This is a genomic window from Yoonia sp. 67-2, from assembly GCF_035117555.1.
Classification (GTDB): Bacteria; Pseudomonadota; Alphaproteobacteria; order Rhodobacterales; family Rhodobacteraceae; genus Yoonia.
Genome location: NZ_JAYKPK010000003.1, coordinates 225,654 through 339,231 on the forward strand (window position 1 = coordinate 225,654; position 113,578 = coordinate 339,231).

At 60.2% G+C, this 113,578-nt stretch carries 108 protein-coding genes and 2 tRNA genes (2 of these 110 only partly in view); 59 read left to right on the forward strand and 51 right to left on the reverse strand.

The window, feature by feature from the left end; genetic code table 11:
* The 3 genes from gap (VOY09_RS06535) to gap (VOY09_RS06545) form a co-directional block, all read right to left on the reverse strand.
* Positions 1–274, reverse strand: partial view of a type I glyceraldehyde-3-phosphate dehydrogenase gene (gene gap, locus VOY09_RS06535; RefSeq protein ID WP_322893590.1) — the 5' end (the start) only. 728 nt of this gene lie to the left of the window's left edge; only the first 274 of its 1,002 coding nucleotides appear in the window; the start codon lies at positions 272–274; the stop codon falls past the left edge of the window.
* Between the two features lie 151 nt (positions 275–425).
* Positions 426–569, reverse strand: coding sequence for a hypothetical protein (locus VOY09_RS06540; protein ID WP_322893591.1), 144 nt, complete (start codon positions 567–569; stop codon positions 426–428).
* A 25-nt stretch (positions 570–594) separates the two neighbouring features.
* Complete coding sequence (gap, locus tag VOY09_RS06545) at positions 595–1,593, reverse strand: type I glyceraldehyde-3-phosphate dehydrogenase (RefSeq protein ID WP_322893592.1); 999 nt, start codon at positions 1,591–1,593, stop codon at positions 595–597.
* Positions 1,594–1,790: 197 nt separating this feature from the next.
* Between gap (VOY09_RS06545) and VOY09_RS06550 the strand changes: the two genes are divergently transcribed.
* Both VOY09_RS06550 and VOY09_RS06555 read left to right on the forward strand, forming a co-directional pair.
* On the forward strand, positions 1,791–2,729 hold the full coding sequence (locus tag VOY09_RS06550; RefSeq protein ID WP_322893593.1) for a DUF808 domain-containing protein: 939 nt from the start codon (positions 1,791–1,793) through the stop codon (positions 2,727–2,729).
* Positions 2,722–3,087 (forward strand): DoxX family protein, encoded by a 366-nt coding sequence (locus VOY09_RS06555; protein ID WP_322893594.1) that lies wholly within the window; start codon positions 2,722–2,724, stop codon positions 3,085–3,087. Before VOY09_RS06550 ends, VOY09_RS06555 begins: the two co-directional genes overlap by 8 nt.
* 55 nt (positions 3,088–3,142) lie before the next feature.
* Here the strand turns inward: VOY09_RS06555 and tkt are convergent, their stop codons facing one another.
* Entirely contained in the window at positions 3,143–5,161 is a 2,019-nt protein-coding gene (tkt, locus tag VOY09_RS06560) for a transketolase (protein ID WP_322893595.1), read from the reverse strand.
* Positions 5,162–5,427: 266 nt separating this feature from the next.
* On the opposite strand from tkt, the gene VOY09_RS06565 reads away from it, so the two are divergent.
* Both VOY09_RS06565 and VOY09_RS06570 read left to right on the forward strand, forming a co-directional pair.
* Positions 5,428–5,883 (forward strand): hypothetical protein, encoded by a 456-nt coding sequence (locus VOY09_RS06565; protein ID WP_322893597.1) that lies wholly within the window; start codon positions 5,428–5,430, stop codon positions 5,881–5,883.
* Complete coding sequence (locus tag VOY09_RS06570) at positions 5,870–6,262, forward strand: cell division protein ZapA (protein ID WP_322893598.1); 393 nt, start codon at positions 5,870–5,872, stop codon at positions 6,260–6,262. Before VOY09_RS06565 ends, VOY09_RS06570 begins: the two co-directional genes overlap by 14 nt.
* On the opposite strand, the gene grxD is transcribed toward VOY09_RS06570, so the two are convergent.
* From grxD to VOY09_RS06590, 4 genes are all read right to left on the reverse strand, one after another.
* Entirely contained in the window at positions 6,259–6,618 is a 360-nt protein-coding gene (gene grxD, locus VOY09_RS06575) for a Grx4 family monothiol glutaredoxin (protein ID WP_322893600.1), read from the reverse strand. The genes VOY09_RS06570 and grxD overlap by 4 nt on opposite strands.
* A gap of 20 nt (positions 6,619–6,638) precedes the next feature.
* Entirely contained in the window at positions 6,639–6,875 is a 237-nt protein-coding gene (locus VOY09_RS06580; RefSeq protein WP_322893601.1) for a BolA/IbaG family iron-sulfur metabolism protein, read from the reverse strand.
* A gap of 98 nt (positions 6,876–6,973) precedes the next feature.
* Positions 6,974–9,136, reverse strand: a complete 2,163-nt coding sequence (gene purL / locus VOY09_RS06585; RefSeq protein ID WP_322893602.1) for a phosphoribosylformylglycinamidine synthase subunit PurL — start codon at positions 9,134–9,136, stop codon at positions 6,974–6,976.
* 314 nt (positions 9,137–9,450) lie between these two features.
* Positions 9,451–10,356 carry a LysR family transcriptional regulator gene (locus VOY09_RS06590; RefSeq protein WP_322893603.1) on the reverse strand — a complete coding sequence of 302 codons (906 nt, stop codon included), beginning with the start codon at positions 10,354–10,356 and terminating at the stop codon, positions 9,451–9,453.
* Between the two features lie 153 nt (positions 10,357–10,509).
* Between VOY09_RS06590 and VOY09_RS06595 the strand changes: the two genes are divergently transcribed.
* From VOY09_RS06595 to VOY09_RS06655, 13 genes are all read left to right on the forward strand, one after another.
* Positions 10,510–13,923 carry an indolepyruvate ferredoxin oxidoreductase family protein gene (locus VOY09_RS06595; RefSeq protein WP_322893604.1) on the forward strand — a complete coding sequence of 1,138 codons (3,414 nt, stop codon included), beginning with the start codon at positions 10,510–10,512 and terminating at the stop codon, positions 13,921–13,923.
* Positions 13,924–14,003: 80 nt separating this feature from the next.
* The gene (locus VOY09_RS06600) at positions 14,004–14,912 is read left to right on the forward strand and encodes a lysophospholipid acyltransferase family protein (protein WP_322893605.1); all 909 of its coding nucleotides are present in this window, start codon (positions 14,004–14,006) and stop codon (positions 14,910–14,912) included.
* A complete protein-coding gene (locus VOY09_RS06605; RefSeq protein WP_322893606.1) occupies positions 14,890–15,702 on the forward strand; it encodes a glutamate racemase in 813 nt (270 codons plus the stop codon). Before VOY09_RS06600 ends, VOY09_RS06605 begins: the two co-directional genes overlap by 23 nt.
* 12 nt (positions 15,703–15,714) lie before the next feature.
* Complete coding sequence (gene argC / locus VOY09_RS06610; protein ID WP_322893607.1) at positions 15,715–16,743, forward strand: N-acetyl-gamma-glutamyl-phosphate reductase; 1,029 nt, start codon at positions 15,715–15,717, stop codon at positions 16,741–16,743.
* The gene (gene ccmE / locus VOY09_RS06615) at positions 16,740–17,207 is read left to right on the forward strand and encodes a cytochrome c maturation protein CcmE (protein ID WP_322893608.1); all 468 of its coding nucleotides are present in this window, start codon (positions 16,740–16,742) and stop codon (positions 17,205–17,207) included. The genes argC and ccmE overlap by 4 nt, the downstream gene beginning before the upstream one ends.
* Positions 17,208–17,251: 44 nt before the next feature.
* On the forward strand, positions 17,252–17,863 hold the full coding sequence (locus VOY09_RS06620; RefSeq protein ID WP_322893609.1) for a holin-associated N-acetylmuramidase: 612 nt from the start codon (positions 17,252–17,254) through the stop codon (positions 17,861–17,863).
* Positions 17,854–18,351 (forward strand): holin family protein, encoded by a 498-nt coding sequence (locus tag VOY09_RS06625; RefSeq protein ID WP_322893610.1) that lies wholly within the window; start codon positions 17,854–17,856, stop codon positions 18,349–18,351. The genes VOY09_RS06620 and VOY09_RS06625 overlap by 10 nt, the downstream gene beginning before the upstream one ends.
* The gene (locus VOY09_RS06630; protein WP_322893611.1) at positions 18,341–18,544 is read left to right on the forward strand and encodes a pseudouridine synthase; all 204 of its coding nucleotides are present in this window, start codon (positions 18,341–18,343) and stop codon (positions 18,542–18,544) included. The genes VOY09_RS06625 and VOY09_RS06630 overlap by 11 nt, the downstream gene beginning before the upstream one ends.
* 74 nt (positions 18,545–18,618) lie before the next feature.
* The gene (locus VOY09_RS06635; protein WP_322893612.1) at positions 18,619–20,595 is read left to right on the forward strand and encodes a heme lyase CcmF/NrfE family subunit; all 1,977 of its coding nucleotides are present in this window, start codon (positions 18,619–18,621) and stop codon (positions 20,593–20,595) included.
* The gene (locus tag VOY09_RS06640; protein ID WP_322893613.1) at positions 20,592–21,032 is read left to right on the forward strand and encodes a cytochrome c-type biogenesis protein; all 441 of its coding nucleotides are present in this window, start codon (positions 20,592–20,594) and stop codon (positions 21,030–21,032) included. The genes VOY09_RS06635 and VOY09_RS06640 overlap by 4 nt, the downstream gene beginning before the upstream one ends.
* 68 nt (positions 21,033–21,100) lie before the next feature.
* Positions 21,101–21,877 carry an enoyl-CoA hydratase-related protein gene (locus tag VOY09_RS06645; RefSeq protein ID WP_322893614.1) on the forward strand — a complete coding sequence of 259 codons (777 nt, stop codon included), beginning with the start codon at positions 21,101–21,103 and terminating at the stop codon, positions 21,875–21,877.
* Positions 21,878–21,919: 42 nt separating this feature from the next.
* Entirely contained in the window at positions 21,920–22,168 is a 249-nt protein-coding gene (locus VOY09_RS06650; RefSeq protein WP_322893615.1) for a BrnT family toxin, read from the forward strand.
* Positions 22,165–22,455 (forward strand): BrnA antitoxin family protein, encoded by a 291-nt coding sequence (locus VOY09_RS06655; RefSeq protein ID WP_322893616.1) that lies wholly within the window; start codon positions 22,165–22,167, stop codon positions 22,453–22,455. Before VOY09_RS06650 ends, VOY09_RS06655 begins: the two co-directional genes overlap by 4 nt.
* Positions 22,456–22,516: 61 nt before the next feature.
* Here VOY09_RS06655 and VOY09_RS06660 read toward each other — a convergent pair whose 3' ends face one another.
* On the reverse strand, positions 22,517–23,812 hold the full coding sequence (locus VOY09_RS06660; RefSeq protein ID WP_322893617.1) for a citrate synthase: 1,296 nt from the start codon (positions 23,810–23,812) through the stop codon (positions 22,517–22,519).
* A 92-nt stretch (positions 23,813–23,904) separates the two neighbouring features.
* Positions 23,905–25,299, reverse strand: a complete 1,395-nt coding sequence (gltX, locus tag VOY09_RS06665; RefSeq protein ID WP_322893618.1) for a glutamate--tRNA ligase — start codon at positions 25,297–25,299, stop codon at positions 23,905–23,907.
* Between the two features lie 81 nt (positions 25,300–25,380).
* Between gltX and VOY09_RS06670 the strand changes: the two genes are divergently transcribed.
* On the forward strand, positions 25,381–27,456 hold the full coding sequence (locus VOY09_RS06670; protein ID WP_322893619.1) for a ComEC/Rec2 family competence protein: 2,076 nt from the start codon (positions 25,381–25,383) through the stop codon (positions 27,454–27,456).
* Here the strand turns inward: VOY09_RS06670 and lexA are convergent.
* The 7 genes from lexA to VOY09_RS06705 form a co-directional block, all read right to left on the reverse strand.
* Positions 27,450–28,133, reverse strand: a complete 684-nt coding sequence (gene lexA, locus VOY09_RS06675; protein ID WP_322893620.1) for a transcriptional repressor LexA — start codon at positions 28,131–28,133, stop codon at positions 27,450–27,452. The two genes, VOY09_RS06670 and lexA, sit on opposite strands and share 7 nt — an antisense overlap.
* Positions 28,134–28,245: 112 nt before the next feature.
* Positions 28,246–29,415: a gephyrin-like molybdotransferase Glp gene (gene glp, locus VOY09_RS06680; RefSeq protein WP_322893621.1), complete on the reverse strand. Its 1,170-nt coding sequence runs from the start codon at positions 29,413–29,415 to the stop codon at positions 28,246–28,248.
* Positions 29,412–29,888 carry a cyclic pyranopterin monophosphate synthase MoaC gene (moaC, locus tag VOY09_RS06685; RefSeq protein ID WP_322893622.1) on the reverse strand — a complete coding sequence of 159 codons (477 nt, stop codon included), beginning with the start codon at positions 29,886–29,888 and terminating at the stop codon, positions 29,412–29,414. Before moaC ends, glp begins: the two co-directional genes overlap by 4 nt.
* Complete coding sequence (trpC, locus tag VOY09_RS06690) at positions 29,885–30,694, reverse strand: indole-3-glycerol phosphate synthase TrpC (protein ID WP_322893623.1); 810 nt, start codon at positions 30,692–30,694, stop codon at positions 29,885–29,887. The genes moaC and trpC overlap by 4 nt, the downstream gene beginning before the upstream one ends.
* Complete coding sequence (locus tag VOY09_RS06695) at positions 30,691–31,332, reverse strand: uracil-DNA glycosylase (RefSeq protein ID WP_322893624.1); 642 nt, start codon at positions 31,330–31,332, stop codon at positions 30,691–30,693. Before VOY09_RS06695 ends, trpC begins: the two co-directional genes overlap by 4 nt.
* Complete coding sequence (gene trpD / locus VOY09_RS06700; protein ID WP_322893625.1) at positions 31,332–32,345, reverse strand: anthranilate phosphoribosyltransferase; 1,014 nt, start codon at positions 32,343–32,345, stop codon at positions 31,332–31,334. The genes VOY09_RS06695 and trpD overlap by 1 nt, the downstream gene beginning before the upstream one ends.
* Positions 32,342–32,923: an aminodeoxychorismate/anthranilate synthase component II gene (locus VOY09_RS06705; RefSeq protein WP_322893626.1), complete on the reverse strand. Its 582-nt coding sequence runs from the start codon at positions 32,921–32,923 to the stop codon at positions 32,342–32,344. The genes trpD and VOY09_RS06705 overlap by 4 nt, the downstream gene beginning before the upstream one ends.
* Positions 32,924–33,081: 158 nt before the next feature.
* On the opposite strand from VOY09_RS06705, the gene VOY09_RS06710 reads away from it, so the two are divergent.
* Positions 33,082–34,155 (forward strand): divergent polysaccharide deacetylase family protein, encoded by a 1,074-nt coding sequence (locus VOY09_RS06710; RefSeq protein WP_322893627.1) that lies wholly within the window; start codon positions 33,082–33,084, stop codon positions 34,153–34,155.
* Here VOY09_RS06710 and trpE read toward each other — a convergent pair.
* The 5 genes from trpE to fabI all read right to left on the reverse strand — a co-directional run bounded on the left by trpE (position 34,137) and on the right by fabI (position 40,124).
* On the reverse strand, positions 34,137–35,645 hold the full coding sequence (gene trpE, locus VOY09_RS06715) for an anthranilate synthase component I (RefSeq protein WP_322893628.1): 1,509 nt from the start codon (positions 35,643–35,645) through the stop codon (positions 34,137–34,139). The two genes, VOY09_RS06710 and trpE, sit on opposite strands and share 19 nt — an antisense overlap.
* A 7-nt stretch (positions 35,646–35,652) precedes the next feature.
* Entirely contained in the window at positions 35,653–37,494 is a 1,842-nt protein-coding gene (locus VOY09_RS06720; RefSeq protein ID WP_322893629.1) for a peptidylprolyl isomerase, read from the reverse strand.
* A 63-nt stretch (positions 37,495–37,557) separates the two neighbouring features.
* On the reverse strand, positions 37,558–38,733 hold the full coding sequence (locus VOY09_RS06725) for an aminotransferase (protein WP_322893630.1): 1,176 nt from the start codon (positions 38,731–38,733) through the stop codon (positions 37,558–37,560).
* Between the two features lie 71 nt (positions 38,734–38,804).
* Positions 38,805–39,308 carry a xanthine phosphoribosyltransferase gene (gene gpt, locus VOY09_RS06730; protein ID WP_322893631.1) on the reverse strand — a complete coding sequence of 168 codons (504 nt, stop codon included), beginning with the start codon at positions 39,306–39,308 and terminating at the stop codon, positions 38,805–38,807.
* A 9-nt stretch (positions 39,309–39,317) separates the two neighbouring features.
* Positions 39,318–40,124: an enoyl-ACP reductase FabI gene (gene fabI / locus VOY09_RS06735; RefSeq protein WP_322893632.1), complete on the reverse strand. Its 807-nt coding sequence runs from the start codon at positions 40,122–40,124 to the stop codon at positions 39,318–39,320.
* A gap of 154 nt (positions 40,125–40,278) precedes the next feature.
* On the opposite strand from fabI, the gene pdxH reads away from it, so the two are divergent.
* From pdxH to VOY09_RS06780, 9 genes are all read left to right on the forward strand, one after another.
* Positions 40,279–40,884: a pyridoxamine 5'-phosphate oxidase gene (gene pdxH, locus VOY09_RS06740; RefSeq protein WP_322893633.1), complete on the forward strand. Its 606-nt coding sequence runs from the start codon at positions 40,279–40,281 to the stop codon at positions 40,882–40,884.
* Positions 40,885–40,996: 112 nt separating this feature from the next.
* A complete protein-coding gene (locus tag VOY09_RS06745) occupies positions 40,997–41,524 on the forward strand; it encodes a cold shock domain-containing protein (RefSeq protein ID WP_322893634.1) in 528 nt (175 codons plus the stop codon).
* Positions 41,521–41,997 (forward strand): DUF192 domain-containing protein, encoded by a 477-nt coding sequence (locus VOY09_RS06750; protein WP_322893635.1) that lies wholly within the window; start codon positions 41,521–41,523, stop codon positions 41,995–41,997. The genes VOY09_RS06745 and VOY09_RS06750 overlap by 4 nt, the downstream gene beginning before the upstream one ends.
* Positions 41,998–42,041: 44 nt before the next feature.
* A tRNA-Pro gene (locus VOY09_RS06755) sits at positions 42,042–42,118 on the forward strand.
* Positions 42,119–42,322: 204 nt separating this feature from the next.
* On the forward strand, positions 42,323–42,715 hold the full coding sequence (locus VOY09_RS06760) for an MAPEG family protein (protein ID WP_322893636.1): 393 nt from the start codon (positions 42,323–42,325) through the stop codon (positions 42,713–42,715).
* A gap of 13 nt (positions 42,716–42,728) precedes the next feature.
* The gene (locus VOY09_RS06765) at positions 42,729–43,079 is read left to right on the forward strand and encodes a YciI family protein (protein ID WP_322893637.1); all 351 of its coding nucleotides are present in this window, start codon (positions 42,729–42,731) and stop codon (positions 43,077–43,079) included.
* 10 nt (positions 43,080–43,089) lie between these two features.
* Complete coding sequence (locus tag VOY09_RS06770; RefSeq protein WP_322893638.1) at positions 43,090–43,449, forward strand: YciI family protein; 360 nt, start codon at positions 43,090–43,092, stop codon at positions 43,447–43,449.
* 4 nt (positions 43,450–43,453) lie between these two features.
* The gene (locus tag VOY09_RS06775; RefSeq protein ID WP_322893639.1) at positions 43,454–44,725 is read left to right on the forward strand and encodes an RNA polymerase sigma factor; all 1,272 of its coding nucleotides are present in this window, start codon (positions 43,454–43,456) and stop codon (positions 44,723–44,725) included.
* Between the two features lie 548 nt (positions 44,726–45,273).
* Complete coding sequence (locus VOY09_RS06780) at positions 45,274–48,885, forward strand: vitamin B12-dependent ribonucleotide reductase (RefSeq protein WP_322893640.1); 3,612 nt, start codon at positions 45,274–45,276, stop codon at positions 48,883–48,885.
* 116 nt (positions 48,886–49,001) lie between these two features.
* Here the strand turns inward: VOY09_RS06780 and VOY09_RS06785 are convergent, their stop codons facing one another.
* The 6 genes from VOY09_RS06785 to tyrS all read right to left on the reverse strand — a co-directional run bounded on the left by VOY09_RS06785 (position 49,002) and on the right by tyrS (position 54,117).
* A complete protein-coding gene (locus VOY09_RS06785; RefSeq protein WP_322893641.1) occupies positions 49,002–49,424 on the reverse strand; it encodes a cupin domain-containing protein in 423 nt (140 codons plus the stop codon).
* Between the two features lie 10 nt (positions 49,425–49,434).
* Positions 49,435–50,073 carry a DUF7002 family protein gene (locus VOY09_RS06790; RefSeq protein WP_322893642.1) on the reverse strand — a complete coding sequence of 213 codons (639 nt, stop codon included), beginning with the start codon at positions 50,071–50,073 and terminating at the stop codon, positions 49,435–49,437.
* A complete protein-coding gene (gene eno / locus VOY09_RS06795; protein WP_322893644.1) occupies positions 50,070–51,344 on the reverse strand; it encodes a phosphopyruvate hydratase in 1,275 nt (424 codons plus the stop codon). The genes VOY09_RS06790 and eno overlap by 4 nt, the downstream gene beginning before the upstream one ends.
* Positions 51,345–51,384: 40 nt before the next feature.
* Positions 51,385–52,275 carry a DMT family transporter gene (locus VOY09_RS06800; RefSeq protein ID WP_322893645.1) on the reverse strand — a complete coding sequence of 297 codons (891 nt, stop codon included), beginning with the start codon at positions 52,273–52,275 and terminating at the stop codon, positions 51,385–51,387.
* Positions 52,276–52,698 carry a Fur family transcriptional regulator gene (locus tag VOY09_RS06805; RefSeq protein ID WP_322893646.1) on the reverse strand — a complete coding sequence of 141 codons (423 nt, stop codon included), beginning with the start codon at positions 52,696–52,698 and terminating at the stop codon, positions 52,276–52,278.
* Between the two features lie 168 nt (positions 52,699–52,866).
* Positions 52,867–54,117: a tyrosine--tRNA ligase gene (gene tyrS, locus VOY09_RS06810; protein ID WP_322893647.1), complete on the reverse strand. Its 1,251-nt coding sequence runs from the start codon at positions 54,115–54,117 to the stop codon at positions 52,867–52,869.
* A gap of 63 nt (positions 54,118–54,180) precedes the next feature.
* On the opposite strand from tyrS, the gene VOY09_RS06815 reads away from it, so the two are divergent.
* The 5 genes from VOY09_RS06815 to VOY09_RS06835 all read left to right on the forward strand — a co-directional run bounded on the left by VOY09_RS06815 (position 54,181) and on the right by VOY09_RS06835 (position 60,161).
* Complete coding sequence (locus VOY09_RS06815) at positions 54,181–55,272, forward strand: anhydro-N-acetylmuramic acid kinase (RefSeq protein WP_322893648.1); 1,092 nt, start codon at positions 54,181–54,183, stop codon at positions 55,270–55,272.
* 220 nt (positions 55,273–55,492) lie between these two features.
* Positions 55,493–56,128, forward strand: a complete 636-nt coding sequence (locus VOY09_RS06820; protein WP_322893650.1) for an outer membrane protein — start codon at positions 55,493–55,495, stop codon at positions 56,126–56,128.
* Positions 56,129–56,344: 216 nt separating this feature from the next.
* Positions 56,345–57,778 (forward strand): cysteine--tRNA ligase, encoded by a 1,434-nt coding sequence (gene cysS / locus VOY09_RS06825; RefSeq protein ID WP_322893651.1) that lies wholly within the window; start codon positions 56,345–56,347, stop codon positions 57,776–57,778.
* Positions 57,778–59,397 (forward strand): citramalate synthase, encoded by a 1,620-nt coding sequence (gene cimA / locus VOY09_RS06830; protein WP_322893652.1) that lies wholly within the window; start codon positions 57,778–57,780, stop codon positions 59,395–59,397. The genes cysS and cimA overlap by 1 nt, the downstream gene beginning before the upstream one ends.
* Entirely contained in the window at positions 59,394–60,161 is a 768-nt protein-coding gene (locus tag VOY09_RS06835) for a phytoene/squalene synthase family protein (protein ID WP_322893653.1), read from the forward strand. Before cimA ends, VOY09_RS06835 begins: the two co-directional genes overlap by 4 nt.
* A gap of 74 nt (positions 60,162–60,235) precedes the next feature.
* Here the strand turns inward: VOY09_RS06835 and VOY09_RS06840 are convergent, their stop codons facing one another.
* Genes VOY09_RS06840 through cobA form a run of 3 tightly spaced genes read right to left on the reverse strand, consistent with a single transcriptional unit; the run spans position 60,236 to position 63,645 of the window.
* Positions 60,236–61,456, reverse strand: coding sequence for an MFS transporter (locus tag VOY09_RS06840; protein WP_322893654.1), 1,221 nt, complete (start codon positions 61,454–61,456; stop codon positions 60,236–60,238).
* Positions 61,457–61,466: 10 nt separating this feature from the next.
* A complete protein-coding gene (locus tag VOY09_RS06845; RefSeq protein WP_322893655.1) occupies positions 61,467–62,738 on the reverse strand; it encodes a cobyrinate a,c-diamide synthase in 1,272 nt (423 codons plus the stop codon).
* Positions 62,739–62,793: 55 nt separating this feature from the next.
* A complete protein-coding gene (cobA, locus tag VOY09_RS06850; protein ID WP_322893656.1) occupies positions 62,794–63,645 on the reverse strand; it encodes a uroporphyrinogen-III C-methyltransferase in 852 nt (283 codons plus the stop codon).
* A 97-nt stretch (positions 63,646–63,742) separates the two neighbouring features.
* On the opposite strand from cobA, the gene VOY09_RS06855 reads away from it, so the two are divergent.
* The 4 genes from VOY09_RS06855 to VOY09_RS06870 are packed head-to-tail and all read left to right on the forward strand — an operon-like array spanning position 63,743 to position 66,787.
* Positions 63,743–64,786 (forward strand): cobalt-precorrin-5B (C(1))-methyltransferase, encoded by a 1,044-nt coding sequence (locus VOY09_RS06855; RefSeq protein ID WP_322893657.1) that lies wholly within the window; start codon positions 63,743–63,745, stop codon positions 64,784–64,786.
* Positions 64,783–65,508, forward strand: coding sequence for a cobalt-precorrin-6A reductase (locus tag VOY09_RS06860; protein ID WP_322893658.1), 726 nt, complete (start codon positions 64,783–64,785; stop codon positions 65,506–65,508). Before VOY09_RS06855 ends, VOY09_RS06860 begins: the two co-directional genes overlap by 4 nt.
* Entirely contained in the window at positions 65,499–66,122 is a 624-nt protein-coding gene (locus tag VOY09_RS06865) for a DNA-3-methyladenine glycosylase 2 family protein (RefSeq protein WP_322893659.1), read from the forward strand. The genes VOY09_RS06860 and VOY09_RS06865 overlap by 10 nt, the downstream gene beginning before the upstream one ends.
* Positions 66,119–66,787, forward strand: coding sequence for an alpha/beta hydrolase (locus VOY09_RS06870; RefSeq protein WP_322893660.1), 669 nt, complete (start codon positions 66,119–66,121; stop codon positions 66,785–66,787). Before VOY09_RS06865 ends, VOY09_RS06870 begins: the two co-directional genes overlap by 4 nt.
* A gap of 28 nt (positions 66,788–66,815) precedes the next feature.
* Here the strand turns inward: VOY09_RS06870 and VOY09_RS06875 are convergent, their stop codons facing one another.
* Positions 66,816–67,457, reverse strand: a complete 642-nt coding sequence (locus tag VOY09_RS06875; protein ID WP_322893661.1) for a nitroreductase family protein — start codon at positions 67,455–67,457, stop codon at positions 66,816–66,818.
* Between the two features lie 124 nt (positions 67,458–67,581).
* Here VOY09_RS06875 and VOY09_RS06880 point away from each other — a divergent pair, with 124 nt between their 5' ends.
* The 3 genes from VOY09_RS06880 (at position 67,582) to VOY09_RS06890 (ending at position 70,848) form a co-directional block, all read left to right on the forward strand.
* Positions 67,582–67,947: a helix-turn-helix domain-containing protein gene (locus VOY09_RS06880; protein ID WP_322893662.1), complete on the forward strand. Its 366-nt coding sequence runs from the start codon at positions 67,582–67,584 to the stop codon at positions 67,945–67,947.
* Positions 67,948–68,079: 132 nt separating this feature from the next.
* On the forward strand, positions 68,080–68,673 hold the full coding sequence (locus tag VOY09_RS06885) for an HNH endonuclease (protein ID WP_322893663.1): 594 nt from the start codon (positions 68,080–68,082) through the stop codon (positions 68,671–68,673).
* Between the two features lie 288 nt (positions 68,674–68,961).
* Positions 68,962–70,848: a Hint domain-containing protein gene (locus VOY09_RS06890; protein WP_322893664.1), complete on the forward strand. Its 1,887-nt coding sequence runs from the start codon at positions 68,962–68,964 to the stop codon at positions 70,846–70,848.
* Between the two features lie 54 nt (positions 70,849–70,902).
* On the opposite strand, the gene VOY09_RS06895 is transcribed toward VOY09_RS06890, so the two are convergent.
* Complete coding sequence (locus tag VOY09_RS06895; protein WP_416236734.1) at positions 70,903–71,721, reverse strand: GH25 family lysozyme; 819 nt, start codon at positions 71,719–71,721, stop codon at positions 70,903–70,905.
* A 134-nt stretch (positions 71,722–71,855) separates the two neighbouring features.
* A complete protein-coding gene (locus tag VOY09_RS06900) occupies positions 71,856–72,644 on the reverse strand; it encodes a phytanoyl-CoA dioxygenase family protein (RefSeq protein ID WP_322893665.1) in 789 nt (262 codons plus the stop codon).
* A 198-nt stretch (positions 72,645–72,842) separates the two neighbouring features.
* On the opposite strand from VOY09_RS06900, the gene VOY09_RS06905 reads away from it, so the two are divergent.
* From VOY09_RS06905 to VOY09_RS06925, 5 genes are all read left to right on the forward strand, one after another.
* A complete protein-coding gene (locus VOY09_RS06905) occupies positions 72,843–74,552 on the forward strand; it encodes a cation:proton antiporter (protein WP_323811270.1) in 1,710 nt (569 codons plus the stop codon).
* A 98-nt stretch (positions 74,553–74,650) separates the two neighbouring features.
* A complete protein-coding gene (zwf, locus tag VOY09_RS06910) occupies positions 74,651–76,105 on the forward strand; it encodes a glucose-6-phosphate dehydrogenase (RefSeq protein WP_322893667.1) in 1,455 nt (484 codons plus the stop codon).
* Between the two features lie 4 nt (positions 76,106–76,109).
* Complete coding sequence (gene pgl / locus VOY09_RS06915; RefSeq protein ID WP_322893668.1) at positions 76,110–76,781, forward strand: 6-phosphogluconolactonase; 672 nt, start codon at positions 76,110–76,112, stop codon at positions 76,779–76,781.
* Positions 76,782–78,383, forward strand: a complete 1,602-nt coding sequence (pgi, locus tag VOY09_RS06920) for a glucose-6-phosphate isomerase (protein ID WP_322893669.1) — start codon at positions 76,782–76,784, stop codon at positions 78,381–78,383.
* Between the two features lies 1 nt (position 78,384).
* A complete protein-coding gene (locus tag VOY09_RS06925; protein WP_322893670.1) occupies positions 78,385–78,840 on the forward strand; it encodes a prepilin peptidase in 456 nt (151 codons plus the stop codon).
* Between the two features lie 3 nt (positions 78,841–78,843).
* Here VOY09_RS06925 and VOY09_RS06930 read toward each other — a convergent pair whose 3' ends face one another.
* The 3 genes from VOY09_RS06930 to VOY09_RS06940 form a co-directional block, all read right to left on the reverse strand.
* Positions 78,844–79,194, reverse strand: coding sequence for a RidA family protein (locus VOY09_RS06930; protein WP_322893671.1), 351 nt, complete (start codon positions 79,192–79,194; stop codon positions 78,844–78,846).
* A 30-nt stretch (positions 79,195–79,224) separates the two neighbouring features.
* A tRNA-Gly gene (locus VOY09_RS06935) sits at positions 79,225–79,298 on the reverse strand.
* A gap of 46 nt (positions 79,299–79,344) precedes the next feature.
* The gene (locus VOY09_RS06940) at positions 79,345–81,363 is read right to left on the reverse strand and encodes an ASKHA domain-containing protein (protein WP_322893672.1); all 2,019 of its coding nucleotides are present in this window, start codon (positions 81,361–81,363) and stop codon (positions 79,345–79,347) included.
* Positions 81,364–81,591: 228 nt separating this feature from the next.
* On the opposite strand from VOY09_RS06940, the gene VOY09_RS06945 reads away from it, so the two are divergent.
* On the forward strand, positions 81,592–82,098 hold the full coding sequence (locus tag VOY09_RS06945; protein ID WP_322893673.1) for a GNAT family N-acetyltransferase: 507 nt from the start codon (positions 81,592–81,594) through the stop codon (positions 82,096–82,098).
* A 113-nt stretch (positions 82,099–82,211) separates the two neighbouring features.
* Here VOY09_RS06945 and VOY09_RS06950 read toward each other — a convergent pair whose 3' ends face one another.
* On the reverse strand, positions 82,212–82,898 hold the full coding sequence (locus VOY09_RS06950; RefSeq protein WP_322893674.1) for a hypothetical protein: 687 nt from the start codon (positions 82,896–82,898) through the stop codon (positions 82,212–82,214).
* A 111-nt stretch (positions 82,899–83,009) separates the two neighbouring features.
* Here VOY09_RS06950 and guaB point away from each other — a divergent pair, with 111 nt between their 5' ends.
* From guaB to VOY09_RS06965, 3 genes are all read left to right on the forward strand, one after another.
* On the forward strand, positions 83,010–84,458 hold the full coding sequence (guaB, locus tag VOY09_RS06955; protein WP_322893675.1) for an IMP dehydrogenase: 1,449 nt from the start codon (positions 83,010–83,012) through the stop codon (positions 84,456–84,458).
* On the forward strand, positions 84,458–85,621 hold the full coding sequence (locus VOY09_RS06960) for an RsmB/NOP family class I SAM-dependent RNA methyltransferase (RefSeq protein WP_322893676.1): 1,164 nt from the start codon (positions 84,458–84,460) through the stop codon (positions 85,619–85,621). The genes guaB and VOY09_RS06960 overlap by 1 nt, the downstream gene beginning before the upstream one ends.
* Before the next feature lie 110 nt (positions 85,622–85,731).
* A complete protein-coding gene (locus VOY09_RS06965) occupies positions 85,732–88,041 on the forward strand; it encodes an ATP-binding protein (RefSeq protein WP_416236737.1) in 2,310 nt (769 codons plus the stop codon).
* Between the two features lie 43 nt (positions 88,042–88,084).
* On the opposite strand, the gene VOY09_RS06970 is transcribed toward VOY09_RS06965, so the two are convergent.
* From VOY09_RS06970 to VOY09_RS06980, 3 genes are read right to left on the reverse strand one after another with little or no spacing between them, the layout of a single operon-like run.
* Positions 88,085–89,068, reverse strand: a complete 984-nt coding sequence (locus VOY09_RS06970) for a glucokinase (RefSeq protein WP_322893678.1) — start codon at positions 89,066–89,068, stop codon at positions 88,085–88,087.
* Between the two features lie 8 nt (positions 89,069–89,076).
* Entirely contained in the window at positions 89,077–90,399 is a 1,323-nt protein-coding gene (locus VOY09_RS06975; RefSeq protein ID WP_322893679.1) for a GH1 family beta-glucosidase, read from the reverse strand.
* Between the two features lies 1 nt (position 90,400).
* Positions 90,401–91,432: a substrate-binding domain-containing protein gene (locus tag VOY09_RS06980; RefSeq protein ID WP_322893680.1), complete on the reverse strand. Its 1,032-nt coding sequence runs from the start codon at positions 91,430–91,432 to the stop codon at positions 90,401–90,403.
* A gap of 281 nt (positions 91,433–91,713) precedes the next feature.
* On the opposite strand from VOY09_RS06980, the gene VOY09_RS06985 reads away from it, so the two are divergent.
* The 5 genes from VOY09_RS06985 (at position 91,714) to VOY09_RS07005 (ending at position 98,211) form a co-directional block, all read left to right on the forward strand.
* Positions 91,714–92,979, forward strand: coding sequence for an ABC transporter substrate-binding protein (locus VOY09_RS06985; RefSeq protein ID WP_322893681.1), 1,266 nt, complete (start codon positions 91,714–91,716; stop codon positions 92,977–92,979).
* A gap of 82 nt (positions 92,980–93,061) precedes the next feature.
* Positions 93,062–94,285, forward strand: coding sequence for a sugar ABC transporter permease (locus tag VOY09_RS06990; RefSeq protein WP_322893682.1), 1,224 nt, complete (start codon positions 93,062–93,064; stop codon positions 94,283–94,285).
* Positions 94,285–95,430 (forward strand): carbohydrate ABC transporter permease, encoded by a 1,146-nt coding sequence (locus VOY09_RS06995; RefSeq protein WP_322893683.1) that lies wholly within the window; start codon positions 94,285–94,287, stop codon positions 95,428–95,430. The genes VOY09_RS06990 and VOY09_RS06995 overlap by 1 nt, the downstream gene beginning before the upstream one ends.
* A gap of 51 nt (positions 95,431–95,481) precedes the next feature.
* On the forward strand, positions 95,482–97,098 hold the full coding sequence (locus tag VOY09_RS07000) for an alpha-amylase family glycosyl hydrolase (protein ID WP_322893766.1): 1,617 nt from the start codon (positions 95,482–95,484) through the stop codon (positions 97,096–97,098).
* A 21-nt stretch (positions 97,099–97,119) separates the two neighbouring features.
* Positions 97,120–98,211 carry a sn-glycerol-3-phosphate ABC transporter ATP-binding protein UgpC gene (locus VOY09_RS07005; RefSeq protein WP_322893684.1) on the forward strand — a complete coding sequence of 364 codons (1,092 nt, stop codon included), beginning with the start codon at positions 97,120–97,122 and terminating at the stop codon, positions 98,209–98,211.
* A 128-nt stretch (positions 98,212–98,339) separates the two neighbouring features.
* On the opposite strand, the gene VOY09_RS07010 is transcribed toward VOY09_RS07005, so the two are convergent.
* Genes VOY09_RS07010 through VOY09_RS07020 form a run of 3 tightly spaced genes read right to left on the reverse strand, consistent with a single transcriptional unit; the run spans position 98,340 to position 100,647 of the window.
* Positions 98,340–99,404, reverse strand: coding sequence for a methyltetrahydrofolate cobalamin methyltransferase (locus tag VOY09_RS07010; RefSeq protein ID WP_322893685.1), 1,065 nt, complete (start codon positions 99,402–99,404; stop codon positions 98,340–98,342).
* Entirely contained in the window at positions 99,401–100,321 is a 921-nt protein-coding gene (locus VOY09_RS07015) for a methylenetetrahydrofolate reductase (protein WP_322893686.1), read from the reverse strand. Before VOY09_RS07015 ends, VOY09_RS07010 begins: the two co-directional genes overlap by 4 nt.
* A 29-nt stretch (positions 100,322–100,350) precedes the next feature.
* A complete protein-coding gene (locus tag VOY09_RS07020) occupies positions 100,351–100,647 on the reverse strand; it encodes a virulence factor (RefSeq protein ID WP_322893687.1) in 297 nt (98 codons plus the stop codon).
* A 205-nt stretch (positions 100,648–100,852) separates the two neighbouring features.
* On the opposite strand from VOY09_RS07020, the gene VOY09_RS07025 reads away from it, so the two are divergent.
* On the forward strand, positions 100,853–101,965 hold the full coding sequence (locus tag VOY09_RS07025) for a Ppx/GppA phosphatase family protein (RefSeq protein ID WP_322893688.1): 1,113 nt from the start codon (positions 100,853–100,855) through the stop codon (positions 101,963–101,965).
* A 15-nt stretch (positions 101,966–101,980) separates the two neighbouring features.
* Positions 101,981–102,730 (forward strand): RlmE family RNA methyltransferase, encoded by a 750-nt coding sequence (locus tag VOY09_RS07030; protein WP_322893689.1) that lies wholly within the window; start codon positions 101,981–101,983, stop codon positions 102,728–102,730.
* A gap of 34 nt (positions 102,731–102,764) precedes the next feature.
* On the opposite strand, the gene VOY09_RS07035 is transcribed toward VOY09_RS07030, so the two are convergent.
* On the reverse strand, positions 102,765–103,361 hold the full coding sequence (locus VOY09_RS07035) for a gamma-glutamyl kinase (RefSeq protein ID WP_322893690.1): 597 nt from the start codon (positions 103,359–103,361) through the stop codon (positions 102,765–102,767).
* 187 nt (positions 103,362–103,548) lie between these two features.
* On the opposite strand from VOY09_RS07035, the gene recA reads away from it, so the two are divergent.
* From recA to VOY09_RS07050, 3 genes are all read left to right on the forward strand, one after another.
* Positions 103,549–104,628 (forward strand): recombinase RecA, encoded by a 1,080-nt coding sequence (gene recA / locus VOY09_RS07040; protein ID WP_322893691.1) that lies wholly within the window; start codon positions 103,549–103,551, stop codon positions 104,626–104,628.
* A gap of 194 nt (positions 104,629–104,822) precedes the next feature.
* Positions 104,823–107,477 (forward strand): alanine--tRNA ligase, encoded by a 2,655-nt coding sequence (gene alaS, locus VOY09_RS07045; protein WP_322893692.1) that lies wholly within the window; start codon positions 104,823–104,825, stop codon positions 107,475–107,477.
* Positions 107,474–107,761 (forward strand): DUF1330 domain-containing protein, encoded by a 288-nt coding sequence (locus tag VOY09_RS07050; protein WP_322893693.1) that lies wholly within the window; start codon positions 107,474–107,476, stop codon positions 107,759–107,761. The genes alaS and VOY09_RS07050 overlap by 4 nt, the downstream gene beginning before the upstream one ends.
* A gap of 108 nt (positions 107,762–107,869) precedes the next feature.
* On the opposite strand, the gene typA is transcribed toward VOY09_RS07050, so the two are convergent.
* From typA to VOY09_RS07080, 6 genes are all read right to left on the reverse strand, one after another.
* Complete coding sequence (gene typA / locus VOY09_RS07055) at positions 107,870–109,687, reverse strand: translational GTPase TypA (RefSeq protein WP_322893694.1); 1,818 nt, start codon at positions 109,685–109,687, stop codon at positions 107,870–107,872.
* A gap of 79 nt (positions 109,688–109,766) precedes the next feature.
* Positions 109,767–110,102 carry an SMR family transporter gene (locus VOY09_RS07060; RefSeq protein WP_322893695.1) on the reverse strand — a complete coding sequence of 112 codons (336 nt, stop codon included), beginning with the start codon at positions 110,100–110,102 and terminating at the stop codon, positions 109,767–109,769.
* 1 nt (position 110,103) lies between these two features.
* Positions 110,104–110,715 (reverse strand): YitT family protein, encoded by a 612-nt coding sequence (locus tag VOY09_RS07065; RefSeq protein ID WP_322893696.1) that lies wholly within the window; start codon positions 110,713–110,715, stop codon positions 110,104–110,106.
* Positions 110,716–110,783: 68 nt separating this feature from the next.
* A complete protein-coding gene (locus VOY09_RS07070; RefSeq protein ID WP_322893697.1) occupies positions 110,784–111,992 on the reverse strand; it encodes an NADP-dependent isocitrate dehydrogenase in 1,209 nt (402 codons plus the stop codon).
* 108 nt (positions 111,993–112,100) lie between these two features.
* Positions 112,101–112,673 (reverse strand): poly-gamma-glutamate hydrolase family protein, encoded by a 573-nt coding sequence (locus VOY09_RS07075; RefSeq protein ID WP_322893698.1) that lies wholly within the window; start codon positions 112,671–112,673, stop codon positions 112,101–112,103.
* A protein-coding gene (locus VOY09_RS07080) for a class II glutamine amidotransferase (RefSeq protein ID WP_322893699.1) crosses the window boundary here: on the reverse strand, positions 112,674–113,578 show its 3' portion. Its footprint extends 46 nt past the window's final position; only the last 905 of its 951 coding nucleotides appear in the window; its start codon lies beyond the right edge, outside the window; the stop codon is at positions 112,674–112,676.

Genomic DNA, 113,578 nt, shown 5'->3' on the forward strand with positions numbered 1-113,578 from the left:
CATCGACATCGCCCCAGGGCAGGTCGGCAGGGTTGCGGATCGCGGTCACTTTGATCGGGCCACGGCCTGCGTCAATCGTATCCTCGGTCGTGGTCACCGTGCCGGGGAACCGGCCATGCACCGAATCGAAGCGCAGCAGATGGGCATTGGTTTCCACCGGGCCCAGATCATTGATCGCCACCACTTCGATATCATTGCGGCCAGATTCGATGATCGCGCGCAAGATGTTGCGGCCAATCCGGCCAAATCCATTGATCGCTACTTTGACAGCCATGAGCCTATCCTCCTTAAGGATGAATGTTGGCGCTAACATTGCGATTTATCGCCGAAGGTCAACCGCAGACTGCATCAGCGCCCGCCCGCTGTCATCCTTCCAGCTTCTTATTTCTGCAAATACTCCCGCCGGAGGCGCGGCCCCACGGACCTTACCGCCAGAACGCCAGATATTCCGTCAGATCGACAAATTCGCGCATCATAAAAACGAACGCCCGCCAGTCATTGGCCGCGCCATCATAGGCAAGCGCGCCGACAATCACCAAACCCAGAAATACCGCCAAACCATTCGTCATGGCGCATTTCTACCGCGCCCGGAACTTAATGCAAGCGGCCCATTGTGGCGGCGACATCGGCCATCCGCGCCGAAAAGCCCCATTCATTGTCATACCAGGCCAGAACCCGCACCATGCGGCCCACCACCTTGGTCTGATCGGGCGCAAAGATGCAGCTTTGCGTGGTATGGTTGAAATCGATGCTGACCTTGGCTTCAGCATCATAACCCATGACCATGCCCATATAGCCGCCCGCCGCCTCGGCCACGATCGCATTCACATCGGCCACGCTGACGGATTTGCCTGCCTGAAAGGTCAGATCAACCGCGCTGACATTGGGCGTCGGCACCCGGATCGCCGTGCCATCGAGCTTGCCGGCCAGTTCCGGCAGAACCTCTCCCAAAGCCTTCGCCGCGCCGGTCGAGGTCGGGATCATCGCCATCGCCGCCGCCCGCGCGCGATAGAGATCATCGTGACGGCGGTCCAATGTCGGCTGATCGCCGGTATAGGAATGGATCGTGGTCATGATCCCGGCTTCGATCCCGATGGCATCGTTCAACACCTTCGCCAGCGGGGCCAGACAATTGGTCGTGCAGGACCCGTTCGACACCAGCCGTTCACTGCTGCGCAGGTCACGGTGATTGACCCCGTAAACCACGGTGCGGTCCACATTCTTTGCCGGGGCAGAGATCAGCACCTTGCGCGCGCCCCGCTCCAGATGCACCGCCGCCTTATGACCATCGTTGAACTTGCCGGTGCACTCCAGCACGACATCGACGCCCTCCCAATCCAGGGTCGCTGGATCATAGCTCGACATCACCTCAATCGGCCCGCGTCCCAGGTCAAGGCTGTTGCCCTTCACGCTGACCGGATGTCCGAACCGTCCATGCACGGAATCATATTTCAACAGATGCGCATTGGTGGCAATCGGCCCGGTGGCGTTGATCTTGACCACCTGCACGTCATTGCGCCCGGCCTCGGTGATATGCGCCAAAGTGCAGCGCCCGATCCGGCCAAATCCGTTGATCCCGATGGTGATGGTCATGTGGCACCTCTTGTTATCTGCGAACGTCCTGCCGGGTGTATACTGTCGTGTCCAGAATAAAGTGATTATAAGTCAATATGTTAACGGTAACATGAGGTCTCTGTGACCTGTTACCGCTAAACGTTTGCGACACCATTGCGCGCTTGCTGACGGATGCAGACAAGATCACTCTGACCCAAAGAATCATGAGGTTTCAGATGAGCGGACTGCTGGCCCTACTCGATGACGTGGCCGCGATTGCCAAGGTGGCGGCAGCCTCGCTCGATGACGTGATCAGGCAGGCGACCAAGGCGGGCGCCAAAGCCGCCGGTGCCGTGATCGACGATGCCGCCGTGACACCGAAATATGTCCACGGCTTTTCGGCGGATCGCGAATTGCCCATCGTCTGGCGCATCGCCATGGGATCGATCCGAAACAAACTGGTCATCCTGCTGCCTGTCGCCTTGGCGCTGTCAGCCTTTGCGCCTTGGCTGATTGCGCCTTTGCTGATGCTAGGCGGGGCCTATCTGTGCTATGAAGGTGCTGAAAAGCTGATCCACAGCTTTCGCAAAGGCGACCCGCATGCGCTGGCCACCGGCGATCCCGCGCATCTGGAAGAGGCCAAGGTCAAAGGCGCGATCAAGACCGATTTCATCCTGTCAGCCGAAATCATGACCATCGCCCTCGCCACCATCGAGACGCCGGGTATCTGGGGACAGGCAGCGGTTCTTGCTGTGGTCGCCATCGCCATCACCGCGCTGGTTTACGGCGCTGTGGCGGTGATTGTGAAAGCCGATGATCTGGGCCTCTGGCTCGCCGGGAACGGGCGGACCGGGCTGACACGCGCCACCGGGCGCGGGATCGTCGCGGCGATGCCGGGGTTTTTGCTGGTGCTGACATGGGTCGGCACGGCGGCGATGCTCTGGGTTGGCGGGTCGATCATCGTGCATGGGGTGGAGGAGATGGGATCCGGCTGGCTTGGCCATCATATCCATGATGCCGCAGTGGCGATGGCGGCATTGGTGCCGCTGCAGATCGCCGCAGCGACGGAATGGTTCGCCACGGCGGCGTTGGACGGGGTCCTGGGCATCGCATTGGGGCTGGCACTGGTCATGCTCGTCACGCCCGTCATGGGCTGGGTGCAGGGCGATGAATGACGCGCTGCTGCTGGCCGCGCGGGTTCTTATCGGTGCGCTGTTTCTGGGCGGGGCAGTGCAAAAGCTGATCAGCCCCGGCGATGCGGCGGATCTGCTGGTCGGTTTCAACCTGCCTGTGACGCTGGTCTGGCTGGCACTGGCTTATAATGCGCTGGCGGGGCTGGCTGTCGTCATTGGCGTGGCAGTCAGGCCGGTGGCTTTGTCGCTGGCACTGTATTGCGCGGTGACAAGCGTCTTTCACTTTATCCCGGATGATCCGTGGCAAATGTCGATCTTCGTGAAGAATTGGGCGATTGCCGGGGGATGCCTTGCTCTGGCTGTTGCCGGGGCGGGGCGGTGGCGGGTGGGTCGGGGTTAACCCCGACCCATTGTTGGGCACATCGTCAGGCGGGGATTTCCCCGCCCCCCGTTTCTCACTTGATCAATGCTTTCACCTGATCCGCGACATTCTGCGCCGTGATCCCAAACTCCGCATACAACCGCTCTGCCGGGGCCGAGGCGCCAAAGCCCTCCATCCCCACAAAAGCCGCCTTTTCACGCTTGCCACGCTCGCCCATCAGCCATTGATCCCAGCCAAAACGGACACCCGCCTCGACCGCGACACGCACCGGCCCCGCTGGCAGCACCTTGCGGCGATAGGCTTCATCCTGCTCGGCGAACAATTCCCAGCACGGCATCGACACAACCCGCGTCCCGATCCATTCGGCCTGCAGCAGATCGCGCGCGGCGAGTGCAATCTCGACCTCGGACCCGGTCGCCATGATGATCGCCTGACGCTTGCCATCGGCATCGGCCAGCACATAGGCCCCCTGCGCTGTCAAGTTCTTGGCGGTATGCGTTGTCCGCACCGTCGGCAGGTTCTGGCGCGACAAGGCCAGCACGGCGGGTGTGGATTTAGACGTCAGCGCACATTCCCAGCTTTCGGCGGTTTCAATCGTATCAGCGGGGCGGAACACATGCATATTGGGCGTCGCCCGCAGCATCGCCAGATGCTCAACCGGCTGATGCGTCGGGCCGTCTTCACCCAGACCGATGGAATCATGCGTCATGACATAGGTCACCGGCACGCCCATCAGCGCCGAGAGGCGCATCGCGCCGCGCGCGTAATCGGTGAAACACATGAAGGTCCCGCCATAGGCGCGCGCGCCACCATGCAGCGCCATGCCGTTCATCGCGGCGGCCATGCCATGTTCGCGGATCCCGTAATAGATATAACGGCCCTTGCGGCTGTCAGGATGGAACACACCCATATCGCCGGTCTTGGTATTGTTCGACCCTGTCAGATCGGCCGAGCCGCCGATGGTTTCCGCCATGATCGGGTTGATGACTTCCAGCGTCATCTCCGACGATTTGCGCGTCGCGACCGAAGGCGCGCTCTCGCTCATCTGCTTTTTCAGCGCGCGGATCGTCGCCGACAGTTTCTTGGGTGCATCACCGGCATAGGCGCGATTAAACTCCGCCTGTTTGCTGGCAGACAGCCCGGCAAACCGGTCTTCCCAAGCGGCACGGGTCTCTGCCCCGCGCGCACCAATCGCCTGCCACTGTTCCAGCACATCATCCGCGACTTCAAAAGCCCCCATCGGCGCGCCATAGGCGGTCTTGGCCGCTGTCAGCTGTTCGCCATTGGTCAGCGCGCCATGACCTTTGGAGGTATCCTGCGCGGCATGGCCCAAGGCGATATGCGTCTTGCAGGCAATCATCGACGGGCGCGGATCGGCCTTGGCCGCCGTGATCGCGGCATCAATCGCCACCGGGTCATGACCGTCGATTTCCTGCACATGCCAGCCAGCGGCAGCAAAGCGGGCAGGCTGGTCGGTGATATCGGCGATATCGACCGTCCCGTCGATGGTGATGTTGTTATGATCCCAGAACACGACCAGATGACCCAGTTTCTGCATCCCCGCCAGACCGATGGCTTCATGGCTGACGCCTTCCATCAGGCAACCGTCACCGGCGATGACATAGGTGTGGTGGTTGACGATCTTGCTGCCCCAATGGGCGCGCTGGATTTCCTCGGCAATCGCGAAACCGACCGCATTGGCGATGCCCTGACCCAAGGGGCCAGTGGTGGTCTCAATCCCGCGCGCATGGCCATATTCAGGATGGCCCGCGGTTTTGGCACCCCATTGGCGGAAATCCTTGATCTGATCGAGCGTTATATCTTCATACCCGGTCAGATACATCAGGGAATAAAGCAGCATCGACCCATGGCCTGCCGACAGGATGAACCGGTCACGGTCGGGCCATTCCGGCGCTTTGGGATCAAAGTTCAGGTGCTTTTCAAACAACACCGTCGCCACATCGGCCATGCCCATCGGCATCCCCGAATGGCCGGAATTGGCGGCAGCGACCGCATCCAGTGTCAGGGTACGGATGGCGGTGGCTTTCATCCAATGATCAGGGTGCGCAGTGCGCAGGGCAGCAATATCCAAGGGGCATTCCTTCAGGCAAAGGTGTTAAAATCTCTTGTCAGCGTCATATCAGGGTCGCCCCCAAGATCAAGCGTGACGGCTAAACCGCTCTGATCCTTAGGCGCATCCCATTTGCTGCGCTGTCACGGATCGCTTACGCTTTGGAAACAATGCAACGATTCGCTGGAATGGCGGGATTTCGCTGGCGGGGATGATGTTGGTGCTTGCGCGTGCCGCCCGGTTTGGGGCAAGCGGGGGCACCATAAGGACAATAAAAAGGGCAGGTGATGAGCGATGTGCGGGAATTAGGTGATCGGATCACCGTGGCACTGGACCGGATCCGGCGCGGCGTGGATGCGCAGGGCAAATCGAATGCGGCGGAACAATCCTTGTTTGATGCTTTGCATGAAGAACGCGCCCAGACCAAAGCGCTCAGGGCGCAGCTGGCCCAGATGCAGCAAGGCGATGCTGGTGGCGACCGGATCGTGGCGCAACAGGCTGAATTGCAGGATCTGGATGTGAACCTCCAACGCCTGCGCGCCAGCAACGAACAATTGCGCGATATGAATGCGAAATTGCGCTCTGCGCTGACCGTGGGTCTGGACCCGGAACTTCTCAATGAATCGATGCAGGCCGAGATCGAGGCTTTGCACACCCTGCGCGCCGCCGACGCGGCCGAAGTCAACGCCATTCTGGCCGAACTCAAACCCCTGATCGAGGAAGCCAGCCATGCCGCAGATTGAAATCTTTATCGGTGGCCGCACATTCGAGGTCGCCTGTCAGGAAGGCGAAGAAGCATTTCTGCATTCTGCCGCCGCCCTGTTGGATGCCGAAGCATCGACCCTCGCCGAGCAGATCGGGCGTTTACCGGAATCGCGGATGTTGCTGATGGCGGGCTTGCTGCTTGCCGATAAAACTGTCGGGCTGGAAGAAAAACTGCGCGCGGCAGAGGCGGATATGATCGCCATGCGCCGCGAGTTGGACAGCGTCAAATCCAAGCCGACACCCGAACCGCAACGGGTCGAGGTGCCGGTGGTGCCCGCCGATGTGATCGATACTCTGGCCGAAATCGCCGCCAGAGCCGAAGCTTTGGCAGATCAGGTCGACGCCAGCGTCGCTTAGGCGTTGGCTTGCCGGATTTTTTCGGCAGCGTCTTTGTCAAAGGCCACACCCTTGTCGGCGAACAATGTATCCAGTTCGCCCGACAGGGTCATTTCGGTGATGATATCGCAGCCGCCGACAAATTCGCCTTTGACGTAAAGCTGCGGGATCGTCGGCCAATCGGAATAATCCTTGATCCCCTGGCGGATATCTTCATCCGCCAGCACGTTGACGTCCTGATAAGCGACACCCATGAAATTCAGCACGCCGGCGACGCGGGATGAAAACCCGCATTGCGGCATGGATTTGGTGCCTTTCATGAACAAAACGACATCGTCGCTGGTCACAATCTGTTTGATCTGGTCACTGGCGGTCATAATCTATCCTTAACTTCGGTTTAATCAGGCGCTTTAGTGGTCAGCGCCAAAGCATGTAAATCGCCATGGCTGCCGTCCATCCGGCCTTTCAGCGCGGCATAAACCGCGCGTTGTTGTTGCACCCGGTTCTGGCCGCGAAAGCTTTCGTCGATGACTTCGGCAGCGAAATGGGTGCCGTCATCGCCTTGCACAGTGATTTTCGCCTGTGGAAAGGCGTCACGCAACAGCGTTTCAATCTCATGGGGGGTGATGGGCATGGGGCGTCCTTTTGGCGTGGTGTCTCTAAGCTAGGTCTGATCCGGGCGGCAAACAAGGCGCTGCCTCCGGCGGGAGTATTTTGAGAAATAAGAAGCCATCAGGCCAGCGCATTTTCAAAACTGTCGCGATAGATCCGGGCGAGGTCGGCGAGGGGGGCAGCATCGCTGCCGAAACTGACCTGATCGCCGGTCACCTTGCCGACCATGGCAATCGGTACATCGGCCTGACCTGCGGCGATCATCAGCGCCTCGGCTTTGTCGAAATTGCAGCCGATCAGATACCGCGCCTGATCTTCACCGAATAGGGTCGGGGTGTCGCTGGCGTCCAACTGGATGCCGACACCTGCGGATTCGGCCAGTTCAAACGCGGCCAGCGCCAACCCGCCATCGCCCAGATCGGTGCAGGTAGTGATCAAATGCGCATTGGCGCGGATGAAATCGCCGTGGCGCTTTTCAGCCGCCAGATCGACCGGGGGCGGCGGCCCTTCTGCGCGGTGATACACTTCGGCCAGCAGGGCGGATTGGCCCAGATGGCCGGTGGTTTCACCAACCAGCAGCAGCACATGGCCGTCGCGCAGATGCCCGCCGATGATCTGGTCAGGGTGGGTGATGATGCCCACCGCGCCGATGGTAGGGGTGGGCAGGATGCCCTTGCCATCGGTTTCGTTATAGAGCGAGACATTGCCCGACACGATGGGCATATCCAGCGCCTTGACCGCCTCACCAATCCCTTGGATCGCACCGACGAATTGCCCCATGATCTCTGGCTTTTCGGGATTGCCGAAATTCATGTTATCGGTGGTCGCCAGCGGTTTCGCCCCGACAGCGGTCAGGTTGCGATAGGCCTCTGCCACCGCCTGTTTGCCGCCCTCGACCGGGTCGGCCATGACATAGCGTGGGGTCACGTCGCTGGTAAAGGCCAGTGCCTTATCCGTGCCATGCACCCGCACGATACCCGCCCCAAACCCGGGGATGCGTGCGGTATCGCCCATCACCTGTTGGTCATATTGTTCATAGACCCATTGCTTGCCCGCATAATTCGGGCTGCTGATCAGTGCCTTCAATCCGTCAATCGGATTGACCCCCACGACATCGCCCAACGGGTCCTGCGCCGGTGTCGGCACCCAGGGCCGGTCATATTCCGGTGCGGAGCCGGACAGGGTCGCCAGCGGCAGATCGGCCATCACCTGACCCTGATGCACGACGATAAAGCGATCCTCGGCAATCGTTTCGCCGACAATGGCGAAATCGAGGTCCCATTTGACGAAAACCGCCCGCGCCTCGGCCTCTTTTTCCGGGCGCAGCACCATCAGCATGCGTTCCTGGCTTTCCGACAGCATCATTTCGTAGGCTGTCATGCCGGTTTCGCGCTGCGGCACATCATCAAGGTTCAGCCGGACGCCAAGGCCACCCTTGTCGCCCATTTCAACCGCCGAACAAGTCAGGCCAGCAGCGCCCATATCCTGAATCGAGATCACGGCCCCCGTCGCCATCAGCTCCAATGTCGCTTCCATCAGGCGTTTCTCGGTAAACGGATCACCGACCTGCACCGTGGGGCGTTTTTCTTCAATCGTATCGTCAAATTCGGCAGAGGCCATCGTCGCGCCGCCGACACCGTCACGGCCCGTCTTGGCGCCCAGATAAACGACAGGCATCCCGACACCGGAAGCAGCGGAGTAGAAAATCTTATCCGCATCCGCCAGACCAGCCGCAAAGGCATTGACCAGACAATTGCCGTTATAGGCGGCATGGAAACGGACCTCACCACCCACAGTCGGCACGCCGAAAGCATTGCCATAGCCGCCGACGCCGGCCACCACGCCGTGCACCAATTGTTTGGTCTTGGGATGGCCCGGTTCGCCAAAGGACAAAGCATTCATCGCCGCAATCGGGCGCGCGCCCATCGTGAAGACATCACGCAGGATACCCCCGACGCCGGTCGCAGCCCCTTGGTAAGGTTCGATATAGCTGGGGTGATTGTGGCTTTCCATCTTGAACACCACCGCCTGTCCATCGCCGATATCGACGACACCGGCATTTTCACCGGGGCCGCAGATCACCTGTGGGCCGGTGGTGGGCAGGGTGCGCAGCCACTTTTTCGAGGATTTGTAGGAACAATGTTCGTTCCACATCGCCGAAAAGATGCCAAGTTCGGTAAAGCTGGGCACCCGCCCGATGATATCCAGAATGCGCTGATACTCATCGGGCTTCAGCCCATGGGCGGCAATCAATTCATCGGTAATCTGTGGTTCTTGCGACATCTGTCAGGGTCCCCCGGAAACTTGGCCCGTGTCTACGCGATCAGGCGCGCGGGGAAAAGCCGCAATTCCACAAGGCACTGGACAGAAAAAAGCCGGGCACAAAGGCCCGGCGAAGTCCAACAGGGAGGTGAAGGTGATCAGCAATTACGCATCAGCGCCTTCGAGTGAACAAATAGGGTGCGACATTTATGCGTTCAAGAAAAAATCCCCTGATGGTTGTGCAATGCCGCTATGTGTTGCGCGCATGGCTCACTCGGGCGCAGCCGAAAACCGGGCGCAGCGGCACCCGATATGGCAAGTGTCACCACTCTTGATTACTCTTGTGTCGCTTCGCGGATCTTGCGGCGATGGGCAAAAATCTCATCCTGCACGAAATCACGAAACGCCGATATCCGCTTGGATTGCCGCAATTCTTCGGGATAGGCGAGGAAGACAGGCACCTCACCGCTTTCCAGTTCGGGCAGGACCCGGATCAGATAGGGGAAATCCTCGATCACGTAATCGGGCAGCACGCCGATGCCCAGATGGTTCAGCACGCCCTGCAACACGCCAAAGTAATTATTGACCGTGAACAGATGCTGAATATCGGCGCTGAGCAGATGCTGCACCAGCGTCGCCCCGGCAGAGACCTGCACCGAATTCAGGCTTTGGCAGATCAGCCGGTGATCGGACAGATCAGGCAGGCTGTCGGGCGTGCCGTTCTTTTCCAGATATTGCGGCGAGGCGTAAAGCCGCATCCGCACCGACATCAGCCGTTTGCGGATCAGATCGGCCTGTGACGGTTCCTTCATCCGGATCGCCACGTCAGCCTCGCGCATTGGCAGGTCCAGCACGCGCTCTTCCAGCATCAGGTCGATTTTCAGATCCGGATAGGCCTCGAACAATTTCGGCAGGCGCGGGGCGAGCCAGAGCGTGCCAAAACCTGTGGTTGTGGTGACCCGCAGATCGCCGAACACTTCTTCTTCGCTGTCGCGGATGCGGGCAGAGGCGGTTTCCAGCCGTTTGTTCATCGATTTCGTCGCATCGAACAGTAATTCACCCTGTTCGGTCAGAATCAACCCACGCGCATGGCGGTGGAACAATGTGGTGTTAAGCGATTCTTCCAAAGCGCGAATCTGCCGACTGACGGCCGATTGCGACAGATGCAGCGTGTCGCCCGCATGGGTCAGTGACCCGGCGTCTGCCACGGCGTGAAAGATTCTTAGCTTGTCCCAGTCCATCTGACGCTTTCATTGCGAGTGTTACCGCTGACATACACTAATTATTATGCGCGTGCAGCAAAAGGTTATCTTGCAATTTTGACGCGATTTTCTTCTTTGTAGGTCAGTGTCTTTGACCTATACTGAACCCATCAGCGCTTGGGAGGGTGTCAGATGGGCCGTCAGGATATATCACTCAACGACCGTTACGATCTGGTTAAGTCGCCGGTTCTTTTGAACGGCACGCAGGCGCTGGTCCGGCTGATGCTGATGCAAAAGGCGCGCGATGCCCGCGCCGGGCTGAACACCGCAGGTTACGTGACCGGCTATCGCGGATCGCCGCTTGGCGCGGTCGATCAGCAGATGATGAAAGCCAAGAATGTCCTCGACCCCGCCAATATCACCTTTCAGCTTGGGTTGAACGAAGACCTCGCCGCCACCGCCCTCTGGGGCAGCCAACAAGCCGAATTGCGCGGGGAAGGGCGCTATGACGGTGTGTTCGGCCTCTGGTATGGCAAAGGCCCCGGTGTGGACCGTTCGGGCGATGTGATGCGCCACGCCAATATGGCAGGCACCAGCCCGCATGGCGGCGTCATCATGGCGATGGGCGATGACCATACCGGCGAAAGCTCCACCACCCTGCACCAATCAGACTGGGCGATGGTCGATGCCTATATGCCCATCGTCTCCCCCGCAGGCGTGCAGGAAATTCTGGATTACGGCCTCTATGCCTGGGCCTTGTCGCGCTATGCCGGTGTCTGGGTCGGCCTGAAAACGATGAAAGACACGATCGAGGTGACCTCCGTTGTCGATGCCGATCCATATCGCGCCGATTTCGTCACCCCCGATCTGCCCTTGCCCGAAGGCGGGTTGAACATCCGCATTATCGACACGCCGCAATTGCAAGAGGCGCGGATGATCGACCATAAACGCTTCGCCGCAGAGGCGTTCAGCCGCGCCAACAAGATGGACCAGCGCAAATGGGGCAAACCCGGCGCGCGGATCGGCTTTGTCGCCGCAGGTAAAAACTGGCTGGACCTGCAACATGCTTTGTCCCTGCTCAACATCGACGAGGCGGAGGCCGAACGCCTTGGCATCACCACCTATAAAATCGGGCAGGTCTGGCCGCTCGACATGGCGTCGTTCCACGAATGGGCCGCAGGTCTCGACCTTGTCATCGTGGTCGAAGAAAAGCGCAAATTGATCGAAGTGCAGGTGAAAGAAGCCCTGTTCGACGACACACGCACCCGCGTCTACGGCTGGCACAAGGGTGATGAACATTCCGAAGGCCGGCGCGAGGAAATCTTCCCGACCCGCGCGGCACTTGACCCGATCTGGATCGCTGAGAAAATCGGCGGCATATTGGTCGAGGAAGGCTGCGGATCAGACGGCATCACCCAAGGTCTGGCGCATCTGTCGGAAACCCGCCGCGCCGACAACGCCCCCGAACTCGCGGCCCGCTTGCCCTATTTCTGCTCCGGCTGCCCGCATAATTCCTCTACCAAAGTCCTCGCAGGATCGCGCGCCTATGCCGGCATCGGCTGTCACTACATGGTGCAATGGATGGACCGCGATACCGTCGGTTTCACCCAGATGGGCGGTGAAGGTGCCAATTGGGTGGGCGAGGCACCCTTTTCCACCCGCGACCATGTGTTCCAGAACCTTGGCGACGGCACCTATAACCATTCCGGCGTGCAGGCGATCCGCTTTGCGCTGATGGCGAAAACCAACATCACCTATAAAATCCTCTATAACGACGCCGTCGCCATGACCGGCGGGCAGGGCAATGATGGCGGGCTGACCGCCGACCAGATCTGCCGCGAATTGCAGGCGATGGGGGTGCGGAATATCGCGCTGGTGCATGACGAAAAGGAAGACATCGACCTGTCGATCTTCCCCAAAGGGCTGGATGTGCATGAACGCGCCGACATGCAAGCGGTGCAAGAGAAGTTCAGCAAATACAAAGGCGTCTCTGCCATTGTTTACGTCCAGACCTGCGCCGCCGAAAAGCGCCGCCGCCGCAAGCGCGGGCAATTCCCCGACCCCGACAAGCGCGTCTTCATCAACACCGACATCTGCGAAGGCTGCGGCGATTGCGGCGTGCAATCCAACTGCGTCTCTGTCGTCCCGGTTGAAACCGAACTGGGGCGCAAACGCGCCATTGACCAATCGTCCTGCAACAAGGATTTCTCCTGCGTCAAAGGCTTCTGTCCGTCCTTCGTCACTGTCGAGGGTGCGAAAATCCGCAAAGACGCCACCGCCGCCGTCGATCTGCCCGACATGCCCCAACCCGTTTTGCCCGCCATCAACGGCACCCATAACGTGGTGATCACCGGCGTCGGCGGCACCGGCGTCGTGACCATCGGCGCGGTCATGGCCATGGCCGCGCATATCGACGGCAAAGGCGCTGGTATGATGGAAATGGCCGGTCTCGCGCAAAAGGGCGGTGCCGTGCATATCCACTGCCGAATCGCCGAAAACCCAAGCGATATCAGCGCGATCCGCGTCGCCACCGGCGAATGCGACACGCTGATCGGCGGTGATCTGGTGGTTTCTGCCGGTGCCAAAACCCTCGGCCTCATGCGGCAGGGCCGCACGCGCGGCGTGGTCAACAGCCACGAAATCATCACCGGCGATTTCACCCGGAACACGGAATTTACGCTGCCCATCGACCAATTGCGCCTGTCGCTGGAGGCCCGTCTGGGCGACAACCTCGCCCTTTTCGACGCCTCCGATCTGGCAAAGGCGCTGATGGGCGACAGCATCTATTCCAACATGATGATCTTTGGTGCGGTCTGGCAGATGGGCGCGATCCCGCTGTCCCATGCCGCCATCCTGCACGCGATTGAACTCAATGGTGCTGCAATCCAGCGCAACATCGCAGCTTTCGATTATGGCCGCTCGGCCTATCTGCACCCCGATCAGGCGGCGAAAATCCTCGCCCCCAATGTCGTGGCCCTGCCGCAGACATTGGACGAAAAAATCACCTTCCGCGCCGATCATCTGACCGCCTATCAGGGCAAGGCACTGGCGCAACGCTACCGCGCCATGACCGCCCGTTTCAGCGACCCGGCGCTGCGCGAGGCTGTCGCCTTGGGCTATCATAAACTCCTGTCCTACAAGGATGAATATGAGGTCGCCCGCCTGCTGACCCAGACACGACAAAAGATGCAGGACACGTTCGAGGGCGAACTGAAGCTGACCTATCACCTGGCCCCGCCGTTCCTGACCCGCATGGGCAGCGATGGACGCCCCGTCAAACGCGCCTTCGGCCAAGGGATCGCGCGGGCCTTTCCGTTGCTGGCAAAGCTGAAATTCCTGCGCGGCACCGCATTTGACCCCTTCGGGCGCACAGAAGAACGGCGTGTGGAACGCGCCCTGATCGCGGAATACGAATCCGACATGGATGATCTGCTGCGCCTTACCCGCCCCGATACGCTGGACGCCGCCATCGCATTGGCCCGTCTGCCACTCGATATCCGCGGCTTTGGCCCCGTGAAAGACGCCAACGCAAGCAAAGCCGCCAGACGCCGCGCGGAACTCCGCGCCACGCTCAATGCGGCACCAATGCATCAGGCGGCCGAGTGATTTAACCGCGCCTTCATCTTTGTCATGTAACGGTTGCATGACCTTGCTATGACAGCTTTGGGGATAACGGGGCAGGGCATATGCCGGGGAACGAACGACAGGTCGCGCGCGACATCACCTATGCCACTTCGGCCAAGGGCCGCAGCGGCAGGGTCATCATCCGCATGTTGGAAAACGCCACAGGCCGTCTGCGCCTGATCAAAAAGGCGCGCGGGTACGACCGCGAGGTCGCCAATGGTGCCGATTTCTGGCAGGTCATGACCCAGCGCTATGGCCTTGACCTACAGGTCATGGGCGGCAGCCTCGACAATATCCCCGCCACCGGCCCGCTGATCCTTGTGTCCAACCACCCCTACGGCATCCTTGACGGGTTGATGATGGGGCTGATCCTGTCGAAACGCCGTGGCGGCGATTTCAAGGTCCTCGCGCATAAGATCTTCCGCGCCTCGCCCGATCTGGAAAAGGTGATCCTGCCGATTTCCTTTGATGAAACCAAGGAAGCCGCGAAACTGAACCTTGAGACCCGCGCCGAAGCCGTGCGTTACCTGACCGCAGGCGGTGCCATCGGCATTTTCCCCGGCGGCACGGTGTCCACCTCGGCCAAGCCATTTTCCCAGGCGCTCGACCCAAGCTGGCGCAATTTCACCGCCAAGATGATCGCCAAATCCGATGCCACCGTCGTCCCGATCTTCTTTGAAGGGCGCAACAGCCGCCTGTTTCAACTGGCCAGCCACCTGCATTACACCCTGCGGATGGGGCTTTTGATCCGCGAATTCAAAGCCCGCATCAACAAACCTGTGCGCGTCGTCATCGGCCAGCCCATTCCTGCCGATACCTTGGCGGGGCTGAAAAAAGACCCCAAAGCATGCATGGATTTCCTGCGCAAAGCCACCTATGAGTTAAGCCTCAGCCCGCTCGACCCGACCGAAATCGGGCATGAGTTCGAGGACAAATATAAGGTGCGCGATGGCCGTAGGGATATTCGATAGCGGATTGGGTGGTTTGACGGTGCTGGATGTGGTCGCCACGCGGCTGCCGCATGTGCCTTTGGTCTATTTCGGCGACAATGCCCATGCGCCTTACGGCGTGCGCACGCCAGACGATATCTACAACCTGACCACCACCGCCACGCAGCGCCTGTTCGACGCGGGCTGCGATCTGGTGATCCTTGCCTGTAACACCGCCTCTGCCGCCGCCCTGCGCCGGATGCAGGAAAGCTGGGTGCCACCGGGCAAACGCGTGCTGGGCGTATTCGTGCCATTGATCGAGGCGCTGACCGAACGGCAATGGGGCGACAATTCCCCGCCACGTGAAGTCGCAGTGAAACATGTGGCGCTGTTCGCCACCCCCGCCACCGTCGCTACCCGCGCCTTTCAACGCGAACTGGCTTTCCGCGCCATCGGCGTGGATGTCGAAGCACAGGCCTGCGGCGGCGTCGTCGATGCGATTGAAGAGGGCGACATGATCCTCGCCGAAGCACTCGTGCGCTCCCACGTCGATGCGCTCCGCCGCAAGATGCCCAGCCCCGATGCGGCTGTCTTGGGCTGCACGCATTACCCGCTCATGGCGCAGATATTCCAGGACGCGCTCGGCCCCGATGTGCAGGTGTTCAGCCAGGCCCATCTGGTCGCCGAAAGCCTCGCCGATTACCTGACGCGCCGCCCCGAAATGATCGGTGCAGGCACGCAAAGCGCCTTTCTGACCACCGGCGATCCGGCCCGCGTGTCCAATCGCGCGACGCAATTCCTGCGCCGTCAGATCACCTTTACCGCTGCATAGAAGGGGTCCAGCATGACCTATAACATCGCCATTCTGGGGGCCTCGGGCTATACCGGTGCCGAACTGATCCGCCTGATCGCGGGTCATCCCGATCTGCGCATCGCAGCACTCTCCGCTGACCGCAAGGCAGGCCAGCACATGGCCGAGGTTTTCCCGCATCTGCGCCACCTCGACCTGCCGACATTGGTCAAGGTCGATGAAATTGATTTCTCCACCATCGATCTGGTCTTTGCCGCCTTGCCGCATGGCCTGTCGCAGGCGCTGGTCCGCGATCTGCCGGAAACGGTAAAAGTCGTCGACCTCGGTGCCGATTTCCGGCTGCGCGACCCCGCCGCCTATGAAAAATGGTATGGCGCACCCCATGTGGCCCTGGAACTGCAGAAAACCGCCATCTACGGCCTGACCGAATTCTACCGGGATGACATCAAATCCGCCCGCCTTGTCGCCGGCACCGGCTGCAACGCCGCCACCGTGCAATTCGCTTTGCGGCCGCTGATCAGCGAACAATTGATCGATCTGGACGATATCATCTGCGATCTGAAAAACGGCCTGACCGGGGCAGGGCGCGCGGCCAAGGAAAATATGATCTTCACCGAACGCGCCACCGATGTGCAGGGCTATGCGCAAGGCGGCAAACACCGGCATCTGGGCGAATTCGATCAGGAATTCAGCGCCTTGGCAGGCCGCAAGGTCGAAATCCAATTCGCCCCGCATCTGATCCCCGTCAGCCGCGGCATCCTTGCGTCCTGCTATCTGCGCGGTGATGCGGCAGCGATCCATGCTGCCCTGACCGCTGCCTATACCGATGAACCTTTCATCCATGTCCTGCCCTTCGGCCAATTGCCCGGCACCGGCCATGTCATGGGGTCAAACTTCTGTCATATCGGCGTGACATCGGACCGCATTTCAGGCCGCGCCCTTGTGGTGTCTACCCTTGATAACCTATGTAAAGGGTCATCCGGTCAGGCGCTGCAAAACGCCAACCTGATGCTGGGTCTGAACGAAACAGAAGGTCTGATGCTGGTGCCTGTCTTCCCATGAGCGGTCTGAAAAGCCTCAAGAAACGCCGCCGTGTGCAGGTGATTTCCATCGCCGGTGCCTGCGTCGCGCTGGTGCTGGTGCTGTTGTGGTTCCTGCCATCGGACAGTTTCCAGTTCTTCCGCTCGCCTTCCGAAGTGGCCGAGGCCCCGCCAACCCCCAACGAACGATTCCGCCTTGGCGGTCTGGTCGAAGCAGGCACTTTGGTGCGCGGCCAAGGGCAGGAAATCACCTTCGCCGTGACCGATGGCGGGGCCTCAATCCCCGTTGTCTACGCAGGCATCCTGCCTGATCTCTTCTCCGAAGGCGAAGGTGTCGTGGCCCAGGGCAACATGATTAACGGCAGGTTCGAAGCCGTTGAAATCCTTGCCAAACATGACGAAACCTATATGCCGACAGAAGTGCTTGACGCGCTCAAACAACAAGGGGTCTATGTAGACCCGAACGGTGCCCGCACCTCAAATTAACCTTTGTAAAGTAATCTGTCCTCTCCCCGAATTGAGGACAGATCATGCAAAATATAACCACACTCGCCCATGAAATCGTCGCCCGTGAAGGCGGCTATGTGAACGACCCCGACGATCCCGGCGGGGCGACCAATCATGGCGTCACCATCCACACGATGCGCCGCCTTGGGCTGGACCTGACCGGCGATGGCAAGGTGGATACAGAGGATGTCCAGCGCCTTGACCGCGCGCAGGCCGTGCAGATTTTCATCGACCATTATTACCAGCGCCCCGGGATCGACAAACTGCCCGCCATCCTGCAGGCCAGCGTTTTTGACATGTATGTCAATGCCGGGGCCCATGCTGTGCGTATCCTGCAACGCCTGCTCAACGACATGCGCATCCCGGTCAGCGTCGATGGCGTGATCGGCCCGCAGACCATCGCCGCCGCCACGCGCGCCGCAGCCGCCGCCCCCGACCATCTGGCCGATGCCTACGGGATCGCGCGGCGCAATTATTACTACGCGCTGGCCGACAGCCGCCCCGCCAGCCGCAAATATGCCCGCAGGCGCGACGGCGGCAAAGGCGGCTGGATCACAAGGGCCGAGGAATTCATCACCCCACGCTATCACCTGAGCGCCGCACAACATCAGCAAAGGACCGCATCATGGGCCTGATCAATGGATTAATGAACCTGCTTTTCGGCGACAGCCGCAATGTGCTGGTCGAAACCGCGCAAGTCTTTCGCCCCAACGCCGAAAACAGCGCCATGCGAGAGGCGGATGCCAAAACCCAAAGCCTGCAACAATTCGCCGCCGAATTCGCCCATGCCCGCCAAGGGCTGTTCGACCGCGCGGTCGATGCGCTGAACCGCCTGCCGCGCCCGATGCTGGCGCTGGGGACAATCTGGCTCTTTGTCATGGCGATGCTCGACCCTGACAGCTTTGCCGCAGGGATGACCGGGCTGGCCTTGGTGCCGGAACCGCTCTGGTGGCTGATGGGCGCGATTGTCAGTTTCTATTTCGGCGCGCGGCATCAGGCCAAGGAACAGGATTTCCAGCGCATTCTGGCCGCAGCCACGCTGACCCGCGCCAAGCCGGACCCGGAACCCAGACCCGACGCCAACCCCGCATTATTGGACTGGCAGGTGTCACATGGACAATAGCATTGCCGAAACATTCGACGGGCGCTTGCGGATGCTGGAAACCCGCAACGCCGTGGATGCGGTGCATCGCGACAATGTCTCCACCCGGCTGGGCGCGATCGAGGACACGCTGAAATGGCTGGTCCGCCTGACGATCGGCGGCATGTTGATGGCCGCCGTCAGCTATGCCGTGCAAGGGGGGCTGGCGCTATGAACGTGTCAATCTGTAGCGCTGTTTTGATCAGCCGCTCTATTTCAACAGCCATGCCGATAGGATATGAGAATAACATGTTAAATGAACTCGCGCATTTCGCTTTGATTCTGGCCCTTGGCGTTGCCATCGTCCAGATGGTCGTGCCTCTGATCGGGGCGCATCGGGGTAACATTGCTTGGATGCGCATGGCCGAACCCGCCGCGACGATCCAGTTTCTGCTGGTGGGTTTCGCCTTTGCCGCACTCACTTGGGCCTTTGTGGTCTCGGATTTCTCGCTGCAACTGGTCTATATGAATTCGCATACCGACAAGCCGCTGATCTACAAGATCACCGGCGTCTGGGGCAATCACGAAGGATCGATGCTGCTTTGGGTGTTGATCCTGACGCTGTTCGGCGCCTGTGCGGGCTGGTTCGGGGGCAATCTGCCGATGCGGCTGCGCGCGCGGGTGCTGGCGGTGCAATCCTCGATCTGCGTGGCCTTCCTTGCCTTTCTGATCTTCACCTCCAACCCCTTCCTGCGGCTGGAAGTCCCGCCGCTCAACGGGCGTGACCTGAACCCGCTGCTGCAGGACCCCGGTCTCGCCTTCCACCCACCCTTTCTCTACCTCGGCTATGTCGGCCTCAGCATGGCGTTTTCCTTCGCCGTTGCCGCCCTGATCGAAGGGCGGGTCGATGCCGCCTGGGGCCGCTGGGTCCGGCCATGGACGCTGGCCGCATGGATGTTCCTGACCGTGGGCATCGCTTTGGGGTCATGGTGGGCCTATTACGAACTGGGCTGGGGCGGTTTCTGGTTCTGGGACCCGGTCGAAAACGCAAGCCTGATGCCCTGGCTGATCGGCGCTGCCTTGCTGCATTCCGCCATCGTGGTGGAAAAACGCGAGGCGTTGAAAAGCTGGACCATCCTGCTGGCAATCCTCGCCTTTGGCTTCTCATTACTGGGTGCTTTCATCGTCCGCTCCGGCGTGCTGACCTCGGTCCATGCTTTCGCGGTGGACCCGGAACGTGGTGTGCTTTTGCTGCTGATCATGGGGTTCTTTGTCGGCGGCTCGCTCACGCTCTACGCCTTCCGCGCCTCAGCCATGCAGTCCAAGGGCGTCTTTTCCACAATCAGCCGCGAAAGCGCGCTGGTGCTGAACAATATCCTGCTCGCCGTGTCCTGCTTCGTGGTCTTCATCGGCACGATGTGGCCCTTGGTCACGGAAATGCTGTTCGACCGGACCCTATCCGTCGGCCCGCCCTTCTTTGACGCGGCTTTCACGCCCTTCATGGTCGCCCTCGCCATCGTTTTGCCCTTGGGGTCGATGCTGGCATGGAAACGCGCCACTTTCGGGCGGATGACCCGCGCGATGGCCGGCTGGTTGGTGCTGGCCGTGGCCCTCGCAGCCCTCGCCTATGCGGTGCAAAGCGGCAATTCCGCGCTTGGCCCTATCGGCGTTGCCTTGGGCGTCTGGGTTGTCGGTGGCGCGCTGGCCGATCTGTGGATACGTGCTGGCCGCGACGATCTGCGCACCAAACTACGGCGGTTGCGCCATTTGCCGCGCTCTGATTGGGGGAAATCCATCTCTCATATCGGCATGGGTGTGACCGTCTTTGCCGTCGCCGCGATGCTGGCCTGGGAGACAGAGGATATCCGCATCGCCGATGTCGGCGACCGCTGGGATATGGGGTCCTTTTCGGTGCAGCTTGACGCGGTGAACCAGCTGCAAGGCCCGAACTATGTGACCACCATGGCCGATATGTCGATCTGGCGCGGGGACAGGGAACTTTACACCCTGCAACCGGAAAAGCGGTTCTACCCCGTCGCCAATATGCCCACGACCGAGGCGGCGATCAGCAATGGCATCATCCGCGACGTCTATGTCGTGATCGGTGATCCGCAGGCAAATGGCGGCTGGGCGGTGCGGACCTATGACAAGCCCTTTGCCAACTGGATCTGGGGCGGCTGCATCCTGATGGCGCTTGGCGGTATGTTCTCGCTGTCTGACCGTCGTTTGCGGGTTGGTGCGGCATCCGCCAAGCCCCTGCGCGCAACCCCGGTGCCTGCGGAATGATCCGGCTCATCGCGATATTCCTGCTGGTGGCCTCATCCGCCTTTGCGGTGCAGCCGGATGAGATGCTGGATGACCCGGTGCTGGAAAACCGCGCGCGGGACTTATCGCAGGGTCTGCGCTGCCCGGTCTGCCGGAATGAAAGCATCGACGAATCCAACGCCGAACTGGCCCGTGAACTCCGTATCCTGTTGCGCGAACGGCTGGTCGATGGCGATACCGATGCCGAGGCCGTGGATTTTCTTGTCGCGCGCTATGGCGAATTCGTCCTGCTGCGGCCTGATACCAGCGGGGTCAACGTGATCCTGTGGTATGCCGCCCCCGCGATGTTGCTGATCGCGCTTGGGATCGGCTGGGCCACGATCCGCCGCCGCGCGCCCACGGAAGAGACCCTGACCGAGGCGGAACAGGCCGAGCTGGAGAAAATCTTGCGCTCGTGACGCAATGTCGGGCTTTGCTACGGACGGCCAGCGCTTAGGCTGGTGCGAAATTGCAAAGGAATGCCGCGATGGATTACCAGACGATCACCCTTGAGACCCGCAATGATGTGGCGACGCTGACCCTGAACCGCCCCGCGGTGATGAATGCGCTCAACACCCAGATGCGGGCCGAGATTGCCCATGCGGTCAAAGCCGCTGAAGGGCAGGCGCGGGTGCTTGTGATGACCGGCGCGGGCAAATCGTTCTGTTCCGGACAAGACCTCGCCGATGGCGGCAATGCCGCGACGCTGGATCTGGAAGCGACCCTGCGCGACGAATATGTCCCGATGCTGAAAGCGATCTTTGACTGCCGCATCCCCACCATCGCCTCCGTGAACGGCCCGGCGGCGGGGGCCGGGGCCAACCTCGCGCTGGCCTGTGATGTGGTGATCGCGTCAGACGCGGCCTATTTCGTGCAGGCCTTCACCCGCATCGGGTTGATCCCCGACGCGGGCGGCACCTATTGGCTGCCGCGTCAGGTGGGGGCCGCGCGCGCGATGGGGGCCGCGTTATTCGCCGACAAGATTTCTGCGCAACAGGCCTGTGATTGGGGCATGATCTACGAGGTTGCCCCTGACGCGGAGTTTGCCGCACATATCGCCGCCCGCGCCGGGCAACTGGCGCAAGGCCCGACGGTCGCCTATCGGCAGCTGAAAAAGGCGATCCGGGGATCGTTTGAGAACACGCTCGATGACCAACTGGCGCTGGAAGCGAAATTGCAGGGCCGCTGCGGCGAGACCGAGGATTTCCGCGAAGGGGTCACTGCCTTTCTGGAAAAGCGCAAGCCGGTGTATCAGGGGCGGTGACGCGCCCTTGATAAGTGATTTGTATATGTATATACAAAAACCATGTTGTTGATAGTCTGGGATGAGCCGAAGCGGCAGACCAACCTTGCCAAACACGGCCTGGACTTTACTGATCTGGACGAGGGGTTCTTTCTCGCCTCTGTCGTTGTTCCAGCAACCAAGGGTCGACATATGGCGATAGGGCGTCTTGCTGATGGGACGATTGCCGTGGTGTTTACCACTTTGGGCAATGAAGGTGTTTCCGTCATCTCAATGCGCCCGGCCAGCCGCAAGGAAAGGAGCTTGTTATGACCCAAAATGATCTGACTGAAGAAGAAATTCAGCGCATGATCGCCAGCGACCCGGATGCACCCGAAGCGATTGATGCACAGCTTGCCCAAGCCAAGCCGTTCGATGCGGCTTTTCCAGCCTTGGCGGAGGCGATGCGCAAGAATGTCGGTGGTCGGCCTAAGTCCGACAACCCAAAGGTGGCTGTGTCATTGCGGTTGGATCAGGAGGTCGTCACCCGGTTTAAGGCGACGGGTCCCGGCTGGCAAACCCGGATGAACGAGGCTTTGCGCGAGGCTGCGGGCCTGTAAATTTGAGCCCGCAGCGTTTGCCAGTCAGCAAAAGGGCCGCCCGAAGGCAGCCCTTTGATCATCAACGCTTTTCGATATCCACGTAATCCCGCGCGGTATCGCCCAGATACAATTGGCGGGGCCGCCCGATTTTCAACTGTGGATCGGCAAGCTGTTCTTTCCATTGCGAAATCCAGCCCACTGTCCGCGCCACGGCAAAGACCGGGGTGAACATCGAGGTCGGGAAACCCATCGCTTCCAGAATAATACCGGAATAGAAATCGACGTTCGGGAACAGTTTTTTATCCGCGAAATAAGGATCGGCGAGGGCTTGTTTTTCCAGCTCCATCGCAACTTGCAGGATCGGGTTGTTTTCGACACCCAGCAGATCCAGCACCTCATGCGCGCTCTGCTTCATCACCGTCGCGCGGGGGTCGAAGTTTTTGTAAACGCGGTGGCCGAAACCCATCAGGCGGTAAGGATCGTCTTTATCCTTGGCGCGGGCGATGAATTCTGGGATGCGGTCCGGCGTGCCGATTTCTTTCAGCATTTCAAGGCAGGCTTGGTTTGCGCCGCCATGTGCGGGACCCCACAGGCAGGCGATGCCAGCGGCGATACAGGCGAAGGGGTTGGCACCGGAAGACGACGCCAGACGCACGGTCGAGGTGGAGGCGTTCTGTTCGTGATCGGCATGGAGCGTGAAAATCCGGTCCATCGCGCGGGCGAGGATCGGATTGACGTTATATTGCTCTGCCGGGACCGCGAAACACATATGCAGGAAATTCGCCGCATAATCGAGATCGTTGCGCGGATAGACGAAAGGCTGACCGATGGAATACTTATAGGCCATCGCGGCAATTGTCGGCATTTTGGCGATCAGGCGGATCGAGGCAACCTCGCGCTGGTGCTGATCGTTGATATCGGTGCTGTCATGGTAAAAGGCAGACATCGCGCCGACCACACCGACCATTGTCGCCATCGGATGCGCATCGCGGCGGAAACCACGGAAGAAGTTGTGCATCTGTTCGTGGATCATCGTGTGATTGGTCACGAGCGATTCAAACTTTTCCAGTTCCGCTGCGGACGGCAGTTCACCGTAAAGCAACAGATAGCAGACTTCGAGGTAATGCGATTGCCCGGCCAGCTGGTCAATCGGGTAACCCCGGTGCAGCAATTCGCCTTTTTCACCATCAATAAAGGTGATCGTGCTGTCGCAGGCAGCGGTCGATGTAAAGCCGGGGTCATAGGTGAACACATCGGCCTGCGCGTAAAGTTTACGGATATCAATGACATCCGGGCCGGTGGTCGGTGACATGATCGGCAAGTCGTAGGATTTGCCTTTGATTGTCAGTGTCGCGGTTTCTGTCTTATCAGCCATTCGTGTTTTCCCTATCTGCCACGCCTTACAAGCAGCGTCAGCGCGTCTTCGTTCCATACACCCTGTCTAGTCACTGAATATGACGAACAGGTTTACTTGCTGGCATCCGTCAGGCGGCCAATCGTCTCGGACTGCCCCAGAACCAGCATCATATCAAACACAGAAGGCGAGACAGAGCGCCCCGATAATGCGGCACGCAAAGGTCCTGCCAGTTTGCCGAGCTTGGTATCATGCGCCTCGGCGATAGCTGCGATGATGCTTTCCAGAGTTTCTTTGTTCCAGCTAGCATTTTGCAACTGCGGCGTCAATTCTGTCAGTATACCACGGGATACATCGGTCAGTTGTGCTGCCGCTTTCTCGTCCGGGGTGATGGGCCGGTTCGCCAGAATAAAATGTGCTTTTTCAATGAGTTCCGGGAATGTCTTGGCGCGTTCTTTCAGGCAATACATGCCGCGCAGCAGCAAGTCGCCCTGTGCTGGCCTCAGTGGCGTGCTATCCGTTGCCGCGAGGTAATTCTGCAGTTCATGCAGCAGCGCAGCATCATCCGCCACAGCGATATGCCGGCCGCAGAGATGTTCCAGTTTCTTGGTGTCGAACCGGGCAGGGGATTTGCCGATACCGGCAAGGTCGAACCAGTCGCGCGCTTGGGCATCGGTGAAGAATTCATCGTCACCATGGCTCCACCCCAGCCGCGCGAGGTAATTCCGCATGCCGGCGGCGGGATATCCCAAAGCCTGATATTCGGCGGCCCCTGTCGCGCCGTGGCGTTTGGAAAGTTTCTTGCCGTCAGGTCCATAGATCAGCGGGATATGGGCGAGGGTGGGTTTCGGCCAGCCCATCGCCTCATAAATCAGGTTCTGCCGGAAAGCGTTGGCCAGATGGTCATCGCCCCGGATTACATGGGTGACGCCCATATCATGGTCATCCACCACAACGGCCAGCATATAGACCGGGCTGCCGTCCGAGCGCAGCAGGATCATATCGTCAAGCTGTTCGTTGGACCATGTGACATCGCCCTGCACCTGATCATGCAGGGTGGTCGCGCCCTCGCGCGGGGCTTTCAGGCGGATGACGAAAGGCGCGTCCGGATGGGTCGCGGGGTCGCTGTCGCGCCACGGCGACCGGAAGAGTGTGGATGATTTATCGGCGCGGGCCTGTTCGCGGAAGGCCTCAATCTCTTCCTGTGTGCTGAAGCATTTATAGGCGCGGCCTGCGGCCAGCATCTGATGCGCGACCTCGGCGTGACGCGCGGCAGAGTCGAACTGGCTGACCGGATCGCCGTCCCAATCCAACCCCAGCCATGTCAGCCCGTCCAGGATCGCTTGCGCGTTTTCGGGGGTGGACCGGGTGCGGTCGGTGTCTTCGATCCGCAGCAGGAATTTGCCGCCGCGTCCGCGTGCGTAAAGCCAGTTGAAAAGCGCGGTGCGTGCCCCCCCGATATGCAGGGCACCCGTGGGCGAAGGGGCGAAACGTGTGACAACGGACATGGGAGATTAACCTTTCGTTCACGCGGCAATGATAGATTGCCAGTGCCTCATGGGGATAGCCAGCCAAAGGACGAAGGACAAGTGCGACAGTGGGTGTCAGACGCTCTTTTGGCGCAGCGCGGTGGCTTGCTGTGCTGGGTGCCGGTCTGTCTGGCGCTGGGGATCGGCTGGTATTTCGCGCAAGCGCAGGAGCCGGGGGCAGAGGTGTTCTGGGGCTTTGCCGGGCTGGGGGCGCTATTGCTGCTGGCAGCGCGGTTAATTGCCGTGGCATGGCGGCCAATACTGCTGGCGCTGGTGCTGGCCTTGTTGGGCGCAGGCCTTGCGAAATACCGGACCGAGGCGGTGGCGGCCCCGATGCTGGGCTTTCGCTATTACGGCGCGATTGAGGGGCGTGTGGTCGACATCGACCGCTCTGCCAGCGATGCGATCCGCCTGACCTTGGACAATGTCGTGCTGGAACGGATGGCGCCGGATCGCACACCGGAACGGGTACGGGTCTCGGTTCATGGTGATCAGCTGCTGGATGAATTTCGCCCCGGCGATGTGCTGATCATGACGGGGCATCTGTCACCCGCTGCGGGACCGGCCGAGCCGGGGGGCTTTGATTTTCAGCGCCATGCGTGGTTTTTGGGTTTGGGGGCCGTGGGTTATACGCGCAATCCGGTGTTGCGGCTGGACAGTCCCGGTGCGTCTGATTGGGGGATGCGGATTTTCGCGCTGCGGATGGCGGTGTCCCTTGCCGTGCGCAGCGCGATCCCGGGCGAGGCAGGGGCCTTTGCCGCGGCGATCATGACTGGCGACCGGTCGGGGATGAGCCAGCAGACGCTGGATGATTTGCGCAAATCAAATCTGGCGCATCTTCTGGCGATTTCCGGGTTACATATGGGCCTTCTGACGGGGTTTGTTTTTGCGGTGATCCGCTATGGTCTGGCGCTGGTGCCGTTCATCGCGCTGCGGCTTGCGACCAAAAAGATCGCGGCTTTGGTGGCGCTGATCGTCGGTGCCTTCTATCTGGCGCTGTCGGGGGGCAATGTGGCCACCGAACGTGCCTTTATCATGGCGGCGGTGGTGCTGGTCGCGGTCTTGCTGGACAGGCGGGCTCTGACCCTGCGCGCGGTGGCGATTGCGGCGATGATCGTGCTGGTCTGGCAGCCAGAGGCGCTGACCGGGCCGGGGTTCCAGATGTCCTTTGCCGCCACTGTCGCGCTGATCGCAGTGTTTCGCGGCTTGCGCCGGGTTGATCTGCATCGCCTGCCGCGCTGGTCGCGCCCGGCGTTGTCGGTATTTTTGTCGTCCTTGGTGGCGGGTCTGGCGACCGCCCCCTATGCAGCGGCGCATTTCAATATGATGTCGCATTTTGGCTTGATTGCCAATCTGGCCAGTGTCCCCTTGATGGGGTTATTGGTCATGCCGGCAGCGGTGCTGGCGACCTGCCTTGCGCCACTGGGGCTGGATGGCATCGGTTTCGCGCTGATGGAGGCGGGATTGCGCTGGATCCTGTTCGTCGCGGCGACGGCGGCAGCGCCGGACAATGCGGTCAGCTATGTCATGGCCCCGGCGGGGGCAGTTTTGCCGCTGCTGACGCTGGGGTTGCTCTGGCTGATCCTGTGGCAGGGGCGGGCGCGCTTTGCCGGGCTGGGGCTGGCTGTGCTGGCCTTCGTGATCTGGCAGGACAGCACACGGCCTGCGCTGCTGGTGGCCGATGATGGCGGGCTGATCGGGCGGCTGGGGCCGCAGGGGCGGGCGCTGTCGAAAGCCACGGGAGGCAGTTTTGTGGCAGGCATCTGGCTGGAAAATGATGGTGTGCCGGTAGCGCAGGATGCCGCTGCCGCGCGGGACGGTTTGCAGCGCGAGGGGCGCGTGGTGACAGCGGTATTGGGTGACTGGCAGGTCAGCCAAGTGTCAGGCAAAACTGCGCTGGCGGAATTGCAAGGCTGCGGCGGGGCGGATGTGCTGGTGGTCAATCAGCGCGACGCGGTGGCGCGCCCTTGTGAGGTTTTTGATCTGATCCGGCTGCGCGACACCGGGGCGCTGGCGCTGGATCTTGGTGCGGATGGTGACCTGATCATTGCCACAGCACAAACTGCCGCCGGCAACCGGCCGTGGAACGGGCGCGATGGACCGCCCGCAGCGGCGCTGGTGCTGAGCCGTCAGTAAGTGCGGATCAGCCCGACAAGACGGCCCTGCACCTTGACCTGATCATCGCGGAAAACGCGGGTTTCATAGGCCGGGTTTGCAGCCTCAAGCGCGATGGTGCTGCCGTTGCGGCGGAACCGTTTCAGCGTGGCTTCCTGATCTGCGACCAAGGCCACGACGATATCGCCGTTATTGGCCGTGCTGGTTTCGCGGATCACCACGACATCGCCATCATTGATGCCAGCTTCGATCATCGAATCGCCTTTGACCTCAAGCGCGTAATGATCGCCTTTGCCCAGCATGCTTTGCGGGACATGGATATGGTGGGAGACTTCGGAAATCGCCTCGATCGGGACACCGGCAGCGATGCGGCCCATGACGGGCAGCGACAGCGACCCGGTTTCCACCGCCATGGCGGCGGCAGGGATCTTGTCACGCTTGTCACCGTCGATCACCCGGGGGGTAAAGCCGGTTTTTGTCATGCTGTCGGGCAATTTCAGAATTTCGAGCGCGCGGGCGCGATGCGCCAGACGGCGGATGAAACCGCGTTCTTCCAAGGCGGTGATCAGCCGGTGGATGCCGGATTTGGAGCGTAAATCCAGCGCCTCTTTCATCTCGTCAAAGCTGGGGGGGATCCCGTCGCGCTGCACGCGCCCATGGATGAAGGCCAGAAGGTCGAGTTGCTTTTTGGTCAACATTTGGGTGCCCCTTCGCTTGTTGTGCTTATGTTCTAGCGATGTTCCCGTTTTGTGTCAATTGCCTTGCAATCACCGGGCGTAGAGCAGGAGTATTTGGAGAAATAAGAAGCTGTCAGAGTGGGAGGATTTGTATGTCTTCGCCGGCTTTGCGTGCTTGGTCATGCGGCGGGCGCAGGGCGAGGCAATTGGCCTCGGCCAGAACGGTGAGCAGGCTGCTGTCCTGGCGGTCGAAGATCGTGACGCGGCCCGCGTCCAGATAGGCGCGGGTATAATGCGCGCGCGGGCCGTTGGCGGGCGTGTCATGGGTGAGGCGGGCGGTTTGCATCGGTGCTTCGGTGCCGAGGCCGCGCATTTTGCGCAGCACCGGCAGCACGAAGACATGGCCGCAGACCATGGCCGAGACCGGGTTGCCGGGCAGGCCGATCATCGCGGAGCGCCCCAGTTTGCCCGCCATCAGCGGTTTGCCGGGGCGCATGGCGATTTTGTAAAAGGCGCGGTCCATGCCCATGGCCAGCGCGACTTGCCCTACCAGATCATGATCGCCGACCGAGGCGCCGCCGATGGTGATGATCAGATCGGCGTCACTGGCAAGGGTGAAGGCCTGTTCCAGCGCCGGAACATTGTCGCGCGCGATGGGCAGCAGCCGGGCCTTGCCGCCCTGCGCCGCGATCAGCGCCGCGAGGCCGTAGCTGTTGGAGGCGATGATCTGATCGGGTCCGGGGGTTTCACCGGGTTGGACGAGTTCGTCGCCGGTGGCGATGATCGCGACCACAGGTTTGCGGGTGACGGGGACCTGCGCGATGTTCATGGATGCCAGCAGCGCGATATCGGCGGGGGACAGCAGGCGGGGCGCTTTGATCTGGTCGCCGCTGCGGAAATCGCCGCCTTTGGGGCGGATGTTGCTGCCTTGGTCGGTCGTGTCGGTGATCGTGATCCGGTCGCCGTCGCGGATGACATTTTCCTGAATGACCACGTGATCGGCCCCGTCCGGCACGGGCGCGCCGGTGAAGATGCGGATTGCTTGGCCTTGGGTGAGGGTGCCGTGCCAGCCGTGGCCGGCGGCGGATTCGCCGATGACGTGCAAGGAGGTGCCGTGCTGGTATTCGGTCGATTTGATCGCATAGCCATCCATTGCAGAGGCGGCGAAAGGCGGCTGGTCGCGCAGGGCGCTGACGTCTTGGGCAAGGACCCGGTCTGCGGCCTGGCGCAGGGGCACCAGTTGCGCGGGCAGGGGATCAACCAGCGTGAAGAGTTTGGCAAGGGCGTCATCGACGGAGATCATGGGGCTGTGAAGCGGCCCGATTTGCCGCCGTCTTTCAGCGTGACGCGCAAGCCGCCGATGACCATGTCTTTTTGCACGGCCTTGACCATGTCATAGATCGTCAGGGCGGCGGTGCTGGCGGCGGTGAGCGCCTCCATCTCTACCCCGGTTTGGCCGCTGGTTTTGACCGTGGCGCTGATGCGGATGCCGGGCAGGGTCGTGTCGGGGGTCAATTCCACGCTGACCTTGGTGATCGGCAAAGGGTGGCAGAGCGGGATAAGATCGGCGGTTTTTTTCGCCCCCATGATCCCCGCGATCCGGGCGATGCCCAGCACATCGCCTTTTTTCGCGCGGCCTTCGGTGATCAGCGCGAGGGTCGCGCCCGACATCACGATATGCGCCTCGGCCACGGCGATGCGGTCGGTGACCGCCTTGCCGGAGACATCGACCATATGGGCCTGACCCTCGGCGTCGAAATGCGTCAGCCCGGTCACATGACACCTCCGGTCGCGGGATTGGCCAGCAGGTGGGCCGTGGCGCTGGCGACATCCTCCTGCCGCATCAGGCTTTCCCCGATCAGGAAGGCGCGGATGCCATAGCGGGCCATATCGGCGAGGTCTTCGGGGGTGAACAACCCGCTTTCGCAGACGACCTTACGGTCCTCGGGGACGAGTTTCGAGAGTTTGCGTGTTGTGTCCAGAGTCACCTCAAATGTCTTGAGGTTGCGGTTGTTGATCCCGATCAGCGGCGATTGCAGCAGGATTGCGCGGTCGAGTTCGTCTTTGTCATGCACCTCGATCAGCACATCCATGTTCCATTGGATCGCGGCCTGTTCAAGTTCCTGTGCCTGCGCATCGCTGACGGAGGCCATGATGATCAGGATGCAATCCGCCCCCAAGGCGCGGGATTCAGCGACTTGCCAGGGATCATAGAGGAAATCCTTGCGCAGGGCGGGCAGGTCGCAGGCGTCGCGGGCCAAGGCCAGATAGCTGTCGTCGCCCTGAAAGGACGGGCCGTCGGTGAGGACCGACAGGCAGGTGGCGCCGCCTTGTTGGTAGGCTTGCGCCAGTGCGGCCGGGTCGAAATCGGCGCGGATCAGGCCCTTGGAGGGGCTGGCTTTCTTGATCTCGGCGATCAAGCCGTAACCTTCGCGGCTGGCATCGGCCAAGGCATCGGCGAAGCCGCGCACGGGGGCGGCGGCGCGGGCATGTGCCTCGATCTCGGCCTGGGGCAGGGCGGCTTTGCGCTGCGCCACATCTTCCAGCTTATAGGCTTTGATCTTCGCGAGGATATCGGTCATGGGTCCGCCCAGTTTATTGGAAATTCACCCCGATCCATAAGCCATTGGTTGACCTTTGAAAATGGCCGTGACCCGAAAAAGCCCCTGTGGGCTGACAAGGGTGACGGATGTGCGGAGCTCAGGATCAGGTGATGGGCGGCCAGATGGGTGCTGTATTTCTGCGCATGGGCCCCCCAGAGGATGAAGGCGCGCGGGGCTGGGTCAAGACGGGCCAGCACCTGCTGGACCAACGCGGACCAGCCGATTTTGGCATGTGCGCCTGCCTGCCCGGGCGCGACAGAGAGCGCGGTGTTGAGGAGCAACACGCCTTGGCCGGCCCAATCGTGCAGGTTGGTTTTGGTTCTGGTTTGACCGGTATCTGATTGGATTCCCTTGAATATATTGCCAAGGCTGGCCAGATTGCCGGTGAAACTGGGGGTTATGGAAAAGGCCAGTCCGTCGGCCTTGTGATCGGTGTGATAGGGGTCCTGGCCGAGGATCACGACTTTTGTCGCCTGCGGTTGGCAAAGTTCCAAGGCCGTGAAGGTCAGCGCGGGTGGCGGCAGGATATCCGCGTTAAGCTGCGCCGTGATCTGCGGCAGATCATCGGCGAAGAATGGCAGATCAGCCCATGCGCCCAGCCGGGTCAGGTCAAACATCAGCCTTGCGTGATGCGGACGAGGGCAGCGAGGCCTGCCTTCGCCTTGCCGCTGTCGATGCTGTCGCGGGCAATCTCCACGCCTTCGGTCAAGGATGCGGCCTTGTCGGCCACGACGAGGGCGGCGGCGGCGTTGAACAGCACGGCGTCGCGGTAGGCACCGGGTGCGCCGTCGAGCAAGGCACGCAGGGCCACGGCGTTGTCTTCGGGTGTGCCACCGATGATATCGCGGAAGGGATGTTCTTGCAGGCCTGCATCCTCGGGGTGGATCTGGCGGGAGGTGATGCGCCCGTTTTCCAGCACGGCGACAGAGGTCGCCCCGCAGATTGTGATCTCATCGGTGCCATCGCTGCCGTGGACCAGCCATGCTTTTTCAGAGCCCAATTGTTGCAGGGTTTCGGCCATCGGATGGATCAGGTCGATGGCAAAAGCCCCTGTCAGTTGCCGTTTCACACCTGCGGGATTTGTCAATGGTCCCAAGATGTTAAAGATCGTTTTGCAGCCAAGCTCCAACCGCACCGGCCCGACATGACGCATTGCGGGATGGTGCAAGGGGGCCATCATGAAACCGATCCCGGCCTCGGCTATCGCGCGTTCTACCACGTCTGGCGTGACGTTGACGTTGATACCCAAGGCGCTTTGCACATCGGCGGTGCCGGATTTCGATGACAGGTTGCGGTTGCCGTGTTTGGCGACCGGCACACCTGCGCCTGCCACGACAAAGGCGGTCGCGGTCGAGATGTTCAACGTGTGTTTGCCATCGCCGCCGGTGCCGACGATATCCATGGCCCCTTCTGGCGCTTTCACCGGCACGCAATGGGCGCGCATCACGGCGGCGGCAGCGGCATATTCTGACACCGCCTCGCCCCTTGCGCGCAGCGCCATCAGCAGGCCGCCGATCTGGGCGGGCGTGGCCTCACCAGCGAAAAGATAGCCAAAGGCTTCTTCCGCCTGCGACCGGGACAAAGGCCCTTCGGACGCGGCGTAGATCAAGGGTTTCATCGCGTCGGTCATGCGGGCACCTTTGCGATATCCAGAAAGTTGCGCAGCAAGGCGTGGCCGTGTTCGGACCGGATGCTTTCAGGGTGGAATTGCACGCCGTGGATCGGCAGGGTTTTATGTTGCAGGCCCATGATGGTGCCGTCTTCCAGATCGGCGGTGATGTCCAGACAATCGGGCAGGGTGGTGCGGTCGACCACCAGTGAATGATAGCGGGTGGCGGCGAAAGGGCTGGGCAGACCGGCGAAGAGGCCCTGACCCTTGTGCCGCATCTGGCCCATCTTGCCATGGACGATTTCGTGGCAGCGGATGACCTTGCCGCCGAACGCCTGACCAATCGCCTGATGGCCAAGGCAGACGCCAAGGAGCGGCAGGCCGGTTTCGGCAGCGGCATGGACCAAGGGCAGGCAGATGCCTGCCTGCGCGGGATCGCAGGGACCCGGCGACAGCACGATGGCGGACGGGTTCATCGCCATGGCCTGCTGCACATCCAGCGCGTCATTGCGGCGCACGACGACATCGGCCCCAAGCTCGCCCAGGTAATGGACAAGATTATAGGTGAAACTGTCGTAATTATCGATCAAAAGCAGCATGGCTGGTCCCGGCATCGTGGAAATGGGGCTACCGCCCGTGGCAAAGCTGGCGGTATAAGTGCAGCCATACATGGGCCGCAAGGCGGGGCAGCGTCAAGGCCTTGGGCGGTAAATCAAGACGGGCGGGTAAGATGCGATCATTTCTGGCAGGTTCTGCAATGGCATTTGTGCTGGGGGGCACCGGGCTGGTGGTGGCGTCTTTGACGGCGGAGCCGCCGGTTTTGAATGATCCGGTGCCTGTGGCCGTCGTGCCGCCACCTGCGGCAGTGGAGCCGGAGCCTGAGGTGGTGGAACAACCCGACCTTTCGGTTCCTGTGCCTCCGGTGGCACCGCAGGTTGAGAGCATGACCAACCCGCCGGAGCCTGCGGTGGAACTGCCGGAGCCGGAAGATCTGCAGCCTGATCCACCCAAAGTCGCTGTTTCGCCGCCATCTTCTGTCGAAAATCTGCCAGCACCTGCGGCAGAGCCTGCGCCGCCACCGGCCCCTGCGGTGCGCGTCAACCGCCCCGGTACAGAACCTGAACCCGAACTGGTCGAGGATATGGGTCCCGCGACACCCCCCCTGATGCGCTATGCTGCTGTTTTCGATTATGCCGCTGATCTGCCGCTGGTGGCGGTTGTCCTGATGGATGACCCGGCGATGCGGGACGCGCCTGCGGTGATCGCCAGCCTGCCTTTCGTGCCGACAATGGTGCTGAATGCCGCCGCCCCCGATGTCACCGAGCGGATGCGTGCCTATCGCGCGGCGGGAATCGAAGTGGTGCTGGAGGCGCGCCTGCCACAGGGCGCGCGGCCATCAAATATAGAGGTCACCTATCAGGCGGCGTTCACTTCTGTGCCAGAGGCGATTGCGGTTTTCTCGGACGGGACCGGGCCAGAGGCGGATGGTGTTGTCGCCGATCAGGTCATGCAATGGGTGGCGGCTGACGGGCGCGGATTCGTGAGCATGCCGCGCGGGCTGGACGCGATGCGGCCTGCTGCGACGGGCGATGCGCCGACCGCTCTGATCAGCCGCGAGATTGATGGCGCGGGCGAGACGCAGGCCGCGATTGAACGCAATCTGGCGCAGGCGTCTTTCCGTGCGCGCCAGACCGGGGATGCGGTTGTTCTCGGCCATGCGACGCACGATACGCTGGCGGCGTTGCGCAGCTGGGCCAATCGCAGCGATCCGGCTCAGATGTCACTGGTGCCGGTCTCGGCGGTGCTGATCGCTCAGTTACCGCCGCCCTGAAACATCCGCGCATCCGCTGCTGCCTTGCGGATCGCGTTGGATTTATGCACGGTTTCCTGATATTCTGCTTCCGGGTCGCTGTCATAGACGACGCCGCCACCAGCCTGGATATATAGTTTTTCATCCTGCAACACCGCGGTGCGCAGGGCGATACACATATCCATATCGCCATTGGCGCTGAAATAGCCGCAGCCGCCGCCATAGACGCCGCGCTTTTCGGGTTCCAATTCGTCGATGATCTGCATCGCGCGGACCTTGGGCGCGCCGGATACCGTACCTGCGGGCATGCCTGCGAAAAAGGCGGACAGCGCGTCCTGATCATCGGCCAGCTCGCCCACGACATTGGACACGATATGCATCACATGGCTGTAGCGTTCGACGATGAATTGTTCGGTCGGGCGGACGGTGCCGATCTTGGAAACCTTGCCGGTATCATTGCGCCCCAGATCGAGCAGCATCAGATGTTCGGCGAGTTCCTTCTGATCGGCCAGCAAATCCGCCTCGTTCGCGTCATCCTGCGCAGGTGTCGCACCGCGCGGCCTTGTGCCGGCGATGGGGCGGATCGTGACCTCTTTGCCAAAGACGCGGACAAGGATTTCGGGGCTTGCCCCGATCACCTGAAAACCACCGAAGTTGAAAAAGAACATGAAGGGCGACGGGTTGGTGCGGCGCAAGGACCGATAGAGCGCAAAGGGCGGTTCGCGGAATTCCTGCGTCCAGCGTTGCGAGGGGACGACCTGGAAGATATCGCCGGCGCGGATGTAGTCTTTGGCCTTTTCCACCGCCTGCAGATAGCCGCTATGGCTGAAATTGGACACCGGCGGTGCCACATCCGCCGGATCGGCCAAGGCGCGGCTGTGTTGCGGCAGGGACCGGTCCAGCGCGCGTTGCGCATCCATGACCCGTTCGGCGGCCTGCGCATAGGCGGCTTTGGCCGACAGGCCGGAGCGGACATAGGCGGGGGCGACGAGAATCACATCGCCTTTCACACCGTCCAGCACGGCCACGACAGAGGGGCGCAGCATTACCGCATCGGGCAGGCCCAGGGGATCGGGGTTCACATCGGGCAGATGTTCGACCAGCCGGATCATGTCATACCCCAGATAGCCAAACAGCCCAGCAGAGGCGGCGGGCAGACCCGCAGGCAGATCGATGCGCGATTCGGCGATGATGGCGCGCAATGCGGCCAAAGGATCGCCCGGCATATCCTCCCAGGCATCGGCATCATAGCGCGCGGCGCGGTTGACGCGGGATGTCGTGTCGCGACATTCCCAGATCAGATCGGGGTTCATGCCGATCATCGAATAGCGGCCCCGGATTTCGCCACCTGTGACGCTTTCGAGGATGAAAGCGTTGGTGCCAGCCTCGGTCAGTTTCAGCATCAAGGAGACCGGCGTGTCCAGATCAGCGGCGATACGGGTATAGACGATCTGGTTTTCGCCCGCATCATAGCGGCGGGCGAAGCTGTCATAATCGGGCAGTAAGGCCATGGCGCACCTATTGCAGCTGGGCATTCACGGAATCGACCGTGCCCTGATTGATATTGATGCGGGTGTTTTGCTGCACCGTAGCGGCATAGGCGTCGAACAGATCCTGCGCGATACCTGCGGAGAGATTGTCAGCAATCGCGGCACGTTGGGCGTCCTGATCGGTGGCGGCGGGATCCGCCTCTGCCACGCGGTCCAGACGGACGATCAGGGCAGAATCACCTGCATCCACGACGCGGGTTTCACCAAGGTCCATGGCGAAGGCGATATCGTTGAAGCCTTCCGGTGTTTCCTCGACAAAGCTGCGGCGGGTCAGGTTGGTCTCCACACGCGGGGTCAGACCCAGGTCTTCCAGATTGGTGTCAGCTTCGATTGTGGCGGCGATTTCCTCTGCACGGGCGAGAACGGCCTGTTGCTGGGCCTGCAATTGCCAGGCTTCGGCTACCTGATCGCGGATATCCTCCAGCGGTGGCACGCGGGCAGGGGTCACCCCATCAAGGCGCAGGGCAAAGACGCCGCCATCGGACAGGACTTCAAGCCGGGGGAAGGCACCTTCGGTCGCTTCTTCTGCGGCGGTGCGGAACGTTTCATAGGCGGCGATACCGTCGGTGACATCAGGGGTCCAGCTGATCGTGCCAAGTTCCAGATCGGTGGTTTCGGCCAGATCTTCGAGCGAGGCACCACCGGCCAGAAGATCGGTGATCCGGTCGTAATCCTGATTGATCACTTCGCGTGCGGCTTCGGCTGCGAGTTCGACGCGCAGGTCGTCACTGGCTTCTTCCAGCGTGATTTCCTGTGCGTTCAGCACGGCATTGACCCGGAACAGGGCCGCGCCGAGGGTCGTCGGGAACGGGCCGACAATCGTGCCGGGGGACGCGGTGAAAACAGCCTCTGCCGTTTCGTCGGGCAATTCATCCCGGGCGACATCGCCAAGGTCGATATCGGTCAGACTCAGACCACGTTCGGTGACCAGATCGTCAAAGGTGATTTCATTTGCTTCCAGCCGATCCGACGCGGCTTCGGCTGCGGCAGGATCGGTGAAGTTCAGCCGTTCAACAAGGCGACGTTCGGGTTGAACGAATTCGGCGATGCGCTGTTCGTAAAGCGCGGACAAGGCGGCGTCGGTGACCTCCATCTCGCCTTCGATCATCGCGGGTGTCATCCACGCATAGGTGATCTCGCGCGCTTCGGGCAGCGTGAACTGATCGGCGTTTGCGTCATAGAAGGCCTGCACGTCGTCATCGGTGGCACCGGGCACGGGGGCGGTCAGTGCCGACGCATCAACCCGGACCAAGGTCAGATCGCGGGCTTCGCTGAGGTAGCGTACAACTGTATCGGCGGGGGCGGCGGGGGTGGGCACGCCACCCACGACGGCGGATTGCAGCAGAGTGCGCGCGAGGTCTTCGCGGATTTCAGATTCAAACTGGGATTCGGTCTGGCCGGATTGTTGCAGCACAAGCCGGTACGTATCGCGGTTGAAACCGCCCGCGCCCTGAAACGCCTGAATCGCGCGGACCCGGTCAAAGACCGCCGCGTCCCCGGCAGAAATACCCATTTGCGCCGCTTCGTTATCAAGTGTGCGAGTCAGGACCACCTGCTGCAAGGCTTGCTGGTCGATCCCGAAGGCCTGTGCCTGCTGGAACGAGATCTGCGAGCCGAATTGCGCAGACAGGCTGCGGATCTGATCGTCCAGTGCCCGCTGATAGGCGGTCACGGTGACATCCTTGTCACCCACGGACCCAAGGCTGCGGACATTGCCGGTCAGCCCGCCGGTACCGAAACCGGCCAGCCCGACAAGGATCACGCCGACGATGATCCATGCGCCGATACTGGTTTTCTTCTTCTGTGCCATCTGTTGCCGCTCCGCCCTGTAGTGTCGCGCATGAATAGGGGGCTAGGCCCTTGGGTGCAAGGGTCAGACGCTGACCTTTGCCAGCCGGTCGAACAGGGTTTCGATCTCTGCCCGGTCGATATTGGCGAAAGCGATGCGCAGCTGGCTTTCACCGCCGGGCAGATCATCTGGCATGAACATGGTGCCGGGCAGGAGCAGGATGCTGGCATCCTTGACCAGCCGTTGCGCGAGATCGGCTGATGAGATCGCGAAGGGATGTTCCAGATAGGCGAAATAGGCCCCGACGCCGAGCAGTTTCCACCCCTTTGCCGCAAGCGCCGGGAAATGATCACTGATCGCCGCACGCCGGTCGAGGATTTCATCCCGTTCCCCGGCCAGCCACTGACCAAGGTTCTGCATCCCCCAAAGGGCGGCGCGTTGCCCGATCTGATTTGGGCAGATCGCGACGGTATCAAGGAATTTCTCGATCTCGGCCAGCCGTGCGGGGTTGGTCAGGATCGCGCCGACACGGTGGCCGGTCAGCCGGTAGGCCTTGGAGAACGAATAAAGCTGGATCAGCGTGTCATCCCAAGCAGGACCGCGGAACAGATCGTGCGCAGCACCTGTGCGGCTGTCGAAATCGCGGTAAGTTTCATCGACGATTAGCGCGATGTTATGGGCGCGGGCGAGATCCATGAAAGCGCGCAAAGTGCTGGCGGGATATTCCACGCCGCAGGGATTGTTGGGGCTGACCAGCACGATGGCGCGGGTGCGCGGGGTGATCAACAGGGCAGCCTCATCCGCGTCGGGGATCAGGTCTTGGCCGCAGGGCAGGGGAATGGTCGTCACGCCGGACATATCCAGCCACATGCGATGGTTGAAGTAATAGGGGATCGGCAGGATCACCTCATCCGCTTCGCCGCAAAGGGCGCTGATCGCAGCGGCGAAGGCCTGATTGCAGCCCGATGTGATGCCGACCTGAGCAGGCAGGACCTGACCGCCATAGGCTGTGGTCCATTGCTGCGCGATTTCAGCGCGTAATGCGGGCAGACCCAGCACGGGGCCGTAAAGATGCGCCTCGGCCTCATGCAGCACGATTTCGGCCAAGGCCTGCCGCAAGGCCAGCGGCGGTGCGGCAACGGGTGCTGCCTGACTGACATTGATCAGCGGGCGGTCGGTGGGATGGGTCACGCCGTCAAGCCAGCGCCGCGCTGCCATCACCGGCGGTGGAAAGGTGGCGGCGGTGCGGGTCTTTGGCATAGCATGTCCTGTTACCGTGGCGCCAGAAAGACTTTTATGCCTCCGGCGGGGATATTTATACTCTGACGATGTTAATCTTTGCCGCGGTAGGGTTCGACATATTGCAGGGCCATGTCCCATGGAAAGAAGATCCATGTGTCTTGGCTGACTTCGGTGATGAAGGTCTGAACTTGCGGGCGGCCTTTGGGTTTGGCATAGACGGTGGCGAAATGTGCCTTGGGGTAGAGGCTGCGGACCAGTTCCAGCGTCTTGCCGCTGTCGACCAGATCATCGACGATCAGGATGCCGGTGCCATCGCCCATCAATTCCGCATCGGGGGATTTCAGCACCCGCGCCTCGGCCTGGTTCTGGTTGTCATAGCTTTTCACGCTGATCGTATCGACTGTGCGGATATCGAGTTCGCGCGCCACGATCATCGCCGGTGCCATGCCGCCACGGGTGATCGCGACCACGGCGCGCCATGCGCCATCATCGGGGCCTTCGCCGTCCAGCCGCCAAGCCAGGGCGCGGCTGTCGCGGTGGATCTGATCCCAGGAAATGTGAAAGCCTTTTTCATGCGGCAGACGGTCGGTCATGGCTTCGTCCTATTCCTTGGTGATATCAGGGGCGTCGACGGCTTTCATGCCGACGACGTGATAGCCGGAATCGACATGCAGGATTTCACCCGTTACGGCACTGGCCAGATCGGACAGGAGGTAGAGCGCGGATTTTCCGACCTCTTCCTGCGTCACGGTGCGGCGCAGGGGCGAGTTATATTCGTTCCATTTCATGATCAGGCGGAAATCCCCGATGCCTGACGCAGCCAGTGTCTTGATCGTGCCGGCGCTGATCGCGTTGACGCGGATGTTCTTCTTGCCCAAATCTTCTGCAAGGTAGCGCACGGAGGCTTCGAGCGCGGCCTTGGCCACGCCCATGACATTGTAATGGGGCATCACCTTTTCCGCGCCGTAATAGGTGAGCGTCAGGCAGGACCCGCCCTCTGTCATCATCTTTTCAGCGCGCTGCACGACTGCAGTGAAGGAATAAACCGAGATATCCATCGACATCGCGAAATTGGACCGGCTGGTGTCGACGTAGCGGCCGCGCAATTCGTTCTTGTCGGAAAATCCGATGGCATGGACGACAAAATCGAGCTTGCCCCATTTTTCGTTAAGTGCTGAGAAGAGCTCATCAATCGAGGCTTCATCACCGACATCGCAGGGCAGGATCGTGTCCGAACCGACCGATTGCGCCAGCGGCTGCACGCGCTTGAGCAAGGCTTCGCCCTGATAGGAAAACGCAAGTTCCGCACCTGCATCGGCACAGGCCTTGGCGATCCCCCATGCGATGGATTTGTCATTCGCGAGGCCCATGATCAGCCCGCGCTTGCCTTGCATCAATTGTGATGACATTGCTTGCAACCTTTGTAATTACTTTGCACGTCCCTAGCACGGGTATCGGGGGGTTGCCTAGATACCTGCATCGTGGGAACAATATGTCAAAATGGTTGCTACTGTCCTTGATTGATCTTAAGTTTTAGGTTGGGGGCCGCAAGGAGGATCGGCATTGTCTGATCGCACGGGGATTTTTGCGGGTGAAGACCCATTTTTGATTGCCCAGCATTGGTTGCGGGCGGCGGAAGAATCGGAATCGACCGACCCCAACGCGATTGCGTTGGCGACGGTCGACGAGACAGGGCTGCCAAATGTAAGAATGGTTTTGTTAAAGGAGATCGAAGCGGCGGCATTTGTGTTCTACACCAATTACGAAAGTCGCAAGGCCGTTGAAATTTCAGCGACAGGCAAAGCGGCATTCGTGATGCACTGGAAGTCGCTGGCGCGCCAGATCCGCGTTCGCGGACTTGTCACGCGCGAGGATGGTCCGGTCGCAGATGCTTATTATCAGTCGCGATCGCTCAAAAGCCGTCTTGGCGCATGGGCATCGCGGCAGTCACAACCTTTGACGTCACGTGCGGCGTTGATGGCTGAGGTGGCAAAAGCTACAGCGACCCATGGAACCAATCCAAAACGCCCTGCACATTGGGGCGGGTTCCGGATTACGCCGCTTGAGATTGAGTTTTGGTCAGATGGTGCTTTTCGTTTGCACGACCGGTTTCGGTGGTCGCGTCAGACGCCAAAAGATGGTTGGACAGTGACCCGTCTTAACCCCTAGGGCGTTGGTTTTTTTAGATTGCATGCTGCGGGGCTTGCCTTGGTTAGCGTGTGAGTGTCGGAACGTTGAAAGATGCGGTGCAGGACAGACATCGCGTCAAAAGGAAGAAAAAATGGAAACGGAAGACACCGCCTACCGTCGGCGCGTGCAGGGCTTGGTAAAGTGGTTTGACCCCACCAAAGGGTTTGGCTTTGTTATCGCAGAGCTGGGCGGACCAGATATTTTGTTGCATGCCAATGTGTTGCGTAATTTTGGCCAGGGCTCTGTCGTGGACGGGTCCCGGATCGATCTGATGGTACAGGATACCCAGCGTGGGTTGCAGGCTGTTGAAGTGATCTCGATCACGCCGCCGCAGACGGATTCCGCCTTGCCGCTGCGTGACATGATGGATTTCACCCCGGCCGATATCGCCAGCCGCCCGGTGGAACCGGCCCGCGTCAAATGGTTCGATAAATCCAAGGGATTTGGATTTGCCAATGTGTTCGGAAAAGCCGAAGATGTCTTCGTGCATGTCGAAGTGTTGCGCCGGTCCGGCCTGTCGGACCTGCAATCGGGCGAGGCTGTCGGCCTGCGTCTGGTGGACGGCGAACGCGGGCGCATGGCGATCGAGGTTGTCGGATGGGAAAGCGCGGTCAAATGAAGGCAGTGATCCTGGGGTTCGCACTGACGTTGACATCGCAGATGGCGATGGCGGCCTGTGCTGATGACAGGGTCACGATTGTCGGCGATTGGGGGCAGGCGGGGTTCACGGTCGAGATTGCCGATACCCCCGCCGAGCGCGCCCAAGGGCTGATGTATGTAGAAGAGATGCCGCGCATGTCGGGCATGTTGTTCATCTACGAAGAACCGCAAGCGGTCAGCTTCTGGATGAAGAACACATTGATTCCCTTGGATATGTTATTCGCCAGCCCCGATGGTGAAATTCTGGAATTGCATGAAAATGCCGTGCCGGGCGATTTGACACCGATCCCCGGTGGCGACGGTGTGCAGATGGTTTTAGAGATCAATGGCGGGCTGTCGCGGCGTCTGGGCATTGATGTCGGCGATGTCATGCAGCACCCCAGCTTTGGTCCGGAAGCAATTTTGCCTTGTGACGAAAAGTTTGGTCTTTAGGGCTTTTCAAATCATTTGAGTGTAGCTAAAGACACGCCATGGTTCGGGGCGTAGCGCAGCCTGGTAGCGCATCTGTTTTGGGAACAGAGGGTCGGGAGTTCGAATCTCTCCGCCCCGACCATGAAAATCCAGTCATCACTGTTGGATAGATCGCCTTTAGGGCGCTATTGATGTTTTGCGTGATAGTCTTGTCGAGCTTGGCTCGCAAATCTGTCAGGCGACCTAGCGTTGTGCAGGTCTGAAAAATATTTTCCAACCCATGTCGAAATTTACAAAACGCAGACGTCCTTGGAGTATCGAAACACGATACTGAAAAGGAATGACCATGATTTTTGCTATTACGCCTCTTTACGCGCTGCCGGTGGCGGCGATCTATCTGATCCTGTGGTTCCGCGTGTCCGCACTGCGTTCAAACACAGGCCTGTCCTTTGGAGATGGTGGCAATCCGCTGTTGTTGCAGCGCATCCGCCAGCACGGGAATTGCGCCGAATGGTCGGCTTTCGTGCTGATCCTGATGATTCTGGCTGAAGGTATGGGGACACCGGCGATCTGGCTGCATATCTCAGGCGCTTTGTTACTGATCGGGCGCATTGCGCATCCTTTCGGGCTAGTGCCGGACAATGCCGGTCATCCGCTGCGCTATGTCGGGAACGGCACCAATATTCTGGCGGCGCTGAATGCGATGGTCTGCATCGCCATCCACATTCTTGGCCTGTAAAAGGATATTTCCCATGAAATACATGATTTTGCTTTATGCCGCACCGGACAAGAACCCGGTCCCCGGCACCCCCGAATGCGACGCGATGATGGCCGACTTCTTTAGCCTGGACGAAAGGATGAAAGACCGCGCGACCGTTCTGGCGGGCGAAGGTCTGCTGGGCGCGCAAACCGCAACGACCGTGAAACGGCCGGCGGGGCAGGTTGAAACCATCGACGGGCCCTTTGCCGAAACGCGCGAGCATCTTGGTGGTTTTTATCTCATCGAGGCAGCGACGCTGGACGATGCCTTGGCCTTTGCAGCCGAAATCCCCGTGGCCCGCTATGGATCGGTCGAAGTTCGGCCCGTCGAAGTTTTCGAATAGGAGAAGACCCATGCAATATATGCTGTTGATCTACAATGACCCGGCGCTGGAACCGGCCTATGGCACGCCTGAATTCGAGCAGATGATGAGCGGTTACTTCGCCGCGAACGAACAGATGAAGGCCGATGGCGTCCTGCGCAGCGGCGAAGGGCTGCAAGGCGTCGAAACCGCAACATCGCTGCGCCTCAAGGCGGGCAAAGTGGAAACCATGGATGGCCCTTTTGCGGAAACCCGCGAACATCTGGGCGGCTATTATGTCATCGACGTGGCGGATCTTGATGCCGCCCTGCGCTATGCCGCGCTGATCCCTTCGGCGGCCTTTGGCACGATCGAGGTGCGTCCGCTGATGGATTATAACCCGGCGAGCTGACCTGATGACCAATCCCGCCCCCGGCCCGACCAGCGCCATTGCGATTGCGTGCGAGCTTGATCGCGTGATGCGGGCGGATCGGGGGCGGCTTATTTCAGCTTTGGCTGCGGGCCTGCGGGATCTGAGCCTTGCGGAAGAGGTGTTACAGGAAGCGGCTGTGTCGGCCCTCACCCATTGGGGCCGGTCCGGCCTGCCTGTATCGCCTGCGGGCTGGCTGTTGCAGGTCGCCCGGCGCAAGGCCATCGACCGGCTGCGCGGGGCGGCGCGCGATACGCGCAAGGCGCAGGCGCTTACCCTGCTGCGCGCACAGGATGATGCGCCTGATTCCGATGATATCCCCGACCAGCGCCTGCGCCTGATTTTCGCGTGCTGCCATCCGGCGCTGGAGCCGAAGTCGCGCATTGCCCTGACCTTGCGGACCGTCTGCGGGCTGACCACGCCTGAAATTGCCCGCGCCTTTCTGGACACAGAAACCACCATGGGCCAGCGCATCAGCCGCGCCAAGGCCAAGATCGCGGCGGCTGGTATCCCCTTTGCCGTGCCCGAAGCCGACCAATGGCCCGCCCGGCTGAAGACTGTGCTGACCACGATCTACCTGATTTTCACCACCGGCTATGTTGCTGGGCCAGAGGAGCCGCGCGATCTGTGCCGAGAGGCGGAATATCTGATGCGGTTGATTGACCGCTTGCACCCGGAGGATGCAGAGGTCGAAGGCGCGCTGGCGATGATGCTGCTGACCGCCGCCCGCCGCGCGGCGCGTATCGCGCCCGATGGGGCCAGCCTGCCGCCCGCCGATCAGGACCGTCACCTGTGGGATGTCGTGCGGATCAGCGAAGGCCGCGCCGTGCTGGCCCGCGCCGTGGCGCGGCGGCAGCCTGGCCCATTCCAGATCAAGGCGGCGATTGCCGATTGCCAGATGGCCGATCCGGCCCCGGACTGGCCACAGATTGCGGCACTCTATGCGGCGCTTTACCGGCACGAACCCACATCTGTCGTCGCGCTCAACGCCGCTGTCGCAATGGCCGAGGCTGGTGATCCTGCGCGCGGGCTGGCTATGGTGGAAAGCCTTGCGACTGACCTTGCGGATTATCAGCCTTGGCACGCGGCGCGGGCGGCTTTGTTGGCGGCAACGGATGCGCGGGACGAGGCGGCCATTGCCTATGGCACGGCGATTGCACTGGCGCCGACATCGGCAGAAGCGCAATTTTTGCAACACCGGCTGCACGCGTTGAATGCGCCGCAATCCGGGTATTGTCGGATCGACGACGGCGACTGAGTCGGTCTGCCCACATCAGGGCTGCGCGTTGTTCCGACGGAAGCGACAAAAAGATTAACGCGCCGCATTGTTGCGCCGTGGTCACCTTTCGCCGATCCGCAATCTGCCTGCATTTCGGGCGCAGTGATGTGGGCAATTTCATCCGGGCGCAGAAATATCGCCGCTAAACCTATCCGCGTAAAGGGTTTCCTGGCTCTCGCTCCAGCGCCTGTTCTGTGGACAGTTTAGTGGATGAATCACTGCCGGCCAGAGCGCCCAGCGGTTGGCGCAATCGTCAATCGAATAAATCTGTATTTTGTGTGAAAAACCCGTTGACCCACTAGGGATAGATGCGTCACCTTGTCGAAGTTGCCGCCACACACATAGATGCAGCGTCGACACGGGGTACGATTCAACAGGCAGGCGCTAAGCCGACACAAGGTCGATGACCGGGCAGTGATGCTTGGTGTCAAAGACCACCTTGCTGCAATCGCCAGAATATTTGCGCCGCGCCTGCGGTGCCTAACCGATGTGGGCCGCAACGACGGTCACCGAAAAGGGGCAGAGACATGAAAATCGAACGGAATTTCACCAGTGCGGGGGCGGATGCCTATGCAGCGCTGGATTTCAAGACCACCACATCGGAAATCCGCAACCCGGATGGGTCGATTGTTTTCAAACTGGATGATTGCGAGATTCCGGCAGGCTGGAGCCAGGTTGCATCAGATGTGATCGCGCAGAAATATTTCCGCAAGGCGGGCGTGCCGTCAGCGGTGAAGCGCGTCAAGGAAAAGGGCGTGCCGGAATTCCTGTGGAAATCCGTGCCTGCGAAAGACGCGACATTCGGCGGTGAAACCAGCGCGAAACAGGTGTTCGACCGTCTGGCGGGTGCCTGGACCTATTGGGGCTGGAAGGGCGGCTATTTCACGACAGAAGAAGACGCCCGCGCCTATTTCGATGAAATGCGCTATATGCTGGCGACCCAGCGTGCGGCCCCGAACAGCCCGCAATGGTTCAACACCGGCCTGCATTGGGCCTACGGCATCGATGGCCCGGCGCAGGGGCATTATTATGTCGATTACCAGACGGGTGAGCTGACCAAATCCGCCTCTTCCTATGAACATCCCCAGCCGCATGCCTGTTTCATCCAATCTGTTGCTGACGATCTGGTGAACGAAGGCGGGATCATGGACCTGTGGGTGCGTGAGGCGCGGTTGTTCAAATATGGTTCCGGCACCGGCACCAACTTCTCCAGCTTGCGTGGCGAGGGTGAGAAACTCTCCGGCGGTGGCAAATCCTCCGGCCTGATGGGGTTCCTGAAAATCGGTGACCGTGCCGCTGGCGCGATCAAATCGGGCGGCACCACGCGGCGCGCGGCGAAGATGGTGATCGTCGATGCGGATCACCCCGATATCGAGGAATTCATCAACTGGAAGGTGATCGAGGAGCAGAAGGTTGCCTCTATCGTCGCCGGGTCGAAGATGCACGAACGTTACCTGAACGCGATCTTCGCGGCGATTAAGGCGTGGGATGGATCGTCCGAGGCCGCCTGTGACCCCAAGACCAACGAGACACTGGCGCAGGCCGTCAAGGATGCGAAACGTTCCGCGATCCCCGAGACCTATATCAAACGCGTGCTGGATTACGCCAAACAAGGCCACACCAGCATTGAATTTCCGACCTATGACACGGATTGGGATTCGGAAGCCTATTCTTCCGTCTCCGGCCAGAATTCCAACAATTCGATCCGCGTCACCGATGCCTTTCTGAAGGCCGTGGAAAACGACGAAGATTGGAAACTGATCAACCGCCGCAATGGCGAAGTCGCCAAGATCATCAAAGCCCGCGATCTGTGGGAACAGGTGGGCCATGCCGCATGGGCCTGCGCCGATCCGGGCATCCAGTATCATGACACCGTCAACGCCTGGCACACCTGCCCCGAGGACGGCGCGATCCGCGGATCGAACCCCTGTTCGGAATATATGTTCCTGGATGACACCGCCTGTAACCTCGCCTCGATGAACCTGCTGACCTTCTACAAGGACGGGCAGTTTCAGGTTGAGGACTACATGCACGCCACCCGTCTGTGGACCGTGACGCTGGAAATTTCCGTGATGATGGCGCAGTTTCCGTCCAAGGAAATCGCCCAGCGGTCCTATGATTTCCGCACCTTGGGTCTGGGCTATGCGAACATCGGCGGTCTGCTGATGAACATGGGCTTTGGCTATGACAGCGATGAAGGCCGCGCCATGGGCGCTGCCCTGACCGCGATCATGACCGGTGTGTCCTATGCGACCTCTGCCGAAATGGCGGGCGAATTGGGGGCGTTTCCGGGCTATGCCAAGAACGCCAAGCACATGCTGCGCGTGATCCGCAACCACCGCAACGCGGCTTACGGCAAATCGGGCGGCTATGAAGCGCTGGACGTCAAGCCCGTGCCGCTGGACCATGCCAATTGCCCTGACGACCGTCTGGTGGCACTCGCCACCGCCGCATGGGACGAGGCTTTGCGCCTTGGTGAAAAGCACGGCTATCGCAACGCACAGGTGTCGGTCATCGCCCCCACCGGCACTATTGGGCTGGTGATGGACTGCGACACGACAGGAATCGAGCCTGATTTTGCGTTGGTGAAATTCAAGAAACTGGCCGGTGGGGGTTATTTCAAGATCATCAACCAATCTGTGCCGGCCGCACTTGAAACGCTCGGCTATGGCTCCGCGCAGATTGAAGAGATCATCGCCTATGCGGTCGGTCATGGCTCCATGGGGCAGGCGCCTGCGATCAACCACACCAGCCTGATCGGCCACGGTTTCGGTCAGGCGGAACTGGACAAGGTCGAAGGCGCTTTGCGCTCTGCCTTCGATATCCGCTTTGTCTTCAACCAATGGACGCTGGGGCAGGATTTCTGCACCAAGACGCTCGGCATCCCCGCGGCGAAACTGAACGACCCGACCTTCGATCTGCTGCGCCATCTGGGCTATACCAAGCAGGATATCGAAGCCGCCAATGACCACGTTTGCGGCACGATGACGCTGGAAGGCGCGCCGTTCCTGCGCGAAGAGCATTATTCCGTCTTCGATTGCGCCAACCCCTGCGGCAAGAAAGGCAAGCGTTATCTAAGCGTTGACAGCCATATCTATATGATGGCAGCGGCACAGTCGTTCATCTCGGGTGCGATTTCCAAGACGATCAACATGCCCAATGATGCGACGATCGAGGATTGCCAGAAAGCCTATGAACTCAGCTGGTCGCTGGGGGTGAAGGCCAATGCGCTTTACCGTGACGGGTCGAAATTGTCGCAACCTCTGGCCTCGGCCTTGGTGGAAGATGATGACGAGGCGCGCGAAGTGCTGGAAAGCGGCAACCACCATGACAAGGCCGCCGTGCTGGCGGAAAAGATCGTCGAAAAGATCATCATTCAGGAGGTCCGCAACCGCGAACGCGAAAAGATGCCGCAGCGGCGCAAGGGTTATACCCAAAAGGCCATCGTCGGCGGGCATAAGGTCTATCTGCGCACCGGTGAATATGAAGACGGGCAGCTGGGTGAAATCTTTATCGACATGCATAAAGAGGGTGCCGGTTTCCGCGCGATGATGAATAATTTCGCCATCGCCGTGTCCGTGGGCCTGCAATATGGCGTGCCGCTGGAAGAATTTGTCGATGCTTTCACCTTCACCAAGTTTGAGCCCGCAGGCATGGTGCAAGGCAATGACAGTATCAAGAATGCGACGTCCATTCTGGATTATATCTTCCGCGAACTGGCCGTGTCATATCTTGACCGCACCGACCTCGCGCATGTGAAACCCGAAGGCGCCTCTTTCGACGATATCGGTCGGGGCGAGGCGGAAGGTGTCTCCAATGTCCGCACGCCGAGCGAGAATGCTGCATCGCGGTCGCTGGAAGTGCTGAAACAGATCTCCTCCACCGGCTATCTGCGCAAGCGGATGCCGCAGGATCTGATGGCGCTGCAAAGCAGCACGGCACCGGCCTCGTTGGTGACAGGCTCGGCGACTTTGCAGACGCTGGTGGTCGAGACGACCAGCAGCCTGACCGCCCGCGACAAGGCGAAAATGCAGGGCTATGAGGGCGATCCTTGCGGCGAATGCGGCAATTACACGCTGGTGCGCAACGGGACCTGCATGAAATGCAATACCTGTGGGGGGACCAGCGGGTGTAGCTAAGATTTTTCGTCCGAAAAATCTTTGAAGGACCAAGAAATTTCGGACGAAATTTCTTGGTCTTTTTCGGTTTGCGTATGTTGTGATGAGGTCCCGGAGCAAGTCCGAGACTGCTTCGCTTAAGCTATCGGGATATCAAACCCCGGTGCGGCCAGCGTAAAGCCTGAAAAATCAAACCCGGGTGACACAGTACAGCCAACCAGCGTCCAGTCCCCCGTGCTGCGTGCCGCCTGCCAATGATCCTGCGGCACAATCGCTTGTGGCAACTGCCCCGCCGCCAGATCGGGGCCAAGCAAATGCTCCACCGCTGGCCCGGCCCCATCCGCCGCCATCGACAAAACCAGCGGCGCACCGGCGTAATAATGCCAGATCTCCACCGCATCGACGCGGTGCCAATGGCTGGCCTCACCGGCTTTCAGCAGGAAATAGATGCAGGTCCCGACCGGGCGACCGGCATTCTCGGCCACCCAGGTCTGGCGATAATGACCCCCCTCGGGATGGGGGGCCAAATCTAGGTGAGCGATGATGTCATCGGCGGTCATGATCGCTACCTCACCGGATATCGGGGTCAAGTGAAACAAAAACATCGGGGGCGAGAGAGCAGGTCAAAGAAACTTCCTTGACTGTATCCGTACCGGCGATCAGGCCGCGCGCTTGTCGGTTGTGCCGGAAAGCAGGGATCCCGTCGGTGGCGCGACAATAAAGCCAGTCACCCCGCCGTGCATGTGCGCCACCTTGGGTGAAATTGCCGCTGTTGAGTGGTGACAGCCATATATGCGCGCTCAACACATCAAAGAAACGCCCGCTGTCGAACCAGATGAGCGCAGTATCGGTATCGCGGGTAACGCTATCCACGAAAGCACCACCTTTACGTTCCGGCCAGAAGAACACCCGCCGGTCGAGTTGTTGCGCCCAGCTAGCGGCATCATGCCCGTCGATGACGCGGTTGGCGGCGGCAAGCCCGTGCAGGATCGGCAATTGGTGGTTCAGTTGCGCGGTCGTGTTATCCGGCAAGCGCAGGATAACACGGGTGTCGCGCAGGACCAGCGCCGCGGCATCGCGGCTGGCCCTGTCGGCTAGATGATCGGGTGGCAGCAAACCGTTGCGCCGGATGCCATCCACGTTGCTGCGGGCCGTGCAATGCAGCAGGCGCGGCCCGACAGCGCGGATGAAATCGTCGCGCAACGTCACTTCAAAATCGACCGCCCGGCATAGGTCGCGGTTTCACCCAGCATTTCCTCGATCCGGATCAGTTGGTTGTATTTGGCTAGACGGTCTGACCGCGACAGCGAGCCGGTCTTGATCTGGCCGCAATTCGTGGCGACGGCGAGGTCGGCAATCGTCACATCCTCGGTCTCGCCGGAGCGGTGCGACATCACATTGGTATAGCGCGCGCGATGCGCCATATCGACGGCTTGCAGCGTTTCAGTCAGGGTGCCGATCTGGTTGACCTTGACCAGCATGGAATTGGCACAACCGCGCGAGATGCCATCGGCCAGACGGGCAGGGTTGGTCACGAAGAGATCGTCACCGACCAGTTGTACCGATGAGCCGATCATCTCGGTCAGCAATTTCCAGCCGTCCCAATCATCCTCGGACATGCCGTCTTCGATGCTGATGATCGGGTAATCACCGACCAGTTTCGCCAGATATTCCGCATTCTGCTGGCTGGTCAGCGAGGCGCCTTCGCCCGCCATCTCATATTTGCCGTCCTTGTAATATTCGGTCGCGGCGCAATCCAGCGCCAGATAGATATCCTCGCCGGGCTTGTAGCCAGCCTTGTCGATGGCTTTCATGATGAAATCCAGCGCCTCGCGGGTCGATCCGATGGCGGGGGCGAAACCGCCTTCATCGCCGATACTGGTGCTCATGCCCGCGGCGGAGAGTTCTTTTTTCAGCGTGTGAAATACTTCTGACCCCATCCGCACCGCTTCGCGGATATTCGCGGCGGCGACGGGCATGATCATGAATTCCTGAATATCAATCGGGTTATCAGCATGTTCGCCACCGTTGATGATGTTCATCATCGGCACCGGCAACATCCGCGCAGAGGTGCCGCCGATGTAACGGAACAGCGGCTGGCCGGTGAAATCCGCCGCCGCCTTGGCCACGGCCATTGACACGCCAAGGATCGCATTGGCGCCAAGGCGGGATTTGTTCGGCGTGCCGTCCAGTTCGATCATGGTCATGTCGATGCCGACCTGTTCGGTCGCGTCAAAGCCCAGGATCGCCTCGGCAATCTCGCCGTTCACGGCGGCGACGGCTTCCAGCACGCCTTTGCCCATGTAGCGCGATTTGTCGCCGTCGCGGCGTTCCACCGCCTCATGCGCGCCGGTGGAAGCACCGGATGGCACGGCGGCGCGGCCCATCGTGCCGTCCTCCAGGATCACATCAACCTCGACCGTGGGGTTGCCCCGGCTGTCGAGGATTTCGCGGGCGTGGATATCGATGATCGTGCTCATGGAAGGCTCCTTTGGGGGAATGTTAGCGGTATCAGTGGCTCTATAACGCGGCGGCTGCCGCAAGGGAAGCGCGGCGCAGACGGGCCTCGCGCCAGAGGGTGAAAATGCCGGAGGCGATGATGATAAAGGCCCCGATCAATGTCGCGGCATCGGGCCATTCGTCAAAGACCAGATAGCCGATCACCAGCGCAAAGATCATGCGGCTGTAACGGAATGATGAAATCACCCCCGCATTGCCGGTCCGCGTCGCAGTGATGATCGTGAGATACGAGGCCACACCGATGAAAGCCCCGAACAGCACGATCAGCCAGTCATGCGCCTCTGGCGAAACCAAAGGCTGACGCTGCACCAGCATCAGCACGAGCGAGCCGGGCAATACGAAAGCAAAGGCATGAATACCCAGTTGCACGCCCGTCAGGCTGACGTTCAGCCCGCGCGTCAGCAGATCGCGGCTGGCCAGTGCCAGCATCCCGGTGACAACCAGCAGAACGGCGGGATCAAACCCATCCAGCCCCGGCCGCACGATCAGCAACACACCGGCAAAGCCCACGATGATCGCGATCCAGCGCCGCCAGCCGATGCTTTGGCCCAGAAACAGCCCGGCCCCCATCGCCACCACCAAAGGCGTTGCCTGAATGACGGCAGAGGCGGTGGTCAGCGGGATCAGCGCCAGCGCGATACAGATCAGCGAGGTGCCTGCGACCTCTGCAAGGCTGCGCAGGATCACCCTGCGGTTCAGGCAATCCGGATGCCAGAGGGCGATCCCTTTGAACAGGCTCCAGCCGATCAGCAGGATCAGGATGCCGGTGCTGATCAGCGCCAGCGCCTGAAACACCGGCATCGCCTCGGACAGGATCTTGATCGTCGTGTCCAGCAGCGTGAAACAAAACATCGCCAAGACCATGAAGGCCGCACCGCGCAGGTTATCCACTTAGTGATCCTTGTTTTTCTTCACCGGCAGCCCGTAAAGCTCCAGCCGGTGGCCCATCAGGCGATAGCCAAGCTTGGCCGCGATCCGTTCCTGCAAGGCTTCGATTTCCGCATCGACGAATTCGATCACTTCGCCGGTATGCATATCGATCAGATGATCATGGTGGTCCCGGTCGGCGGCTTCATAACGCGCGCGCCCGTCGCCGAATTCATGTTTTTCGAGGATGCCTGATTCCTCGAACAATTTCACCGTGCGGTAGACGGTGGCGAGCGAGATGCGCGGATCCACGGCCGAGGCGCGGTTATAAAGTTCCTCGACATCGGGATGGTCGCTGGCGTCTTCGAGAACAGCGGCAATGACCCGGCGCTGATCGGTCAGGCGCAGGCCCTGCGCTTCGCAGCGGGAAAGGATCGTGTCAGTCATGGGTGGCCCGGTCTTTGCTTGGGTTAGTCTTAACGGTCCTGTTCCCGGCTGGCCAGCATGTTTGGCACTGGTCCGCGCTTGGCTGCGCCAAGCACGGGCCTCCGGCGGGGATACTTGGGCTCGGACGATGGGGGAGTTTGCGCCAGCTGTTTGGGCTGGCGCAAGGGGTCAGCCCAGTTGGATCAGCGCGTGGCGCTTTTTGCCGGCGCTGAGTTTGATCGGGGTCGCCAGCATATCGGCGCTGACGATCAGCCCGGCATCGCTGAGCGCGTCGTCGTTCAGCCGCGCGCCGTTTTCGGCGATCAGGCGTTTCGCCTCTTTGCCGGTGGCGGCAAGGCCCGCGCGTACGATGATCTGCACGATGGACAGGCCATCGCCCAGTTCCGCCGCGCTCAGCACCAGCGTGGGCAGGTCATCCCCGACGCCGCCTTTTTCAAAGACTTCGCGCGCGGTGGACTCAGCCGCAGCGGCAGCCTCGGCCCCATGCAGCAGGGTGGTGACCTCATTGGCGAGGATGATCTTGGCGGCGTTGATCTCTGACCCTTGCAGCGCGCCCAAACGGTCGCATTCGTCGACGGGAAGTTCGGTATAGAGTTTCAGGAACCGCCCGGTATCGGCATCGGTGGTGTTGCGCCAGAATTGCCAGAATTCATAAGGCGACAGCATATCGCCGTTCAGCCAGATTGCCCCGCCTGCGGATTTGCCCATTTTGCGCCCGTCGCTGGTGGTCAGCAAAGGCGAGGTCAGGCCATAGATTTCATGGTCCAGCACCCGGCGCGTCAGGTCGATGCCGTTGATGATATTGCCCCATTGATCCGATCCGCCCATCTGCAAGGTGCAGTTGTAGCGTCGGTTCAGTTCCAGATAATCATAGGCCTGCAGGATCATATAGTTGAATTCGAGGAAAGACAGCGATTGTTCCCGGTCGAGCCGCGATTTCACGCTCTCGAACGACAGCATCCGGTTGACGCTGAAATGCCGCCCGATGTCGCGCAGGAAATCCAGGTAGTTCAGATCATTCAGCCATTCCGCGTTGTTGAGCATTTTGGCGTCGGTCGCGCCATCGCCATAGGTCAGGTATTTTGCGAAAACCTGGCCCATGCCGGCGATGTTTTCGGCGATCTGGTCATCGGTCAGCAAAGGCCGTTCATCGGCGCGGAAACTGGGATCGCCCACTTTGGTGGTGCCGCCGCCCATCAGGGTGATCGGCTGATGCCCGGTCTTTTGCAGCCAGCGCAGCATCATGATGTTCAGCAGATGCCCGACATGCAAGGATTTCGCCGTCGCGTCATAGCCGATATAAGTCGTCACCACACCACGGCTGAGCGCCTCATCAAGGCCCTGATAATCGGTGCAATCGGCCAGATAGCCGCGTTCCATCATCACAGACATGAAATCGGATTTGGGGTGGTAAGTCATCGGCTTGTTCCTAATGTGGTGCGCGGGACTTCTATAAGCAGCATGGGGCACAAGGGAAAGCGGATGTTGAACGGGATTGCGGTGACGGCATTGGGCACGATGTCGGGCACGTCGCTGGATGGTGTGGATGCGGCGGTAATAGAGACGGATGGCGTGCAGATTTTCGATTTCGGCCCGGTTGTCTATCGTGCCTATAGTAATGCCGAACAGGCCGTGCTGCGCGCGCATCTGGGGCTGTGGCAAGAGGATGATGTCAGCGCGGCGGCCAAAGTGGTCGAAGAGGCGCATATCACCGTGATGTGGGATTTTGCCAATATTGCTGTGGCGGGGTTTCATGGTCAGACTTTGGCGCATGATCCTGCAGGAAGGCGGACCCATCAATGTGGCGATGGCACGCGATTGGCGGCAGCGCTGGATTATCCGGTGGTCTGGGATTTCCGCAGCGCTGATGTCGCGGCAGGCGGGCAGGGCGCGCCATTGGCGCCATTCTTTCATTTTGCGCTGGCGAAATGGATCCGTGCCAGCGCGCCGGTGGCGTTTTTGAACCTTGGCGGTGTTGGCAATATTACTTGGGTCGATCCATCGCGCGCCGATCCGGCGGATCCGGGCGCTTTGCTGGCCTTTGATACAGGCCCGGCCAATGCGCCAATCAATGATGCGATGCTGGCGCGGTTTGGTCGCCAATATGATGACGGCGGGCAGGTAGCTGCGCGGGGGCAGGTGGATGCCGACGCCTTGACCGCATTTCAGGCCGATCCTTATTTTGCGCAGGTGCCGCCCAAATCTTTGGACCGCGATCATTTCGCGGGGCTCGCGAAGGCCGTGGCGCATCTGGCCGATGCCGATGCCATCGCGACCCTGACGCAGGCGGTGGTCTGGACGGTCACTGCCGCACTGGCGCAATGCCCGGTGCCACCCACACGGCTGCTGGTGACTGGCGGCGGGCGAAAGAATGCCACGCTGATGGCGGGGCTGGCAGCCGCTGTCAGCGCCCGCGTCGATGCGGTCGAGGCGGTCGGGCTGAATGGCGATATGTTAGAGGCGCAGGCCTTTGCCTATTTGGCCGTGCGCGTGTTGCGTGGGCTGCCCACGTCTGCACCGGGCACGACAGGGGTGCCAAAGCCGGTTTGCGGGGGACAGATTGCCACGACTTAGGGTTGACTGCCTTGCAAACCGGGTCGCGTGGAGTTTCACCATAAAAACTTAATGTCTGGCTGTGATATTTTTATAACAAAACTGCGCGGAAATTGGCCTAAGGGCCCGTTTTTGGACGCAAAAATGCCCGGTTTGATCACAGCGCTGTGAGGTCGGTTGCGCGTCCCAAAAAACCTGCCATTTACAGTTCACATCACAACCGATGAAACGGAGAATAACAATGACAAACACTTTCAAATTCGCTCGCACAGCAATGCTGGCAGCTCCTCTCGCACTGGCCGCAGGCATGGCCTCTGCTGGCGGTCTGGCCGCACCTGTCGAAACAGTTGCACCAACTCCAATGGCACCAGCGCCAGCACCAATGATCCGCGGCACCGACTGGTCCGGTTTCTACCTGGGTGCACAAGCTGGTTACGGTGAAGTCACCGGCGCGGGCGAAGATTTCGACGGCGCAGTCTACGGTGTGCACGCTGGTTACATGTATGACCTGGGTTCGATCGTTCTGGGCGCAGAAGTTGACTACGACCTGACCAACATCGAGCAGGACCTGCCATTGGGCGGCACTGCTGAAGTTGATGACATCCTGCGCGTGAAAGCACGTGTTGGCTATGACGCTGGCCAGTTCCTGCCATATGTCACCGGTGGTGTTGTCCGCACTAACGTGTCCGGCTTTACTGCTGACGACATCGAAGCCGATGGCGACTTCTACGGTGCTGGCGTTGCATACAAGTTCTCCGACAGCATCCTGATCGGTGGCGAAGTTCTGCAGCACAAATTCTACGAAGGCGATCTGGAAGGTACAGACAGCAACCTGCGCGCCACAACTGCAACGGCTCGCGTGTCGTTCCAGTTCTAATCTGATCACCTCGATTTGATGAAAGGGCCTGCGTTTCGACGCAGGCCCTTTTTCGTTGCCTTGAGCCGTGATTGCAGCTAGGCATTCCGCATGAAGAGCATTTGCACCATTCCCTGCTGCATTATTATCTGCTGACATCTGTCGCGGGCGGCTCTTTCACGTTTTCCATCGGACCTGAACTTGTTATTCCCGCGGTGAAACCCTGCGCGAGGCAATATGACGATCATCCGGCTGCACAACACCAAATCCCGCCACCGCGAGGATTTCACACCAATCGATGCGCGTAATGTGCGGATGTATCTGTGCGGGCCGACGGTTTATGACCGCGCGCATCTGGGCAATGCCCGCCCCTCGCTGGTGTTTGACGTGTTGTTCCGGCTGCTGCGCGAGATTTATGGCGCGGATCACGTGACCTATGTGCGCAATTTCACCGATGTGGATGACAAGATCAACGCGCGAGCGGCTGCGACGGGCCGCGCGATTGGCGATATCACGGCGGAAACGATTGGCTGGTATCACGATGATATGGACGCGCTCGGCGCTTTGCGCCCGACGCATGAACCCCGCGCGACCGATTACATCGCCCAGATGATCGCGATGATTAGCGATCTGGTGGCGAAGAATCACGCTTATGCTGCCGAAGGCCATGTGCTCTTCGCCGTCGAAAGCTATGCTGATTACGGCGCACTCTCTGGCCGGTCCGTCGACGATATGATCGCCGGTGCGCGGGTTGAAATCGCCCCTTACAAACGCAATCCGATGGATTTCGTGCTCTGGAAACCCTCCGCCGACGGCGTGCCGGGCTGGGACAGCCCTTGGGGTTACGGGCGTCCGGGCTGGCATGTCGAATGTTCCGCCATGGCGCATGACTTGCTGGGCGATAGTTTCGACATCCACGGCGGCGGCAATGACCTGCAATTCCCGCATCATGAAAACGAGATCGCACAATCCGCCTGCGCCCATCCCCACGGCGAATTCGCCCGCTATTGGGTGCATAACGAAATGCTGCAGGTCGAAGGCAAGAAAATGTCCAAATCCCTGGGCAATTTCTTCACCATCCGCGATCTGCTGGATCAGGGCATTCCGGGCGAGGTGATCCGCCTTGTCATGCTCGGCACCCATTACAGCAAGACGATGGACTGGACGGAATCGCGCCGGGCCGAGGCGGAACTGACACTGCGCAAATGGTATGGCATCCTGCATGGGCATGGCTTTGGCCCCAACCTGATCCGTGCCTTGAAAGCTGACGGGCAATGGCAGGCGGATGAGGAATTCCTCGGCGTGCTCGCCAATGACCTGAACACCTCCGGCGCGATCTCGCGCTTGCATGTGCTGGCAAAAGGCAAGACCGCCTCTGCCCTTGCCGGTTTCGCCCATGGGCTGGAAATGCTGGGCCTGATCCGCGACTGGGCCGCGATCCCGCTGTTCGACGGGGCAGAGGCCGGGCCAAGCGTGACCCCCGCCGTTGCCGCCCGTGTCGATGATTTGCTCGCCGAACGGGCCGAAGCTCGTGCCGCCAAGGATTGGGCCCGCGCCGATCAGGTCCGCGATATTCTGACGGCGGCAGGCGTGCAGGTCACTGACGTGGGCGGGCAGGCCAGCTGGACACCGGGGCCGGATTTTGACGCGGCAAATCTGGGTGATCTGTGATGGCAAAGGAACGGATCTACCTCTACGACACCACCCTGCGCGACGGCGCGCAGACGCAAGGCGTGCAGTTTTCCGCCCGTGAAAAGCACCAGATCACCGCCGTGCTGGACGGGCTGGGGCTGGATTATATCGAAGGCGGCTGGCCGGGGGCCAACCCGACCGATACCGAATTTTTTGCCGACAAACCGCAGACCAAGGCGACATTCACCGCCTTTGGCATGACCAAACGTCTGGGCCGGTCAGCCGAGAATGACGATGTGCTGGCCGCAGTGGTCAATGCGGGTACCTCTGCTGTCTGTCTGGTGGGCAAGGCGAACGATTTCCATGTGACGACCGCCTTGGGCATCACGCTGGACGAAAACGTGGAAAACATCCGCGCCAGTTTCGCCCATCTGACCGATCAGGGCCGCGAAGGCCTGTTCGACGCCGAACATTTCTTTGATGGCTACAAATCCAACCCCGCCTATACGCTGGAAGCCATCCACGCCGCCTATGATGCCGGCGCGCGCTGGATCGTGCTTTGCGATACCAATGGCGGCACTTTGCCCGATGAGATCGGCCAGATCGTGACCGAGGTGATCGCCAGCGGCATCCCCGGCAAACATCTGGCGATCCATACCCATAACGACACCGAAAACGCCGTGGCGGGGTCTTTGGCTGCGCTGCGTGCGGGGGTGCGCCAGATCCAAGGCACGCTGAACGGGCTTGGCGAACGCTGCGGCAATGCCAATCTGACGACGCTGATTCCGACGCTCTTGCTCAAGGAACCCTATGCCAGCCAGTTTGAAACGGGCGTGACGGCAGAGGCTTTGACAGGGTTGCGGCGGGCGTCGCGGTTGCTCGATGATATCCTGAACCGGGTGCCTGCGAAGCAAGCACCCTACGTGGGGGCGTCTGCCTTTGCGCATAAATCGGGGCTGCATGCGAGTGCGATCGCCAAGGACCCCAGCACCTATGAACATATCGATCCGGCAGCGGTGGGGAATACACGCATCGTGCCGATGTCCAATCAGGCCGGGCAATCGAACCTGCGTGCGCGCCTTGCCGATGCCGGCATTGCGGTAGAACCGGGCAACCCCGCGCTGTCCCGGATCATTGAAAAGATCAAGGAAAAAGAGGCGCAGGGCTATGCCTACGATTCGGCACAGGCCAGTTTCGAACTGCTGGCGCGCAGCGAGCTGGGTCTGCTGCCTGCGTTTTTCGAGGTGAAACGCTACCGCGTCACGGTGGAACGGCGGCGCAACAAATATAACCAGATGGTATCCTGGTCCGAAGCGGTGGTGGTGACCAAGGTGCAGGGCGAAAAATTCCTCAACGTCAGCGAAAGCCTTGGCCCCGATGGCAGCGACCGTGGCCCGGTGAACGCGCTGGCGCGGGCCTTGGCCAAGGATCTCGGCCCCTATCAGACGATCATCGAGGATATCGAACTGGTGGATTTCAAGGTCCGCATCACCGGCGGCGGCACCGAGGCCGTGACCCGCGTCATCATCGACAGCGAAGATGGCGATGGCAACCGCTGGTCCACGGTCGGTGTCAGCGCCAATATCGTTGATGCGTCCTTTGACGCGCTGATCGACGCGATCAACTGGAAACTGGTCCGGGACGGCGCGCAGGCATGAGCTTTGACGCCTGCGCCGCTTTGGTCGAAAAAGCCGATCCTGACCGGTTCCGCGCGATCATGGCGGCACCTGTCGCGGCACGGCAGGTGCTGTTCCCGCTCTATGCTTTCAATGTCGAGGTGATCCGCGCCCCTTGGGTCACCAAGGAACCGATGATCGCGGAAATGCGCCTGCAATGGTGGCGCGATGCTCTGGAAGAGATCGTGACTGGCGGCGTGGTGCGGCGGCACGAGGTGGTGGATGCCTTGGCCGAGGTGCTGGATAGGCAGGGTGCGCAATCGCTCGATGCGATGATCGCGGCCCGGCGCTGGGATATCTACAACGATCCTTTCGCCGATTGGGCTGATTTCGATGCTTATATCGCGAATACCAGCGGATTGCTGATGATCACCGCCGCGCGGCTCCTGGGGGACAGCGACGAAACAATCGTGGCGGATTTCGCCTATGCGACTGGCGTGGCCAATCTGTTGCGCGCCTTGCCGGTGCTGCTGGAAAGGCAGCGCCAGCCTTTGCCTGAGTCTTCGCCGGATGGTATTGCGCGCCTCGCGACCCGCGCCGTTGACCGGCTGAATGCCGCGCGCAACGGCAGGGCTGGCGTCACAGCCGAGGCCGGGGGGGCCTTGTTGCTTGGCCATGCCGCGCGGCCAGTTCTGCAAAAGGCGCAAACCGACCCAGAGGCCGTTTTGCAAGGCCGCCTTGAACTCACCCCATTGCGCCAAAGCCTGCGCCTGACCCATGCAGCCTTGCGCGGCTGGTGGGTCTAGGTCCGCATCTTCTTTTTTCCAAAAATACTTCGGGGTGAGCCCCGGACTTGATCCGGGGCGAGGGGCAGCGCCCCTTACGACGCCACAACCCGCCGTTGCCGCGACAGCCAGATCAGCGAGGCCCCGGCCAGCACCAGAAACGGGATCATGGCGAGGTTGACGGCATTCCACCCTTCAACCGTGGTGCCACCGGCGCAATTCAGCAATCCGCCACCTGCCAGTGACGCCAGCGTCACCATGCCAAAGACCAGCATATCATTCAGCCCCTGCACCGTGCCGCGTTCCTCGGGCCGATGCGCGCCCGCCAGCATCGTGGTCGCGCCGATAAAGCCGAAATTCCAGCCCACGCCGAGCAGGAAAAGCGCGACAAAGAAATTCGCAAGCTCCACCCCCGCAATCGCGACACCGCCCGCGATAGCGAGGATCACAAGCCCGGTCGCGATGATCTTTTCCACCCCGAACCGCGCGATCAGATGGCCGGTGAAAAACGACGGCGCAAACATTGCGATGACATGCAATGACACGATGTCATTGGCATTATTGGTGGTGAAACCACAGCCGACGACTGCCAAAGGGGTCGAGGTCATCACCAGATTCATCAGTGCATAAGACACCATGCCGCAGATGATCGCGACGATGATGCGTGGATCGCGCAGCAATTCACGTTTCGTGCGGCCTTTGAGCGGGTTGGCAACCTTTGGCATGGACCGGCTGCCTTTGGGCAGGTTCAGCCAGAAGAACAGCCCGACGCCGACAAGGTTCAGAACGATGATCGCAAGGTAACTGCCAAGGAAGGGCACGACAAAGGCGTCCTGTGCCAGTTTGTTCAGTTGTGGGCCGATGATGGCCGACAGCAAGCCGCCTGCCATAACGAAAGAGATGGCTTTGGGGCGGAACGCCTCTGACGCGGTATCGGTCGCGGCGAAACGGTAAAACCCCTGCGCCGACATATAGATACCGCTGAGGTAGGAGCCTGCCAGCAGCATGAAGAACGACCCGGTGTAAAGCCCATAGGCCGAGACTGCCGCCCCGGCAGCACCGCCGAAAGCCCCAAGCATAAAGCCGAACCGCCGCCCATTGCGCTGCATCAATGGGCTGATCCAAGGTGCTGTGGTCATCGAGCCGAAAACGATCATCGAGATCGGCAGGGTCGCGAAACAAGGATTGCCTGCCAACTGACTGCCCGCCAGCCCGCCGATCACGAACATCATCGGCAATTGCGCGCCCAGAATAGCCTGCGCCAGCACCAGAACGGCCACATTGCGTTTCGCGATACTGTCGTCGATCATTGTCATGGCCGAATTGCTACGCCCGCTTTTCGGCAGAGGCAATGGGACCTGCATCTATAATATGCGCGAAAGAGCCCGACACGCGGCCCGCGATCAGGCCCATCGGGGGTAGGCTGAGGCCGCTTGCCTCGCTGGCGGTGAAGAGCGGGGTGCCTTCGGCCCTGATTGTGCTGGCATAGTGGAATTCATGGCCGGTCCAATGGCCGGGGAATGGCCCTTGGCTGGCGTGCAGATGGCGATAGCCCAAATGCAGTTTGCGCGCGGCAAAGCTGGTTTCCAGATGCAGCAGCCCGGCCATGGCGTGGCGCGTGCCATCGGCGTCGATCAACCCGTCGCCCAGCACCATATAGCCGCCGCATTCGCCATAGATCGTGGCTTGCGATTGCCGCAGGCTGGTCAGAAAGGTCTGATTAGCTGCGATCTTGCCTGCATGCAGTTCAGGATAGCCCCCGGGCAGGAATATGAGATCGGCATCCGGCACCGGATCATCGGCGAGGGGCGAGAAAAACGTGATTTTTGCGCCTGCCTTGCGCCAATCATCCAGCAGATGCGGATAGGTGAAGGCGAAGGCTTCGTCCTTGGCGATCGCGATGCTCTGGGCGGGGGGAGGTCGCCTGGAGTAAATTCCAGGTGACGGGGGCGCATCATCCAGCCGCGAGAGCGCGTCCATATCCAGATGCTGCATCATCAGATCGGCGGCCTTGTTCAGGAGATCTCCCAGATCATGCCGTTCCTGCGCCTGCACCAAACCCAGATGCCGTGACCCCAGTTGCAAAGCCGGGCTGCGGGGGATGCAGCCGAAGATCTGCACATCGCCCAGCGCATGGCGCAGCATCGCTTCATGCCGGGGCGATCCGACATTGTTCAGGATCACGCCTGCAACATGGATGGTCGGATCATAGCAGATGAAGCCCTGCGCCATGGCACCCACCGACCCGGCCATGCGCCCTGCGTCGATCACCAGCACGACGGGCAGGTTCAGGATTCGCGCCAGATCGGCGCTGGACCCGCCTCCATGCGGTGCTGCGCCGTCGAACAGGCCCATCGCACCTTCGACAATCAACGGGGCAGGGCCTGCGAGCGCTTTGATCCGCTCAGGTGTCATCGCCCATGCGTCAAGGTTGACGCAAGGCTGGCCGGTGGCGGCGGCATGGAACGCAGGATCGATGTAATCGGGGCCGGATTTGGCGCTACGGATGCTTTGTGTGCGGCTAAAGGCGCGCAAGAGGCCCAAGGTCACCGTGGTTTTGCCGCTGCCAGAGGCGGGGGCGCTGATCAGGAAACGCATAAGTCCCTCCGGGACGCCGCCGGCGGGAGTATTTTTGGAAAAAAGAAGACGGGCATCAGGCGGATTCCGCGGCACGTCCCCGGCCCAGAGGGTCGAGGTTGCGCGGCGGCGCACCTACGGCCATGCCTTGCCAGTCGAGGACCTGCCGCATCAGCACGGACCTGCCGATGCAGATGATCGCGGGGGGTTCAAGGTTTGCGGCGGCTATGTCTGCGACGATAGTGCCGAGGGTGGTTTCCAGCACTTGCTGGTCGGTTGTGGTGGCGGTGGTAACCACGGCGGCGGGTTCTGACAGGCTGCGCCCGGCGGCGATCAGATGGCATGCTATCTGGGCGATATGTTTCATGCCCATATAGATGACGATGACCTGTGAGCCTTTGGAAATGCTGGTCCAGTCGAGCGACCCCGGCGTATTGCCAGATTGGTCATGGCCGGTCACGAAAGTCACTGATTGGTTGACGTCGCGGTGGGTGACGGGAATGCCCGCATAGGCCAGCCCGCCGATGCCCGCGCTGATGCCGGGGATGATCCGGATCGGGATGTTATGCTGCACAAGGGTTTGTGCTTCCTCACCACCGCGGCCAAAGACGAAAGGATCGCCGCCTTTCAGCCGCAAAACCCGTTTGCCCGCGCGCGCAAGATCGACGAGGTGGAGCGAGATATCGCGCTGTTTGGCGGATGGTTTGCCGCCGCGTTTGCCAGCGTAGATGTGGTCTGCCTGCGGTGCCCAGTCGAGGATCGCCTCTTGTACCAGCGCGTCGTAGATCACGACATCGGCCTGCCGCAGAGCGTTCAGCGCATGCAGCGTCAGCAGGCCGGGATCGCCGGGGCCCGCGCCGCAAAGCCAGACCCAGCCGGGGTGCAGCACGGGCCAGTCATGGCCGGGAAGGGGGAAGTCATGTGTCATCCTTTGTATATGCCGCTGAAAGCCGGATTTGGAAAGCGGGGATGCGACAGGCGATTGCCGATTGCCGTCATGCCGCGCGCTGCCTATCGTCGCAGCGATGACACGCAAACCCCAGACAGAATTGCGCCGTGGCTGGACCACAGGCGCCTGTGCGACGGCAGCGACCAAGGCGGCGCTGGTTGGTCTGTGGTCGGGGACATTTCCGCGCGATGTGACGATCACTTTGCCCAAAGGCGAGATGCCGTGCTTTCCGCTGGCTGTTGCAGAGGCTGGGGAAGGCTGGGCCGAGGTCGGCATCACCAAGGATGCGGGCGATGATCCTGATGTCACCCATGGCGCGCTGATTGTGGTGCGGGTGTCGGTGTCGTCTGGCGGCGTGGTGTTCAGGGCGGGCGCGGGTGTCGGCATGGTCACCAAGCCCGGTCTGCCGATTGCGGTGGGGGAACCTGCGATCAACCCGGTGCCGCGCCAGATGATGGCGGATGTGGTGGCGGAAATGGCTGCCGCTTATGGGCAAGCGCCTGATGTCACGATTGAAATTTCGGTGCCGGGCGGGGCGGAGATCGCGCTGAAGACATGGAACCCACGGTTGGGGATTGCAGGCGGGCTGTCTATTCTGGGCACGACCGGGGTGGTGCGACCGTTTTCCTGTGCGGCATGGATTGCCAGCATCCATCGCGGGATTGATGTCGCCCGCGCCTCTGGGCTGACCCATGTGGCGGGCTGCACGGGTGCGACCTCTGAACGCATCGTGCAGGCGCTTTATGGCCTGCCGGATCATGCGATGCTGGATATGGGGGATTTCGCGGGCGGGATGCTGAAATATCTCGCCAAGCATCCGGTCGAGAGGGTCACCATCGGTGGTGGGATCGGCAAGATCACCAAGCTTGCGCAGGGTGCGATGGATCTGCATTCGGGGCGGTCTCAGGTGGATTTTGCGGGGCTGGCGCAGATGATGGATGACCCGAGGCTGGCCGGGGCGAATACCGCGCTTGAGGCCTATCAAATCGCAGGTCCCGCGTTGGCGCAGGCGGTGGCGGATCGGGCCTTGGCGCAGGTGCAGGGGCGCTTTGCAAGGATGCAGTTCGATATTGTGGTGACCGACCGGGCGGGGGTGATCTTGGCGAGGGCCGGGGCATGACGCTGTTGCTGCTGGCCGGGACGGGCGAGGCGCGGATGATTGCGCAGGCCTTGCAGGGGCGTGATGTGATCGCGTCACTCGCCGGGGTGACGCGGGACCCCGAACCGCTGGCAGTGCCTGTGCGGCAGGGCGGATTTGGCGGTGAGGCGGGGTTTCGTGACTTTCTGGCGCGTGAGCACATCCATGCAGTGCTGGACGCGACCCATCCCTATGCGGCGCGGATCACCGCGCGGTCGGCGGCAGTTTGCGCTGAATTGGGGTTGCCGTTTTGTCAGGTGTTGCGGCCTGCTTGGGTAGCTGAGGACGGCGACCTCTGGACCGAGATTGCCACGGAAGCCGATGCCGCCGCGCATATCCCCATGGGTGCCACGGTGTTTCTGGGGACCGGGCGGCAGAGCCTGCCGGGGTTTGCCAATCTGGCCGGGCGGCGGGTGATCTGTCGCCAGATTGATCCGCCGGAGGGGCCGTTTCCCTTTGCGGGTGGGGAATATCTGGTGGGGCGTCCGCCGTTTTCGGTTGCGGATGAAACGGCGCTGTTTCATCGGCTGGGGGTTGATTGGCTGGTGGTCAAGAATGCGGGCGGGCAGGCGAGTGCGACCAAGCTGACCGCCGCCCGCGATCTGGGGATTCCGGTGCTGATGCTTGCGCGGCCCGCATTGGGTGACTGGCCTAAGGTGGAAAGCGTCGCCGCAGCCTTGGATTGGGTGGCGAAATGCGGGTGATCCATTCGCAGGCATGTCTGGCCGAAGGGACGGCGCATCTGGCGCGCATCGAGCCGCGCTTTGCGCGAATCCTGCCCGATCTCCCCGATATTCCCTTGCGGCTGAAACCGGATGGGTTTGGTGCGCTGCTTAATGCGATCGTTAGCCAGCAGGTCAGCGTTGCCTCTGCCAGCGCCATCATGGGGCGGCTGGAAATTGCGGGGATGACCGACCCCGCGCTGGTGGCGCTGGCCACGCCCGAGGAATTGCGCGCCTTGGGGCTGAGCGGACAGAAGGCGCGCTATGCCAAGGCGCTGGCGCTGGCTGATCTGGATTATCCGGGGTTGCATAACTTGCCCACGGATGAGGTGATCACAAGGCTGACCGCCGTCACCGGCATCGGCATCTGGACGGCAGAAATTTACGCGATGTTCTCGCTCGGGCGCGCCGATGTCTTTGCGCCGGGTGATCTGGCCTTGCAAGAGGCGGCGCGGCTGATCTTTGACCTGCCCGAACGGCCCAAGGACAAAGCACTGCGCGCGATGGCCGAACCTTGGGCACCCTGGCGGTCGGTTGCGGCGCGGGTGATGTGGGCCTATTACGCTTATGACAAGCAACGGGAAGGGATCAGATGACACGGGCACTTCAGGCGCAGCGGCGCGAACCGCAATCGGGTGAGACATTGTCTTGCGTCATTTTCCTGCATGGTTACGGCGCGAATGGGGCCGATCTGATCGGGCTGGCCGATCCTTTGGCCGATCACATGCCGGATACGCTGTTCATCGCGCCGGATGCGCCGGAAGCCTGTGCCGGTGCGCCGATGGGCTATCAATGGTTCCCGATCCCCTGGATCGACGGGTCGAGTGAAGAAGAAAGCAACGCCGGGCTGCAAAATGCCGCCGCTGATCTGGATGCCTTCATCGACGGGGTGATGGTGGATGAAGACCTTTTGCCCGAACAGGTGATCGTGCTTGGCTTCAGCCAGGGCACAATGATGGCGCTGCATGTGCTGCCACGGCGTGAAGATGCGGTGGCGGGGATCGTCGCGTTTTCGGGGCGGTTGTTGCTGCCCGAACAATTGGTCGATGATGCGGAATGCCGCCCGCCGGTATTGTTGGTGCATGGCGATCAGGATGATGTGGTGCCGCCACAATCGCTGGCGCAGGCGGCAGAGGCCTTGCAGCAGGCGGGCTGGACCGAGGTTTATGCCCATGTCATGAAGGACACCGGCCATGGGATTGCGCCCGACGGGTTGCAGGTGGCGCTGGCGTTCATGCGGGATCGGTTCGGGATGGAGTAGGGTGCGTGCAAGCACGCACCCTACGGGATTACGCGACCTCGGTCACAATCGTCTCGCGCGATTTGCGCACTTTCTCCATCGGTAGCAGCCAGTCACCTGCCGGTTCGCGGTAGCCCAGCGGCAGCAGCACGACAGACCGCAACCCACGCTCTTTCAGACCAAGGATCGCATCGACGGCTTCGGGATCGAACCCTTCCATCGGGGTGCTGTCGACCTCCTGTTCGGCGGCGGCGACCATGGCCACACCCAGCGCGATATAGGCTTGACGCGCGGCATGGGCATAGTTTTCCTCAGCGTCGCGCGGCAGGTAGCTGGCCTTGAGATTCTCATAATAGGCGCGCAGCGTCGGGATATCACCACGGGCATCAATGTTGAGCTGCAGGACTTCGTCAATCCGCGCCTCGGTGTAATTGTCCCATGCGGCGAAAACCAGCAGATGCGACCCATCAGTGATCTGGGCCTGATTATAGGCGGCGGCGGCGATTTGGGCGCGAATCTCGGGATTGGTCACGACGATCAGTTCAAAAGGCTGGGTGCCGCTGGATGTCGGGGCCATGCGGATCGCCTCGATGATTGCCTCGACTTTGTCCTGTGGGACGGCTTTTGCGGAATCCATTTTCTTGGTCGCATAGCGCCATGTCAGGTGATCATTCAGGGTCTTGGGTGTCATATCTCGTTTCCATTGTAAAAGCCCGCAGAGGGCGGTATATATTAGTAACTGGCGATCTAATGAGAACCAAGAGCCGCCACAAGAGGGCACATGTCTGACCCTCGGTTACAAAAAGGGAACCATCATGCTGGACAGTACCGGATGCCCCGATTGCAAACGGATTAATGACGTTCTGTCGCGTGTCGGCGACCGCTGGAGCGTGCTTGTCGTCATCGCGCTGGCCCGCGACGGGACGCTGCGGTTCAACGAACTCAAGCGCAGCCTTGGGATTTCGCAACGCATGTTGAGCCTGACGCTGAAGGAACTGGAACGCGACGGGCTGGTGCAACGCACCTATCATCCGACGATCCCGCCAAAAGTGGAATATGCGCTGACCGAGATGGGGCAATCGTTCCGGGAACCGGTGAGCGCGCTGGGGCATTGGGCGCTGGAAAATCTGGGCCGGATCGATGCGGCGCGGGCGGTCTATGATCAGTCTGTTGCGAAATAGGGTATACCGAACCCACTGCGCTTTTTTGGCACAAATTGTGGGGCTTGTCACAAATCTGACGCGAGATATAGTCTATGCAGCAGGTAAGCGGAAACGCTGTCTTTCAGGGCTTCCGCACCGGATGTGTGGGATATGGATATGACGCAGACAGAGTTTCGGACCGATTTCGTGCGCGCGCCCGGATCGCTCAAACATTTTCCCGCGCTGGTGCTGAACGCGGATTACCGCCCCTTGTCTTATTACCCTTTGTCGCTCTGGCCTTGGCAGGAGGCGATCAAGGCAGCATGGCTCGACCGCGTCGTCATTGTCAGTGAATATGAAGAGACGGTGCGCAGCCCGTCGACCATTATCCGCATTCCCTCTGTCGTGGTGCTCAAGGAATATGTCACCCCGCAAAGGCAGGTCGCTTTCACCCGGTTCAACTTGTTCCTGCGCGATGAATTCTGCTGCCAATATTGCGGTGCCAAGGGCGATCTGACCTTTGACCACGTCGTGCCGCGCGCGGCCGGTGGCGTGACAAGCTGGGAAAATGTGGTGGCGGCCTGTTCGTCCTGCAACCTCAAGAAAGGGTCGAAATCCCTGCGCCAGTCCGGCATGTCGCTGCGCAAACCGCCCAAACGCCCGGTGCCCGCGCAACTGCACAATGTCGGGCGGAAATTCCCGCCGAACCATCTGCATGACAGTTGGCTCGACTATCTCTACTGGGATGCAGAGCTGGAGGCGTAATTCCTGTGGGCTGGCGCTATTTTCAGCATCTGACCATGCCAGCTTCAGTCATTGCAGGCCATTTTTCCGGCGGCTGTGTGCGCCGCTGTGTTGAAAACACTCAATCACAAGACGGAACTTCGTATCACTAGAAGGTGGTGGTCAGGGTTTGCCAGCGGCTACCCAGAAAGTGCGATGAGTTTGGCAATCTCTTTGACTTTTAGCTGATTATTGGAGTAATATAATCGGATAGGTTGATCAGTCCATCGCCTTACGTTTTGTTATTTCGTGTTATGTTAAGGTGTAAAAATGCCAACGACTTTTAAGGTCATTAATCTGTCGATCGGGTTTCCGCGACTGAATACCGACAGAAGCGCTGCCATCGCAGAAAACGCGGATGCGCTGAAGGATCAGACCTTTGGCAGCGACGGAACTGGCAGTCAACCGCTTTTCAACCGGATACAGACCTGGTCGCCCTTGGGGCAGGGGCCGACTTCGGTTGGCATTCCAACCGAATATGACTGGCCGCAAAACGTCAGCAGCGGCGGCACCGGCGACAGGTTTCAGATCAACAATCAGTTCCAGTTCACCTTCGACGCTTTTGTCACGATGGAGGCGACCGCTACCTATATCGACGGGACGACAGCGGCGTTCTCTGCGCGCGTTGTCCAAGGTTTTCAGAACGTGAACGATGCCAATGGTCAGCTTTGGCTGGTGCCCCCTGCAAGCGTCGGATCTGATGCCGATGTCTTGTCGGCTAAGCCGATCGTGTCGATCAAGTTCGGGAACGTGCTTTTCCGCAATGACGCGCTGATTGCTGACCGCCCGGCAGAGATTTTCTTGCCTGTGATTGATGGGACAGCAGCTGGCGATTCAATGGGTTTGGGCTATTCGGACCAATCGAACTTTGACCTAGTTGCAAAGCAGATCACCGAGGGCAATGATTACATCCGCGGTCATGCTGGCGATGACAGGATCTGGGCGCGGGCCGGTGATGACGTTGTCTATGGCGGCGCTGGCAATGATCACCTGTCGGGTGAATTTGGCAATGATACGCTCTATGGTGGTATCGGCGATGACATTCTCGAAGGCGATGAGGGTAATGATACTCTTTATGGCGGCACGGGGGCTGATAAGCTCTACGGCGGTGCAGATAACGACAAGCTTTACGGCGAAGATGGAAATGATGAGCTTTATGGCGGCGCGGGCAATGATGAGTTGTTCGGCGGCACTGGCAACGACACGCTTGATGGCGGCGCAGGCACCAATACGCTGACCGGAGGCGGTGATCGGGATAGTTTCGTCTATACTGCGGGCAGCACCACGACGATCACCGATTTCAACGCCGACCCGGATGATACTGTCGGAGACGGCGACCGCACGACAAATGATTTCGTCGATCTGTCGCAAAACTACGCGACGATCAAATCGCTGCGGCAGGATTACGCTGACGATGGTAAGTTGAACCATTCCAACAGCATCACCAATGGCGGCACTGTCGATTATTCTGGCAAGACCAGCCTTGCCGGCGGATCGCTGACATTCTCGAACATTCCGCAGACCACGAATCCCAATGTTTTCGTGCAAGAGACGACAGGCGTGGCCTGTTTCGCCTCTGGCACGATGATCCGCACGCCATCGGGCGATGTGCTGATTGAAACATTGCGTGTCGGTGATCTGGTGCTGACTTGGCGTGGCGAGGAAAAGCCGATCCGCTGGATCGGACAATCCGTTCTGTCCAAGGCGGCGCTGGGTGCCAACCCCAAGCTGCGGCCAATCGTGATCAGCCGCGATGTGCTTGGCTCTGTGCGTGATCTGACCGTTTCGCCGCAGCATGCCTTTGTCGTGGGGGATAAGGCCGATATGCTCGTCCGCGCCACCCATATGGTGCAGAATGGCTGGAAAGGCGTGCGGGTCGCGACCGGCAAGCGGGGCATCACCTATCATCACATGATGCTCGACACTCATGATATCATCATCGCCGAAGGTGTGCCGAGCGAAACAATGTATCCGGGGCCAATGTCACTTGGTGCGATGGATCAAGCTCAGTTGGACGAGTTGTTCGCGATTTTCCCTGATTTGCAGCATGTTGCAAGCCCGGATGATGTCGCTGCGCATTATGGACCCAGCGTGCTGCCCTATGCGAAACGCCGAGCGGCCGCTTTGGTGGCCCCCGCGCTGCGCTGGTCGGCCTGACTTACCGCCAAAGGCGCGCTGGCTTGGGCCAATGCGCCTTTGGGGTCCGGCACTCTAGAATTGCCGCCAATTCTGCCAGCTCTCGACTGAGCCCGTGAAGACATTGATATCAACCCCGCCTGCTACGCCCGGCACGATCCCGGTGCCGGTATATTGCCAGAACGACCAGGGCTGCCCCGGATAGACCTCTGACGGGTGATTGGCGACAGAGCGTAGCCAGAATTCCGTATTGGGCAGGTTGCCGATCCCGGTTTCGCGGTAAAAATCAGGCGTTGTATAGATGACCGGACGTTGGCCGTAATGCGCGGTCAGGATGTCGAGGAAACGCGCGGCCTCGGCCCGCACCGTCGCGCCGTCAGGGCGGAAGGTGCAGGTTGGTGACAGATGGTTCCATTCCATATCCAGCACCGGCGGCAAGGCGGCTGCATCGCGCGGTACGTGCTGGATGAACCAGCGCGCCTGTTCTTCCGCAGGGCGACAGAAATAGAAGAAATGATAGGCCCCGCGTGGCAGACCGGCGCTTGCGGCACCCTGCCAATTGTCTGGGAAATTCGGATCGACCAGATCGCCGCCTTCGGTCGCCTTAATATAGGCAAAGGAGATGCCTGCCGCGCGGACCGTCGGCCAGTCGATGGTGCCCTGATAGCGTGCGACGTCGATGCCGTGGACCGGATAGCTGTCGGGTGCGCGTCCGGCCCAAGGATGGGGCCGGTTATCGCCAAAGCGCGGAAAGGCGATGGTAACGGGACGCGCTGCAGCCACGGCCGCCTCGGCCCGGTTGGCGGCGGGCGGTGCGGGGTAATCCACGCGCGATCCGCCGCAGGCCATCAACAGCGGCAATAGCAACAAGGTCAGGTATGTGGATCGCCGCATGACACCTCCGCCAGTGATGGATCATGCATGCAGCCGCGGGGCGATGATGTCACGCGGTAAGCTGCGGCAGCGGCAAAGTTTCGCAGAGGCGGTGGATCGCGCTATCGGCTGAGAAGGCCGCGCATTGGCCCCGACTAGGCCGACAATCCGCAGGACTGACGGATCGCGATCTGGACAGGTGACGGCGGCAAGGCCGGGTCAAAAGCAGCTGTCGGCAAAAGTGGCGGTTGCGCCATGAAGCGCGGCTGCGTTCCCCGGTGCGGCTGGGCGGCATGCACCATAAAGGGATGGCAAAGATAGACCGTCCCCGCCGCACCTGTGGCAAGCGCCTCCGGGCAATCGGCGGTGGAGGCATAGCCATCCGCAGAAAGCTGGCGCAGCGTCGCACCGGCAGAGCCATATGGCAGCAATTCGCGCGCAATCTGCCGATGTGATCCTGTCCTGATCCTGGTAGGGGCGGCATCACGTCCGACATCGGAAAACAGAAACAACATCAGCAAGGCCCGGCCGGTCGACGTCACATTGACCCGCAGGTCCATGAAATCTGTGCTGTCTCCAAAGCTCATATCAACATGCCAGCCATCATCGCCGGGCGCGTCCTTTGATGGGAAACGGATCGGGAAACTTCCCAACCCCTGCGGCGCGATCCACCGCCCGGCACCTGTCAGTTGATCATAAGCCTGATGCAGGCGCGTGGTATTGGCCGCCTGCACGAAAACGGGGGAAGCCATAGATGGCACCCGTATGACAGGCGCGGCCCAGTCCTGTGGCCTGTCAGGCGACAGACCTATCGCTGACCATAATTCGTCCCGGCATTGTGCGGCAAGCGATGCGGAAAAGGCGTTGTCGATCCTGACAAAACCTTGTTCGATGAAACTGTCGATCTGCTGATCGGTCAGCCGGTCTTGCGGGGAACTGGTCACTTATCAGTCTCCAGCGCCCTCGGACTCTGCTGAAATAATGTGAATATCGCCATCATCCTCTCAGCTTAGGTGCCGGTTTCGTGAATGACAAGCGGCGCCTGAACGCTGTTTTCGCATCATGCGCTGGATCAAGGTCGGTGGTGGTCTGATGTATTATCCGGCACAAAGACAGGCAGGATAAGGAAGCTCTGACCGATGATGGAAATGCTGAACCAATCGCCCTTTGGGGAAATCGCGCTGCTGCTGGTGCTTGCTTCGGCGGTCGGCTTTATCGGTATGTTGCTGCGCCAGCCGCTGATCGTCAGCTTCATTGCGGCGGGTTTGTTGGTGGGGCCTTCGGCGTTGGATCTGGTGCGTTTTGACGCGCAGATTGATCTTTTGTCGGAACTGGGCATCGCGGTTTTGCTGTTTCTGGTCGGCATCAAGCTGGATGTAAAACTGATCCGGTCACTCGGCATGGTGTCCTTGTTGACCGGGTTGGGGCAGGTCGCCTTTACCGCCGTGTTCGGCTATCTGATCGGGCTGGCCTTGGGGCTGGGTTCTGTGACCAGCCTCTATGTCGCGATGGCGCTGACCTTTTCATCGACCATCATTATCGTGAAACTGCTGTCCGACAAGCGCGAGATTGATAGTCTGCATGGCCAGATCGCCCTTGGGTTCCTGATCGTGCAGGATATCGTCGTGGTGCTGGCGATGATCGTGCTGTCGGCCATCGGTATCGGGGCAGAGGGGCATGGTGGCTCGGTGCCTGTGGTGCTGGCCTCTGGTCTTGGCATGGTGGCGGTGGTGGTGGTCTTTGTGCGCTACATCGCCAATCCACTGACCGAGAGGCTGGCCCATGCGCCCGAACTGCTGGTCATCTTTGCGATTGCCATGGCGGCGATGTTTGCGGCCTTTGGCGATATCGTGGGATTGGGCAAAGAGGTGGGCGGCCTGCTCGCCGGTGTCGCGCTGGCATCCACCCCTTACCGCGAAACCATCGCGGCACGGCTCGCCCCGTTGCGCGATTTCCTGCTGCTGTTCTTCTTTATCGCGCTGGGGTCGGGCCTCGATCTGTCGCTCTTGGGAGCGCATGTCTGGGGTGCTGTCATCTTTTCCGCTTTCGTGCTGATCGGCAATCCGCTGATCGTTTTGGCGATCATGGGCACCTTGGGCTACCGCAAGCGCACCGGCTTTCTGGCGGGTCTGACCGTGGCGCAGATCAGTGAGTTTTCGCTGATCTTTGTTGCGATGGGCGTCACCATTGGCCATGTGCAAGAGGATGCCTTGGGGTTGGTGACGATGGTCGGCCTCGTGACCATTGCAGCCTCGACCTATATGATCACCTATTCGCATCAGCTTTATGCCGTCTTTGAACCCTATCTGGGGATGTTTGAGCGGAAAGGCACAGGCCGTGATCCATCCGACACAGCCGAGCGACCGGCCAAGCCAGAGGTGATCATCTTTGGCCTTGGCCGGTTTGGCACGGCCATCGGGCTGCGGCTGCAGAACCGCGGGATCAGTGTGCTTGGCGTTGATTTCAATCCAGCCGCCATACGCCGCTGGCGTGATCTGGGCCTGGCGACGGAATTCGGCGATGCCACGGACCCGGAATTCATCGCTGAATTGCCGCTGCCGGATGCGAAATGGGTTCTGTCCACCGTGCCGATCCACCCGACAGGGTTAAGCCACGAGGATACCCGCTCCACGCTGATACAATTAACCCGCATATCCGGGTTCAAAGGCCAGATCGCGCTGACATCGCACCATGCGCCTGAAACGGACGATTTGCTGCAGGCGGGCGCCAATCTGGTGCTGGAGCCATTTCAGGATGCCGCCGACCGTGCTGCTGATCTGCTGTGCGGTGGCAAGCGCGAAGACCGGACCGATATACCGACGATCACTTCAGAAGGCGAACAGACATCCTGACCGGTGCATTGTGCGCGCAAAGCCTGTAGACAGAACTGGAAAAGTGCATTAGCCAACGGGCGTTAGCGCTAACGAAATTGCAGTATCGGAGCATATCCATGGTTTCCCGCGTCATTCCAGTTGAGACCTTTGATCTGGTGATTTTCGGCGGCACCGGCGATCTGGCACGGCGCAAGATCCTGCCGGGATTGTTCCGCCGGTTCCTGTCCGGGCAGATGCCCGAAGGATCGCGGATCATCGGCGCGGCAAGGACAGAGATGGACGCTGACGGATATCGCACCATGATCAGTGACGCGATTGCCGAGTTCGGCGGTGCGGAATCACAAGACAAGAAGGGGCTGGCAGGGTTTCTGGACAGCCTTGATTATGTCGCGATTGACGCCAAGGGCGAGGGCGGCTGGTCCGATCTGGCGCAAAAGGTGCGGGCGGATGTGGTGCAGGCGTTTTATTTCTCTGTCGCGCCGGCCTTGTTCGGTGATCTGGCGGAACGGTTGCATAAACACGGTATCGCAACGCTAGACAGCCGGATTGTGGTGGAAAAACCCTTTGGTCGTGATCTGGAAACGGCGCGCGCGCTCAATGCGGTGCTTTCCACCCATTTCAACGAAGATCAGATTTACCGGATCGACCATTATCTGGGTAAGGAAACGGTCCAGAACCTGATGGCCGTCCGTTTCGGCAATGTGCTGTTTGAGCCTTTGTGGAACAATCACTACGTCGATCATATCCAGATCACCGTGGCCGAAACCGTCAGCGTGGCGGGCAGGGGGTCCTATTACGATAAATCCGGTGCGATGCGCGATATGGTGCAAAACCATCTGATGCAGTTGTTGTGCCTGATCGCGATGGAACCGCCCAGCCGCTTTGGTGCCGATGAGGTGCGTGATGAAAAGCTCAAAGTCATCCGCGCACTGGAACCGGTTGAGCATCATCATATCGTGCGCGGGCAGTATGATGCGGGGCCAGACGGGCTCAGCTATCGCGAAGATGCCGAAAACCCCCGCAGTTTCACCGAAAGTTTCATCGCGATGAAATGCCATATCGCGAACTGGCGGTGGGCGGGGGTGCCGTTCTACCTGCGCACCGGCAAAAGGATGAAGGCGCGGTCGTCCGAGATTACCGTGGTGTTCAAGGACCTTGGCCATACGATTTTCGAAGGCGACACCGCGCGCCACCGCAATATCCTGTCGATCCGCCTGCAACCCAACGAAGGCATGGATTTGCAGGTCACGATCAAGGAACCCGGACCGGGTGGCATGCGTTTGATCGATGTGCCGCTTGATATGACATTTGCCGATGCTTTGGGTGCCGATGCGGGCGAGGTGACGGATGCCTATGAACGCCTGATCATGGATGTGATCCGGGGCAACCAAACCTTGTTTATGCGTGGCGATGAGGTCGAGGCGGCATGGCGTTGGACAGATCCGATCATCCAAGGCTGGGAAGCGCGCAATGATGTGCCGAAACTTTACGATGCCGGGTCGACCGGGCCGGAAGATGCAATGATGCTGCTGCACCGTGACGGGCGGAAGTGGCGCGAAATCAAAGGCTAAGACGATGGAATTGATCGAATATCCCGACAGCGAAATGCTGATGATGCGGCTGGCCGATATTCTGGCCGGGCAGTTGAAGCAGGCGCTGTTGACCAATGACCGCGCCGGTTTTGCCGTGCCGGGTGGGACCACGCCCGGGCCGATTTTTGACAATCTCTGCTCGGTCGATCTGGATTGGTCCCGCGTTGATGTGATGCTGACCGATGAACGCTGGGTGCCGGAAACCTCTGACAGGTCCAACACCGCCTTGTTGCGTAAACGCCTGCTGGTGGACCGTGCGGCCGCCGCGCGGCTGATCCCACTTTATGCAGATGCCGCTATGCCAGAGGATGTGCTGGACGATCTGACCGCCGGGCTCGCCCCCTGCCTGCCTTTGTCGGTGGTCTTGCTGGGCATGGGCGCGGATATGCATATTGCGTCGGTCTTTCCCGGTGCGGATCAGCTCGATCATGCGCTGAACGGTGATGCGACTTTGGTCGCGATGCGCGCGCCCGGTGCGCCCGAACCACGGATCACGCTTTCGGCAAAGGTGCTCAATGACGCCTTCCACCGGCATATCGTGATCATCGGTGCGCAAAAGCTTGCGGCTTTGGACAAGGCCCAAGGCCTGAGCGCCGAGGAAGCCCCCGTTTCCGCCGTGCTGAAAGATTGCACCGTGCATTGGGCGGAGGCTTAGATGCTTTGGGACAAGTTGCGCGCGCATCATGCGGCGACGGACGGGCGTCGGTTTGAAACCTTGCTGGATGAGGCACGCGCTGCAGATTTCTGTGCTGTCGCACATGATATGCGGCTGGATTACGCCAAGACGAATATCGACGCTGTGGCCCGCGCGCTGTTGTTTGATCTGCTCGACCAGACCGGGGTCGCGGCCAAGCGTGAGGCGATGTTCACCGGCCAACCGATCAACGATACCGAAGGTCGCGCCGTGCTGCACACGGCCTTGCGCAACCTTGATGGCGGGCCGGTCATGGTGGATGGCGCGGATGTCATGCCGGGGATCATGGACACGCTGGACCGGATGGTCGCATTTGCGACCGCCGTGCGCGACGGCGGCTTTCAGGGACAGGGTGGCCGGATCACTGACGTGGTGAATATCGGCATCGGTGGGTCCGATCTTGGTCCAGCAATGGCGGTCAAGGCGCTGGCACCCTATCACGACGGCCCGCGCTGCCATTTCGTCAGCAATGTGGACCCGGCGGATATTGCGGGGGTCTTGCGGCACTGCGATCCGGCGACGACGCTGGTGATCGTTGCGTCAAAGACCTTTACGACGATTGAGACGATGACAAATGCCCGCACCGCGCAGGCCTGGATGGCGCAGTCCGTCACCGATACTGGCGCGCAATTCGCGGCCCTGTCCACCGCTGCCGATAAAACTGCCGCCTTCGGCATCGACCCCGCGCGCGTGTTCGGGTTCGAAGACTGGGTCGGCGGGCGTTATTCGCTGTGGGGGCCTATCGGGTCGTCATTGATGATTGCGATTGGCCCGGATGCCTTCCGCGCCTTTCTGCGTGGCGCGCAGGCAATGGATCTGCATTTTCATGCAGCCCCATGGCATGAAAACCTGCCCGCGCTGCTGGCTGTCGTGGGTATCTGGCACAACCAGATTTGCGGCTATCCGACACGTGCTGTGCTGCCTTATGACAATAACCTCAGCCTCTTACCCGCCTATCTTCAACAACTGGAGATGGAGAGTAACGGCAAAGGCGTCGCCATGGATGGCAGCGATCTGCCGGTCGCGAGCGGCCCTGTCGTCTGGGGCGAGCCGGGCACCAATGGGCAGCATGCATTTTATCAATTGATCCACCAAGGCACCGGGGTAGTGCCTTGCGAATTTCTGGTTGCTGCGCGCGGTCATGAAGATGATCTGCACCACCAGCACCAATTGCTGGTCGCCAATTGCCTCGCGCAATCAGAGGCGTTGATGCGGGGGCGCAGTTTTGAAGAAGCCCGCGCCAGGATCGCCGATAAATTCACTGGCGACGAACTTGACCGCCAAGCGCGGCACCGTGTATTCACCGGCAACCGGCCTTCGGTGACGATAGCCTATCCACAACTGACGCCCTTCGTATTGGGCCAGATCATCGCGCTTTACGAACATCGGGTGTTCGTCGAAGGTGTCGTGCTGGGCATCAATTCCTATGATCAATGGGGTGTGGAACTGGGCAAGGAACTGGCCACCGCGCTGCAGCCTGTCGTCGAAGGCAGTAAGGGGCTCGAGGGCAAGGATGCCTCCACCGCCGCGCTTGTCAGGTTCCTGCAGCAGAACGGCGTTTAAGATGCTGGCCTATGTCCCGATTGTGATGACGCTGATCCTGATCGCCGCCATGGTGACCGAATTGCGGACCGGGAAAATCCCCAATCTGCTGACCTTGATGCCCTTTGTCCTGTTCATGCTGGTGCTGGTAACCTCGCCCGACCCGCAGGTCTTTGGCCCGCAACTGATTGGCGCGGCTGTGGTGCTGGTCATCGGGCTGGTGCTCTTCGCTGTCGCCGGTTTCGGCGCAGGGGCGGTCAAGCTACTGACGGGTCTGGCGCTGTTCGTACCGCGTGATCAGGCGCTTGTCACCTTTGGCATCTTCGTCGCTGCGATCTTCATCGGCACATTCCTGGTCCTGCAAATCCGCAAACGTTTCGCCGTCGCGGGCAGCGATTGGGTGGTACTGGCGAAAGGCGTTTTGCCGATGAGCTGGCCCATCGGCATCGCCGGTCTGTCGCTGTTCTGGCTGCTTTGACGCTTAGATCGCGGCGGTCACGATGATTTCCACATCATAATCCGTGGTCGCCAGTTTGGCTTCGCCTGTCCAACGGGCAGGCGCGGCACCTTCGGGCACCCAGGCATCCCAGGTGGCATTCATATCGGCGAATTGCGTGCCAATATCCGACAGCCAGATCTGCGCGGTCAGCAGGTTGGTCTTATCGGTGCCCGCCTCTTCCAGCAGGGTATCGATCTGCGCAAGGATCGCGGCAGTCTGTTCCGAAACCGACGCCCCCGGCGTGCCGACCTGGCCAGCAAGATAGGCGATGCCGTTGTGGACGACCAACTGGCTCATCCGGGCGTTGGTGTGATGGCGGGTGATTTCGGGCATGGGGGCCTCTTTCGTTATGAGGGGAGAGTTTGGAGCGGGTGAAGGGAATCGAACCCTCGTATTCAGCTTGGGAAGCTGCTGCTCTACCATTGAGCTACACCCGCGCGCTGCATTGACGTAATTGCGCAGGGCGCGCGCGTCAAGCGCCAATCACCGCCGTCTGCGCCGGTTGCCGCCGGTGTTATGGTTCACTTCGGGCAGGGTGACGATGCTGCGCAGGATCGGGAACAGCTCGACCGCGTTCGGGATGGCCGAGGCATTGACGAAATGTTCCTGAAAGCGTGGTTCGATCGCGGTCTCAACCTTGTGGATTTGCCGGACGATGGTTTCAATCTCGCGCCGCGCGTCGGTGTTCAGCAGGGCGATCCGCGCGCCGGTGCCTGCGGCATTGCCCGCACTGGTGACTTTGTCCAAAGGCGCATCGGGGATCATGCCCAGCACCATCGCATGTTTGGGGCTGATATGCGCGCCAAAGGCCCCGGCGAGGATCACGCGGTCCACCTTGTCCACGCCGAATTTATCCATCAAGAGCCGCGCGCCGGAATAAAGGGCGGCCTTGGCCATCTGGATCTGGCGGATATCGGTGTTGGTCACGGTGATCAGCGGCCCGCCCGCTGCCCTGCCGTCATAGAGCAGATAGGAATTGGTCCGCCCATCGGTAAAGCAATGGGGCGATCCGGTCTGTTCCGCCGATCCGATCAGACCCGGCGCGTCGACGATGCCGGTCATGCGCATTTCGGCGATGACCTCGATGATGCCGGACCCGCAGATGCCGGTGACGCCGGTTTGGGCGATGGCCTGCGTGAAACCGTCCTCATCGGACCACAGATCGCTGCCGATGACCTTGAAGCGCGGCAGCTTGCTGACGGGGTCGATTTCGACATGCTCAATCGCACCGGGGGCGGCGCGCTGGCCGGAACTGATCTGTGCGCCTTCAAACGCCGGGCCGGTGGGGGACGAACAGGCGAGGACCTTGGTTTTATTCCCTAGCAGGATTTCCGCATTGGTGCCGACATCGACGATTAGCACCAGATCATCGGATTTATCCGGCGCCTCGGAGAGGGCGACGGCTGCCGCATCGGCCCCGACATGGCCTGCGATGCAGGGCAGGATATAGACCCGCGCGGCAGGGTGCAGGTTCAGGTCGAGGTCGGCGGCGCGCAGCGACAACGCGTCTGATGTGGCCAGCGCGAAGGGGGCTTGCCCCAGTTCATAGGCGTCGATGCCGAGGAAGAGGTGGTGCATCACCGGGTTGCAGACAAAGACCACATCCATGATCAGGTTGCGGTCGATCTCCGCTTCCTCCGCGATCTGCACGAACAGCGCGTTCATACCGTCGCGCACGGCGGCGGTCATCTCGGACGATCCTGCGGGGTTCATCATGCCATAGCTGACCCGGCTCATCAGATCTTCGCCAAAGCGGATTTGCGGGTTCATGATGCCTGATGACGCCACAACATCGCCATTGCGCAGATCGCACAGATGCGCGACGATGGTGGTGGAGCCAAGGTCGACGGCAAGGCCATAGATCGTGCCGTCATAAAACCCCGGCCAGATCGCGATGATCCGGGCGGGAAAGACCGCATCGCCCAGATGCACGGCGACGGTGACGCGCCATTCGCCTTTGCGCAAGGTTTTTTGCAGGCTGCGCAGGACGCCCAGGTCAGCCGTCAGCGCGGGCAGGCCCCAGTCGCGGCGCAGGGCGATGATCAGCCGTTCCAGATCGCCTGACGGGTCATGCATATCGGGTTCGGCGACCGCGACATAATAGAGCCGGGTAGAGGGATTCATCGTGATCTCACGTACCTCGGCCCGTTTGCGCACGACTTGTTTATGCACCTGGCTTTCGGCGGGCACGTCGATCACCACATTGCCCATGATCTGCGCCTGACAGCCAAGGCGGCGGCCTTGTTTGAGGCCTCGGATATTGTTGTAGCGCTCTTCGACGCTGTTCCATGCGGACAGCGCGTCAGGGGCGACATGCAGCCCGTGTTTGGCGAAGTCACCATAGGACGGGGTGATCTGGCATTTCGAACAGATCCCACGCCCGCCGCAGACGGATTCCAGATCGACGCCCAATTGCCGCGCGGCTGTCAGCACCGGGGTGCCCACAGGCACATGGCCGCGCTTGCCGGACGGGGTGAAGATGACAAGGGGATCGGTGGTCATGGAGGGGTGCCTGTGTTGGGTTGACGGGAGGATAGCCTTTGATCGGGCGGGGGAAAGGGCTGTATTCGTCAGTCTATAGGGTAGGAGCGGCACGTAGGCCGGGGTTTACCCCAGCGGTGTTTCGCGGTTTCGGGCATGGCGGTGTGAACCCCGCCCTACGGGTTGCTGTCACTTGGCTGTTACTTTTTGTAGGCAAGTCGGCTCAAACCCAACAAAGATCGAGACAACATGCAGCATATTAATTTCCAGACCGACAGGCTCTTGCTGCGCAGGCCGGATGCGTCGGACCTTGCGCCCTATACTTCTTATTGCCAAAGCGACCGCACCGGTTTCGTCGGCGGTCCGTTCTCTGCCGTGCAGGCGTTTGAGAAACTGGCGGCGATGATCGGGCATTGGAACTTGCGCGGCTACGGGCGGTTTGTCGTCACCGACAGGCAGAATGGCCGTGCCTTGGGCCATGTCGGGGCCTTGCATCTGGACCTGAATGATCCGCCGGAAATGACCTGGACGATCTGGGCAGGGCATGATGAGGGGCAGGGCTATGCGACCGAGGCTTGTGCGGCCTATCTGCGCCATGCACGCGATGATCTGGGATTTACCCGGATGATTGCGCGGATCATGGCGGAGAACCGGCCATCGCGCGGACTGGCCGAACGGCTTGGCGGGGTGCAGGATATGGATACGCCTGCGCCGGATTGGTTCGCCGGATGTGTGACCTATGAGTTTGCATTGTAGGTCGGGGTTCACCCCGGCAGTGTTTCGCGTTTTCGGCCCGGCCGGGTGAACCCCGCCCTACGGGTGCTGGCAGCGCGAAGATGCGAGACGTAGGGTGCGTGCAAGCACGCACCCTACCGCAACACCTCTGTCCCCCAGATCCAGACCACCAGCGGCACGGGTGCTGTGGCAAAAGCCACCAGCGCGATCATTGCAGGCGTGCTGAACAACCGGCTGAGCCCTGCCACCAGCATGATCCCCCCGCCGCCGCCAAAAGCGATATTGCCGGGTGTGTTGATTGCGATCGCCACCGTCGCATAGCGGTATTTCACCACCAAAGGCACCAGCCAGCGGGGCAGTTTATCCTGCATCGCCTCCAGCCTGCGGTCGCGGGGGACATCATCCAGCCGGTCCAGCCAAGCAGCGATCCGGTGCAGGCGCAGGTCCTTCAACGCGCCGATCAGCCAGACCAGCGACACGATTTGCCCCACGAGAAAGGCCAGCGCCAGCCCCGCCACTGTTGCCAGATAAACGAAAGGTGCCACAGCTGCACCTTGGATGATCAACAGCGCGATCCCGATCTCGACCCCCGGCACGAAGGGCATCGCCAAGAGCAAGGCATAGACCACCAGCACCATGACGATCAGCCTGGTCATCGCCCGGGCCGAGGCATCGCTTTCCAACAGCGCGAGCTGCGCTTGCAACCAGTCAAAGCCGAGGGCTGCCAGTGCGACCAACCCCAGAATCACGCCAAAACGCAGTCCGAACCGCAGGAAACGGCGCAGTCTGCTGTCGCTGGGGGAGGGGTCGTGCGTAGCCATGCCGCAACATGCGCGCGCGCTCTTGCAGCTTCAAGCGGTGATTTGACCTTTCGGCTGGTCCTCATCCATGCGATAGGGACCCGCCAACAGCCCCCTACAGGAGACAGGTTGATGGAGATTCGTGAAGCCCTGACATTTGATGACGTTCTGCTGGTCCCTGCGGCCTCAAGCGTGCTGCCCTCCACGGCGGATACCCGCACAAGGGTGACAAAATCCATCAGTATGAATATCCCGCTTCTGTCCAGCGCCATGGACACCGTGACCGAGGCGCGGATGGCCATCGCCATGGCCCAGGCCGGTGGGATCGGGGTGATCCATAAGAACCTTGATATCACAGCGCAATCGGATGAGGTCCGGCGGGTGAAACGTTTCGTGTCCGGCACCGTCTATAAACCTGTGACCCTGCGCCCAGACCAGACTTTGGCCGATGCCAAGGCATTGATGGACATGTATCGCATCACTGGCTTTCCCGTCGTCGGTGCCGATGGCCGTGTCGTCGGTATCGTCACCAACCGCGACATGCGCTTTGCGCAGGATGACAGGACACCTGTCAGCGTGATGATGACATCGGACAACCTCGCCATCCTGCACGAACCCGCCGATCTGGATGAGGCGCGGTCGCTGATGCAGGCGCGCCGGATCGAAAAGCTGCTGATCACGGATGGCGACGGGCGGTTGACCGGCCTTCTGACGCTGAAAGACAGCGAGCAGGCGGTGCTGAACCCGATGGCCTGCAAGGATGATCTGGGCCGTTTGCGGGTCGCTGCGGCCTCTGGCGTTGGCGATGCGGGGTTTGAACGGTCACAGGCGCTGATTGACGCGGGCGTCGATATGATCGTCATCGATACCGCCCATGGTCATTCCGAAGGGGTGGCGCGCGCGGTTGAACGCGTCAAATCCCTGTCGAACGAGGTGCAGATCGTCGCCGGTAACATCGCCACCGGCGAAGCGGCGCGCGCGCTGATCGGCGTCGGTGCGGATGCAGTCAAGGTTGGCATCGGCCCCGGTTCCATCTGCACCACCCGCATGGTCGCAGGCGTCGGCGTGCCGCAGCTGACTGCGATCATGGATTGCGCGCAGGCGGCGGGCGATGTGCCGGTGATCGCCGATGGCGGCATCAAATTCTCGGGCGATTTCGCCAAGGCGATTGCGGCGGGGGCGTCCTGTGCCATGGTTGGGTCGATGATCGCAGGCACGGATGAAAGCCCGGGCGAGGTGATCCTGTATCAGGGCCGCAGTTTCAAATCCTATCGCGGCATGGGGTCGCTGGGTGCCATGGCCAGCGGATCGGCGGACCGGTATTTCCAGAAAGAGGCCGCCAGCGACAAGCTGGTCCCCGAAGGTATCGAAGGGCAGGTGCCCTACAAAGGCTCTGCCCATGCGGTAATCCACCAATTGGTTGGGGGCCTGCGCGCGGCAATGGGCTATACCGGCAATGCGACGATTGAAGAGATGCGTAAGAACTGCACTTTCGTGAAAATCACCGGGGCGGGGCTGAAGGAAAGCCATGTGCATGACGTGCAGATCACCCGCGAAAGCCCGAATTACCGGGTCGGCTGATGACACCCGGCGCGCGGGTCGCCGCAGCGATTGAGGTGCTGGACCAGATCCGCGCCGGTGCCTTTGCCGAACAGGCGCTGACCGCTTGGGCGCGCGGAAGCCGCTTTGCGGGCGCCAAGGACCGGGCGGCGGTGCGCGACCATGTGTTCGATGTCCTGCGGTCGAAAAGGTCGCTGGGTGATGGCGACGGGCGCGCGTTGATGCTGCGGCTGATGCAGCGGGACGGCGTTGACGTTGGAAGCATTTTCAATGGTTTAGGCCACGCACCTGCGGCGATGAGCGAAGATGAAAGCGTGGCGTTGTCCCAGCCCATGAACCTCAGCGAAGCGGCGACTTGTGATATCCCGGACTGGCTCTGGCCGATCTGGCAGGAGTCTTTGGGCGCGGATGCAGTCGCTTCTGCGCAGGCGCAACAAGCCCGCGCTGATGTCTTTCTGCGGGTCAATCAGCGCAAAGGCAGTGTCGCGGATGCAATGGCAGCGCTCGCACAGGATGGCATCAGCACCGAACTGTATCCGCATGTCACCACCTGCCTGCGCGTCCTGGACAATCCCCGCCGGGTCAAGACCGCGGCCGCATATCTGACCGGGCTGGTGGAATTGCAGGATGCCGCCTCGCAGCGGGCTGTCGGGCTGGTGCCAGCAGGCGGGCGGTTGCTGGATTATTGCGCGGGCGGCGGTGGCAAGGCGCTGGCCTTTGCCGACCTGACCGATGCAGAAATCTTCGCCCATGATATCGCGCCAGCGCGGATGAAGGACCTGCCTGATCGTGCCGCGCGCGCAGGTGTGACGATCCAGACGCTGACGACCGCGGAATTACCGGGCGAGGCCCCCTTTAACGTGGTTTTTTGCGACGCACCTTGCAGCGGCAGCGGCACTTGGCGGCGAACGCCCGATGCCAAATGGCGGCTGGATGCAGATCGTTTGGGCGCACTCACCAGTCTTCAGGCGGATGTCATCATGCAGGCTGCAAGGCTCGTCGCCCCGGGTGGCGTGCTGGCCTATGCGACCTGTTCGGTCCTGCGTCCGGAAAACGACGACATCATCCATGGCTTTTTGGCGCAGCATCCGGGTTGGCGGGTAACCCTGCGCGACCAGTCCTTGCCCGGGCCAGACGGCGATGGCTTCTTCCTTTGTATTTTGCAACACATTGACAACCTTTAGTTGTATACAAAATTATGCTAGCGCTTTTAAGGAAACATTAAGTTTTGTGCTGTTTGTTGTGATTGAACGAGTCATGAGGTTTCAGAGTGTCTGCCTGCCCGTCGATCGACATGCCAGCACCGCCCGCAACGAGCCGGCGGGCAATTCTGCTGCTGGGGGTCCTTTGTGCGGGTGCTTTCTGCCTGTTGCTGGCGCAATTATCTATGGCGGTGCCCGTTCAGGTTGGCCTGATCACCGCAGGTTGCCTGTTTTTGATGCTTGCCGCGGGCTTTGCCGGGCAGGCCATGTTGGGACGTTGGCGGTCACATCGGATCAATACAATCGCAATCCGCCTGACAGAAGATGATCCCGATTGCGCCTTTCTGACAGATGTCGGTGGTCTGGTGTTCTATGCCAACCGGGCGGCCGTGCAGCGGTTCGGTCCCTGTCGGGGGCTGCGGCTGACGGCCGTTTTTGCGAGCGTGCTTGCCAACCCGGATCCGTTTCTGCAGCGGCTGTCACAGGGCGCGCGGCAGACCGGCGCCAGCAAGGAAGATGTCGTCACACGACGGGGGCATTTCCGGCTCAGCGTGATCGTGATCGGGCCGGTGCAGCATCTGTGGCGGATGGACGATCTGGGCGATAAGATTGTCGCCGTCGCGCGCCAGCACGATAATGTCCCTTTGCCAATGGTCACGATCTGCCCTGACAACACGATCCTGCATATCAATACCGCATTGCGCGGCATGATTGGCAAGAACGCGGCACGGCTGGATGATCTGTTTGATGACCTGCCTTTGGCCCCGGGTCAGCGGCATTTGCTGAAAACTGTCACTGGCAACCTGCCGGTGATTGTCGCTGTGACTGATGGCTGGTCCGGCGCACGGAACATCTACATCATGGCCGATCAGCGCGGTGATGGGCCACGCTTCTTCACCGGTGGCTGGCACGCGATCGAGGATCTGCCGATCCCCTTGCTCAAGATCGCGCCGACAGGCGCCATTCTGGGCACCAATCGCGAATCGCGGCAATTGCTGAAAATCAACGAAAGTGGCGATCTGACACTGACCGATCTGCTGGACGGGCTGGGGCGCCCGATTGCTGACTGGCTGCGCGAAGCCTTTGAAGGGCGCAGCGGACGCAGCCCGCAGTTTCTGCGCGGGCGCGGGCAAAGTCAGGATGTTTTTGTTCAGGTGACGCTGAATGCGGCAGGCGGCACTGCCGATCCGCATCTGATTGCGGTGCTGGATGATGTGACCGAGCTGAAAACGCTTGAAGCGCAGTTCGTGCAAAGCCAGAAAATGCAGGCCATCGGCCAGCTTGCGGGCGGCGTGGCACATGATTTCAACAATCTGCTGACCGCGATTTCCGGCCATTGTGATCTTTTGTTGCTGCGTCATGATGAGGGTGATCAGAATTACAGCGATCTGATCCAGATCCACCAGAACGCCAATCGTGCGGCCAGCCTTGTCGGACAATTGCTGGCCTTTTCGCGCAAACAGACCTTGCAGCCAGAGGTGATTGATCTGCGCGACACGCTGTCGGATCTGACGCATCTGCTCAACCGGCTGGTCGGAGAAAAGGTGACGCTGACGCTGGATCACGACCCGGCGCTGGCCCCGATCCGCGCGGATAAGCGGCAATTGGAACAGGTCTTGATGAATCTGGTGGTGAATGCGCGCGACGCGATGGCGGGCGCGGGTGAGATCAGGATCACCACCCAAAACCTGCATCTGGCGGATCCGATGGTCAAAGACCGTGCCGTGGTGCCCAAGGGTGATTATGTGCAGGTAAGGGTGATTGATCACGGCCATGGGATCAGCCCTGACAAACTGCCCAAGATTTTTGAACCGTTCTATACCACCAAACGCCCGGGTGAAGGCACCGGGCTTGGCCTGTCGACGGCCTATGGGATCGTCAAACAGACCGGCGGCTATATTTTTGCGCAAAGCGAAGTTGGCAAAGGCACCGAATTCCTTTTGCTGTTCCCCAGTCATGATGCGCAACTGACCTCGCTGGTGAAAACACCGCCCGAGAAACGGCCGCGGATCAACCGACCGGCGTCCGGCGTCGTGCTTTTGGTCGAGGATGAAGCGCCGGTGCGCGCCTTTGCTTCGCGCGCTTTGCGCCTGCGCGGCTATAGCGTGCTCGAAGCGGATTGCGCAGAGGCGGCCCTTGACCTGCTGGCCGATACGACATTGCAGGTTGATGTCTTCGTCACCGATGTGATCATGCCCGGACTGGATGGGCCGACCTGGGTGCGCCAGGCCCTGACCCAGCGGCCGCAGACCAAGGTCGTGTTCATTTCCGGCTATGCCGAAGATGCCTTTAACGACAGCCAATCACGCATCCCGAACGCGGTGTTCCTGCCCAAGCCCTTTTCGCTCAACGCGCTCACGCAAACCGTGCACAGCCAACTGGTTGATCATGTTCCAGTGTAGGTATCCGATGGCAAGCAACCACTTGCCCGGCATGATCCGCAGGTTAATGCTGTGGGTTGCCCGCAAGAGCCACCAGATGCGCCGCCGATCCGGTCAGGGCGGCATAATCATCCTCGATCACATGCACGGCAAAATTGCTCATGAAACCGGCGAAACGGCCCTTGTCGCGGAATGCATCGCCGAACCCGAAAGCGCCCAGATGCGGTGCAAAGGCGCGGGCGACGCCGCCAACCAGATAGACACCGCCAAAAGGCAATTGGATCAACGACAGATTGCCACATACCGTGCCCAGAATGCGGGTGAACAAACGTGCGGCTTCGACCGCGCGCGGATCGCTGCCATCGGCACAGGCGGCCATGATGTCCGACGCCGCAGCCTCGCGCGGATCGCCCGCTTCATTGCCGAAAAAGGCATAGACCCGTTCAAGTCCGCGGCCGGACAACACATCTTCGACGGCCGGAAATCCATGCGCGTTGGAAACGAATTGGCACAGGCGCAATTCCATTTCGTTGCGGATCGGCAGATTGGCATGGCCGCTTTCCGATGGTGTCACGATGCGCCCGTCTGCCAGATCGAACACAGGTGCGGCATTGAAGCCGGTGCCGACACCGATCACCAGCTTGGCGGCCTGCGCGGTGCTTTCGGGCGCAGGCAGGATCGTGCGGATATTGGCTGCGTCCAGAAACCCAAGCGCATGGCCCTGCGCCTGCAGATCGTTGAGGATCGACACGGTTTCCGCGCCGGTCGCGCGCGCCAAGGTGGTCTTGTCGATGGTCCAGTCAAGATTGGTCATCGTCGCGCGCCCGTCGCGCACCGGGCCTGCGACCGCAACGCAGGCGGCGATCGGATCGACCCCGCCTTCATCGGCAATATAGCGGCGCAGCACTGACTCGAGCCCCGGAAAATCCGTATTGGCATAGCGCCGGATCGTGGATTGCAGGATCTGCCGCCCATGGGCGAGCGCGACACGGGTATTGGTGCCGCCGATATCGGCAACCAGCGCATAGGTATTTGCGGGGTGGGTCATGGGATTTCCTAGCGCGCGATAGCGGATTTGAGCGCGTGATAAGATGCTTTGGGTGTCCGCTTCAAGGTGTCGAAATCGACATGGACCATGCCAAAGCGTTTTTCATAGCCAAAGGCCCATTCGTAATTGTCCAGCAGCGACCAGTAGAAAAACCCCTGCACATTGGCACCCGCATCAATCGCACGGCGCGTCGCTTCAATGTGGTCTGCGAAAAATTGCATCCGTTCGGGATCATAGACCGCGCCGTTTTCGACATGGTCATCCCAAGCCATGCCGTTTTCCGTCACATAAAGCGGCAGGTCACCGACATAATCCGCAGACAGCCGCGTCAGGAAAGACCGCAAGCCATCGGGGTAGATTTCCCAGCCCATCTGGGTCTTGGCACCGGGGCCTTCTTGCGAGGTCAGATGCGGCCAAGGAGCGGCGGCATCCTCGGTCACCTGATGGCGCGTATAGTAATTGACGCCCAGAAAATCGATGTTCTGGCTGATCTCGGCCATATCGTCCTGCCAGCCATCCGGCATATGGGGGGCAAAACCAGCCAAAGCTTCAGCGGGGTAGGTGCTTTTGCTGACGGCCTCAATGAACCAGCGGTTCATGATCGCGTCCCATGTCGCGGTCGCACGGGCGGCACCGGCGCTGTCGTCCAGCGGGTCGGTATGGTCGAAATTCAGCACCACGCCGCAATTCTCCATGCCGCGCGCGCGCAGCCGGGTCATTGCCATGCCATGGGCGAGGTTGATGTGATGCATCGCGCGCGCGGTGGCGCGGATGTCGCGCAGACCCGGCGCATGGTGACCCAGAAAATGCGACAGATAGGCGACGCACCAAGGTTCATTGATCGTCGCAATCGCATGGACGCGGTCGCCGATCCGGTCGGTGATCACATCGGTGAAGTCGGCAAAAGCATGGCAAGTATCGCGGTTAGTCCAGCCGCCTTTGTCCGCCAAGGCAGAGGGCAATTCCCAATGATACAGGGTCTGAAACGGTTTCAGCCCGCGTTCCAGCATCACATCGACCAGACGATCATAGAAATCAAGGCCCTCGGGATTGATCGTCCGCCCATCGGGCATGACCCGCGCCCAGGATGTGGAAAAGCGATAGGCATCCATTCCCGCATCCCGCAAAAGATCAAGGTCTTCGCCGAAACGGTGATAATGGTCGCAGGCCAAAGCCCCGTCTTCACCTCGTATGACATTGCCCGGCGTCGCGGCGAATGTGTCCCAATGCGTTTGCCCGGCCCCGCCGAATTTATGGCCTTCGATCTGATAGGCCGCAGTGGCGGCCCCGAACAGGAATCCTTCGGGGAAATCGTTGCGTGTAAAATTCATGTTAATCCTTTCTGGGGGCGGGTCCGGTCGACCGGCCCACCATCAATTCAGCCTCGAGCAGGACATGCTGATGCGGCAGGTCCGGGTCGGCGATGGCGGCAAGCAGCATCTCGGCCACCTTTGCCCCCGCCATCCGGACAGAGGAGCGTGTGGCGGTGAAAATCGGGATGTCATCGCCGTTTTTGAGATAGGACAGGTCATCATCATGGGTGATGATCGACACATCGCGCCCCATGATCAGCCCGGCCTCTTCCACAGCACGGCGCGCGCCGAGCGCGGAGATGAGCGAGGAATGCAGGAACGCCGTGGGCGGATTGTCCAGCGCCAGCATGTCGCGGGTGGCCTGATAGCCGTAGACTTCGGTCATTTCGCGCGATTGCATCAGCGCGGGATCGACGGCAATGCCGCGCGCCATCAGCGCCTTCGTATAGCCGTCGCGCCGCCTGTGGGCGAAATCCATGAATTCCATTCCGTTGATCAGCCCGATGCGGGTATGACCCAGATCAAGCAGGAAATCCGTCGCGCGTTGAAAGGCGTGACGGTTGTTCATGTCAAGCCAAGCATAGGGCAGATCCACCCCGGAGGAGCGTCCATGCACCACGAAAGGCAGGCCGATGTCATGCAACAGCCTGATCCGGCTGTCTTCCAGACGTGGCCCATGCACGACGACCCCGTCCACCGCGCGCCGGGCTTTCAACCCGCGATAGACCTGATCTTCCTGCGCATCATCCGAGATCGAGAGGATCATTTCATAGCCGTTGCGGGCATAGGTTTCGCCCGCGCCAGCGATGAAATCCCCAAAGACAGGGTTCACCATTTCATGCTTGCTGGAAATCGGGATCACATGGCCGATGGCAAGGGCCTTGCCGGTCGCAAGCCCCTTGGCGCGGTTACTGGGACGGTAATGATATTGCGCGGCGGCGCGTTCGACCCTCAGGCGTGTTGCCTCGTTGACTTCCGGATAGCCGTTCAGCGCGCGGCTGACGGTGGTCTGGCTGAGCCCCAATTTTTGGGACAATTGCTTGAGGTTCATCTTCCGGGGCTTTCAAAGCGCTATCAATTCATCGGGTAGCAGAAAGCAAGACATTAATTTTGTCAATCAACCCGTAATCGTTTCAGTAGACCGGCCTTTGCCTAAATCCAAGTCATTTCTTGGAATTTGTCTACGATATTGACAGAAGCACGAAGTTGATTGAGTGTCGTAAAATCCAAAGCGCTTTGAGGGATGCGATTCTTTTGGCGCGGACGGGACCGGCAGACACGGTTTATGTCGACAAATGAACACGCGATTGCAGCGTGAAGGGAGGACGTTCTATGAAAATGAAATTGTACGCTTCTGTGGCCAGCGTGGCTTTGGCCAGCGCGGCCCAGGCCGAGCAGATCACTGTCTTTGGCCCATGGCTTGGCCCGGATCAGGAAAATGTGGAACAGGTGCTTGCTGCCTTTGCCGAAGCGACCGGCCATGACGTGCGCTACACCGGCTCTGACAGTTTTGAACAGCAGATTGTCATCGATGCGGAGGCAGGTTCTGCACCCAATGTCGCCGTATTCCCGCAGCCCGGTCTGGCCTCGGACATGGCAAGCCGTGGCTTTCTGACGCCGCTACCCGCAGGCACCGATGAATGGCTGCTGGAAAACTATGCCGCCGGTCAGTCATGGGTCGATCTGGGCACTTACAACGGCCCCGATGGCAACCCCGATATGTATGGCTTTTTCTACAAGGTCGATGTGAAATCGCTGGTCTGGTACAGCCCCGAGAATTTCGAAGATGCCGGTTACGAAGTGCCGGAAACGATGGAAGATCTGATCGCTTTGTCTGACCAGATCGTCGCCGATGGTGGCACGCCCTGGTGCATCGGTCTGGGATCTGGCGGTGCAACCGGCTGGCCCGCGACCGACTGGGTCGAGGATATGATGCTGCGCACCCAACCACCAGAAGCCTATGACGCCTGGGTCAGCAATGAACTGGCTTTTGACAGCCCCGAAGTGATTGGGGCGATTGAGCAATTCGGTCTGTTTGCGCGCAACGACGCCTATGTTGCCGGTGGCTCCGGTGCCGTGGCAACAACCGATTTCCGCGACAGCCCGCGTGGCTTGTTCGACAGCCCGCCGCAATGCTACATGCACCGTCAGGCGTCATTCATTCCGGCCTTCTTCCCTGACGGCACCGAAGTCGGCGCAGATGCTGATTTCTTCTACCTCCCAGCCTATGCCGATCAGGATCTGGGCGCGCCCGTTCTGGGTGCTGGGACATTGTGGGCGATCACCAACCCCAATGAAGCGGCCAATGATCTGATCGAATTCCTCAAGACACCCGAGGCGCATGAGATCTGGATGGGTCTGGGCGGTTTCCTGACACCGCATACCGGCGTGGATAATGCCGCTTTCGGCGATCCGACCTTGGCCAACATGAACGACATCCTGCTGAACGCCACGACCTTCCGTTTTGATGCCTCTGATCTGATGCCGGGCGCGATCGGTGCCGGTGCGTTCTGGACCGGCATGATCGATTATGCCGGCGGGGCGGATGCGGCCACCGTGGCTGCGGATATCCAGGCCTCCTGGGACGCGATCAAGTAAGTCGGATTTGACTTGAAATTGATGATCCGGCCCTTGCTGGCCGGGTCATCTGCGAGCGGCGCAGCGCAAGGAGAGGCGACCCATGAATCCAGCACTTCAGGGACTTGTGACGATCATCATCGGGGTCGGCGGCTGTCTCGCTTATTTCTATTTCTCCAACCAGTTTCTGGATAAGGTGCTGTTCCGCGCAACCGGGCCAAATGCCGGGCGCAATATCAACCGCGCCAATCTGATCCGGCCCTGGCTGTTCCTGTTCCCCGCGATTGTGGCACTGGGTCTTTATCTGGCTTATCCGGTTGTGGCGACCCTTTGGTATTCGCTGACCGACCGCAGCCAGGGCGGTGCCTTTGTCGGTCTGGCCAATTACCGCCAGATGATGGCAGAGCCGAAATTCTGGGAAGCCCTGCGCAACAATATGCTCTGGCTGATCATCGTGCCTGCCGCATCGACCGCCTTTGGTCTGCTGGCCGCGCAATTGACGGATAGGATCAAATGGGGTGCGATTGCGAAATCGCTGATCTTCATGCCGATGGCGATTTCCTTTGTCGGTGCCTCGGTGATTTTCAAACTGATCTATGACACAAGGCCTGCCGCGCAGAACCAGATCGGTGCTTTGAACGCGGTCTGGCTACAGTTCGAAGGCGGGATCGGGTCGTTTTTGATCCTGCGGCTGTTGCCCGGCGCGCTGATGATTTGTGCGGCGGCGCTGGCGGCCTATCTGGCCTATGGTCTGATCATGGCGATCCGGGACAAGGGCGGTCTGGTGCCGTCCATCCTGCGTGCGGTCTTTGTCGCGGTGCTGGCCTATCTGGCTTATGCGGCGCTGATGCTCGCCTATGGGGCTTTCACGAATGTCCATGCTTACGGCGTGCCGCAGACATGGCTGACCATTCCGGGCTGGAATTCTTTCCTGCTGATGGTGGTGCTGATCTGGATTCAAACGGGCTTTGCCATGGTGATCCTCTCCGCCGCCCTGCGTGGCATCCCCGAAGAAACGATTGAGGCCGCGATTGTCGATGGCGCGAACCCGTTTCAGGTGTTTTTCAAGATCAAGATGCCGCAGATTTCCGGCACCATCGTTGTGGTCTGGACCACGATCACGCTTGTCGTGCTGAAGGTCTTTGACATCGTTTTTGCCATGACCAATGGCCAATGGGAAACGCAGGTTCTGGCGAATTACATGTTCGATAAACTCTTCCGCGCCTCGGATTGGGGGGTCGGATCGGCCGCAGCCATGGTCATCATGCTGCTGGTCAGCCCGATCCTGATCTGGAACGTCTATAACGCCCGCAAGGAGATGCGCTGATGGAGAATATCGCTGGCCGCACATCCGCGCTGAACTGGATCGTGCATATCTCTGTCGTGGCTTTGGTCGCGCTGTGGCTGTTCCCTACGGTGGGTCTGCTGGTCTCATCCTTCCGCACCGCCGATCAGATCAGCAGCAATGGCTGGTGGCAGTCGCTGTTTCCGACCGAACAGAACCTGACTTTGCGCGCCGATGATCCCGACACGCAGGAATTGATCGATGGTCTTTACACAGTGCAGGGCAATCTGTTCGGTGGCGCCACTGACGCCGCGATCAGCACCTGGGGGACGACATCGCTGGCCATCGATACCTATGTCGCCGGTGACACCGCCGATCTGGGCGAGGGGGAGGCGATCACCGTGCAGGCGGACGGCGCCTATGTCTGGACCAGCACAGAGGAATTGTCGGGTCGGGGCCAGCGTGTGTTCACCACCGCAACGACGCCGCCCGAATTCACCTTTGCCAATTACCAGCAGGTCTTGTTCAGCGATAACCGCACCGACAGCATGGCGCGGGCGTTTTTCAATACGCTGACCGTGACGATCCCCGCGACGATCATCCCCATCGTGATCGCGGCCTTTGCCGCCTATGCGCTGGCCTGGATGGATTTTCCGGGCCGCGCGCTGCTGATCGCGGCTGTCGTGGGCCTGCTGGTGGTGCCGTTGCAACTGGCGTTGATCCCGCTGTTGCGCCTGCATCTGGAGATCGGGATCGGGAAAGGGTATCTGGGCACCTGGCTGGCCCATACCGGCTTTGGGTTACCGCTCGCCATCTATCTTTTACGCAATTACATGGTCGGTCTGCCGCGTGACATTATTGAGAACGCCCGCGTCGATGGCGCGACCGATTTCCAGATTTTCACCAAGATCATCCTGCCCTTGTCGTTTCCGGCGCTGGCCTCCTTCGCGATCTTCCAGTTTCTGTGGACATGGAATGATCTTTTGGTCGCCAAAGTGTTCCTGATCGACGCGACAGGCGAGACCACGGTGATGACCAACCAGATTGTCGAGCTGTTGGGCACACGCGGCGGCAATTGGGAAATTCTGGCAACAGCGGCCTTCGTGTCGATTGCTGTGCCATTGCTCGTGTTCTTTGCGATGCAACGCTATCTGGTGCGCGGCCTGCTGGCCGGCTCCGTGAAATAATCAAACATACAGGATAAGACTATGACGACGGCAGTGGCCATGAACCAAGATATGGCAGTGAACAAAGATTGGTGGCGCGGCGCGGTGATCTATCAGATCTATCCCCGCAGCTTTCAGGACAGCAATGGCGACGGGATCGGCGATCTTTTGGGCATCGTGCAGCGTTTGCCTTATATCGCCTCGCTGGGTGTCGATGCGATCTGGATTTCGCCTTTCTTCACCTCGCCGATGCAGGATTTCGGCTATGATGTCAGCGACTACTGTGATGTGGACCCGATGTTCGGGTCACTGGCTGATTTCGATGCGGTGATCGACACCGCGCATCGCCTTGGCATCCGAGTGATGATTGACCTTGTGCTGTCGCATACATCCGCGCAGCATCCGTGGTTCATTGAGAGCCGTGCGAGCCGCGATAACCCCAAATCCGATTGGTATGTCTGGGCCGATCCCAAACCCGATGGCACCCCGCCGACCAACTGGCTGTCGATCTTCGGCGGATCGGCCTGGCAATGGGACGCGCGGCGCGAACAATATTACCTGCACAACTTCCTCGTCTCGCAGCCTGACCTGAATTTCCACAATGCAGACGTGCAAGAGGCGCTGCTGGACGTCGCCCGTTTCTGGCTGAACCGGGGCTGCGATGGTTTCCGGCTCGATACGATCAATTTCTACATGCATGATGCCGAACTGCGCGATAACCCTCCGCTGCCGAAAGAACGCCGCAACGCCAATATCGCGCCTTCGGTGAACCCCTATAATCATCAGGAACATATCTACGACAAGAACCACCCCGATAACGTCAAATTCCTGGCCCGCCTGCGCGCCGTGATGGAACCATACGGCGCTGCCGCCGTGGGCGAAGTCGGCGATGCCCAGCGCGGGATGGAGATCATGGGCCAGTATACCACCGGCGATGATCTCATGCAGATGTGCTATGCTTTTGAATTTCTTGCCAAGGACAAACCCACCGCCGCGCGGATTGTCGAGGTGATGGAACTGGTGGATGAGGTCGCCGCCGATGGCTGGGCCTGCTGGGCCTTTTCCAACCATGATGTGGTGCGCCATGCCACCCGCTGGGACCTGCCGGCTGCCGCGCAGCGCATGTTCGCCACATTGATCATGTCGCTGCGCGGATCGGTCTGCATCTATCAGGGCGAGGAACTGGGCCTGCCCGAAGCGGATGTCGCGTTCGAAGACCTCCAAGACCCTTACGGCATCGAATTCTGGCCCGAATTCAAAGGCCGCGATGGGTGCCGCACCCCGATGGTCTGGGAACGCGACAATCTGCATGGTGGCTTCAGCGATGGCAAACCGTGGCTGCCGGTCTCCAGCGAACATCTGGCTTTGGCCGTGGGCGCGCAAGAGGATGAACCGGGCGCGTTGATCCATCATTACCGCCGCGCGATTGCTTTCCGGCACAGCCATGCCGCACTGGCCGTTGGCAGCCATGATGCGATGCGCGCGCAGGGTGATGTGGTCTATTTCACCCGGACGGAGGGTGATCAGACGATTTTCTGCGCCTTCAACGTCAGCGATACGCCATCCGATTTCGACATGCCTGCGGGGGATTGGACGGTGATCGGGGCGGAACTGGGGTCGGCGCATCCATCCGCCGATGGCAAGTTGCATTTTGGTCCTTGGCAAGTGTGCTTTGCGCTGAAAACATGAAGCATAAGTGGGGAAATTGACATGACCGAGCTGACACTGACCAATGTGGCAAAGACCTATGGCGGCAAGGTCGAGGTGTTGAAAGACATCAATCTGGATATCAAGACCGGCGAATTGATCGTCTTCGTCGGTCCGTCCGGCTGTGGCAAATCCACCTTGCTGCGGATGATCGCGGGGCTGGAAAAGATCACCGATGGTGAATTGACCATCGACGGGCAGGTGGTCAATGACGTGCCCCCCGCGCAGCGCGGCATCGCGATGGTGTTTCAATCCTATGCGCTTTATCCGCATATGACGGTGCGCGAAAACATGGCCTTCGCGCTGAAACTCGCCAAAAAATCCAAAGGTGAGATTGAAGAGGCCGTCGCGCGCACCGCGAAGATCCTGCAATTGGAAGAATTGCTGGACCGGCTGCCCAAGGCGCTGTCCGGCGGGCAGCGTCAGCGTGTCGCGATTGGGCGCAGCATTGTGCGCGATCCTAAGGTTTACCTGTTTGATGAACCGCTCTCAAACCTTGACGCGGCCTTGCGCGTGGCGACACGGATCGAGATTGCGCAGCTCAAGGAATCGATGCCCAACAGCACGATGATCTATGTCACACATGATCAGGTCGAGGCGATGACGCTGGCCACCCGCATCGTGGTGCTGGCCAATAAAGGCATCGCGCAGGTCGGCACGCCGCTGGAACTTTATGAACGGCCCGAAAATGAATTTGTCGCGCAATTCATCGGCTCGCCCGCGATGAACCTGCTGGCAGGGGAAATCACCGCAACCGGCGCGCAGACGCAGGTAAAGCTGCATGGCGGCGGCACTGTGACCTCTGCCGTGCCGACGCGGGACAGCGATATGGGCCTCAAGGTCAATGTCGGCATCAGGCCCGAGGATATGGTTGAGACATCGGGGGAGGATTACGCCTTTGAAGGCAAGGTCAATATCACCGAAGCTTTGGGTGAGGTGACATTGCTTTACTTCGACAAGGTCGGCGATAATTCCGCGGTGATCGGCAAATTGCCGGGCATTCATGCCGATCTGCGCGGCAAATCCGTGCGGATGGCGGCCAGCCCCGCCAAGGTGCAGATTTTCGCCAATGGCCAGTCGCTCTATTATCGCTGATCTGCTTGCCGATATCGCGGCGCAAGGTGGCAGCGCTGCCAACTTGCTGTGCCTCCCTATCATCTTCCGAGCCGGTGAAATCGCGCTCGCGCGAATTCACCTACATATCCCCGCCGGAGGCATAAAAGTTACCTTTTCCGCCGCCCGGTCCGGGCGCGGCCTTCGCCGTCTTTCACCGGCGCGCGGTTGAAGCGGATCCAGTCCGCCCCAGACGGGTCCTGATCCATCAGGAAATTCGCAGCCCGGATCGCCGCCATCTCTGACCCCGCACGGGGCAGGGTGGACCCCAGACCAAAGAGCGTGACGAAGGTCTCGTCATCCATATCTTCGGGCAGGACGATGCCAGCCGCCAGCACCTCGGCCCGTTTCTCGGCGATCCTCGTGGCCCCGACGGGCAGGGCGATGGGGTTCATGATGGCGGAGGTCATCCCGGCAGTGATCGCCATTGGCAAAAACGCATTGTTGATCCCATGCCGGTTGGGCAGGCCGAAACTGATGTTGGACGCACCGCAGGTCGTGTTCACGCCCAGTTCTTCGCGCAAGCGGCGGACAAGCGTGAACACCTGCAAGCCAGCCGTGCCCATCGCGCCAATCGGCATGACCAGCGGGTCAACCACGATATCATGCGCGGGGATGCCATAATCGGCGGCGCGTTCCACGATCTTCTTGGCCACGGCGAAACGCACATCGGGGTCTTCAGATATCCCGCTGTCGTCGTTGGAAATTGCCACCACAGGCACGTTGTATTTCTTGACCAAAGGCAGGACGCGTTCCAGCCTTTCCTCTTCCCCCGTCACGGAATTGAGCAGGGGGCGCCCTTCCGCTGCTGCCAGCCCGCGTTCCAGCGCGCCGGGCACGGATGAATCGATGCAAAGCGGCACATCGACGACGGCCTGCACGCGTGCGATCAGGTCTGCCATCAGCGGCGGTTCGACGAAATTATTATCGGCATAGCGCGGGTCCTCGGCCATTTTTTTGGAAAACACCGCACCTGAATTGATATCGAGCACATTGGCCCCGGCGGCGACCTGTGCGATGGCATCAGCCTCAACGCGGGAGAAATCACCGCGCTCCAATTCCTCGGCCAATATCTTGCGTCCGGTCGGGTTGATCCGCTCTCCGATCACGCAAAAGGGTTGGTCAAAACCGATGATCGCGGTTCTGGTTTTGGATTCGATGATCGTGCGGGTCATGTCCTGTCCTTTGCTGCTGCGGCTCTGCTATGGTCGCTTGCCCAATCCGTGGCGGCTGTGATCCCGCCCAAGGGGAACAGATGCGCGCCTGCGATCAGGCAATCGGGGTGGCGAGCCTTGTGGGCGGCCAAAGCTGCGACAACCTCTGTCGGCTCATAAGGCAACATGAGCTTGGTCACATCCATCGCGCGTTTCTGCAACACCCGCAGCGAGGGGCCGACACCGCAGGCCATGGCGAATTTGATCAGCGTCTGCAGCTTGGCAGGGCCAGCGATACCGATATGGAGCGGCAAAGTGATCCCGGCGTCACGCAACGCATCGGCCCACGCGATCACCGGCTCTGCGGCAAAGGCGAATTGCGTGGTCAGCGCCATCTGTGCATCACTTGTGTCGCTGAACCGCTGCTTCCAGCGCAGCGCCGCCATCACATTGCAATCCGATCCATCGGGGTCAATATCGCGGTTGCCCTCTGGGTGCCCTGCGACATGCAGGTGTTTGAAATCACCAAACAACCCGCTTTCCAGCAACTGGATGGAGCTGTGATAATCCCCCTGCGGCTGCGCCACACCGCCAGCGAGCAGCAGCGCCTGATCCACCCCCGCTTCGCCCTGATAGCGGGCGATCCAACCTGCGAGTGTCGCGCGGTCCTTGATGATCCGCGCGGGGAAATGCGGCATCACGGCAAAACCGTCCCGCGCCAAAAGCCGCGCCGTCGCCACCATATCGTCAATCGGCGTGCCGTCGATATGGGCGATATAGATGCGGGTGCCTGCGGGCAGCAGATCGCGGAAATTGTCGATCTTTGCGGCGGTGCGCGGCATCACCTCGATCGAATAACCGCGCAGAAATTCTGTGACATCAGGGTTCAGCCCCGGTGTTTCAGCCTCTTTGCGTTTGAGAAAGGGGAAGAGCGTCATCAGAACCTCCTGCAAGCGGGGTGGCGGGGTCATGCCCAGCCGTGATTGGCGATCAGGGTCTTGATCCGGTCCTGATCATATGCTGCGTCAATCTGCGCCACGGCGGCCTCTGCGGCCTCACTGTCGCTGCCTGCGGCGGAATAAGGATCAGCCTTGCGGAACCCTGCCATATATTCATCGGATTCTGCGGCCCCGGATTTCATCGCAGCACGGTCAATCGCCTGTTCGAACCGTTCGGGCAGGGGTAATTTGGTGCCGCGCCGCCCGCGCCCGACGATGACCTGCGCGGGAATATCGCGCCAAAAGACGATGGTAACCTCGGCCATGTGATTCCCCTGTGACCTGTTCCTGCCGTTCTAGCATCGCATGCCGCAGCTGAAGGCCCGATTTCGACATGCCGCGCGTCCTGCGCGACGGGGCCGGTTTGACCTGCGGTATTTTCACGCAATGGCGCGGAAGGCAGGACTTGGGCTTGTCTTGTGACAGGCGGCGGCATAGCTTGAAGGTAACTCGAAATGGAAGGCGTGAAAAATGACGCCGAAGCGTCCCAAAGGTGCGGGCGCGTTCCCTAAAGCGGTCGATAGCCCCGCGCCACAACAACCCGATCCGGCGACGCTTTACGCGGCGCTGGACCTTGGAACGAACTCTTGCCGGATGCTGATTGCCCAACCCAAGGGCAGCCAGTTTCATGTGGTTGATAGTTTTTCCAAATCCGTCCAGCTTGGCCAAGGCCTTGAAAGCACGGGGCGTTTATCGCGCGCCTCGATGAACCGGACGATTTCCGCGATGCGGATCTGCCGCGAGAAATTGCACCGGCATGGTGTGAAACGGATGCGGCTTGTCGCGACCGAAGCCTGTCGGCGCGCGCTGAACGGGCCGCATTTCATCGCACAGGTGCGGCGCGAGACGGGTCTGAATTTGGAGATTATCCGGCCAGAGGAAGAGGCGCGTTTGGCGGTGATTTCCTGCGCGCCTTTGGTCAGCGTGAATACCGAACAATTGCTGGTCGTCGATATCGGCGGCGGGTCGACTGAACTCGTGTGGATCGATCTGACCAATGTGCCCAAACGCGAACGGCCCCGCGCGATCATGCGGCTGCATGCCGGGTTCAAATCCGACCCCGGTCCGTTTGCTGCGGCGAAAGTAGTGGATTGGATTTCCGTGCCTTTGGGTGTCGCGACCCTGCGCGACCAATTCAGCGATGTGGATGATGATGCTGCACGATTTGCCCTGATGAGCTGGTTTTTCGAAGAAAATCTGGAGGCTTTCGCGCCATCGACCTGCGCGCAATCGCGCAAGGGCTTTCAGATCATCGGCACCAGCGGCACGGTCACGACCGTCGCTGCCAGCTATCTGGGGCTGAAACGCTATGACCGGACCAAGGTGGACGGGTTGCGCATGACCACTGACCAGATCGATGCGGTGATCCGCGATTATGTCGCCCTTGGCCCTGATGGGCGCCGCAATGACCCGCGCATTGGCCGCGACCGGCAGGCGCTGATCATGTCGGGGGCCGCGATTTTGCAGGCTTTGATGCGGCTTTGGCCCACGGATCGCCTGTCTGTCGCGGACCGGGGTTTGCGGGAAGGGCTGCTTTATGCACAGATGTCCGCTGATGGGGTCTTGGAAGATGCCCCGTTTTAGGGGTAAAGCGATCAGATGGTCAAAAAACCCACCACCAAGAATTCCTCCGGCCGCGGCCAGCGCGACCTGCATGTCAAGGTCAAGACGGCGCGTGGGCGCAAGCTGTCCTCGACCCAATGGTTGCAGCGCCAGCTGAACGATCCTTACGTGAAACGCGCCAAGATCGATGGCTATCGCGGGCGTGCGGCCTATAAGATATTGGAACTGGACGAAAAATATCGCTTTTTGGTGCCCGGCGCGCGGATCGTCGATCTGGGCTGTGCGCCCGGCGGATGGTTGCAGGTCGCGGTCAAACGCGCCAACGCTTTGGGGGAACGGACATCGAAAGCGCAAGGTTACGTGCTGGGCATCGACCTGCAAGAGGTCGATCCGATCCCCGGGGCCGAGATTTATCAGCTTGATTTCATGGCCGATGATGCAGATCAACAGGTCCGAGCATGGCTGGGTGGCAATGCCGATGTGGTGATGTCGGATATGGCGGCCTCCGCCTCTGGCCATAAACAGACCGATCACAACCGGATTATCGCGCTCTGTGAGGCGGCGGCCTATTTCGCCTTTGACGTGCTGAACGAAGGTGGCACCTTTGTCGCCAAGGTGCTGGCCGGCGGGGCAGAGGGCGATTTGCAGAAATTGCTGAAATCGCGCTTTACCAAGGTTGCGAATGTCAAACCACCGGCGTCGCGGTCGGATTCTTCAGAAAAATTCGTTGTGGCGACGGGGTTTAAAGGCCGCGATGTTGATGCGGGCGGCGATGCAGCACTTTGAGTATTTGGAGAAATAAGAAGGTGCAGGCGGGGGGTTAACCCTGTCCTGCCTCCCAGATGCCGAATTCGGGGCTGCGCTTTTGTTGCAGATGCGCCAGCACATCGGGAGACAGCGTCAGGTCCATCGTGGGTGAGACGTTCTTTTGTTTCAGCGCCAGCGTGACGTTCAGCTTTTCTTCCAGAAAGCCGGTGATCTTGTCCCAGGCTTCATAGCGGAACAGATGATCCGCACCGATATCGCCATCGTTGATCCGCAGGAACCTGTCCTGCGACCCGACATTGGCGAAAGGGGCGGGATCGCCCTTGCAATATTCCAGCACGAAATCATCGAAAGTCACGCCGCGCGTGCTGTTCTCATGCCCGATCAGATCGTCGCGCGTGCGGTAACGATACCAGCTGCCCAGCCAATCAACGGGGTGGCGAACAATCGCCATGACCTCTGGCGTTTGACCGCCAGCCTGAATGAAAAACGGGCGCAAGAATCGTTTGTAGCGATAGCAGGGCGCATGTTTCAACTGCGGCGGATCGCGCAACACCATCGAGGCGCGCGGTGCCAAAGCGCCTTCCAAAGCGGTTGATCCGGTCTTGGGCACGGCCAGCAGAACAAGGTTTTCTTTCCAGAAAACAAGCATTTACATAAACCCTTTACTCATCGGCGCCGTTTTTACGGCATAAACCGTTTCTTAACCACTGTCTGTTAGAAAGGAAGTTGCAAATAGATCTTGCAATGTTCCTGTTTTGATCTCATGTAGTATGGAACATAGGGCGAACAAAGCTTTGATTGCCCCTTGGTTGGGCGCGTGGAATAAGGGCAGGGAAATGGCAACGGCAGATCTTTTGAAAATGATGGACAAGAAAACCGCAGATAAGGAAAAGGCGCTGGAAAGCGCTTTGGCCCAGATCGAACGTCAGTTCGGCAAAGGCTCGATCATGAAATTGGGCGGCCAGAACCAGATGCCCGAGATTGAGGCGACATCGACCGGATCTTTGGGTCTCGACATTGCCTTGGGGATCGGTGGCTTGCCAAAAGGCCGCGTGATCGAGATTTACGGCCCGGAATCCTCGGGCAAGACGACGCTGACCCTCCATTCCATCGCGGAAGAGCAGAAAAAAGGTGGCATCTGCGCCTTTGTCGATGCCGAACATGCGCTGGACCCGCAATATGCCAAGAAATTGGGCGTGAACCTGGATGAATTGCTGATCTCGCAGCCTGACACGGGCGAACAAGCGCTGGAGATTGTCGATACTTTGGTCCGCTCCGGTGCCGTGTCGCTGGTGGTGGTCGATTCTGTTGCCGCCCTGACGCCCAAGTCAGAGCTTGAAGGCGATATGGGCGACAGTTCGGTCGGTGTGCATGCCCGCCTGATGAGCCAGGCGATGCGCAAACTGACCGGGTCGATTAACCGCTCTGGCTGTATGGTGATTTTCATCAACCAGATCCGCATGAAGATCGGCGTGATGTTCGGCAGCCCCGAAACCACGACAGGCGGCAATGCGTTGAAATTCTACGCCTCGGTCCGGTTGGATATCCGCCGTATCGGCGCGATCAAGGACCGTGACGAAGTTGTCGGCAACGCGACCCGTGTGAAAGTGGTCAAGAACAAGGTGGCACCACCGTTCAAACAGGTGGAATTCGACATCATGTATGGCGAAGGCATTTCCAAGACAGGCGAATTGCTGGATCTGGGGGTCAAAGCCGGTGTGGTCGATAAATCCGGCGCATGGTTCAGCTATGGTGATGAACGGATCGGGCAGGGGCGTGAAAACTCCAAGGTCTTTCTCAAAGAAAACCCCAAGATCGCCAATGAGATCGAGGATAAGATCCGTGCCGCCCATGGCCTTGATTTCGCGATGAGCGATTCAGACGGTCCGGCGGATGATGATCTGGTCGAAATGTAAGTAAAAGGGCGCGGGCTTGGTCCGCGCCTTTTGCTGCTGTTGGGAATGTGGCGTGGTTGCGCTGCCTCCGGCGGGAGTATTTTGGGAAAAAAGAAGACGGGGTTTTCGAAGCGATCTTTGGTCTATTGGTGGACAGTGCCCGACTGCGCGGCTATCTCTGCTGCTGATCAAAGATTTTGCTGTGAAAGTGCGCCATGACCAGCCTTGCTGATATCCGTTCTACCTTTCTGAATTATTTTGAAAAACAGGATCACCGGATCGTCCAGTCGAGCCCTCTGGTGCCGCGCAACGACCCGACCCTGATGTTCACCAATTCAGGCATGGTGCAGTTCAAGAACCTGTTCACCGGGGTCGAGACGCGCGATTATTCCCGCGCCACCACCAGCCAGAAATGCGTGCGCGCCGGGGGCAAGCATAATGATCTGGATAATGTCGGCTATACCGCGCGCCACCATACGTTTTTCGAGATGCTGGGCAATTTCAGCTTTGGTGATTATTTCAAATCCGACGCGATCCCCTTTGCCTGGGAATTGCTGACCAAGGATTTCGGCATCGACAAAAACCGGCTGCTGACCACGGTTTACCATACTGATGACGAGGCATACGATCTGTGGCGCAAGATCGGCGTGCCGGAAGACCGGATTATCCGCATCCCCACCGATGATAATTTCTGGCGCATGGGCCCGACCGGCCCCTGCGGCCCCTGCACAGAGATTTTCTATGATCATGGCGACCATATCTGGGGCGGCCCTCCCGGTTCTGCCGAGGAAGACGGTGACCGGTTCATCGAGATATGGAATGTCGTTTTCATGCAGAACGAGCAATTCGAGGATGGGACGATGCGACCGCTCGACATGCAATCGATTGACACCGGCATGGGGCTGGAACGGATCGGTGCCTTGCTGCAAGGCAAGCATGACAATTACGATACCGATGTGATGCGCGCCTTGATCGAGGCCTCGGCCCATGCGACCTCCTCTGACCCTGACGGGCCGGGCAATACCCATCACCGGGTGATCGCGGACCATCTGCGCTCCACCTCCTTCTTGATCGCCGAAGGTGTGCTGCCCTCGAACGAAGGCCGCGGATACGTTTTGCGGCGGATCATGCGCCGCGCAATGCGCCACGCGCATTTGCTGGGCGCGAAAGACCCGGTCATGCACCGGCTGGTGCCTGCGCTGGTGCGGCAGATGGGCGAGGCCTATCCCGAACTCGGCCAAGGCCAGCGGTTGATCGAAGAAACGCTGATGAATGAAGAAATCCGCTTCAAACAGACGCTGGATCGCGGGCTGAAACTGCTCGATGATGAACTCTCAGGCCTGCCCGATGACGCGGCACTGCCCGGGGCGGCGGCGTTCAAACTCTATGACACCTACGGTTTCCCGCTCGATCTGACGCAGGACGCGCTGCGTGAAAAAGGCCGCGCGGTTGATACCGACGGTTTCGATGCGGCCATGGCTGAACAAAAGGCCAAGGCGCGTGCGGCATGGTCCGGCACCGGCGAGGCTGCGGATTCTGCGATCTGGTTCGATGTCGCCGATCAGGCCGGGGTCACTGATTTTCTGGGCTATGATTCACTCGACGTCGAAGGCCAGATCAAGGCGCTGGTCGCCGATGGTGCCATGGTGCAAGAGGCTGGTGGCGAGGTGCAGATCGTGCTGAACCAGACGTCCTTCTACGCCGAATCCGGCGGGCAGGTCGGCGATGCCGGGATTTTGCAGACTGACACTGGCACGGCGGCAATCACCGATACCAAAAAGGTCGCGGGCGTTTTCATCCATTTCGGCAAAGTTACCGAAGGCAGCATCTCTGTGGGGCAGGGTGCGGCCTTGCGCGTCGATCCTGCGCGCCGCGCGGCCATTCAGGCCAACCATTCCGCCACCCATCTGCTGAACGAGGCCTTGCGCGACGTGCTCGGCGATCATATCGCGCAGCGTGGGTCGCTGAATGCGCCTGATCGGCTGCGGTTCGATTTCAGCCATACCAAGGCGCTGAATGCCGCAGAATTGGCGCAGGTTGAACGCGATGTGAATGCGCTGATCCGCCAGAACAGCAAGGTCAGCACCCGGATCATGACCCCCGATGATGCCCGCGCCATGGGCGCACAAGCCTTGTTCGGCGAAAAATACGGCGACGAAGTCCGTGTCGTCTCGATGGGCCAGAAACCCGGCTCGGGCAAGGGGGCCGCTGGCGACACCTATTCGCTGGAACTCTGCGGCGGCACCCATGTGCGGCAATTGGGCGAAATCGGCGTCTTTGTGGCGCTTGGCGACACAGCCTCCAGCGCCGGTGTCCGCCGGATCGAGGCGTTGACCGGGCAGGCGGCGCTGGATTACCTGCGCGCGCAGGACCAGCGGCTGGCCGATGTGGCCTCGGCGCTGAAAACCCCTGCCAGCGACGTGGCCGGCAGGGTCAAGGCGCTGATGGACGAACGCCGCGCCCTGACGAATGAAATTGCACAATTGCGCCGCGATCTGGCGATGGGGGGCGGGGCCAAAGGCGCGGCAGCCACCGAAACCATCAATGGCATTGCGCTTCAGGCGCAGGTGCTGTCCGGCGTGACGGGCAAGGATCTGCCATCCCTGATCGACGCGATCAAATCCGACATTGGCAGCGGCATTGTCCTGCTGATCGCCGATACCGGCGACAAAGCGGCGGTCGCTGTCGGCGTCACCGCTGACCTGACCACCCGCATCTCTGCCGTGGATATCCTGCGCGCCGTGACCCCCGAACTCGGCGGCAAAGGTGGCGGTGGCCGTTCCGATATGGCGCAGGGCGGCGGGGCATCAGCCGCCAACGCCGATGCCGCCATCAAAGCCGCAAGAACACTTTTGGAGAATCTGTCATGACCGCCCTCTGGATCGCCCATGTCACTGTCACGGATGAAACAGCCTATGGCGAATATGCCAAACGCGCCACCGGGGCCATCGCCGATCACGGCGGTGTCTTCCTCGCCCGCGGTGGCAAATACGAACAATTGGAAGGGCCGGACCGGCCCCGCAACGTCGTGGTCCGCTTTCCCAGCCTGCAAGCCGCACATGATTGCTATCATTCCGCCGCCTATCAAGAGGCGCTGAGCTTTGCCAAAGGTGCCAGCCAACGAGAACTCTGCATCGTCGAAGAAATCGCATAACAAAGAAGGCGCGGAACCTCACAGTCCCGCGCCTTTTTTGATCATCTTCCGAGTAAAAGTATCCCCGCGCGGCGCGCATCCCGCTGATGAAATCAGCGGGACACAATATCAGGCGCTGCGGGAATTCCGCTTGCGTTCGTTCGGGTCCAGGAACCGCTTGCGCAGCCGGATCGCGTTCGGCGTGACTTCCACCAGCTCATCATCGTCGATATAGGCAATCGCCTGTTCCAGCGACATCGTCACCGGCGTGGTCAGGCGCACCGCCTCATCCGTGCCGGATGCGCGGACGTTGGTCAGTTGCTTGCCCTTCAGCGGGTTCACTTCCAGATCATTGTCGCGGCTATGTTCGCCGATGATCATACCGGTATAGACAGCTTCCTGCGCGCCGATAAAGAACTTGCCGCGATCTTCCAGTTTCCACAAAGCATAGGCCACCGAAGTGCCGTTCTCCATCGAGATCAGAACACCCTGACGGCGGCCTTCGATCTTGCCTTTGTAAGGCGCCCAGCCGTGGAACAAACGGTTCAGAATGCCCGAACCGCGCGTGTCGGTCAGGAATTCACCGTGATAGCCGATCAAGCCGCGCGATGGCACATGCGCGATAATCCGGGTTTTGCCGGCACCGGCAGGTTTCATCTCGACCAATTCGCCTTTGCGCGGGCCGGTCAGTTTTTCGACCACAGCGCCGGTATATTCGTCATCGACGTCAATCGTGGCTTCTTCGATGGGTTCGTGGCGGACACCGTCGATATCTTTGTAAATCACCTGCGGGCGGGAAATCGAAAGCTCGAACCCTTCACGGCGCATGTTTTCGATCAACACACCCATCTGCAATTCGCCACGGCCCGAGACCTCGAACGCATCGCCCATCGCGGTATCGGCGATCTTGATCGCAACATTGACTTCGGCTTCGCGCATCAGGCGTTCGCGGATCACGCGGCTTTGCACCTTTTTGCCATCGCGGCCCGCCAGCGGGCTATCGTTGATGCCAAAGGTCACGGTGATGGTCGGCGGGTCAATCGGCTGCGCCGGGATCGGCACGTCGATGGACATGTCGCAGATCGTATCGGCCACGGTCGCCTTGGTCATGCCCGCCAGTGTCACGATATCGCCTGCCTCTGCCACATCAATCGGCTGTTGGCCCAAGCCCCGGAAGGCGAGGATTTTTGACACCCGGAATTGCTCCAGCTTGTCACCATTGCGCGACAGGGCTTTCACAGTTTCGCCTGCGCGCAAAGTGCCTGCCTCAACCCGACCGGTCAGAATACGGCCGATGAACGGGTCAGCGGACAGGGTGGTTGCCAGCATCTGGAACGGCTCATCCCGGCGGCTGATCTGCGCTGGCATCGGCACATGTTCCAGCACTTTGTCGAACAGCGCGGACAGATCCTTGCGCGGACCATCCAATTGCTCATCACACCAGCCCGACCGGCCCGATGCATACATCACAGGGAAATCCAGCTGTTCATCGGTCGCTTCGAGTGCGGCAAAGAGGTCAAACACGTCATCGACGGCCTGATCAGGTTCACCGTCGGCCTTGTCGACTTTGTTCACCACAACGATGGGGCGCAGGCCCAGAGCCAGCGCCTTGGAGGTCACGAATTTCGTCTGTGGCATCGGGCCTTCGGCAGCATCGACCAGCAGGACGACACCATCGACCATCGACAGGATGCGTTCCACCTCACCACCGAAATCGGCGTGGCCGGGGGTGTCGACGATATTGATCCGCGTACCTTTCCATTCGACAGAGGTACATTTGGCAAGGATCGTGATCCCGCGTTCGCGTTCGATGTCATTGCTGTCCATCGCGCGTTCGGTCGTCGCTTCGTTGTCGCGGTATACGCCGGATTGTTTCAAAAGTTCGTCGACAAGCGTTGTCTTGCCGTGGTCAACGTGCGCGATGATCGCGATATTGCGGATATCCATGGGTCTGCCTTATGGGAAATTTAACCGCGCGATACCGTGCAATCGCAGCAAATGCTACCCCCTAATCGTAAACATCCCGCTAGTGTGGCGAAGTCCGCGAGAAAAGATGGATCACAAGGATGCCGCCCAGGATCATGGAAATCCCGATCACGGCAGGCAGATCAAGCCTTTGACCAAAGACCAGATAGCCGATGGCAGCGATCAGCACGATGCCCAACCCCGACCACATCGCATAGACGATCCCCACCGGCATCACCCGCAGGGTCTGCGCCAGCAGATAAAAGGAAATGCCATAGGCAATCACCACCAGCACAGAGGGCCAGAATTTGGTGAATTGCTGGCTGGCTTGCAGTGCTGTGGTGCCGATGGTTTCGGCGGCGATGGCAAGGATCAGAAAGATATAGTGAATGGGCATGTCAGCGTCCGGTATAGCGGTCAGGGCGGTGGTTGGTGGCGATGATCAGGTTTGCCACGACTGCCCCGGCCAGTGAATAGAGCACCAGATCGGGGGCGATGATCATGAAGGCCACTGCGAACAGGCACAGATCAAAGATCAATTGGGTGTAACCGGCGCGAAACCCGGTCCGGTCCTGAATGAACAGCGCCAGCACACCGATGCCGCCAAGGCTCGCCCCATGCCGGAACAGCACGATCAGGCCAAGGCCGGTGACAGCACCGACCAATACGGCGCCCAATAGCGGCTCCAATGTTTCGAACACGATCATCTGCGGAAAGGTTTCCGCCATCAGCGACAGCAACCCGACGCAAAGAAAACTCTTCAGCGTAAACCTTGGCCCCATCCGCATCCAGGCCAGCCAGTAAAACGGGATGTTCACACAGAAAAACACCACGCCAAAGGACAGCCCCGTCGCATAGGACACCAGCACCGCCAGCCCAGCCGTCTGCCCGGTGATCAGCCCCAGATGCGTCAGCATCGTCACCCCCAGCGCGCAAAGGGCAGTGCCAAGCGCGAAGGCTTGCGCATCTTCGATCGGGGTATGGGCGGTGGGTAGGCCGGTTTGTGTCATGGAATTGCGCTACTAAAACCGCCGCAATCTGGCAAGCAAAAGGGGGGCCAGATGGCCCCCCTTTCATATTACATCGCCGCGTTCAGGTTCTGATCGACTTTTTCGAGGAACCCTTCCGTCGTCAGCCAGCTTTGATCGGGGCCGACCAGCAGGGCCAGATCCTTGGTCATGAAACCGCTTTCGACCGTATTCACCACAACCTTTTCCAGCGTACCTGCAAAAGTCATCAGCTGCGCATTGTCGTCCAGCTTTGCGCGGTGCTTCAATCCGCCGGTCCAGGCAAAGATCGAGGCGATGGAATTGGTCGACGTCGCCTTGCCTTCCTGATGCTGGCGATAATGGCGGGTCACGGTGCCGTGGGCGGCTTCCGCCTCGACGATCTTGCCATCGGGCGTCATCAACTGGCTGGTCATCAGGCCGAGCGAGCCAAAGCCCTGCGCAACCGTGTCCGACTGGACGTCGCCATCGTAGTTCTTACAGGCCCAGACGAATTTGCCCGACCATTTCATCGCGGATGCGACCATATCGTCGATCAGGCGGTGTTCGTAGGTGATGCCTGCCGCTTCGAACTGATCTGCGAATTCTTCTTCATAGACCTTCTGGAACAGTTCCTTGAAACGCCCGTCATAGGCTTTCAGAATCGTGTTCTTGGTCGACAGATAGACCGGCCAGCCCAGGTTCAGACCATAGTTGAGCGACGCACGGGCGAAATCAATGATGCTTTCGTCAAGGTTATACATCCCCATCGCAACACCAGCACCGGGGCTGTCATAGACGACCTTTTCGATCACAGTGCCATCGTCGCCGACGAATTTCATCGTCAACTGGCCTTTGCCGGGCATCAGGAAATCGGTGGCTTTATATTGGTCACCAAAGGCATGGCGACCGATGACAATCGGGTCGGTCCAGCCGGGCACCAGACGGGGCACGTTTTTGCAGATGATCGGGGCGCGGAACACCACACCGCCCAGAATGTTGCGGATGGTCCCGTTCGGGCTGCGCCACATCTGTTTCAGGCCGAATTCCTCGACCCGCTGTTCATCGGGCGTGATCGTTGCGCATTTGACGCCGACGCCGTATTTCTTGATCGCTTCAGCCGCGTCAACGGTGATCTGGTCGTTGGTTTCGTCCCGGACTTCCATGCCCAGATCGTAATATTTCAGATCAAGGTCCAGATAGGGCAGGATCAGTTTCTTCTTGATGAAATCCCAGATGATCCGGGTCATTTCATCGCCGTCAAGTTCGACGACAGGGTTTTCCACCTTGATCTTGGTCATGGGTATACTCCGTTTGTGCTTGGATTCTGGCGGTGTCATAGCGCAAAACAACCCTTGCGAGAAGGGCTGTATGCCTTTGTATACCGAATTTCAGAGGTGATTGCGCCTTCAATCGCGCAGGCCGGACCGGATCGCCATGCAGAACGTCTCAAGATCATCATTCTGTGTCGTCAACCGGCGCCGCAGCGACCGTGGCAATTCCAGCTGCACACCCGCGCCTGACCTTGTCCGGTTGCAGATATTGGTTTCGTGTTTGCCCGGCAGGGTCGTGTTGACCTCGGCGTCAAACCCGGCAGCACGCAGGGCGGCACCAATCACATCGCGCAGGTGCGTTGCGCGACCGCCCAGCCAGACCGCCTCGGTCCCGTCATCCTTGCGGCCATGGATGGCGACAGCTTTCAGTGACCTGCCCACAAGTGCCAGCGCGCGGGGTTCATCAAAGCGGTGAGAGGTGATGTGGAAATCGCCATGCGCGCCAGTCTGCAAAGCCTCAAAGGCATAGAAAGACAGATCGCTGCCCGCAATGGCCGCAGCAATTTCTGATGTGCCGGGTTCAATCGTGCCGCCATGCGGCGCGATGATCACGACAGAACTGCCACGATCATCGCAGCGGATGCGAAACGGGATGTCCGGCTGGGTATCGGCAACCAGTTCCGCAAAATTTTGGTAACGATCCGCCATTCACAGGTTCAGTTTGCGCAACGTCTTGGTGATGTTCCCGTCCTTGCGCGCAAGCGAGACGATTTCGCCAAAGTTTATGTTCAGCCATGCGTCATGGTCATCCGTCAGCGGTTCAGAGGCGAAGATCGCGGATGTTGCTTCCTCCACCGGGCAGGAATCGACTTCATAGGATTTCGCATGGTCCTGAAAATTCCTCCCGATCAGCAGATACATCGGCTCCAACAGCATGGACAGATCGTAATCCTCGGTTTCGGGGCCTGCCTTGCGCAGCTCTTTCCAGTCACCCTTTGGGGCGGTCTCGCCTTCGTGCCCGACACCGTAATTGACCCCGATGATCCGGTTGGGCGCGACAAGGGCGATTTTCAGCTTGGTCAGCGCGATCAGATCCAGCTTTTTCATCGCCTCAAGAATGAGGTTTAACAGTTTCTCAAACCCTGTCTGCACATCCGCGTCACTGTCGCCGTCAAGCAGTGACAACAGCAGAACATACAGAAACTCTGTGTCAGCAGTGCCGCGCATCTGTTTCAGATATCTATCATCGCAATGTTGCAGCAATTCGCGCTGCAACAGCCGCCAATGGGGCAAGGACCCGTTATGTGCGATGATCCACGGGGTTTCATCAAAGGAAAACGGATGGCAGTTTTCATCCGCCAGCACGGTCAGTGCATTGTAATCCGCAGCCCTGACATGGGCGAGCATGGTGCTGCCCTGAAGGCTGGGAATGATCCCGACGGCATTATCGTCATAAAAGGCAGGCATCGGCCGGTGGTACAAAAACGGCTCTTCCGGTTTCAAAAGGTGGTCGCTCCACAATCCAAAACCCCAACCAGCCAGTTGCATCTGCGGATGCAATTTGGGATCAAGGCTTTGATTGATCAGGCTGTTTTCGGGTTCCAGCAGAAGGC

Excerpts from the sequence above, each read along its gene's own strand:
- VOY09_RS07065 (WP_322893696.1), bottom strand. The coding sequence starts at position 110,715 with ATGACACAAACCGGCCTACCCACCGCCCATACCCCGATCGAAGATGCG.
- VOY09_RS06745 (WP_322893634.1), top strand. The coding sequence starts at position 40,997 with ATGGAAACGGAAGACACCGCCTACCGTCGGCGCGTGCAGGGCTTGGTA.
- VOY09_RS06950 (WP_322893674.1), bottom strand. The coding sequence starts at position 82,898 with ATGGCTACGCACGACCCCTCCCCCAGCGACAGCAGACTGCGCCGTTTC.
- VOY09_RS06985 (WP_322893681.1), top strand. The coding sequence starts at position 91,714 with ATGAAAATGAAATTGTACGCTTCTGTGGCCAGCGTGGCTTTGGCCAGC.
- VOY09_RS07060 (WP_322893695.1), bottom strand. The coding sequence starts at position 110,102 with ATGCCCATTCACTATATCTTTCTGATCCTTGCCATCGCCGCCGAAACC.
- VOY09_RS06565 (WP_322893597.1), top strand. The coding sequence starts at position 5,428 with ATGAGCGATGTGCGGGAATTAGGTGATCGGATCACCGTGGCACTGGAC.
- trpC (WP_322893623.1), bottom strand. The coding sequence starts at position 30,694 with ATGACCGATATCCTCGCGAAGATCAAAGCCTATAAGCTGGAAGATGTG.
- trpD (WP_322893625.1), bottom strand. The coding sequence starts at position 32,345 with ATGACCGACGCGATGAAACCCTTGATCTACGCCGCGTCCGAAGGGCCT.
- cobA (WP_322893656.1), bottom strand. The coding sequence starts at position 63,645 with ATGACACATGACTTCCCCCTTCCCGGCCATGACTGGCCCGTGCTGCAC.
- VOY09_RS07000 (WP_322893766.1), top strand. The coding sequence starts at position 95,482 with ATGGCAGTGAACAAAGATTGGTGGCGCGGCGCGGTGATCTATCAGATC.
- VOY09_RS07010 (WP_322893685.1), bottom strand. The coding sequence starts at position 99,404 with ATGACCCGCACGATCATCGAATCCAAAACCAGAACCGCGATCATCGGT.
- glp (WP_322893621.1), bottom strand. The coding sequence starts at position 29,415 with ATGATCTCCGTCGATGACGCCCTTGCCAAACTCTTCACGCTGGTTGAT.
- VOY09_RS07035 (WP_322893690.1), bottom strand. The coding sequence starts at position 103,361 with ATGCTTGTTTTCTGGAAAGAAAACCTTGTTCTGCTGGCCGTGCCCAAG.
- VOY09_RS06960 (WP_322893676.1), top strand. The coding sequence starts at position 84,458 with ATGACACCCGGCGCGCGGGTCGCCGCAGCGATTGAGGTGCTGGACCAG.
- VOY09_RS06905 (WP_323811270.1), top strand. The coding sequence starts at position 72,843 with ATGGAAATGCTGAACCAATCGCCCTTTGGGGAAATCGCGCTGCTGCTG.
- VOY09_RS06880 (WP_322893662.1), top strand. The coding sequence starts at position 67,582 with ATGCTGGACAGTACCGGATGCCCCGATTGCAAACGGATTAATGACGTT.
- VOY09_RS07020 (WP_322893687.1), bottom strand. The coding sequence starts at position 100,647 with ATGGCCGAGGTTACCATCGTCTTTTGGCGCGATATTCCCGCGCAGGTC.
- VOY09_RS07030 (WP_322893689.1), top strand. The coding sequence starts at position 101,981 with ATGGTCAAAAAACCCACCACCAAGAATTCCTCCGGCCGCGGCCAGCGC.
- pgi (WP_322893669.1), top strand. The coding sequence starts at position 76,782 with ATGCTTTGGGACAAGTTGCGCGCGCATCATGCGGCGACGGACGGGCGT.
- VOY09_RS06875 (WP_322893661.1), bottom strand. The coding sequence starts at position 67,457 with ATGACACCCAAGACCCTGAATGATCACCTGACATGGCGCTATGCGACC.
- trpE (WP_322893628.1), bottom strand. The coding sequence starts at position 35,645 with ATGGCCTTACTGCCCGATTATGACAGCTTCGCCCGCCGCTATGATGCG.
- VOY09_RS06975 (WP_322893679.1), bottom strand. The coding sequence starts at position 90,399 with ATGAATTTTACACGCAACGATTTCCCCGAAGGATTCCTGTTCGGGGCC.
- VOY09_RS06765 (WP_322893637.1), top strand. The coding sequence starts at position 42,729 with ATGAAATACATGATTTTGCTTTATGCCGCACCGGACAAGAACCCGGTC.
- VOY09_RS06660 (WP_322893617.1), bottom strand. The coding sequence starts at position 23,812 with ATGGCTGATAAGACAGAAACCGCGACACTGACAATCAAAGGCAAATCC.
- VOY09_RS06940 (WP_322893672.1), bottom strand. The coding sequence starts at position 81,363 with ATGACCACCGATCCCCTTGTCATCTTCACCCCGTCCGGCAAGCGCGGC.
- guaB (WP_322893675.1), top strand. The coding sequence starts at position 83,010 with ATGGAGATTCGTGAAGCCCTGACATTTGATGACGTTCTGCTGGTCCCT.
- VOY09_RS06820 (WP_322893650.1), top strand. The coding sequence starts at position 55,493 with ATGACAAACACTTTCAAATTCGCTCGCACAGCAATGCTGGCAGCTCCT.
- VOY09_RS06605 (WP_322893606.1), top strand. The coding sequence starts at position 14,890 with ATGGCCGTAGGGATATTCGATAGCGGATTGGGTGGTTTGACGGTGCTG.
- VOY09_RS07005 (WP_322893684.1), top strand. The coding sequence starts at position 97,120 with ATGACCGAGCTGACACTGACCAATGTGGCAAAGACCTATGGCGGCAAG.
- VOY09_RS06870 (WP_322893660.1), top strand. The coding sequence starts at position 66,119 with ATGACACGGGCACTTCAGGCGCAGCGGCGCGAACCGCAATCGGGTGAG.
- VOY09_RS06635 (WP_322893612.1), top strand. The coding sequence starts at position 18,619 with ATGTTAAATGAACTCGCGCATTTCGCTTTGATTCTGGCCCTTGGCGTT.
- VOY09_RS06970 (WP_322893678.1), bottom strand. The coding sequence starts at position 89,068 with ATGACCCACCCCGCAAATACCTATGCGCTGGTTGCCGATATCGGCGGC.
- gltX (WP_322893618.1), bottom strand. The coding sequence starts at position 25,299 with ATGTCCGTTGTCACACGTTTCGCCCCTTCGCCCACGGGTGCCCTGCAT.
- VOY09_RS06550 (WP_322893593.1), top strand. The coding sequence starts at position 1,791 with ATGAGCGGACTGCTGGCCCTACTCGATGACGTGGCCGCGATTGCCAAG.
- VOY09_RS06540 (WP_322893591.1), bottom strand. The coding sequence starts at position 569 with ATGACGAATGGTTTGGCGGTATTTCTGGGTTTGGTGATTGTCGGCGCG.
- pgl (WP_322893668.1), top strand. The coding sequence starts at position 76,110 with ATGGAATTGATCGAATATCCCGACAGCGAAATGCTGATGATGCGGCTG.
- eno (WP_322893644.1), bottom strand. The coding sequence starts at position 51,344 with ATGAGCACGATCATCGATATCCACGCCCGCGAAATCCTCGACAGCCGG.
- VOY09_RS06855 (WP_322893657.1), top strand. The coding sequence starts at position 63,743 with ATGACACGCAAACCCCAGACAGAATTGCGCCGTGGCTGGACCACAGGC.
- VOY09_RS06760 (WP_322893636.1), top strand. The coding sequence starts at position 42,323 with ATGATTTTTGCTATTACGCCTCTTTACGCGCTGCCGGTGGCGGCGATC.
- VOY09_RS06990 (WP_322893682.1), top strand. The coding sequence starts at position 93,062 with ATGAATCCAGCACTTCAGGGACTTGTGACGATCATCATCGGGGTCGGC.
- VOY09_RS06885 (WP_322893663.1), top strand. The coding sequence starts at position 68,080 with ATGGATATGACGCAGACAGAGTTTCGGACCGATTTCGTGCGCGCGCCC.
- VOY09_RS06895 (WP_416236734.1), bottom strand. The coding sequence starts at position 71,721 with ATGCGGCGATCCACATACCTGACCTTGTTGCTATTGCCGCTGTTGATG.
- VOY09_RS06815 (WP_322893648.1), top strand. The coding sequence starts at position 54,181 with ATGTTGAACGGGATTGCGGTGACGGCATTGGGCACGATGTCGGGCACG.
- VOY09_RS06840 (WP_322893654.1), bottom strand. The coding sequence starts at position 61,456 with ATGACAATGATCGACGACAGTATCGCGAAACGCAATGTGGCCGTTCTG.
- VOY09_RS06890 (WP_322893664.1), top strand. The coding sequence starts at position 68,962 with ATGCCAACGACTTTTAAGGTCATTAATCTGTCGATCGGGTTTCCGCGA.
- VOY09_RS06785 (WP_322893641.1), bottom strand. The coding sequence starts at position 49,424 with ATGACCGCCGATGACATCATCGCTCACCTAGATTTGGCCCCCCATCCC.
- alaS (WP_322893692.1), top strand. The coding sequence starts at position 104,823 with ATGACCAGCCTTGCTGATATCCGTTCTACCTTTCTGAATTATTTTGAA.
- VOY09_RS06625 (WP_322893610.1), top strand. The coding sequence starts at position 17,854 with ATGGGCCTGATCAATGGATTAATGAACCTGCTTTTCGGCGACAGCCGC.
- VOY09_RS06570 (WP_322893598.1), top strand. The coding sequence starts at position 5,870 with ATGCCGCAGATTGAAATCTTTATCGGTGGCCGCACATTCGAGGTCGCC.
- VOY09_RS07075 (WP_322893698.1), bottom strand. The coding sequence starts at position 112,673 with ATGGCGGATCGTTACCAAAATTTTGCGGAACTGGTTGCCGATACCCAG.
- gap (WP_322893592.1), bottom strand. The coding sequence starts at position 1,593 with ATGACCATCACCATCGGGATCAACGGATTTGGCCGGATCGGGCGCTGC.
- typA (WP_322893694.1), bottom strand. The coding sequence starts at position 109,687 with ATGGATATCCGCAATATCGCGATCATCGCGCACGTTGACCACGGCAAG.
- VOY09_RS06980 (WP_322893680.1), bottom strand. The coding sequence starts at position 91,432 with ATGAACCTCAAGCAATTGTCCCAAAAATTGGGGCTCAGCCAGACCACC.
- tyrS (WP_322893647.1), bottom strand. The coding sequence starts at position 54,117 with ATGACTTACCACCCCAAATCCGATTTCATGTCTGTGATGATGGAACGC.
- VOY09_RS06645 (WP_322893614.1), top strand. The coding sequence starts at position 21,101 with ATGGATTACCAGACGATCACCCTTGAGACCCGCAATGATGTGGCGACG.
- ccmE (WP_322893608.1), top strand. The coding sequence starts at position 16,740 with ATGAGCGGTCTGAAAAGCCTCAAGAAACGCCGCCGTGTGCAGGTGATT.
- VOY09_RS06595 (WP_322893604.1), top strand. The coding sequence starts at position 10,510 with ATGGGCCGTCAGGATATATCACTCAACGACCGTTACGATCTGGTTAAG.
- VOY09_RS06580 (WP_322893601.1), bottom strand. The coding sequence starts at position 6,875 with ATGCCCATCACCCCCCATGAGATTGAAACGCTGTTGCGTGACGCCTTT.
- VOY09_RS06995 (WP_322893683.1), top strand. The coding sequence starts at position 94,285 with ATGGAGAATATCGCTGGCCGCACATCCGCGCTGAACTGGATCGTGCAT.
- VOY09_RS06930 (WP_322893671.1), bottom strand. The coding sequence starts at position 79,194 with ATGCCCGAAATCACCCGCCATCACACCAACGCCCGGATGAGCCAGTTG.
- purL (WP_322893602.1), bottom strand. The coding sequence starts at position 9,136 with ATGTCGCAAGAACCACAGATTACCGATGAATTGATTGCCGCCCATGGG.
- VOY09_RS07025 (WP_322893688.1), top strand. The coding sequence starts at position 100,853 with ATGACGCCGAAGCGTCCCAAAGGTGCGGGCGCGTTCCCTAAAGCGGTC.
- VOY09_RS06720 (WP_322893629.1), bottom strand. The coding sequence starts at position 37,494 with ATGGCACAGAAGAAGAAAACCAGTATCGGCGCATGGATCATCGTCGGC.
- VOY09_RS06725 (WP_322893630.1), bottom strand. The coding sequence starts at position 38,733 with ATGCCAAAGACCCGCACCGCCGCCACCTTTCCACCGCCGGTGATGGCA.
- VOY09_RS07050 (WP_322893693.1), top strand. The coding sequence starts at position 107,474 with ATGACCGCCCTCTGGATCGCCCATGTCACTGTCACGGATGAAACAGCC.
- zwf (WP_322893667.1), top strand. The coding sequence starts at position 74,651 with ATGGTTTCCCGCGTCATTCCAGTTGAGACCTTTGATCTGGTGATTTTC.
- VOY09_RS06780 (WP_322893640.1), top strand. The coding sequence starts at position 45,274 with ATGAAAATCGAACGGAATTTCACCAGTGCGGGGGCGGATGCCTATGCA.
- VOY09_RS06770 (WP_322893638.1), top strand. The coding sequence starts at position 43,090 with ATGCAATATATGCTGTTGATCTACAATGACCCGGCGCTGGAACCGGCC.
- gpt (WP_322893631.1), bottom strand. The coding sequence starts at position 39,308 with ATGACCGACCGTCTGCCGCATGAAAAAGGCTTTCACATTTCCTGGGAT.
- argC (WP_322893607.1), top strand. The coding sequence starts at position 15,715 with ATGACCTATAACATCGCCATTCTGGGGGCCTCGGGCTATACCGGTGCC.
- VOY09_RS07015 (WP_322893686.1), bottom strand. The coding sequence starts at position 100,321 with ATGACGCTCTTCCCCTTTCTCAAACGCAAAGAGGCTGAAACACCGGGG.
- VOY09_RS06590 (WP_322893603.1), bottom strand. The coding sequence starts at position 10,356 with ATGGACTGGGACAAGCTAAGAATCTTTCACGCCGTGGCAGACGCCGGG.
- VOY09_RS06710 (WP_322893627.1), top strand. The coding sequence starts at position 33,082 with ATGGCATTTGTGCTGGGGGGCACCGGGCTGGTGGTGGCGTCTTTGACG.
- VOY09_RS06650 (WP_322893615.1), top strand. The coding sequence starts at position 21,920 with ATGTTGTTGATAGTCTGGGATGAGCCGAAGCGGCAGACCAACCTTGCC.
- VOY09_RS06865 (WP_322893659.1), top strand. The coding sequence starts at position 65,499 with ATGCGGGTGATCCATTCGCAGGCATGTCTGGCCGAAGGGACGGCGCAT.
- VOY09_RS07070 (WP_322893697.1), bottom strand. The coding sequence starts at position 111,992 with ATGACCAAGATCAAGGTGGAAAACCCTGTCGTCGAACTTGACGGCGAT.
- VOY09_RS06630 (WP_322893611.1), top strand. The coding sequence starts at position 18,341 with ATGGACAATAGCATTGCCGAAACATTCGACGGGCGCTTGCGGATGCTG.
- VOY09_RS06775 (WP_322893639.1), top strand. The coding sequence starts at position 43,454 with ATGACCAATCCCGCCCCCGGCCCGACCAGCGCCATTGCGATTGCGTGC.
- VOY09_RS06750 (WP_322893635.1), top strand. The coding sequence starts at position 41,521 with ATGAAGGCAGTGATCCTGGGGTTCGCACTGACGTTGACATCGCAGATG.
- VOY09_RS06965 (WP_416236737.1), top strand. The coding sequence starts at position 85,732 with ATGCCAGCACCGCCCGCAACGAGCCGGCGGGCAATTCTGCTGCTGGGG.
- VOY09_RS06845 (WP_322893655.1), bottom strand. The coding sequence starts at position 62,738 with ATGCGTTTCCTGATCAGCGCCCCCGCCTCTGGCAGCGGCAAAACCACG.
- VOY09_RS06945 (WP_322893673.1), top strand. The coding sequence starts at position 81,592 with ATGCAGCATATTAATTTCCAGACCGACAGGCTCTTGCTGCGCAGGCCG.
- fabI (WP_322893632.1), bottom strand. The coding sequence starts at position 40,124 with ATGTCATCACAATTGATGCAAGGCAAGCGCGGGCTGATCATGGGCCTC.
- VOY09_RS06600 (WP_322893605.1), top strand. The coding sequence starts at position 14,004 with ATGCCGGGGAACGAACGACAGGTCGCGCGCGACATCACCTATGCCACT.
- VOY09_RS06835 (WP_322893653.1), top strand. The coding sequence starts at position 59,394 with ATGAGCTTTGACGCCTGCGCCGCTTTGGTCGAAAAAGCCGATCCTGAC.
- recA (WP_322893691.1), top strand. The coding sequence starts at position 103,549 with ATGGCAACGGCAGATCTTTTGAAAATGATGGACAAGAAAACCGCAGAT.
- grxD (WP_322893600.1), bottom strand. The coding sequence starts at position 6,618 with ATGACCGCCAGTGACCAGATCAAACAGATTGTGACCAGCGACGATGTC.
- VOY09_RS06805 (WP_322893646.1), bottom strand. The coding sequence starts at position 52,698 with ATGACTGACACGATCCTTTCCCGCTGCGAAGCGCAGGGCCTGCGCCTG.
- cimA (WP_322893652.1), top strand. The coding sequence starts at position 57,778 with ATGGCAAAGGAACGGATCTACCTCTACGACACCACCCTGCGCGACGGC.
- lexA (WP_322893620.1), bottom strand. The coding sequence starts at position 28,133 with ATGTTGACCAAAAAGCAACTCGACCTTCTGGCCTTCATCCATGGGCGC.
- VOY09_RS06555 (WP_322893594.1), top strand. The coding sequence starts at position 2,722 with ATGAATGACGCGCTGCTGCTGGCCGCGCGGGTTCTTATCGGTGCGCTG.
- VOY09_RS06860 (WP_322893658.1), top strand. The coding sequence starts at position 64,783 with ATGACGCTGTTGCTGCTGGCCGGGACGGGCGAGGCGCGGATGATTGCG.
- cysS (WP_322893651.1), top strand. The coding sequence starts at position 56,345 with ATGACGATCATCCGGCTGCACAACACCAAATCCCGCCACCGCGAGGAT.
- VOY09_RS06925 (WP_322893670.1), top strand. The coding sequence starts at position 78,385 with ATGCTGGCCTATGTCCCGATTGTGATGACGCTGATCCTGATCGCCGCC.
- VOY09_RS06695 (WP_322893624.1), bottom strand. The coding sequence starts at position 31,332 with ATGTTTGACCTGACCCGGCTGGGCGCATGGGCTGATCTGCCATTCTTC.
- VOY09_RS06705 (WP_322893626.1), bottom strand. The coding sequence starts at position 32,923 with ATGCTGCTTTTGATCGATAATTACGACAGTTTCACCTATAATCTTGTC.
- VOY09_RS06620 (WP_322893609.1), top strand. The coding sequence starts at position 17,252 with ATGCAAAATATAACCACACTCGCCCATGAAATCGTCGCCCGTGAAGGC.
- VOY09_RS06640 (WP_322893613.1), top strand. The coding sequence starts at position 20,592 with ATGATCCGGCTCATCGCGATATTCCTGCTGGTGGCCTCATCCGCCTTT.
- VOY09_RS06655 (WP_322893616.1), top strand. The coding sequence starts at position 22,165 with ATGACCCAAAATGATCTGACTGAAGAAGAAATTCAGCGCATGATCGCC.